109 protein-coding genes, 2 tRNA genes and 1 other RNA gene (2 of these 112 only partly in view) are annotated in these 115343 nt (G+C 67.6%); 51 read left to right on the forward strand and 61 right to left on the reverse strand.

The features are described from left to right. Positions 1–1506 carry the 5' portion of a bifunctional [glutamine synthetase] adenylyltransferase/[glutamine synthetase]-adenylyl-L-tyrosine phosphorylase gene (locus Q9R13_RS04090; RefSeq protein WP_310963807.1) on the reverse strand. The gene continues 1479 nt to the left of window position 1, outside the view, so only the first 1506 of its 2985 coding nucleotides appear in the window; its start codon is at positions 1504–1506; its stop codon lies off the left edge, out of view. Between the two features lie 18 nt (positions 1507–1524). Then, entirely contained in the window at positions 1525–2862 is a 1338-nt protein-coding gene (locus Q9R13_RS04095) for a glutamine synthetase family protein (RefSeq protein WP_310963808.1), read from the reverse strand. A 233-nt stretch (positions 2863–3095) separates the two neighbouring features. Here Q9R13_RS04095 and Q9R13_RS04100 point away from each other — a divergent pair, with 233 nt between their 5' ends. The 3 genes from Q9R13_RS04100 to Q9R13_RS04110 all read left to right on the forward strand — a co-directional run bounded on the left by Q9R13_RS04100 (position 3096) and on the right by Q9R13_RS04110 (position 5973). Beyond that, a complete protein-coding gene (locus Q9R13_RS04100; protein WP_310963809.1) occupies positions 3096–3911 on the forward strand; it encodes an ABC transporter ATP-binding protein in 816 nt (271 codons plus the stop codon). After that, positions 3908–4810: an ABC transporter permease gene (locus Q9R13_RS04105; protein ID WP_310963810.1), complete on the forward strand. Its 903-nt coding sequence runs from the start codon at positions 3908–3910 to the stop codon at positions 4808–4810. Before Q9R13_RS04100 ends, Q9R13_RS04105 begins: the two co-directional genes overlap by 4 nt. Before the next feature lie 74 nt (positions 4811–4884). Beyond that, complete coding sequence (locus Q9R13_RS04110; RefSeq protein ID WP_310963811.1) at positions 4885–5973, forward strand: ABC transporter substrate-binding protein; 1089 nt, start codon at positions 4885–4887, stop codon at positions 5971–5973. A 66-nt stretch (positions 5974–6039) separates the two neighbouring features. Here the strand turns inward: Q9R13_RS04110 and Q9R13_RS04115 are convergent, their stop codons facing one another. From Q9R13_RS04115 to Q9R13_RS04135, 5 genes are read right to left on the reverse strand one after another with little or no spacing between them, the layout of a single operon-like run. Next, complete coding sequence (locus tag Q9R13_RS04115) at positions 6040–6747, reverse strand: response regulator transcription factor (protein ID WP_310963812.1); 708 nt, start codon at positions 6745–6747, stop codon at positions 6040–6042. Further along, entirely contained in the window at positions 6744–8357 is a 1614-nt protein-coding gene (locus Q9R13_RS04120; RefSeq protein ID WP_310963813.1) for a sensor histidine kinase, read from the reverse strand. The genes Q9R13_RS04115 and Q9R13_RS04120 overlap by 4 nt, the downstream gene beginning before the upstream one ends. A gap of 37 nt (positions 8358–8394) precedes the next feature. Continuing rightward, positions 8395–10458, reverse strand: coding sequence for an NAD(+) synthase (locus Q9R13_RS04125; protein WP_310963814.1), 2064 nt, complete (start codon positions 10456–10458; stop codon positions 8395–8397). Between the two features lie 46 nt (positions 10459–10504). Beyond that, positions 10505–11644 (reverse strand): hypothetical protein, encoded by a 1140-nt coding sequence (locus Q9R13_RS04130; RefSeq protein ID WP_310963815.1) that lies wholly within the window; start codon positions 11642–11644, stop codon positions 10505–10507. Continuing rightward, complete coding sequence (locus Q9R13_RS04135; protein ID WP_310963816.1) at positions 11641–12129, reverse strand: SigE family RNA polymerase sigma factor; 489 nt, start codon at positions 12127–12129, stop codon at positions 11641–11643. The genes Q9R13_RS04130 and Q9R13_RS04135 overlap by 4 nt, the downstream gene beginning before the upstream one ends. A gap of 195 nt (positions 12130–12324) precedes the next feature. On the opposite strand from Q9R13_RS04135, the gene panB reads away from it, so the two are divergent. Beyond that, complete coding sequence (gene panB / locus Q9R13_RS04140) at positions 12325–13176, forward strand: 3-methyl-2-oxobutanoate hydroxymethyltransferase (protein ID WP_310963817.1); 852 nt, start codon at positions 12325–12327, stop codon at positions 13174–13176. A 13-nt stretch (positions 13177–13189) separates the two neighbouring features. Here the strand turns inward: panB and Q9R13_RS04145 are convergent, their stop codons facing one another. Together Q9R13_RS04145 and Q9R13_RS04150 are read right to left on the reverse strand one after the other, a co-directional pair. Further along, positions 13190–13441 carry a hypothetical protein gene (locus Q9R13_RS04145; protein WP_310963818.1) on the reverse strand — a complete coding sequence of 84 codons (252 nt, stop codon included), beginning with the start codon at positions 13439–13441 and terminating at the stop codon, positions 13190–13192. A gap of 74 nt (positions 13442–13515) precedes the next feature. Further along, positions 13516–13701, reverse strand: a complete 186-nt coding sequence (locus Q9R13_RS04150) for a hypothetical protein (RefSeq protein WP_310963819.1) — start codon at positions 13699–13701, stop codon at positions 13516–13518. 79 nt (positions 13702–13780) lie between these two features. Here Q9R13_RS04150 and rnpB point away from each other — a divergent pair. From rnpB to Q9R13_RS04165, 3 genes are all read left to right on the forward strand, one after another. Beyond that, an RNA gene (gene rnpB / locus Q9R13_RS04155) (RNase P RNA component class A) lies at positions 13781–14157 on the forward strand. A gap of 296 nt (positions 14158–14453) precedes the next feature. Beyond that, a complete protein-coding gene (locus Q9R13_RS04160; protein ID WP_310963820.1) occupies positions 14454–14936 on the forward strand; it encodes a MarR family winged helix-turn-helix transcriptional regulator in 483 nt (160 codons plus the stop codon). A 20-nt stretch (positions 14937–14956) separates the two neighbouring features. Continuing rightward, positions 14957–17044, forward strand: coding sequence for a chloride channel protein (locus tag Q9R13_RS04165; RefSeq protein WP_310963821.1), 2088 nt, complete (start codon positions 14957–14959; stop codon positions 17042–17044). A gap of 29 nt (positions 17045–17073) precedes the next feature. Here the strand turns inward: Q9R13_RS04165 and Q9R13_RS04170 are convergent, their stop codons facing one another. Beyond that, the gene (locus Q9R13_RS04170; RefSeq protein ID WP_310963822.1) at positions 17074–18504 is read right to left on the reverse strand and encodes an HNH endonuclease signature motif containing protein; all 1431 of its coding nucleotides are present in this window, start codon (positions 18502–18504) and stop codon (positions 17074–17076) included. Positions 18505–18593: 89 nt separating this feature from the next. Between Q9R13_RS04170 and Q9R13_RS04175 the strand changes: the two genes are divergently transcribed. Together Q9R13_RS04175 and nicT are read left to right on the forward strand one after the other, a co-directional pair. Beyond that, positions 18594–19166, forward strand: coding sequence for a DinB family protein (locus Q9R13_RS04175; RefSeq protein WP_310963823.1), 573 nt, complete (start codon positions 18594–18596; stop codon positions 19164–19166). Between the two features lie 125 nt (positions 19167–19291). Further along, a complete protein-coding gene (gene nicT / locus Q9R13_RS04180) occupies positions 19292–20440 on the forward strand; it encodes a Nickel transporter NicT (RefSeq protein ID WP_310963824.1) in 1149 nt (382 codons plus the stop codon). Between the two features lie 9 nt (positions 20441–20449). Here the strand turns inward: nicT and Q9R13_RS04185 are convergent, their stop codons facing one another. Further along, a complete protein-coding gene (locus Q9R13_RS04185) occupies positions 20450–21880 on the reverse strand; it encodes an RNB domain-containing ribonuclease (RefSeq protein WP_310963825.1) in 1431 nt (476 codons plus the stop codon). Positions 21881–21977: 97 nt separating this feature from the next. Here Q9R13_RS04185 and yaaA point away from each other — a divergent pair, with 97 nt between their 5' ends. After that, complete coding sequence (gene yaaA / locus Q9R13_RS04190; RefSeq protein ID WP_310963826.1) at positions 21978–22793, forward strand: peroxide stress protein YaaA; 816 nt, start codon at positions 21978–21980, stop codon at positions 22791–22793. On the opposite strand, the gene Q9R13_RS04195 is transcribed toward yaaA, so the two are convergent. The 3 genes from Q9R13_RS04195 to Q9R13_RS04205 are packed head-to-tail and all read right to left on the reverse strand — an operon-like array spanning position 22790 to position 25375. After that, positions 22790–23512: a histidine phosphatase family protein gene (locus Q9R13_RS04195; protein ID WP_310963827.1), complete on the reverse strand. Its 723-nt coding sequence runs from the start codon at positions 23510–23512 to the stop codon at positions 22790–22792. The genes yaaA and Q9R13_RS04195 overlap by 4 nt on opposite strands. Continuing rightward, positions 23496–24200, reverse strand: coding sequence for a zinc ribbon domain-containing protein (locus Q9R13_RS04200; protein ID WP_310963828.1), 705 nt, complete (start codon positions 24198–24200; stop codon positions 23496–23498). Before Q9R13_RS04200 ends, Q9R13_RS04195 begins: the two co-directional genes overlap by 17 nt. A gap of 56 nt (positions 24201–24256) precedes the next feature. Continuing rightward, positions 24257–25375 (reverse strand): Nif3-like dinuclear metal center hexameric protein, encoded by a 1119-nt coding sequence (locus tag Q9R13_RS04205; RefSeq protein ID WP_310963829.1) that lies wholly within the window; start codon positions 25373–25375, stop codon positions 24257–24259. 58 nt (positions 25376–25433) lie between these two features. On the opposite strand from Q9R13_RS04205, the gene Q9R13_RS04210 reads away from it, so the two are divergent. Continuing rightward, positions 25434–26681, forward strand: a complete 1248-nt coding sequence (locus Q9R13_RS04210; protein WP_310963830.1) for an MFS transporter — start codon at positions 25434–25436, stop codon at positions 26679–26681. Here the strand turns inward: Q9R13_RS04210 and Q9R13_RS04215 are convergent. The 5 genes from Q9R13_RS04215 to Q9R13_RS04235 all read right to left on the reverse strand — a co-directional run bounded on the left by Q9R13_RS04215 (position 26674) and on the right by Q9R13_RS04235 (position 31080). Further along, positions 26674–28203 carry an AMP-binding protein gene (locus Q9R13_RS04215; RefSeq protein WP_310963831.1) on the reverse strand — a complete coding sequence of 510 codons (1530 nt, stop codon included), beginning with the start codon at positions 28201–28203 and terminating at the stop codon, positions 26674–26676. The two genes, Q9R13_RS04210 and Q9R13_RS04215, sit on opposite strands and share 8 nt — an antisense overlap. 55 nt (positions 28204–28258) lie before the next feature. After that, positions 28259–28330 (reverse strand) — tRNA-Val (locus tag Q9R13_RS04220). 169 nt (positions 28331–28499) lie between these two features. After that, positions 28500–28973 (reverse strand): peroxiredoxin, encoded by a 474-nt coding sequence (locus tag Q9R13_RS04225; protein ID WP_310963832.1) that lies wholly within the window; start codon positions 28971–28973, stop codon positions 28500–28502. A 29-nt stretch (positions 28974–29002) separates the two neighbouring features. Beyond that, on the reverse strand, positions 29003–30646 hold the full coding sequence (locus Q9R13_RS04230) for an AMP-binding protein (protein ID WP_310963833.1): 1644 nt from the start codon (positions 30644–30646) through the stop codon (positions 29003–29005). A 14-nt stretch (positions 30647–30660) separates the two neighbouring features. Continuing rightward, positions 30661–31080, reverse strand: a complete 420-nt coding sequence (locus tag Q9R13_RS04235; protein ID WP_310963834.1) for a DUF3052 domain-containing protein — start codon at positions 31078–31080, stop codon at positions 30661–30663. 118 nt (positions 31081–31198) lie between these two features. Between Q9R13_RS04235 and Q9R13_RS04240 the strand changes: the two genes are divergently transcribed. The 3 genes from Q9R13_RS04240 (at position 31199) to Q9R13_RS04250 (ending at position 34833) form a co-directional block, all read left to right on the forward strand. Next, complete coding sequence (locus tag Q9R13_RS04240) at positions 31199–31735, forward strand: MOSC domain-containing protein (RefSeq protein WP_310963835.1); 537 nt, start codon at positions 31199–31201, stop codon at positions 31733–31735. A 76-nt stretch (positions 31736–31811) separates the two neighbouring features. Further along, entirely contained in the window at positions 31812–34607 is a 2796-nt protein-coding gene (aceE, locus tag Q9R13_RS04245; RefSeq protein WP_310963836.1) for a pyruvate dehydrogenase (acetyl-transferring), homodimeric type, read from the forward strand. Beyond that, positions 34600–34833, forward strand: a complete 234-nt coding sequence (locus tag Q9R13_RS04250) for a hypothetical protein (protein WP_310963837.1) — start codon at positions 34600–34602, stop codon at positions 34831–34833. Before aceE ends, Q9R13_RS04250 begins: the two co-directional genes overlap by 8 nt. Positions 34834–34842: 9 nt before the next feature. Here the strand turns inward: Q9R13_RS04250 and Q9R13_RS04255 are convergent, their stop codons facing one another. Then, positions 34843–35868: an alpha/beta fold hydrolase gene (locus Q9R13_RS04255; protein ID WP_310963838.1), complete on the reverse strand. Its 1026-nt coding sequence runs from the start codon at positions 35866–35868 to the stop codon at positions 34843–34845. Positions 35869–36058: 190 nt separating this feature from the next. On the opposite strand from Q9R13_RS04255, the gene Q9R13_RS04260 reads away from it, so the two are divergent. The 6 genes from Q9R13_RS04260 to Q9R13_RS04285 all read left to right on the forward strand — a co-directional run bounded on the left by Q9R13_RS04260 (position 36059) and on the right by Q9R13_RS04285 (position 42633). Next, positions 36059–37231: a PucR family transcriptional regulator gene (locus Q9R13_RS04260; RefSeq protein WP_310963839.1), complete on the forward strand. Its 1173-nt coding sequence runs from the start codon at positions 36059–36061 to the stop codon at positions 37229–37231. Positions 37232–37352: 121 nt separating this feature from the next. Next, the gene (locus Q9R13_RS04265) at positions 37353–38537 is read left to right on the forward strand and encodes an acyltransferase domain-containing protein (protein WP_310963841.1); all 1185 of its coding nucleotides are present in this window, start codon (positions 37353–37355) and stop codon (positions 38535–38537) included. 43 nt (positions 38538–38580) lie between these two features. Next, on the forward strand, positions 38581–39585 hold the full coding sequence (locus Q9R13_RS04270) for a beta-ketoacyl-ACP synthase III (protein WP_310963843.1): 1005 nt from the start codon (positions 38581–38583) through the stop codon (positions 39583–39585). A 90-nt stretch (positions 39586–39675) separates the two neighbouring features. Continuing rightward, positions 39676–39921, forward strand: a complete 246-nt coding sequence (locus Q9R13_RS04275; RefSeq protein WP_310963844.1) for an acyl carrier protein — start codon at positions 39676–39678, stop codon at positions 39919–39921. 34 nt (positions 39922–39955) lie between these two features. Then, the gene (fabF, locus tag Q9R13_RS04280; RefSeq protein WP_310963845.1) at positions 39956–41212 is read left to right on the forward strand and encodes a beta-ketoacyl-ACP synthase II; all 1257 of its coding nucleotides are present in this window, start codon (positions 39956–39958) and stop codon (positions 41210–41212) included. Beyond that, positions 41209–42633 carry an acyl-CoA carboxylase subunit beta gene (locus Q9R13_RS04285; protein ID WP_310963847.1) on the forward strand — a complete coding sequence of 475 codons (1425 nt, stop codon included), beginning with the start codon at positions 41209–41211 and terminating at the stop codon, positions 42631–42633. Before fabF ends, Q9R13_RS04285 begins: the two co-directional genes overlap by 4 nt. A 16-nt stretch (positions 42634–42649) precedes the next feature. Here Q9R13_RS04285 and Q9R13_RS04290 read toward each other — a convergent pair whose 3' ends face one another. From Q9R13_RS04290 to Q9R13_RS04300, 3 genes are all read right to left on the reverse strand, one after another. Next, on the reverse strand, positions 42650–43153 hold the full coding sequence (locus Q9R13_RS04290; protein ID WP_458295163.1) for a DUF3145 domain-containing protein: 504 nt from the start codon (positions 43151–43153) through the stop codon (positions 42650–42652). 183 nt (positions 43154–43336) lie between these two features. Next, positions 43337–44239 carry an alpha/beta fold hydrolase gene (locus tag Q9R13_RS04295; RefSeq protein ID WP_310963848.1) on the reverse strand — a complete coding sequence of 301 codons (903 nt, stop codon included), beginning with the start codon at positions 44237–44239 and terminating at the stop codon, positions 43337–43339. A 49-nt stretch (positions 44240–44288) separates the two neighbouring features. After that, positions 44289–45098 carry a PP2C family protein-serine/threonine phosphatase gene (locus Q9R13_RS04300; RefSeq protein ID WP_310963850.1) on the reverse strand — a complete coding sequence of 270 codons (810 nt, stop codon included), beginning with the start codon at positions 45096–45098 and terminating at the stop codon, positions 44289–44291. Positions 45099–45147: 49 nt separating this feature from the next. Here Q9R13_RS04300 and Q9R13_RS04305 point away from each other — a divergent pair, with 49 nt between their 5' ends. Then, on the forward strand, positions 45148–46557 hold the full coding sequence (locus Q9R13_RS04305; protein ID WP_310963851.1) for a hemolysin family protein: 1410 nt from the start codon (positions 45148–45150) through the stop codon (positions 46555–46557). Next, positions 46554–47594 carry a hemolysin family protein gene (locus tag Q9R13_RS04310; protein WP_310963852.1) on the forward strand — a complete coding sequence of 347 codons (1041 nt, stop codon included), beginning with the start codon at positions 46554–46556 and terminating at the stop codon, positions 47592–47594. Before Q9R13_RS04305 ends, Q9R13_RS04310 begins: the two co-directional genes overlap by 4 nt. Before the next feature lie 180 nt (positions 47595–47774). On the opposite strand, the gene Q9R13_RS04315 is transcribed toward Q9R13_RS04310, so the two are convergent. Further along, the gene (locus Q9R13_RS04315) at positions 47775–47906 is read right to left on the reverse strand and encodes a hypothetical protein (protein ID WP_310963853.1); all 132 of its coding nucleotides are present in this window, start codon (positions 47904–47906) and stop codon (positions 47775–47777) included. A 500-nt stretch (positions 47907–48406) separates the two neighbouring features. Further along, the gene (locus tag Q9R13_RS04320; protein WP_310963855.1) at positions 48407–49321 is read right to left on the reverse strand and encodes an HNH endonuclease family protein; all 915 of its coding nucleotides are present in this window, start codon (positions 49319–49321) and stop codon (positions 48407–48409) included. Between the two features lie 256 nt (positions 49322–49577). Here Q9R13_RS04320 and istA point away from each other — a divergent pair, with 256 nt between their 5' ends. After that, positions 49578–50807, forward strand: coding sequence for an IS21 family transposase (gene istA, locus Q9R13_RS04325; protein WP_310962791.1), 1230 nt, complete (start codon positions 49578–49580; stop codon positions 50805–50807). Further along, a complete protein-coding gene (gene istB / locus Q9R13_RS04330) occupies positions 50807–51622 on the forward strand; it encodes an IS21-like element helper ATPase IstB (RefSeq protein ID WP_310961737.1) in 816 nt (271 codons plus the stop codon). Before istA ends, istB begins: the two co-directional genes overlap by 1 nt. 15 nt (positions 51623–51637) lie before the next feature. Here istB and Q9R13_RS04335 read toward each other — a convergent pair whose 3' ends face one another. The 5 genes from Q9R13_RS04335 to Q9R13_RS04355 all read right to left on the reverse strand — a co-directional run bounded on the left by Q9R13_RS04335 (position 51638) and on the right by Q9R13_RS04355 (position 55596). After that, entirely contained in the window at positions 51638–51787 is a 150-nt protein-coding gene (locus tag Q9R13_RS04335; protein WP_310963856.1) for a hypothetical protein, read from the reverse strand. Positions 51788–51886: 99 nt separating this feature from the next. Next, positions 51887–51963 (reverse strand) — tRNA-Ile (locus tag Q9R13_RS04340). Positions 51964–52010: 47 nt separating this feature from the next. After that, on the reverse strand, positions 52011–53735 hold the full coding sequence (locus Q9R13_RS04345; protein WP_310963857.1) for a DEAD/DEAH box helicase: 1725 nt from the start codon (positions 53733–53735) through the stop codon (positions 52011–52013). Next, positions 53732–54973: an MFS transporter gene (locus Q9R13_RS04350; protein ID WP_310963858.1), complete on the reverse strand. Its 1242-nt coding sequence runs from the start codon at positions 54971–54973 to the stop codon at positions 53732–53734. The genes Q9R13_RS04345 and Q9R13_RS04350 overlap by 4 nt, the downstream gene beginning before the upstream one ends. Next, positions 54973–55596 carry a helix-turn-helix domain-containing protein gene (locus Q9R13_RS04355; protein WP_310963859.1) on the reverse strand — a complete coding sequence of 208 codons (624 nt, stop codon included), beginning with the start codon at positions 55594–55596 and terminating at the stop codon, positions 54973–54975. The genes Q9R13_RS04350 and Q9R13_RS04355 overlap by 1 nt, the downstream gene beginning before the upstream one ends. Before the next feature lie 60 nt (positions 55597–55656). On the opposite strand from Q9R13_RS04355, the gene Q9R13_RS04360 reads away from it, so the two are divergent. From Q9R13_RS04360 to Q9R13_RS04370, 3 genes are all read left to right on the forward strand, one after another. Further along, entirely contained in the window at positions 55657–56436 is a 780-nt protein-coding gene (locus Q9R13_RS04360) for a PIG-L deacetylase family protein (RefSeq protein WP_310963860.1), read from the forward strand. 2 nt (positions 56437–56438) lie between these two features. Further along, a complete protein-coding gene (locus tag Q9R13_RS04365; protein ID WP_310963861.1) occupies positions 56439–57440 on the forward strand; it encodes a crotonase/enoyl-CoA hydratase family protein in 1002 nt (333 codons plus the stop codon). An 84-nt stretch (positions 57441–57524) separates the two neighbouring features. Beyond that, on the forward strand, positions 57525–58388 hold the full coding sequence (locus Q9R13_RS04370) for an aldo/keto reductase (protein ID WP_310963862.1): 864 nt from the start codon (positions 57525–57527) through the stop codon (positions 58386–58388). Between the two features lie 29 nt (positions 58389–58417). On the opposite strand, the gene Q9R13_RS04375 is transcribed toward Q9R13_RS04370, so the two are convergent. Then, complete coding sequence (locus Q9R13_RS04375) at positions 58418–59710, reverse strand: RNA polymerase sigma factor (RefSeq protein ID WP_310963863.1); 1293 nt, start codon at positions 59708–59710, stop codon at positions 58418–58420. Positions 59711–59733: 23 nt separating this feature from the next. After that, positions 59734–60096: a YciI family protein gene (locus tag Q9R13_RS04380; RefSeq protein ID WP_310963864.1), complete on the reverse strand. Its 363-nt coding sequence runs from the start codon at positions 60094–60096 to the stop codon at positions 59734–59736. A 228-nt stretch (positions 60097–60324) separates the two neighbouring features. Here Q9R13_RS04380 and Q9R13_RS04385 point away from each other — a divergent pair, with 228 nt between their 5' ends. Further along, positions 60325–60801, forward strand: coding sequence for a MarR family winged helix-turn-helix transcriptional regulator (locus Q9R13_RS04385; protein ID WP_310963866.1), 477 nt, complete (start codon positions 60325–60327; stop codon positions 60799–60801). Positions 60802–60897: 96 nt separating this feature from the next. Next, a complete protein-coding gene (locus Q9R13_RS04390) occupies positions 60898–61542 on the forward strand; it encodes an FABP family protein (protein WP_310963867.1) in 645 nt (214 codons plus the stop codon). A 50-nt stretch (positions 61543–61592) separates the two neighbouring features. On the opposite strand, the gene Q9R13_RS04395 is transcribed toward Q9R13_RS04390, so the two are convergent. Both Q9R13_RS04395 and Q9R13_RS04400 read right to left on the reverse strand, forming a co-directional pair. Next, the gene (locus Q9R13_RS04395; protein WP_310963868.1) at positions 61593–62177 is read right to left on the reverse strand and encodes a dihydrofolate reductase family protein; all 585 of its coding nucleotides are present in this window, start codon (positions 62175–62177) and stop codon (positions 61593–61595) included. An 87-nt stretch (positions 62178–62264) separates the two neighbouring features. Next, the gene (locus tag Q9R13_RS04400) at positions 62265–62432 is read right to left on the reverse strand and encodes a hypothetical protein (protein ID WP_310963869.1); all 168 of its coding nucleotides are present in this window, start codon (positions 62430–62432) and stop codon (positions 62265–62267) included. A 392-nt stretch (positions 62433–62824) separates the two neighbouring features. Here Q9R13_RS04400 and Q9R13_RS04405 point away from each other — a divergent pair, with 392 nt between their 5' ends. The 3 genes from Q9R13_RS04405 to Q9R13_RS04415 all read left to right on the forward strand — a co-directional run bounded on the left by Q9R13_RS04405 (position 62825) and on the right by Q9R13_RS04415 (position 65944). Continuing rightward, on the forward strand, positions 62825–63442 hold the full coding sequence (locus tag Q9R13_RS04405) for a PucR family transcriptional regulator ligand-binding domain-containing protein (protein ID WP_310963870.1): 618 nt from the start codon (positions 62825–62827) through the stop codon (positions 63440–63442). Positions 63443–63546: 104 nt separating this feature from the next. Further along, the gene (locus Q9R13_RS04410) at positions 63547–64923 is read left to right on the forward strand and encodes an IS1380 family transposase (protein WP_310961739.1); all 1377 of its coding nucleotides are present in this window, start codon (positions 63547–63549) and stop codon (positions 64921–64923) included. A 37-nt stretch (positions 64924–64960) separates the two neighbouring features. Then, positions 64961–65944, forward strand: a complete 984-nt coding sequence (locus Q9R13_RS04415) for a PucR family transcriptional regulator (protein WP_310963871.1) — start codon at positions 64961–64963, stop codon at positions 65942–65944. Between the two features lie 56 nt (positions 65945–66000). On the opposite strand, the gene Q9R13_RS04420 is transcribed toward Q9R13_RS04415, so the two are convergent. The 12 genes from Q9R13_RS04420 to Q9R13_RS04475 form a co-directional block, all read right to left on the reverse strand. Next, on the reverse strand, positions 66001–67449 hold the full coding sequence (locus Q9R13_RS04420; RefSeq protein ID WP_310963872.1) for an aromatic amino acid ammonia-lyase: 1449 nt from the start codon (positions 67447–67449) through the stop codon (positions 66001–66003). A 27-nt stretch (positions 67450–67476) separates the two neighbouring features. Then, positions 67477–68322, reverse strand: a complete 846-nt coding sequence (locus Q9R13_RS04425; protein ID WP_310963874.1) for an ABC transporter substrate-binding protein — start codon at positions 68320–68322, stop codon at positions 67477–67479. Positions 68323–68457: 135 nt separating this feature from the next. Then, complete coding sequence (locus tag Q9R13_RS04430; RefSeq protein ID WP_310963875.1) at positions 68458–69213, reverse strand: amino acid ABC transporter ATP-binding protein; 756 nt, start codon at positions 69211–69213, stop codon at positions 68458–68460. Between the two features lie 50 nt (positions 69214–69263). Then, positions 69264–70229, reverse strand: coding sequence for an amino acid ABC transporter permease (locus tag Q9R13_RS04435; protein WP_458295164.1), 966 nt, complete (start codon positions 70227–70229; stop codon positions 69264–69266). Positions 70230–70435: 206 nt separating this feature from the next. Further along, positions 70436–71371: a PDR/VanB family oxidoreductase gene (locus tag Q9R13_RS04440; RefSeq protein ID WP_310963876.1), complete on the reverse strand. Its 936-nt coding sequence runs from the start codon at positions 71369–71371 to the stop codon at positions 70436–70438. Beyond that, entirely contained in the window at positions 71368–71850 is a 483-nt protein-coding gene (locus tag Q9R13_RS04445) for a hypothetical protein (RefSeq protein WP_310963877.1), read from the reverse strand. Before Q9R13_RS04445 ends, Q9R13_RS04440 begins: the two co-directional genes overlap by 4 nt. Next, positions 71847–72863 (reverse strand): aromatic ring-hydroxylating dioxygenase subunit alpha, encoded by a 1017-nt coding sequence (locus tag Q9R13_RS04450; protein WP_310963878.1) that lies wholly within the window; start codon positions 72861–72863, stop codon positions 71847–71849. The genes Q9R13_RS04445 and Q9R13_RS04450 overlap by 4 nt, the downstream gene beginning before the upstream one ends. Before the next feature lie 246 nt (positions 72864–73109). Continuing rightward, the gene (locus Q9R13_RS04455; RefSeq protein ID WP_310963880.1) at positions 73110–74606 is read right to left on the reverse strand and encodes a PucR family transcriptional regulator; all 1497 of its coding nucleotides are present in this window, start codon (positions 74604–74606) and stop codon (positions 73110–73112) included. A 25-nt stretch (positions 74607–74631) separates the two neighbouring features. Further along, the gene (locus Q9R13_RS04460) at positions 74632–75681 is read right to left on the reverse strand and encodes an aromatic ring-hydroxylating dioxygenase subunit alpha (RefSeq protein ID WP_310963881.1); all 1050 of its coding nucleotides are present in this window, start codon (positions 75679–75681) and stop codon (positions 74632–74634) included. 967 nt (positions 75682–76648) lie between these two features. Continuing rightward, the gene (locus Q9R13_RS04465) at positions 76649–78130 is read right to left on the reverse strand and encodes a ThiF family adenylyltransferase (RefSeq protein ID WP_310963882.1); all 1482 of its coding nucleotides are present in this window, start codon (positions 78128–78130) and stop codon (positions 76649–76651) included. Continuing rightward, a complete protein-coding gene (locus Q9R13_RS04470) occupies positions 78127–78546 on the reverse strand; it encodes a hypothetical protein (RefSeq protein ID WP_310963883.1) in 420 nt (139 codons plus the stop codon). Before Q9R13_RS04470 ends, Q9R13_RS04465 begins: the two co-directional genes overlap by 4 nt. Next, positions 78530–78790, reverse strand: coding sequence for a multiubiquitin domain-containing protein (locus Q9R13_RS04475; RefSeq protein WP_310963884.1), 261 nt, complete (start codon positions 78788–78790; stop codon positions 78530–78532). Before Q9R13_RS04475 ends, Q9R13_RS04470 begins: the two co-directional genes overlap by 17 nt. A 147-nt stretch (positions 78791–78937) precedes the next feature. Here Q9R13_RS04475 and Q9R13_RS04480 point away from each other — a divergent pair, with 147 nt between their 5' ends. The 4 genes from Q9R13_RS04480 (at position 78938) to Q9R13_RS04495 (ending at position 82718) form a co-directional block, all read left to right on the forward strand. Continuing rightward, complete coding sequence (locus Q9R13_RS04480; protein ID WP_310963885.1) at positions 78938–80164, forward strand: helix-turn-helix domain-containing protein; 1227 nt, start codon at positions 78938–78940, stop codon at positions 80162–80164. Between the two features lie 61 nt (positions 80165–80225). Continuing rightward, positions 80226–80705, forward strand: coding sequence for a hypothetical protein (locus tag Q9R13_RS04485; protein WP_310963887.1), 480 nt, complete (start codon positions 80226–80228; stop codon positions 80703–80705). Between the two features lie 281 nt (positions 80706–80986). Then, complete coding sequence (locus Q9R13_RS04490; RefSeq protein ID WP_310963888.1) at positions 80987–81658, forward strand: response regulator transcription factor; 672 nt, start codon at positions 80987–80989, stop codon at positions 81656–81658. Further along, positions 81651–82718 carry a sensor histidine kinase gene (locus Q9R13_RS04495; RefSeq protein ID WP_310963889.1) on the forward strand — a complete coding sequence of 356 codons (1068 nt, stop codon included), beginning with the start codon at positions 81651–81653 and terminating at the stop codon, positions 82716–82718. The genes Q9R13_RS04490 and Q9R13_RS04495 overlap by 8 nt, the downstream gene beginning before the upstream one ends. On the opposite strand, the gene Q9R13_RS04500 is transcribed toward Q9R13_RS04495, so the two are convergent. The 6 genes from Q9R13_RS04500 to Q9R13_RS04525 form a co-directional block, all read right to left on the reverse strand. Beyond that, positions 82684–83343: a hypothetical protein gene (locus Q9R13_RS04500; protein ID WP_310963890.1), complete on the reverse strand. Its 660-nt coding sequence runs from the start codon at positions 83341–83343 to the stop codon at positions 82684–82686. The two genes, Q9R13_RS04495 and Q9R13_RS04500, sit on opposite strands and share 35 nt — an antisense overlap. Position 83344: 1 nt before the next feature. Beyond that, the gene (gene vanX / locus Q9R13_RS04505) at positions 83345–83953 is read right to left on the reverse strand and encodes a D-Ala-D-Ala dipeptidase VanX (RefSeq protein WP_310963891.1); all 609 of its coding nucleotides are present in this window, start codon (positions 83951–83953) and stop codon (positions 83345–83347) included. Beyond that, the gene (vanA, locus tag Q9R13_RS04510; RefSeq protein ID WP_310963892.1) at positions 83950–84990 is read right to left on the reverse strand and encodes a D-alanine--(R)-lactate ligase; all 1041 of its coding nucleotides are present in this window, start codon (positions 84988–84990) and stop codon (positions 83950–83952) included. The genes vanX and vanA overlap by 4 nt, the downstream gene beginning before the upstream one ends. Next, entirely contained in the window at positions 84987–86039 is a 1053-nt protein-coding gene (locus tag Q9R13_RS04515) for a D-isomer specific 2-hydroxyacid dehydrogenase family protein (protein WP_310963893.1), read from the reverse strand. Before Q9R13_RS04515 ends, vanA begins: the two co-directional genes overlap by 4 nt. A gap of 432 nt (positions 86040–86471) precedes the next feature. After that, complete coding sequence (locus Q9R13_RS04520) at positions 86472–87107, reverse strand: nucleotidyl transferase AbiEii/AbiGii toxin family protein (RefSeq protein WP_310963894.1); 636 nt, start codon at positions 87105–87107, stop codon at positions 86472–86474. Next, complete coding sequence (locus Q9R13_RS04525) at positions 87107–87628, reverse strand: helix-turn-helix transcriptional regulator (RefSeq protein WP_310963895.1); 522 nt, start codon at positions 87626–87628, stop codon at positions 87107–87109. The genes Q9R13_RS04520 and Q9R13_RS04525 overlap by 1 nt, the downstream gene beginning before the upstream one ends. Positions 87629–87663: 35 nt before the next feature. Here Q9R13_RS04525 and Q9R13_RS04530 point away from each other — a divergent pair, with 35 nt between their 5' ends. Beyond that, positions 87664–87873, forward strand: coding sequence for a hypothetical protein (locus tag Q9R13_RS04530; RefSeq protein ID WP_310963896.1), 210 nt, complete (start codon positions 87664–87666; stop codon positions 87871–87873). A 12-nt stretch (positions 87874–87885) separates the two neighbouring features. Here Q9R13_RS04530 and Q9R13_RS04535 read toward each other — a convergent pair whose 3' ends face one another. After that, positions 87886–88959 (reverse strand): site-specific integrase, encoded by a 1074-nt coding sequence (locus Q9R13_RS04535; RefSeq protein ID WP_310963897.1) that lies wholly within the window; start codon positions 88957–88959, stop codon positions 87886–87888. Positions 88960–89575: 616 nt separating this feature from the next. Then, positions 89576–90874 (reverse strand): ISL3 family transposase, encoded by a 1299-nt coding sequence (locus Q9R13_RS04540; protein WP_310961331.1) that lies wholly within the window; start codon positions 90872–90874, stop codon positions 89576–89578. A 236-nt stretch (positions 90875–91110) separates the two neighbouring features. On the opposite strand from Q9R13_RS04540, the gene Q9R13_RS04545 reads away from it, so the two are divergent. The 5 genes from Q9R13_RS04545 (at position 91111) to Q9R13_RS04565 (ending at position 97058) form a co-directional block, all read left to right on the forward strand. Next, positions 91111–94020: a leucine-rich repeat protein gene (locus tag Q9R13_RS04545; protein WP_310965036.1), complete on the forward strand. Its 2910-nt coding sequence runs from the start codon at positions 91111–91113 to the stop codon at positions 94018–94020. Between the two features lie 310 nt (positions 94021–94330). Next, on the forward strand, positions 94331–94750 hold the full coding sequence (locus tag Q9R13_RS04550) for a single-stranded DNA-binding protein (protein ID WP_310963898.1): 420 nt from the start codon (positions 94331–94333) through the stop codon (positions 94748–94750). Positions 94751–94762: 12 nt separating this feature from the next. Continuing rightward, positions 94763–95269, forward strand: a complete 507-nt coding sequence (locus tag Q9R13_RS04555; protein ID WP_310963899.1) for a hypothetical protein — start codon at positions 94763–94765, stop codon at positions 95267–95269. Between the two features lie 164 nt (positions 95270–95433). Next, on the forward strand, positions 95434–95733 hold the full coding sequence (locus tag Q9R13_RS04560; RefSeq protein ID WP_310963900.1) for a hypothetical protein: 300 nt from the start codon (positions 95434–95436) through the stop codon (positions 95731–95733). Continuing rightward, positions 95733–97058, forward strand: coding sequence for a hypothetical protein (locus tag Q9R13_RS04565; protein WP_310963902.1), 1326 nt, complete (start codon positions 95733–95735; stop codon positions 97056–97058). The genes Q9R13_RS04560 and Q9R13_RS04565 overlap by 1 nt, the downstream gene beginning before the upstream one ends. Before the next feature lie 235 nt (positions 97059–97293). Here Q9R13_RS04565 and Q9R13_RS04570 read toward each other — a convergent pair whose 3' ends face one another. The 3 genes from Q9R13_RS04570 to Q9R13_RS04580 all read right to left on the reverse strand — a co-directional run bounded on the left by Q9R13_RS04570 (position 97294) and on the right by Q9R13_RS04580 (position 98945). Beyond that, positions 97294–98121 carry a tyrosine-type recombinase/integrase gene (locus tag Q9R13_RS04570; protein ID WP_310963903.1) on the reverse strand — a complete coding sequence of 276 codons (828 nt, stop codon included), beginning with the start codon at positions 98119–98121 and terminating at the stop codon, positions 97294–97296. A gap of 35 nt (positions 98122–98156) precedes the next feature. Next, entirely contained in the window at positions 98157–98534 is a 378-nt protein-coding gene (locus Q9R13_RS04575; protein ID WP_310963904.1) for a hypothetical protein, read from the reverse strand. A gap of 63 nt (positions 98535–98597) precedes the next feature. After that, positions 98598–98945, reverse strand: a complete 348-nt coding sequence (locus Q9R13_RS04580; RefSeq protein ID WP_310963905.1) for a helix-turn-helix domain-containing protein — start codon at positions 98943–98945, stop codon at positions 98598–98600. 191 nt (positions 98946–99136) lie between these two features. Between Q9R13_RS04580 and Q9R13_RS04585 the strand changes: the two genes are divergently transcribed. Further along, complete coding sequence (locus Q9R13_RS04585) at positions 99137–100435, forward strand: ISL3 family transposase (protein WP_310961331.1); 1299 nt, start codon at positions 99137–99139, stop codon at positions 100433–100435. 144 nt (positions 100436–100579) lie between these two features. Continuing rightward, positions 100580–101878 carry an ISL3 family transposase gene (locus Q9R13_RS04590; RefSeq protein WP_310961331.1) on the forward strand — a complete coding sequence of 433 codons (1299 nt, stop codon included), beginning with the start codon at positions 100580–100582 and terminating at the stop codon, positions 101876–101878. 914 nt (positions 101879–102792) lie between these two features. Here the strand turns inward: Q9R13_RS04590 and Q9R13_RS04595 are convergent. The 4 genes from Q9R13_RS04595 to Q9R13_RS04610 all read right to left on the reverse strand — a co-directional run bounded on the left by Q9R13_RS04595 (position 102793) and on the right by Q9R13_RS04610 (position 105027). Next, on the reverse strand, positions 102793–103050 hold the full coding sequence (locus Q9R13_RS04595) for a hypothetical protein (protein ID WP_310963906.1): 258 nt from the start codon (positions 103048–103050) through the stop codon (positions 102793–102795). Positions 103051–103286: 236 nt separating this feature from the next. After that, positions 103287–103541: a hypothetical protein gene (locus Q9R13_RS04600; RefSeq protein WP_310963907.1), complete on the reverse strand. Its 255-nt coding sequence runs from the start codon at positions 103539–103541 to the stop codon at positions 103287–103289. A gap of 165 nt (positions 103542–103706) precedes the next feature. Further along, on the reverse strand, positions 103707–104552 hold the full coding sequence (locus Q9R13_RS04605) for an IS5 family transposase (RefSeq protein ID WP_310963908.1): 846 nt from the start codon (positions 104550–104552) through the stop codon (positions 103707–103709). A 319-nt stretch (positions 104553–104871) separates the two neighbouring features. Continuing rightward, positions 104872–105027 carry a hypothetical protein gene (locus tag Q9R13_RS04610; RefSeq protein ID WP_310963909.1) on the reverse strand — a complete coding sequence of 52 codons (156 nt, stop codon included), beginning with the start codon at positions 105025–105027 and terminating at the stop codon, positions 104872–104874. Positions 105028–105441: 414 nt separating this feature from the next. On the opposite strand from Q9R13_RS04610, the gene Q9R13_RS20195 reads away from it, so the two are divergent. The 7 genes from Q9R13_RS20195 to Q9R13_RS04640 form a co-directional block, all read left to right on the forward strand. Beyond that, positions 105442–106029 carry an SDR family NAD(P)-dependent oxidoreductase gene (locus tag Q9R13_RS20195; protein ID WP_397218998.1) on the forward strand — a complete coding sequence of 196 codons (588 nt, stop codon included), beginning with the start codon at positions 105442–105444 and terminating at the stop codon, positions 106027–106029. Positions 106030–106343: 314 nt separating this feature from the next. Next, entirely contained in the window at positions 106344–108254 is a 1911-nt protein-coding gene (locus tag Q9R13_RS04615) for an acetoacetate--CoA ligase (RefSeq protein ID WP_310963910.1), read from the forward strand. A 19-nt stretch (positions 108255–108273) separates the two neighbouring features. Further along, on the forward strand, positions 108274–110085 hold the full coding sequence (locus tag Q9R13_RS04620) for a helix-turn-helix domain-containing protein (protein WP_310963911.1): 1812 nt from the start codon (positions 108274–108276) through the stop codon (positions 110083–110085). A 105-nt stretch (positions 110086–110190) separates the two neighbouring features. After that, a complete protein-coding gene (locus Q9R13_RS04625; RefSeq protein ID WP_310963912.1) occupies positions 110191–111582 on the forward strand; it encodes an amidohydrolase family protein in 1392 nt (463 codons plus the stop codon). After that, positions 111579–113342, forward strand: coding sequence for a CocE/NonD family hydrolase (locus tag Q9R13_RS04630; RefSeq protein WP_310963913.1), 1764 nt, complete (start codon positions 111579–111581; stop codon positions 113340–113342). The genes Q9R13_RS04625 and Q9R13_RS04630 overlap by 4 nt, the downstream gene beginning before the upstream one ends. Before the next feature lie 150 nt (positions 113343–113492). Further along, positions 113493–114467, forward strand: coding sequence for a cyclase family protein (locus Q9R13_RS04635; protein WP_310963914.1), 975 nt, complete (start codon positions 113493–113495; stop codon positions 114465–114467). Continuing rightward, positions 114464–115343, forward strand: partial view of a sugar ABC transporter ATP-binding protein gene (locus Q9R13_RS04640; RefSeq protein WP_310963915.1) — the 5' portion only. The gene runs 674 nt beyond the window's last position; the window shows 880 of its 1554 coding nt (coding positions 1–880); its start codon is at positions 114464–114466; its stop codon lies beyond the right edge, outside the window. The genes Q9R13_RS04635 and Q9R13_RS04640 overlap by 4 nt, the downstream gene beginning before the upstream one ends.

Consider the following 115343-nt stretch of genomic DNA (forward strand, 5'->3'; position numbering starts at 1 on the left):
GGCCTGGTCGCCGCTGATCCGAGCGACCGCGGTCAGCAGCGGACGGTAGAAGAGCTTCTCGTGCAGCCGGCGTACCTCCCGGCGGTGGTAGCGCCACGCCTCGTCGAGCTGGGCGACCGGGTCACGGAAGTAGCCCAGCGACCGGCCCAGGCGACGCAGCGCCTCCTTGTCGTCGGGCACGACGTGGGTCCGGTGCAGCCGGTGCAGCTGGATCCGGTGCTCCAGGGTGCGCAAGAAGGCGTAGGCGTCGTGTAGGGCGGCGCCGTCCTCCCGACCTACATAGCCTCCCTCGGTCAGCCGGGCGAGGGCGGACAGCGTGGCCGGCGGACGAACCCGCTCGTCGGTCCGACCGTGCACCAGTTGGAGCAGCTGGACGGCGAACTCGACGTCGCGCAGCCCGCCGGACCCCAGCTTGAGCTGACGCTCGGCCTCTCCGGCCGGGATGTTCTCGAGCACTCGCCGGCGCATCGCCTGGACGTCGGCCACGAACCCGTCACGACCAGCGGCGGACCACACCATCGGGGCGATCGTCGCGCAGTACTCCTCCCCCAGCTCCAGGTCGCCGGCCACCGGCCGTGCCTTGAGCAGCGCCTGGAACTCCCAGGTCTTGGCCCACCGCTCGTAGTAGGCACGGTGGCTGGCGATGGTGCGCACCAGCGGGCCGGACTTCCCCTCCGGACGCAGGTTGGCGTCGACAGGCCAGATCGTGCCCTCACCGGTGTGGTCGGAGCAGACCTGGATCAGGTTGCTTGCCAGCTGCGTGGCCACCCGCAGTGCCTCGTGCTCGTCGTGCCCGGGCACCGGCTCGGCAACGAAGATCACGTCGACATCGCTGACGTAGTTGAGCTCGTGGCCACCGCACTTGCCCATCGCGATCACCGCGAGGCGGCAGCACGCGATGGGGTCGACCCCGACCCGCGCGCGGGCGACCGCGAGCGCCGCCTCGAGGGTGCCGGCGGCCAAGTCTGACAGCTCGGCAGCCGCGTCGTCGACCGCGAGAGCGTGGGCCAGATCGCGCGAGGCGAGCCGGAGCAGGATGCGCCGATACTCGACGCGCAGGGCGTCGACAGCGGCGGCATCCTCGAGCGTCGCCACCGGGTGGGCCGCATCCGGGTCAGCACCGACGCACTCCAGCAGTCGCCTCCGCATCGCGTACGCCGGCGGCCGGGTGGACCCGAGGCTCGGGTCGGCCAGCTCGTGCCACTGGTCGGGGTGCCGGATCAGGTGCTGGGCGAGCGCCGGGCTCGCCCCCAGCACGCACAGCAGCCGCATCGCCGTGCCCTCGTCGTAGGCGACCTCCTCCAGGAGCGCGTCCCGGTCCGCGACCACGTCGGCGAGGTCCACCAGCGACGCCAGGGCCTGGTCGGGGTCCGCCGTCCGCGCCAGCAGCGCGGGCAGCGGGGCGGGGTCGGCGCCGAGCTGTGCCAGCCGCGCGGCGCTCGCGTCGGGGTCGACGAAGCCGAGCCGGACCAGCTGGCTGCGCGTCGAGTCGCTCCTCGGGCTCACCGTTGCGTCCACTCGGGGTCAGAGCACCGGCAGCATCCGGTCGCGCTCGAAGGCTGAGACCTGCCCGCGGTACTCCTCCCACTCCGCGTGCTTGTTGCGCAGGAAGAACTCGTAGACGTGCTCCCCCAGCGTCTCGGCGAGCAGCTCGGAGCGCTCCGCGATCGCGATGGCGTCGTGCAGGCTCTTGGGCAGCTGCTCGAGGCCCAGCGCCTTGCGCTCCCGGTCGGTCAGCGACCAGACGTCGTCCTCGGCCTCGCGGGGCAGGTCATAGGCCTCCTCGATCCCCTTCATGCCGGCCGCCAGCATCACCGCGAACGCGAGATAGGGATTGCAGGCGGCGTCGACGGTGCGCAGCTCGATGCGCGTGGACTGGCCCTTGTTGGGCTTGTACATCGGCACCCGCACCATCGCCGAGCGGTTGTTGTGGCCCCAGCAGATGTACGACGGGGCCTCGCCACCGCCGATCAGCCGCTTGTAGGAGTTGACCCACTGGTTGGTGACGCAGGTGATCTCGGCGGCGTGCCGCAGGATGCCGGCGATGAAGGAGCGTGCGGTCTTCGACAGCTGGTACTCGGCTCCAGCCTCGAAGAACGCGTTGCGATCGCCCTCGAACAGCGACACGTGGGTGTGCATCCCCGAGCCCGGATGGGTGGTGAACGGCTTGGGCATGAAGCTGGCCCAGACGCCCTGGCTCAGCGCGACCTCGCGAACGACGGTGCGGAAGGTCATCACGTTGTCGGCGGTGGACAGTGCGTCGGCGTACCGCAGGTCGATCTCCTGCTGACCGGGCCCGCCCTCGTGGTGGCTGAACTCCACCGAGATGCCCATCGCCTCGAGCATGCTGATCGCCTCGCGGCGGAAGTCCGACCCCATCGACTGCGCGGTGTGGTCGAAGTAGCCGCTGCGGTCGACGGGCACCGGCTCGTCACCGCTCTTGGGCTTGCCCTTGAACAGATAGAACTCGACCTCGGGGTGGGTGTAGAAGGTGAACCCCTTCTCGGCCGCCGATTGCAAGGTGCGCTTGAGCACGTAGCGCGGGTCGGCGTACGACGGCGAGCCGTCCGGCATCGCGATGTCGCAGAACATCCGCGCGGTCGCCGGGGTCTCGCCTCGCCACGGCAGGATCTGGAACGTCGACGGGTCGGGCCTGGCCAACATGTCCGCCTCGGTGACGCGGGCGAACCCCTCGATGGCGGAGCCGTCGAACCCGATGCCCTCGCTGAACGCGTTCTCCAGCTCGGCCGGTGCGATCGCCACCGACTTGAGGTAGCCGAGCACATCGGTGAACCACAGCCGCACGAACCGTACGTCGCGCTCCTCGAGCGCCCGGAGCACGAAGTCTTCCTGCTTGCCCATGAGGGCCACTATGGCGCATCCGTGTTTCGTCGAGGTGACATCCCGCACGGCGGAGTGCGGCGAGGTTGAGCAGAACGAGCAGAAGCGCGCGCAAAGGTGAAAAGTCGCAATGCCCGCTAAACGGATCTCGTCCCCGCGCCACTGCCTACGGTCGTCCCACCCCCGACCGAGACCCACGTCACACGGAGACGATCATGATCCATCACAGGAAACGCGAGGAAGCTCCCTCGCCCATGGATGCGACCCGACAGGGCCGCATCCAGATCAGCCATCTGACCAAGCAGTTCGTCACCCCGACCGGCGCGCCCTTCACCGCGATCAAGGACGTCAGCTTCACGATCGAGCCCGGCCAGTTCTGCGCGATCGTCGGACCGACCGGGTGCGGGAAGTCGACGACCCTCGCACAGGTATCCGGGCTGGCCCGGCCGAACGGTGGATCGGTCCGTGTCGACGACCGAGCCGTCGACGGCATCACCAGCGGCGTGAGCTACATGTTCCAGGCCGACGCGCTCTTCCCCTGGAAGACCGTTCTGGGCAACGTCATGATCGGGCCGGTCCTGAACGGGATGCCCAAGAAGGACGCCACCACGCTGGCCATGGACTGGCTACGCCGGGTCGGTCTCGCCGGGTTCGAGAACAACTACCCGCACCAGCTCTCCGGCGGAATGCGCAAGCGCGTCGCCATGGCCGCCGCGTTGATCAACTCTCCACGGATCTTGTTGATGGACGAGCCCTTCGGCGCCCTCGACGTCCAGACCAAGGCGATCATGCAGGGCGAGCTGCTCGGCCTGTGGGAGCAGATGCGGCCGTCGGTGCTGTTCATCACCCACGACCTGGACGAGGCGGTGGCGCTCGCCGACAAGGTGCTCGTGATGACGAGCAGTCCGGGCTCGATCAAGGAGACGTTCGACATCGACCTCCCCCGCCCCCGAGGGTCGATCCAGGACATCCGCCACGAGCCGCGGTTCCTCGAGCTGCAGGGACGGATCTGGACATCCCTGAAGGACGAGGTCGAGCGCGCCTACGCGCAGACGGCAGGTGCGGCATGAGCACGATGGTCACCGAGATCACCGATGGCACCGACCTCACCGGCTCCGAGTCCGAGCTGGGCCGGCGCGCGCGCGTCTACCGCCGGCGTCGCAAGGCGTGGCTCTGGATCGCCCGGATCGCCTTCGCAGTGTTCGTCATCGGCGGATGGCAGCTGTTCACGACGATCGGTTGGGTCGACCCGTTCTTCTTCGGCAAGCCCTCGCTGATCTGGCAGTCGCTGGTCCACCTCTTCACCCAGGGCACCGCGTTCGGCTCCATCTGGACCGACATCGGCGTGACCCTGCGCGAGGCGGTCTACGGCTTCTTCCTCGGGGCGCTGACCGGCGTCGTGCTCGGCCTGGTGCTCGGCCAGATCCGATTCCTCTCCGACGTGCTCAGCCCGTACATCAAGATCGTCAACGCGATCCCCCGAATCATCCTCGGGTCGATCTTCCTGGTCGCCTTCGGGCTGGGCACCTTCCCCAAGGTGCTGCTGGCCGCTGTCCTGGTCTTCTTCATCGTGTTCTTCAACGCCTTCCAGGGCGTGCGCGAGGTGGACCCGAACCTGGTGGCGAACGTCCGCGTGCTCGGCGCCTCGCCACTGCAGGTAGCACGGCACGTGACCATCCCCTCGGCGCTGACCTGGATCATCGCCAGTCTCCACACGGCCTTCGGATTCGCGATCATCGGCGCCCTCGTCGCCGAGGTCCTCGGCTCCCAGCGGGGCATCGGCCTGGTCATCGTGCAGGCTCAGGGACGCCTCGATGCGAACACCGTGTTCGCCGGAATGGCGATCATGTGCGCGATCACCCTCGTCGCTGAGTTCCTGCTGACGTTGCTGGAGAAGCGAGTGCTGTCCTGGCGGCCTCCCAGCCAGTCCGAGGCCGAGCAGGTCAGCCAGATGTCGGCCCTGCCGTAGGCCGTACCGCTCGACCATCTCGGGGCCTTCCGATCCCAACCATCCGCACCACCCCCACAGAAAGAAGGACAGTCATGCTCAAACGCACCCTCACCGCGGCCACCATCGGGGCGCTCGCCCTCGGCGTCGCGGGCTGCGGGAACTCGGCCGCACCGGACGCGCAGGGCGGCGGCAGCTCCGCCGGCACGCCGACGGTCTCCCTCATGGTCGGCGGAATCGACAAGCAGATCTACCTGCCCTACCAGCTCGCCCAGAACCTGGGCCTCTACAAGAAGTACGGCGTCAACGTGAAGCTCTCCACCGAGGTCAACGGGGGCGTCGGGGCCGAGGATGCGATGGCCTCGGGCCAGGTGGACATGGCAGGCGCGTGGTACATCCACACGATCGACTTCCAGTCCAAGGGCAAGGCTGTCGAAGGAATCGTCCAGCTCTCCGGTGCCCCCGGCGAGCGGGAGATGTGCGGCACCAACAGCGGCGTGCACTCCGCGGCCGACTTCAAGGGCAAGACCCTGGGTGTCACCGACCTGGGCTCAGGCACCGATGAGCTCACCCAGTTCATGGCCGCACAGCACGGGATCTCGCACTCGCAGTACCACACCCTGGCAGTGGGCGCGGGTGCGACGGCGATCACCGCGATCCAGCGCGGCACGGCGCAGTGTGTGATGACCACCCAGCCGACGGTGGGTGCCTTGGAGACCAAGCACCTGGCCTACCCGGCGATCAACCTGGCCACCACCCAGGGAGCCCAGCAGGCCCTCGGTGGTGCCTGGCCCGCGGCAACCGTGCTGGCGCAGACCTCCTGGGTCAACTCCCACAAGGCCACCGTGCAGAAGGTGGTCGACGCGCTGGTGGCGACCATGCACTGGATCCACTCCCACACCGCCGCACAGATCGCCGCGAAGATGCCGCCGGACTACGTGCAGAACTCCACGATCAGCAAGGCGCAGTACGTCGCGGGGCTGAAGACCGACAAGGACCAGTTCCTCCCCGACGGGATCATGCCCGCCGGCGGCCCCAAGATCGTCTACGCGATGGAGAAGGCGATCGGTGTCGACGTGTCCCATGTGAAGATCGCCAACACCTTCACCAATGAGTTCGCCGTCAAGGCCAACAAGCTGGAGGGCACGTCGATGACCACCACTCCGGCCGGCCCCAACGGCTGACCCCTCTGGGGGACGACGCGTCACGTGGCTGCTCACCAGCGCAGCTCGCGTGGCGCGTCGTCGCTGTCATCGGCCCTTGTCGGGGCCGGGCATCCGGTAGAGGTTCTCGGGCCGCCCGGACGTCCCGTAGCGCAGCTGGAGGGTCAGAGCACCGGTGCGCTGCAGATAGCTGAGATAGCGCTGGGCGGTCGCCCGACTCACGCCGGTGCGCGTGGACACGTCGCCCGCCGACAGCGGCTCACCGGCGTCACGCACGGCGTCACGAATCAGGGTGAGCGTCGCGACCGAGTGTCCCTTGGGGAGCCGCACCCCCTCGGCCGGAACGGTACGCATCATCCCGAAGAGCTCGTCCACCTGCGCCTGCTCGGGAGACTCGTCAAGGCCCTCCAGGCGCTCGTGCAGCCGCCGGAAGGCCTGCAGCCGCTCCGCCAGGTCGGGATAGCTGAACGGCTTGACCAGGAAGTGCAGTGCCCCCAGCCGCATCGCGGTGCGCACCGACTCCAGCTCGCGCGCGGCCGAGATCATGATCACCTGCGGCGGCTCGTCCTGCTCCAGCAGCGAGCGCACCACGTCCAGGCCGCTCCCGTCCGGCAGGTAGACGTCCATCAGCACCAGGTCGGGCGCCAGCTCGTTCGCGAGGGCGAGCGCGTCTGCCGCGCTGTTCGCCTCTCCGACCACCTCGAAGCCCTCGGTCCGCTCGACGAACGCCTTGTGGATGGACGCGACGAGGAAGTCGTCGTCGACGACGAGGACACGGATCGGCGTTCGGCTCATCGGCCGATCTCCTCGGCGAGGTCGGCGGTGTGCTGCTCGGCTGGCTTGGGCATCGTGACGAGGAATCGGGCCCCTCCCTCGTCGGACTCGAAGACCCGGATCGAGCCATGCATCCGGTTGATCATCCGGTGCACCAGCGCCAGCCCGATGCCCCGCAGCTGCCCGTTCGGGTGAGCCTTGGTGGTGAAGCCATGGGTGAAGATCCGCGGCACCAGCTCTGGAGGTATCCCCGGTCCGTTGTCACTGACCTCCACCATGATCGTGTCCTCGTCCTCGACGATGCGCACATCGACGTGCCCGCCGTCGGCCAGACCACCGACCGCGTCCATCGCATTGTCCACGAGATTGCCGACCACCGAGGTGAGCACCTGCAGCCGGGCGGGCGACTCCCCCAGCCTGGTCTCCGGCGCGATCCTGAGCACGATCCCGCGCTCGTTCGCCTCGGCCGCCTTGCCCAGCAGCAGCCCGACGATCTGAGGTGCTGCGATGGTCGAGCGCAGCGAGCTGTCCAGCTCGGCCACGGTGCCGCGGATGTCGGTCAGATACGCCCGGGCGTCCTCCACCCTGCCGAGCTCCAGCATTCCCGCGACGGCGTGCATCTGATTGGCGAACTCGTGGTGCTGGGCACGCAGCGACTCCACGAGCCCGCGCTCGCCGGCGCGTTCGCGCAAGAGTGCGGCGAGCTCGGTGCGGTCGCGAAGGGTTGCGACGGCGCCGTGAGCCCGGCCTGACAGCTTCACCGGCATCCGGTTCACCACCAGGGCGTAGTCGTCGGTGAGGACCAGGTCATCGGGCTGGGTGTCGACGCCGAGCAGGACGTCACGGAGCCGGCCCGCCGGAATCAGGTCCTCGACCGGATGCCCGACGGCACTGGCGTCCAGGCCGAGCAGCGCGCGGGCCGGGTCGTTGATCATCGAGACCCGGCCCGAGCCGTCGAACGCGACCACCCCCTCGCGGATCCCGTGCAGTGTCGCTTCGCGCTCCTGGAGGAGCAATGCGATGTCGTCGAGCTCGAGGCCGAACGTACGTCGCTTGAGATTGCGGGCGAGCAGCCATGACGCCAGTCCGCCGAGCGCGAGCGCGAGCAGGAACCACAGGGCGTACGACGTCGCCTCACCGCGAAATGCGGCTGCGACGGAGCTCTCCTTGATGCCCGCCGAGACCTCGCCGACGATCTGTCCGCCCGGGCCGCGCAACGGGACACGGGCGTTGGCAGACGGACCGGTGGCGCCATGGTCGGTGCGGGTGTGCACCCGGCCGTCGGTCACCACGATGGGCTCCGTGACCTTCCGGCCGATCAGGGCCGGGTTCGGATGTGAGTGCCGCACGCGGTGCATGTCGATCACCACGACGTACGAGGCGCCCGTCCGGTGCTGGAGGTTCGTGGCGAGCCGCTGCACCGCCGCGTCGCAACCGGGGCGCGGCGTGGCCAGGCAGGATCGGATGCGCGGAACGCTCGCCGCAGCCTCGCCGATGATCGCAGCCCGGTGCTGGAACTCGTGCTCGAGATGCGGACGCTCGACCCGGATGAAGAGCGCGAACCCGATCGTGAACGTGATGGCCAGGATGAGGATCTGCGCGACGAAGATCTGGCTCGACAGCCGACCCATGCGCTTGCGCACTCCTATCGACGCCATCGCCGGACTCTCATTCGCCGGGCACGTGTGCGAGATCCTCGAGCCACACCGTCGCGGTCGCGTCGGAGGGCATCCGCCAGTCCCCGCGGGGCGACAGCGAGCCGCCTGCGGAGACCTTCGGGCCGTTCGGGATCGCGGACCGCTTGAACTGGCTGAACCCGAAGAATCGCCGGCAGAAGACCTCGAGCCAGTGCCGGATCGTGGCGAGGTCGTACGCCGTACGCTGCGACTCCGGATAGCCCGCCGGCCAGTCGCCCGCAGTGAGGTCCCCCCACGCGTGCAGCGCGAGGAAGGCGATCTTGCTGGGCCGGTAGCCGTAGCGCAGCACGTGGAAGAGCGTGAAGTCCTGCAGCGCGTAGGGGCCGATCGCACCCTCGGTGCTCTGTGGCGGCTCGCCCTCCCGGGTCGGCACCAGCTCCGGCGTGATCTCCTGGCCGACGATCTCGGTGAGCACCCGGTTCACCGCCGCGTCCTCACCGAACTGCGCGGAGGAGACCACCCAGCGGATCAGGTGCTGGATCAGCGTCTTCGGCACGCCCGAGTTGACCGTGTAGTGCGACATCTGGTCGCCGACACCGTAGGTGCACCAGCCCAGCGCGAGCTCGGACAGATCCCCGGTGCCGAGCACGATCCCGTTGCGCTGGTTGGCGATCCGGAACAGGTAGTCGGTGCGCAGCCCGGCCTGGACGTTCTCGAAGGTGACGTCGTAGACCTCCTTGCCCTCAGCAAACGGGTGTCCGAGGTCGGCCAGCATCTGCCGCGCCGCCGGCCGGATGTCGAGCTCGTCGAAGGTGACGCCGAGCGACTCCGCCAGTCGGGCTGCGTTGGTCCTGGTGCTCTCGCCGGTGGCGAACCCGGGCATCGAGAAGGCGAGGATGTCGCTGCGCGGTCGACCGAGCCGGTCCATCGCGCGGGCCGCCACGATCAGCGCGTGGGTGGAGTCCAAGCCGCCGGAGATCCCGAGCACGACCTTCGGCTGCTGGTCCGCCCCGGTGCCGATCGAGGCCAGCCGACGTACCAGCCCGGAGACCTGGATGTGGTACGCCTCGTAGCAGTCCAGCGCCAGCCGCGCCGGGTCGTCGGGCACGAACGGGAAGCGGTCCAGGCGGCGGCGCAGCCCGACGTCACCGCTCGGCGGATCGACCGTGAACGGAAGCACCCGGAAGTCGCCTAGGTCGTACCCCTGGCGACGCCTGTTGTCGTCGAAGGTCCCTTGACGCAGCCGCTCCTGGCGCAGCCGGTCCAGGTCAACGTCGACCGTCGTACGGCGGGGGCCGTCGGGGAAGCGCTCGGTCTCGCCGAGCAGCTCGCCGCACTCGTAGACCATCGTCTGGCCGTCCCACGAGAGGTCGGTGGTGGACTCCCCCTGGCCCGCGGCCGCGTAGAGGTACGCCGCGAGGCATCGTGAGCTCGCGCTCTTCACCAGCAGCCTGCGGTCCTCGGCCCGACCGACGGTGATCGGGCTCCCGGAGATGTTCGCCAGCACCGTGGCGCCCCCGAGGGCTGCCCGGGCGCTCGGCGGCACCGGCACCCACATGTCCTCGCAGATCTCGACGTGCACGGACAGCCCGGGGACGTCCGTGGCCTCGAAGATCAGGTCCGAGCCGAAGTCGTGGCGCTCGCCGGAGATCTCGATCTGGGCGCCCGGCTCCTCCTCGCCCGGAGCGAACCAGCGTGCTTCGTAGAACTCCCGATAGGTCGGCAGGTGGCCCTTGGGCACGACCCCGAGGATCGCCCCACGGTGGATCACGACCGCGCAGTTGTACAGGCGGTTCACGTGTCGCAGCGGCGCCCCGACGACGAGAAGTGGCCGCAGGTCGCGGCTCGCCTCGACCACGGTGCCGAGGGCTTCGAGGACCGCATCGAGCAGGGCGTCCTGCCCGAAGAGGTCGTCGACGGAGTAACCGGTCAAGCAGAGCTCCGGGAAGACCGCCACTGCGACGCCGTCGTCGTGGCAGGCACGAGCCTCGCCGATCACGGCGGCCGCGTTGACGGCGGGCTCGGCGATCCTCACCGGGACCGTGCAGGCGGCGACCCGGGCATACCCGTGTGCGTAGGCGGAGTGGAAGTCCACCTCGTCAGTCTGTCGGAGTCGCCGAGTGATGTCGAAGTGCCCTCCCTCAGCGCAGTAGCCCGGTGGCCCAGCTCGAGTCGCGCCAGTACTGGTTCGTCGCCGACTCCCGGTGGACAGTCCCGTTCCGGACGTTCCAGCTCAGGTAGTACTCACGGGGCATGGACACCGTCCCGCCGTGGTCGACCGGCGGCGCGATCGAGAAGAGCAGCGTGTCGTTGCCGACCCAGGCGCGGGGGCTCAGCGACCCGTCCGCGAGCGTCAGGTCATGGGGCCCGCCGACGGGGAGGAACGCGAGCCCCTCGTAGCTCGGCCGCGCGAGGACCAGCAGCCCCGTGCCGGGACGATGACGCACGCCGCTGAAGCTCGGATCTGCCGTCACCGCAAGACGGCCGTGGATCGCGGTCGGATCCTCGGCCGGGTAGCTCTTCGCCGCCGAGAGTCGGGCGCGCACGGCCGGAGCGCCGTCGCGAGTCTCCGTGAACCCGTCTTTCAGCCTGATCAGAGTGTTCCCGTCGTAGGTCTCGTCCCCTGCACCGTCCAGACGCAGCCGGTGCTGGCCCTGCCAGGCGATGTGGGTGCCTCCCTTCGACGGGCGCGACGTGGTGCGGCCTGTGCCGAGGTCCACCACGTACGTCGCACGGGCACCCCGGAGCGCCACCTCGGTGCCGTCCGGTGACAGCGAGGTGCGATCGAGCATCGGGCCCAGCCCGTTGCCGATGTCGGCTGGCGCATCGACGGTGAGCCGGTGCCAACGGTGGTCGGTGTCGAGGGCGTAGAAGACCCTCTGGTCACCCCTGCGCTCCTTGGTCACCATCAGCGCCCGCCCCGGAGGCGTGGCGACCGCGGCCGTCGGTGTCAGGTCCGCCGGCAGCCCGAGACTCCCGGTCGGCAGCGATCCGACCTGCGCCGGGTCGAGCGCGCGCTGGATGATCGAGGCGGACAGCGCCGGAGCCGCGAACACCTTGGCGGGCTGCCCGGCCGGAGCCCGGAGCTGCGAGCGTCCGTGCGGCAGCACGGTCGGCACGACCGCCCCGACGGCGACGAGTGCGGCGACGGCGATCACGCCGGTCACCCGACGACTGCGCCGCACCCGCCTGGCGCTGGTGAGGGCAGCAGGGACCAGGTCGCGGTGCGGAAGGTTCTGGGTGGTCTCGCGCATGAGGTCGGTGAGTCGGATGTCGTTCACGAGGTCCTCCCGATCAGGTCGAGCAGCTCCGGCGCGCCGTGACGCAGCCGGGCCAGCGCGGCCGCGTTCTGGCTCTTGATGGTGCCGACGCTCACCCCCAGGGCAGCGGCGGTCTCACGCTCGCTCAGGTCGTCGAAGTGCCGCAGCACCACGACCGCGCGTTGACGGGCGGTGAGGCGGTCGAGGGCACGGCGTACCACGAGGGCGGTCTCGGTGTCCGGTGGCGGCACGGTGCGCTCCCCCGGCTGACCGATCCGCTCCCGACGATGCTTGCGCCACCACGACACGTTGTCGTGGACCAGCACGGTCCGGGCGTAGGCGGTGGGGTTGCCGTCCCGCAGCCGCCCCCAGCGGAGCGCCACCTTGGTCAGCGCCTCCTGGACCAGGTCCTCCGCCCGGTGCAGATCGCCGGTGAGCAGGTAGGCGGTGCGCAGCAGCGGTCGCTGGCATCCCCTCGCCCACTCACTGAACTCGTCCTCGCGCACGGCCCCACCTTGCCCTCTCTCACCCCCGGCAACGCACCAGGACGCAGGATGGTTGGCGCGACCTGTCGACCGCGTGACGACCGAGGCGCCACGTGACCGGCGACACAGGCCACCGTGGCGCCAGTCGGGCTAGCGTGGGTCCAGGTCCGGGGACTCCACCCAGAGGAGCCTCGAGAGCGCGAAGGAACCACCGTCATGACCGAAGAGACTGCCCCCTATGGGACGGGGCCTGGCGGGTCGCCCGCCGTACCCCGCAAACGCGTGCGAACCCACCACCTGCGGGAGATGAAGCAGCGCGGGGAGAAGTTCGCGATGCTGACGGCGTACGACATGTACACCGCAGCCACCTTCGACGAGGCCGGCGTCGAGGTGCTCCTCGTCGGTGACAGCGCGAGCAACAACGTGTTCGGCAACGAGACGTCGCTGCCGGTGACGGTCGACGAGCTGCTGCCGCTGACCCGCGCGGTCGCACGCAGTGCGCGGCACGCCCTGGTGGTCGGCGACCTGCCGTTCGGCTCCTACCAGGCCTCGCCCGAGCAGGGCTACCTCACCGCGGCGCGGTTCATGAAGGAGGCGGGCGCGCACGCGGTGAAGATGGAGGGGGGCGCGGAGATGGCCCCGCAGATCGAGCGGATGAGCCGTGGCGGCATCCCGGTGATGGCGCACATCGGCTTCACCCCCCAGTCCGAGCACGCCCTCGGCGGCTACCGCGTCCAGGGCCGTGGCGAGACTGCCGAGCGGATCCTCCGCGATGCGCACGCCGTCGAGGAGGCCGGCGCCTTCTCCGTGGTGATGGAGATGGTGCCCGGGGACGTCGCCGGACAGGTCACCAAGGAGCTGACGGTCCCGACGATCGGCATCGGCGCAGGGCCCGACTGTGACGGACAGGTGCTGGTGTGGCAGGACGCGTTCGGGCTGCGCACCGGAAGGATGGCGCGCTTCGTCAAGCAGTACGCCGACCTGCACCAGGTGCTGCTCGACGCCGCCACGGCCTACCGCGAGGACGTCCGCACAGGACAGTTCCCCGGGACCGAGCACACGTTCTGAGCCACGCCGACTGCTAGGCGGACAGCACGGCGGCGCCGACTGCGCCGAGCCAGGCCAGCAGGCCCAGGGCTGCCATCAGGAGCACCACGCGTGGCCGGCTGTCGAAGGCCCGGCAGGCCCGGAGGAAGAGGGGCACCCAGACGACGTACAGGACCAGCACGCCCCACCACGGCAGGAACAGGATCGACGCACCGTCGAGGAACAGCAGGCACGCCAGGAGTCCCATGCCGATGAACGGCGCGGGCGCTATCCTCCGGCGATTCACGCGGTGAGTGTCGCACCTCGGCCCTCGTTGGGCGCCATGAAGGGGGCGCGTGTCCTGCTGGTGTCGGCCAGAGGTCAGTCGTCGAGCTCTTGGTCGTTCCAGTTCGGGTCGTTGTCCCAGGCCTCGTTCCGCTCCTTCGCGGTCTCGAGCGCGCGCTCGGCCTCGGCCTCGGTCGGGTAGGGACCCAGACGGTCGATTGGCGGACAGCCGTCCGGCCCCTCGACGGCGTGGTGCTTCACGCAGTACCAGTACTTGTCCATGGCACCGCAAGGTACACGCGCCCGCTGCGCCCCGGCAGTACGCCGAAAGCGCCGTGACCCCCTAGACTCGGGCTGCGGATGGGCTGGCCGGGCGACCGCGGCTCTCCTTCGGGAGCGTCGAGGAAGGTCCGGGCTCCATAGGGCAAGGTGGTGGGCAACACCCACCCGGGGCAACCCGCGGGACAGTGCCACAGAAAACAGACCGCCCACCTCCTCGGAGGTGGGTAAGGGTGAAACGGTGGTGCAAGAGACCACCAGCGTGCCGGGCGACCGGCGCGGCTCGGTAAACCCCACCTGGAGCAAGACCAGACAGTGAGCGTTCGAGGGCGGCCCGCCCGAGCTCACGGGTAGGTTGCTGGAGGGTGTCGGCAACGGCACTCGTAGATGGATGGTCGCCAACCGGAACGTCGTGAGGCGCCTGGCGAACAGAACCCGGCCTATGAGCCAGCCCATCCGCCATACACGCTCTGACCTGCGACGGAGCGCTCAATGGCTCTCGCCAGTCCGCAGGGAGTCCGCAGGAGCGCTGAGCACGGAGTCGACCGCCTCCCGCGTCCGGTCGTCAGAGTCCGGCCACAGGTGGCTGTAGGTGTCCAGCGTCTCTGCTGCGCTAGCGATGGAGGTGGCGACGGCGGGGCCGCACCCGAGCGCACACCGCGACAGGACGAGCCAGATGGTTGACATGCGCCGTGCCTGCAGGGCGATGGCGAACTCCGACGTTCAGTATTGCTGCGCTATGCAACAATGAGCCGGTGCAACGATCAACCCAACCGGCGAGCCAGGAGGACGTCGTCGAGGCGGTACTCCGCGCCAGCCGGGCGCTGGTTGCGGTGGCGGCGCGATCTCTGGCCGCGGCGGAGGGACAGGTCACCCTGTCGCAGTACCGCGCCATGGTCGTACTCGCCTCCCGGGGCGCGCAGCGGGTGGTCGACCTCGCGGAGGCCCTCGACGTGGAGCGGTCCACGGCAACGCGGATGTGCGACCGCCTCGAGGGCAAGGGCCTGATCACGCGCGAGCGATCGGCGGAGGACCGCCGTACCGTCTGGGTCGGGCTCACTGCCGAGGGCACCCACCTGGTCACCGCGGTCACCCGTCGGCGCACACGCGACATCCGCCGGATCCTCGCCAACATGCCCGAACAGCCGCGGGTCGCGCTGGTCGGCGCGTTGGGGTCGTTCGCGGACGCCGCGGGCGAGGCGCCGGAGCAGGCCTGGTCGCTGGGCTGGGTGCAATGACGGCGCGGAGCCTGCCACGCGTGCCAACCCAGATGCTCGCCGGACGGCTGCAGGTGCGCCGCGAGGTCGGCCGGCTGTTGTCGGGCACCTCGCGGGCGGGCTACCTGCGCAAGTGGCTGCTGCTCGGGATCATCATCGGGGTCATCGCCGGCCTGGGTGCGGCCCTGTTCATCACCATGCTGCACGCAGGCACCAGTTGGCTGCTCGGCACGGTGGGCGGCTACCACGTGGCCACCACCTCCGGCGAAGGAGGTGTGCGCGCAGCATCGGGCTTCGCCCGTCCTTGGGCGGTCCCGCTGGTGACCGGCGGCGGGGCGCTAGCGGCCGCGTTGCTGGTCTACTTCTTCGCACCCGAGGCGGAGGGGCATGGCACAGACGCCGCGATCGCCGCGGTGCACGCCAACCCCAAGGGCCTGCGCGGCCGCGTGGCACTGGTCAAGATGGTCTCCTCGGCGCTGACCATCGGCTCCGGCGGGTCCGGAGGCCGCGAGGGGCCGACCGCGCAGATCTCAGCGACCTTCGGCTCGGTGCTCTCACGCACTCTCAACCTGACCCCGGCCGACAGCCGCATCGCCGTCGCCTCAGGCATCGCGTCGGGCATCGGCGCGATCTTCCGGGCTCCGCTGGGCGGGGCGGTGCTTGGCGCCGAGCTGGTCTTCCGCGACGACCTCGAGGTCGAGGCGCTACTGCCCTCCATCGTGTCCAGCGTGGTGGCGTTCGCCGTCTTCGGTTCGGTGACCGGCAGCTTCTCCCCGATCTTCGGCTGGCAGACCTCCTACCACCTCGCGAACGTCCAGGCGTTGCTGATGTTCGCGATCGTCGGCCTCGGCTGCGGGCTGATGGGCAGGCTGTACGCCGCTGCCTTCTACCGCACCTCCGACTCCTTCGAGCGCCTGCACCTGCCGAAGTGGCTCAAGCCCGCGCTCGCCGGCCTGGTCGTCGGCGCTCTCGGCCTCGCGATCCCGGGCGTGCTCGGTACCGGCTACGGCCAGATCCAACAGGAGTTGTCGGCCCACGTGCTGATCGGCATCCCGCTCTGGCTGGTGCTCGTGCTCCCTATCGCGAAGATTGTCGCCACCAGCCTGTCGATCGGCTCGGGCGGGTCCGGCGGCATCTTCGGGCCAGGCATGGTGATCGGCGGGGCCACCGGCGCGGCCGTGTGGCGGTTGCTCGAGCTCGGGCACGCCGCCCCGGCCGGCGGCCCGACGCCGTTCGTGATCGTCGGGATGATCGCCTGCTTCGGTGCCATCGCACACGCGCCGCTCGCGGTGATGCTGATGGTCGCCGAGATGACCGGCAGCCTGGAGATGCTCGCGCCGGCCATGGTGGCGATCATCCTGGCGCTGCTGGTGGTCGGTGATGCCACCATCTACCGCAGCCAGCTCGCTACCCGCGCCGACTCTCCCGCCCGTCGGTTCAGCGCCCAGATGCCACCTGCCCCGCAGGTCCCGGTCAGCGACGTGATGGCGCCGCCCCGGCTGGTCCTCCCCGCCTCCCTGACCGCATCCGAGGCGCTGGCGGCGCTACGCGACGCGGAGGTGCCCGGCGCCCCGGTCGTCGACGCCGACGGCGTCTTCATCGGGTCGCTGCATGCGGCCCGGCTGGCTGAGCAGGTCGAGGCCGGTACGGCGACCAAAGCCGGCCGTCTCGCCGACGCCGAGGCCCTCACTCTGCCCGAAGCCGCCTCCCTCGACGACGCCGTCGACGCGGTCGCAACCAGCCGCGGTGGCTGGGTCCCGGTGCTCGACGTGGACATGCATGTGCGCGGCGTCGTGTCGACCACCGATCTCGTCAGAGGCTGGCGGCTGGCGATGCGCGGGGCGATGCGGCAGCTCGGCCGGGCCTCCGGGGCCACCACGCTGGTCGAGGAGACCGTGGACGCCGACTCCCAGGCCGACGGGGCGCGCATCGACCAGCTCGACTGGCCGCCGCGTGCGGTGCTGGTCGCCGTACACCGCCGCCAGGGCTTGGCCTGGCCGCACCCGGACACTCGCCTCGGCGCGGGCGACTTGGTCAGTGTGGTCTGCCGCAAGGAGGAGGCGGACGCCGTCCGTCGGCTGCTGGTCTCCCAGCCCACCGTCATCGAGGCGAGCCTGAGCGCCCGGTAAGACGTGGGCGGACGCGACGCAATCCGCACTTAGGCAACGGATCGAGTCCCCGATGCTGAGGCGCGCCTCTTCGGCTCGCAGAGAAGGGCGTCGGCCTCGCTGCGGTCGATGCGACGGGTGCCGTGCCGATCGACCAGGAACGCGAACCCGTGCGGGCTGATCCACAACCAGCGCCCTGGCGAGAGGCAGAACTCGTGCCAGCTGGTGAGGGTCTTGATCCGGTGGTGGTGCCGGACCAGCGGTGCGACATTGTCGAGGCCGGTCTGTCCCGACGGGCGCCCGCGCGAGTAGGGCCGGCAGTGGTCGAGGTCGACGCGTCTGGTGATCGTCGTGCTGTAGGGGAACGCGTCTGCCGGATGGAGCAGCATGACGGCCTCGCGGATCCTGGTGGGGAACTGGTAGGCGTCGACCGGGGTCTGATCGAGGAGGTTGATCACCGGCTGGACGTTGATCCTGGTCGCCTGGTGGGGTTGGCCGAGCCACTCGCGGAGCTGATCAGCGTGCACGGCGCCGAGGCCCTCGACGCGAGCAATCCGGTGCGGGTCGCCGAGCACGGTCTCGGCGGTGAGGTGGAGATAGAGACGCACGGCAGGTGCCATCCGCGCTTGCGCCTGGGGATCGGCGAGGAGTGCCCGCAGGGGTGCCGGGTCCTCGCCGGTGAGGTCCTCGGCGACGTTCTCGTCGGGCACCTCGGCGCGCTGCGCTGAGGCCAACAGCAACCGCAGGGCCTCGGCGGGACGACCGAGTGCGCCGATCGCCTTGGCGCGGCGTACGTCGACGGCATCGCCGTCACCTGTCTCGGCGAGGATCTGGGCGATCCGGTCCACCATCGCCTCGAAGACGATCACGTCGCCCGCGGCGGCCCGGGCGATCAGCACCTTCAGCCCGTGCTCCTCCTTGGTGGAGCGCACGAAGCGCGCCTGCTCCGCATCGCGCCGCCGGGCGTCCTCGGCAACAGGATCGGCCTCGATGACCTTGGCCGCCACCAGCCCGAACAATCGACCTGGCGACAAAGTGGCCAGCTCAGCGGCGATGGCGCGGTCGACGAAGGCGGCGAGCTCGCGGGACAGGTGCCGGGTCATCCGGGCGATCTTGCGTGCGACCCACACCTCGAGCTCGAGGTCGTGTACCGCTGCCCAGCAGTGCACCAGCCGGTGCCGGAGGTCGAGCGCGTCGGCGAGCAGGCTGCGGGCAGCCATCGGCGACTCGCGTCGCATCGCGCCGAACTCAGCCGCCGCGAACTCCTCGACCCACGGGGTGCCGGGACCGCCGAGGTGCACCGGGAGGATGTCGTCGGTCACCGCGCGCGCCTCCCGGTCGTAGCGGACCTCCCCGTGCAGGTCGCACCAGTGGCACGCAAGCGTCAGCGTGTCCGCCTGCGCGGCCATCTCCCGCTGCCGCACCTCTTCGACGAGCAGCAAAACCTGCCGCTGCGGGAGCTCGTCGAGGTCGGTGATCATGGTTGAAGTCTATCGCTCATATGTTCGATAGACAAGGCATTGATGGATCTCTCACGGTCGGCGACGCTCGATCTGGCAGAGTGCAGCACATGAGCGATCGCGCTGCCGACGGAACCGAGTCGGGCCTCTCCGACGACGCCTTCTCACCCGTCTGGACAGACGACGACCGCCCGCGCATCCCGCGAGTGGCCGCGGAGCGCGAGGCGCTCACGGCATATCTCGAGTACTACCGGGCGACGGTGGAGATGAAGTGTCGCGGCCTGACACCCGAGCAGGCCCGCGCTCGGCCCATGCCGCCGTCCACACTGTCACCCCATGGCCTGGTCCGGCACCTGGCCGGCGTCGAGCGCTGGTGGTTCCAGCAGAACTTCGAACGCCGCGAGGTGCCCTTCCTGTTCTTCACTGCCGACAACCCCGACCTGGACTTCGAACCGCCCCCGGACGCCGACTTCGCCGCCGACCTGGAGACCTGGCGTGCCGAGTGCGCGGCCTCGCGCGAGATCGTCGCCGCACACGGTCTCGACGACATCGCCCGGCCCCTCGACTGGCATGAGGACGTCGACCTGCGCTGGCTGGTGCTCCGGATGGTCACCGAGTACGCCCAGCACTGCGGGCACCTCGACCTGCTTCGCGAGGGCATCGACGGTAGGACCGGCAGCTGAGCCGGCGGCCGGGAGACGCACCGCTCTGTCGCCGGATCCGCTATTGCGTATGATTTGCAACAGCGCGCTGCTGGCCGTCCAGGTCGCCGGCGCCGGCCAGCCGACGTGAACCAGGAGATCCGCTCGTGACCGAGGTCGTCTCGCCCCCCGCCAGGTCGCGCGGCACCCAGTTCCGCGAGAGCCTGACCGTCGGCGACTGGCGTTCCCTGACCGCGATGGGCGCGTTCATCGTCCTGCTGCACGTCGTCGGCTTCGTGGTGCTCGTGGGTCTCGTCGCGCCGGAGCACTACCAGCTCGGCGGCGACCACCCCGTCTTCACCATCGGCGTCGGCGTGCTCGCCTACACCTTCGGCCTGCGACACGCCTTCGACGCCGACCACATCGCGGCGGTCGACAACACCACCCGCAAGCTGATCGCGGAGAACCTGGCCCTCGAGGGAGCGGGGCGCGAGCCGCGGCGCAAGCCCCTGTCGGTCGGGTTCTGGTTCTCGTTGGGCCACTCCACGATCGTCTTCGCGCTGTCGTTCCTGCTCGCGATCGGCGTCCGGTCGTTGGTGGATCCGGTCGAGAACGACAGCTCCCGACTGCACACGATCACCGGGGTCATCGGCCCGTCCGTCTCCGGCATCTTCTTGTGGATCCTGGGCATCCTCAACCTGGCCGCCCTGATCGGGATCCTCCGGGTCTTCCGCGCGATGCGCCACGGCAAGTACGACGAGGCCGAGCTGGAGAAGCAGCTGGACTCCCGTGGGTTCATGAACCGCTTCCTCGGCGGGCTGACCAAGTCGGTCACCAAGCCGTGGCACATCTACCCGGTCGGCGTCCTCTTCGGCCTCGGCTTCGACACCGCGACCGAGGTCGGGCTCCTGGTCGTCGCCGGCGGCGCGGCGGCGCTGCATCTGCCCTTCTACTCCATCCTCGTGCTGCCGGTCCTCTTCGCCGCCGGCATGTGCCTGATGGACACCATCGACGGCGTCTTCATGAACGCCGCCTACGGATGGGCCTTCGCGCGCCCGGTGCGCAAGGTCTTCTACAACCTGACCATCACCACGATCTCGGTGCTCGTTGCCTTGGTGATCGGCACCGTCGAGCTCCTCGGCGTGCTCGCCGACCGACTGTCGATCGAGCACGGTCCGCTGGCGGCGATCGGCAGCGTCAACCTCGACTACGCCGGCTACGCGATCGTCGGGCTCTTCTTCGTCTCCTGGGCGGTGGCGCTCGGGATCTGGTACTTCGGCCGCATCGAGGAGCGCTGGTCGGCCGACCTCTCCTGACGCCCCGCGCTAGAGCTGGAAGCGCACGGTCCGGGTGGCCGGGTCGGCCTCGGCCAAGGTCACGGTCACCGCTTCGCCGACCGGCAATGCCTCGCGGCCGACCACGCGCGCCTCGACGGCGGGGTCGCGAACCATCAGGTCGCCCTTCGTGAGCTCGTCGTGCTCCACCTCGAGTACGACGCCCTCGAACGGCTCCCCGACCCGGCCCTTGAGCGTCTCGGCCTCGACCAGGTCCAGCACCGCTGCCTCGTACTGGTGGGCCCGTCGGCCAGACTCCTGCATCGTCGCGGGCAGGTCGTGCAGCCGGTCGAGGACCCATTGCGGGACCTGCTCCCCCGCGGTCAGTGCGGCGCACACCTCGAGGGCGTAGCGGTCCACCAGACGACGCAGCGGCGCGGTCACATGAGCGTATTCGGAGGCCAGCGCAGCGTGCTCGGGCTGTGCGGGCAGCTCGCCGTCGAAGCCGACGTACCCGGCGCCGCGGAGCAGCGCGGTGCAGGCCACGACCATCGCCGCCTCGTTGGGTCGGGATGAGTCCAGCCCGCGGATGAAGTCGGGGTAGTGCTGCTCGGCCGGCCAGTCGATCTTGAGCGCCTTGGCCGTACGGTGCAGGCGCTTGACGGCGTCGTGCTCCGGCGGCGGCAGGGTGCGCAGCACGCCGACCCGCCCGTTGATCATCATCGAGGCAGCGGCGAACCCGGTGAGCAGCGAGATCTGCGCGTTCCAGCTCTCGACGGGGAGCACGGTCCGGAACTCGAGCTTCCAGACGTCGCCCTCGATGTCGACCTCCTGCTCGGGCATCGGCAGGTTCACGCCACCACGATCGATCTCCTGGGCGACCCGCAGCTGACCGACCTCGCGGAGCAGTTGGAGCGTCTCGCCGGCGGACCCGTCGTCGAGTTGCTGCTGCACACCCTCATAGTCCAGTCGGGCCCGCGATGTCACCCGCGCCCGCTCCACCCGGGCGTCGCCGAGCTCGCCGTGCCGGTCGACCTTCAGCGTCCACAGGAACGCCGGACGGACCTGTCCGGGCAGCAGCGAGGCTGCGCCCTCCGACAGCGCAGTGGGATGCAGCGGCACCGTGGTGTCGGCGCCGTACAGCGTCTCGCCGCGCCGGTTGGCCTCCACGTCGACGGGGTCGCCGGCCGTGATGAACGCGGCCAGGTCGGCGATCGCGTAGTGCACGACGTAGCCGTCGCCATCACGCTCCAGATGCATCGCCTGATCGAGGTCCATCGACCCGACCGGGTCGATGGTGACGAGCTCCAGGTCCGTCCGGTCCAGCTCCGGCAGCCGCGGGGCCGCTGCGGCGGCCGTGGCCGCCTGCTCGACCTCGGGAGCGAACGCCGGGTCGACGTGCAGCTCCTCCTGGATCCGGGCGATCCCCTCCCGGAGGGCGCCCTCGGCGGAGTTGCGAACTCGTAGGACTCGACTGGCCACAGCTGCTCCTCGAGACGACGTACGGCGCGGCGATGGCGCCATGACGTTCACCACCTTATTCAGACGCGGACCCGTCGGGCCCCCTAGGCTGCCTGCCGTGCTGATCCTGCTCCCGCCGTCCGAGGGCAAGTCCGCCCCGACGCGGGGCCGGCCCCTGGACCTGGCTCGGCTCGACCTCCCGGCCCTCACCGAGGCGCGGGACGAGGTGCTGACCGCGCTCGTGGAGATGTGCGCACCCCGCAGCGACTCGATGACGCCGCTGCACGACGAGGTTCTGGCAGAGCGTGCGGCGCAGATCCTGGGGCTGGGCAGCACCCAGATCGACCAGGTGGACGTCAACGCGCGGTTGCGGACCTCGCCGACCACCCGCGCCGACCGGCTCTACACGGGCGTCCTCTACGACGCGCTCGACCTCGCCAGCCTGGACGGGCCTGCACGACGACGTGCGACGCGCTGGCTGGCGATCACCTCGTCGCTGTTCGGGCTCCTTCGACCCCACGACCCGGTGCCCGCGTACCGTCTGGCCGGTGGGGTCGTGCTGCCCGGTCTCGGCGGCGTCGCCGCGCACTGGCGCCGGCACCTGGACCCGGTGGTCCGCGATGCCGCCGGTCGTGGCCTGGTGATCGACCTGAGGTCCTCGACGTACGCCGCGTTCTGGCGCCCCGCCCCCGACCTCGCCGACCGGGTGGCGACGGTCCGGGTGCTGCACCAGGTCGGCAGCACCCGCAAGGTGGTCAGCCATTTCAACAAGGCGACCAAGGGCCGGTTGGTGCGGGCCCTTCTCGAGGACGGTGGCGCGCCGTCGACCCCGGCGGGCCTCGCCGACCACCTCGAGGCACTCGGCTGGCACGTCGAGCAGCAGCCGCCGACCCGCACGGGGCAGCAGCTCGACATCGTGGTCGACGAGATCTAGAACGCCTGCAGCGGCGCGTCGGTCGGCCGGGCGTTGTAGAGCCGGAGGTTGGCCGTCGGCCGCTGGGCCTGTGCCTCGAAGTAGCTGATCACCGTGACCGACGCGGGCGCGAGCTCCATCCGGTGGATGGCGTCCAGAGGCGCACCGAGAGCGTCGGCGACGAGCGTCTTGATGGGTGTCACGTGGCTGACGACCACGACGGTGCATCCGGCGTACGCCGCGACGATCCGGTCGCGTCCGGCCAGCACCCGCTTCTCCACGTCCCGGAAGGATTCCGCCCCGCCGGCGGGGTGCTCGAGGTCGCCCAGCCAGGCAGCGAGCTCGTCGGGGTGGTGCTCGTGCACCTCGCCGAACGTGAGGCCGTCCCAGATGCCGAACTCCATCTCGGCGAGGCCTGGCTCCTCGGACACGGCCTTCTCCAGGAAGCCGGCAAGGATCTCCGCGCTCTCCCGGGTCCGGCGCACCGGGCTTGTGATCAGCGCGTCCACGGTGGGGGCGATCGGCTCGAGCCACTTCCCGATGGTGCGCACCTGACCGCGGCCCTCCTCGTTCAGGCCGGGGTTCGCGCTGGCGAGGCCGCCGGAGAAGCGCTTATGGCGGGTGTGGTCGGTGACGCCGTGACGCACCAGGATCAGTGTCGTCGGCGTGCCGCCGACACCGGCCCAGCCACGCGCCGGCGCCGTCATGCCGCCGCCCGCACCGTCAGAGGCCGGACTCACCGGTACGCACCAGGATGCGGCCGCACTCCTCGCACCGGACGACGTCGTCGGTCGGCCGGGTCCGGATCTCGCCGAGGATCGAGTTGTCCAGCGTCAGCCGGCAGCCGCCGCACTGCCGCGCGCGCAGCGCCGCGGCACCGACCCCACCCTTCTGCTCGCGCAGCTTCTCGTAGAGCGCGAGCAGGTCGTCGGGGACACCGTCGGCCGTCACCTTCCGCTCGGCGACGGACTGGGCGAGCTCCCCGTCGAGCTCACCCGCGCGTGACGAGCGGGCGCCCTCCAGGCGCTCGCGCTCCTCCTCGATCCGGGCCAGCTCGTCGGTGCGGTCCCGGAGTGACTGCTGGGCAGCCTCGAGTCGCTCCATCACCTCCAGCTCGACGTCCTCGAGGTCGCTGATCCGGCGACTCAGGGACTGCAGCTCGTGCAGCATCCGCTCGATGTCCTTCGGGCTGCCGACGGCCCCCGAGTCGATGAGGCCCTGGTCCCGCTCGCGCCGGGCGCGCACCGACTCGACGTCGCGGTCAGCCTTCTTCTGCTCGGCGGTGAGATCGTCGACCTCGACGCGCAGGTCGCGAAGGGCGTTCGCCACGGCCGTACGGCGAGCGCCGAGCTCGGCGATCTGGGCGGCCTCCGGGATGGAGCCCAGCCGGTGCCGGATCGTGTCGATGCGGCTGTCGATCTCCTGCACGTCGAGGAGCTTCAGTTGGGCGAACGGGTCGGCTTTCAGCGTGACTCCTCGGGGGCTCAGACCCGGAAGGTCCAGGGATCTGTGTTGGTGGTGCTCACGTGCAGCTCCACCGTATCGCCCAACGCCTCGGCCAGCCGACCGGCGAGCACCGGGAGCCAAGTCCACTCGGCCGCCCAGTGCGCGACGTCGACCAGCGCCGGACCGTCATGCTCACGAAACTCCGAGGCCGGGTGGTGCCGCAGGTCGGAGGTCAGGTAGACGTCCGCACCCGCCGCGCGGGCCCGGTCGAGCAGGAAGTCGCCGGCGCCGCCGCATAGGGCCACCGTGCGCACCGGCTGATCGGGGTCACCGGAGACCCGGACGCCGTGCGGGGTCTCCGGCAGCACCGTCGCCACCCTCTCGGCGAACCCGCGCAGCGTGGTGGGCTCGGCGAGCCTGCCCCACCGGCCGGCTCCCCGTGTCGAGTCGTCGAGGGCGGCCAGCTCGACCACGTCGTACGCCGGCTCCTCGTAAGGATGAGCCGCGAGCATCGCCTCGACCGCAGCCGCACGCCGCGGACGCGGGCAGACCGACTCGATCCGCACCTCGTCGACGACCTCCGGTCGTCCCACCTCGCCGATCGCGGGCCGCGCGCCCGCCAACGGGCGGAACCGGCCCTCCCCCGACGTGGTGAACGTGCACGAGTCGTAGTCGCCGATCGCACCCGCCCCGGCCCCGGTCAGTGCACTGCGGACCGCCTCGGCTGCATCGACGGGCACGAAGACGACGATCTTGTCGAGCGGCTCGGCCGGATCGGCGTCCAGCGGTCGCAGCTGCTCGAGCCCGAGCGCGCGAGCCAGCGCCTCCGAGACACCGCCCTCGGGCGCGTCGGCGTTGGTGTGCGCGGTGAACAGCGCACACCCGTTGCTGAGCAAGCGGTGCAGCACCCTGCCCTTGGGGTCGGTCGCTGCGACCGAGCTGGTGCCCCGGAGATAGAGCGGATGGTGACAGATGACCAGGTCCACGCCCAGGCTGACGGCCTCGTCGGCCACCGCCGCCACCGGGTCGACCGCCAGCAGGATCCGGCGTACCGGCGCGGCCGGGTCACCGCACACGAGTCCCACACGGTCCCAGTCGTCGGCGTACCGCGGCGGATACCAGCTGTCGAGCAGCGCGACGACCTCCTCGAGCTCCATGGTGGGCAGGCTACCGAGCCCACCGCCCGGCCGGGTGGCAGCATGTGACCTCGTGCGCATGCCCACCTCTCCCACCCGGACTCTGGGCGCGACCGTGCGCCGGTCCGGGCTTCCCGAGGACGTGTGGGCGATGTCGGGCGTCGCCCTGTGCGTCGCGCTCGGCTTCGGGGTGGTGGCGCCGGCAATCCCTCTGTTCGCCACCCAGTTCGGTGTCGACGCGACCGCCGCGGGAGCGGTGGTCTCGGCGTTCGCGTTGCTGCGGCTGCTCTCGGGTCCGGTCGCGGGCCGACTGGTGGACCGGGTCGGTGAGCGTGTCGGGCTGATGCTCGGTCTCGTCGTGGTCGCGGTCTCGAGCCTGCTGGCCGGGCTGTCCCAGACGTACCCGCAGCTGCTGGTGCTGCGCGGCGTCGGCGGTGTCGGGTCGGCCGTCTTCGGAGTCGCAGCGGTCAGTCTGGTCCTCAAGGTCGCGACCGCCAGCAACCGTGGCCAGGCGATGAGTGTCTACCGCTCCGGGTTCCTGGTCGGCGGCATCGTCGGTCCGGCCGTGGGCGGGGCTGCACTGGGCATCTCGCTGCGTGCCCCGTTCTTCCTCTACGCCGGGACCCTCGTGCTGGCCGCCGTGGTCGCGATGGTCTACGTCGGCCGCTCGGAGCGCGCCCGCGCGGTGCTGGCCGAGGACCCGGTGCCGGAGCCGGCCGCCACCGACCAGCAGGCGGACGAGGATGGACCGGGCCTGCGCGCGCTGCTGGCCACCCGGGAGTACCAGGCCGCACTGGTCACCAACCTCGCGGTGGGTCTGGCGGTCTTCGGGGTGCGCAGCGCGGTGGTTCCGCTCTTCCTCGTTCACGGCCTGCACACGTCGACGTTCTGGGTGGCGATCGCCTTCCTGGTCTCGACCCTCGTGCAGACGGCGCTGATGTTGCCCGCCGGCCGCTGGTCCGACAGCGCCGGACGACGCCCCGCGCTGCTTGCGGGCGCGCTCGGCTCCGCCGTCGGAATGGCCCTGCTGGCGATCAGCGGCTCCCTCCTCGTGGCCATGCTCGCGATGGCCGTCTTCGGTGCCGGCTCCGCATTCCTCGGCAGCGTCCCAGCCGCGCTCGTCGGCGACGTCGCCGGCCGGCGAAGCGGCACCGTCGTGGCGGTGTTCAACATGGCCAGTGACCTGGGCGCGGTGGTGGGGCCGGTCCTGGCCGGCTGGCTGGTCGACCACGGCTCCTTCGCCACCGCGTTCTGGCTCGGCGCCGGGGTGATCGCACTGGCCGGTGTGCTGGGCCTCCGCCTCCCGGGCCGATCCGTGGTCAGTTGACCTGGCGGTCGCGGCCCTCCCAGTACGGCGCGCGCAGCTTGAACTTCTGCAGCTTGCCGGTCGCCGTACGCGCCAGTGCGTCGCGGAACTCGACCGACGTAGGCGCCTTGTATCCGGCGACCTTGGACTTGCAGTACTTGATCAGCTCGTCCTCGGTGAGGGCCGAGCCCGGGGTCTTCACGACCAGCGCCTTGATCGTCTCGCCCCACTTCTCATCGGGCACCCCGATCACCGCGACCTCGGCGACGTCGGGATGGGAGAAGATCACGTCCTCGACCTCGATCGAGGAGACGTTCTCGCCGCCGGTGATGATCACGTCCTTCTTGCGGTCCTGGATGGTCAGGTAGCCGTCGTTCCCGATGAAGCCGCCGTCGCCGGTGTGGAACCAGTCGTCCGCCAGGCACCGCGCAGACTCCTCGGGTTGCCGCCAGTACCCCTCGAGGACGACGTTCGAGCGGGCAAGCACCTCGCCCTCGGGGTCGACCTTGAGGGTGACGCCGATCGCGGGCATCCCTGCACGGACCAGCCTGGTGGCGCGCTCCTCGGCAGAGAGGTCGTCCCACTCGGCGCGGGTGTGGTTGACGGTCAACAGCGGGGATGTCTCGGTCAGGCCATAGATCTGCATGAACTCCCAACCGAGCTCCTCCTCGACCCGCGCGATCGTCTTGGACGGCGGCGGCGCGCCGGCGACGATGATCCGCACCCGGTCGCGGCCGGGGATCTCTCCCTTCCACGTCTGCGCGGCGTCGAGGACGGCGGCCACCACGGCGGGTGCGGCACACATGACGGTGACGCCGTACTTCTCCACCCGACGCAGGATCTCGGCGCCGTCGACCTTGCGCAGCACGACGTGTGCCGCGCCCATACCGGTCATCGCGAACGGCATCCCCCAACCGTTGGCGTGGAACATCGGCAGCGTGTGCAGGTAGACGTCCCGGTCGGTGACCCGCGCGTGCAGCGCGAACGTGACCGCGTTGACCCAGATGTTGCGGTGCGTGATCTGGACGCCCTTGGGTCGGGCGGTCGTACCCGAGGTGTAGTTGATCGTGGCGGTGGCGTTCTCGTCGGGCGCCCACGGCTGCGGGTCGACGCCCTCGGCGTAGAGATCGTCGTCCTCGCCGAGCACGAACTTGTGCTCGCACTGCACCCCGGCCAGGGTGTCCTTCAGCTCGGGGTCGACGTAAAGCACCCGCGCGCCGGAGTGCTCGACGATGTAGGAGACCTCGTCCGGCGAGAGCCGGAAATTGATCGGCACCAGGACCCGGCCGTAGCCGGACACGCCGAAGAACGCCGTGTAGAGCCGGGCGCTGTTGTGCGAGACGAAGGCGACCCGCTCACCCACGCCGATGCCGAGCGCGTCGTGTCGGGCCGCCATCGCACGGGCCAGCTCACCGACCCGCGCATAGCTGAGCTCGCCGAGCGACGGGGCCGGCTGGTCGGGCTCGTCGACGATCCCGGTGCGCTCGGCGTACACCGCCAGGGCCCGGTCGAGGAAGTCGGAAGCAGAGAACGGAACGATCACGGGATGTGGCCTCTCTCACAGATCGGGTGGGACCAATCTAGCGAGCGCGCGGCGGTGGGTGCTGAGGGGATCGAACCCCCGACATCTTCCTTGTAAGGGAAGCGCTCTACCGCTGAGCTAAGCACCCGGGAGCCCGCTGCCGAGCGAGCCCGGCACAGACTACGCACGGACCCGCGCACGGGGCAAAGAGAAGTCGCGATCGCTGGCGTCTCGGGTCACCAGCGATCGCGACATCAGAAGTGTGACCCATCGCCAGGGCGATTTCCACTCCCGGAGCCAAAAATGGCCCGAAGGGACTATGCCTCGGGACTTTGTGCCCTACGGAGCTGCTCGGCTTGGACATCGAGGTCGCGAGCCTCTCCCGGCTCGTTGTGCAGCGCGAACGAGATCCGGCCGCTCCGGTCGACGACGTAGGACGACCGTCGCGGTCCCCCGGTGCGCTCGTCGAGCACGCCGTACGCCGAGGCCACTGCACCGTGCGGCCAGAAGTCCGAGAGCAGCGGGAAGAACAACGCGTCCCGGTCCGCGAACGCCCGCTGGCTGAACAGCGGGTCGCAGGAGATCGCGAGCACGGTCGAGGTGTCGGTCTCGAAGTCGCCGAGTCGATCCCGGAAGCCGGTCAGCTCGCCGGTGCACACGCCGCTGAACGCGAAGGGATAGAACACCAGCAGCACGGCCTTGCTCCCGGCGTACGACGACAGGGTGACGGCCTGGCCGTGCTGGTCGCGCAGGGTGAAGTCGGGGGCTTCGGAGCCGATCTCGAGGAACACGCGGCGAGCCTATCCGTGGGCGGGCAGACTCAGTCCTCGGGCGACCAGTCGACGAGCTCGCGCTTGAGCACCTTGCCGGTCGCGTTGCGGGGCAGCTCGGGCAGGAAGACGAACTCGCGGGGCACCTTGTAGCGGGCCAGGTTGTCCTTGATCCAGGTCTTCAGGGTGTCCTCGTCGGGCTCGGTGCCGTCGGCCAGCACCACGAACGCGCGCAGCCGCTTGCCGAAGTCGGGGTCGTCGACGCCGACCGCAGCCGCCTCCACCACGGCCTCGTGGCGGGTGAGGCAGTCCTCGACCTCCTTGGGGAAGACGTTCTCCCCGCCGGAGACGATCATCTCGTCGTCACGGCCCTCGACGAACAGCCGACCCTCCTCGTCCATCCGGCCGATGTCGCCGGTGGACATCAGACCGTCGATGAACTGCTTGTGGCCGCCTCCGGTGTAGCCGCCGAACAGCATGGAGTTGCCCACGAAGATCCGCCCCGGCGAGCCGACCGGCGCCTCCTGGTCGTGCTCGTCGTAGATCCGGACCACCGTGTTCGGCGGCGGCTTGCCGGCCGTGCCGGGGGCTGCGCGCATGTCCTGGGGCTGCGCGATCGTGGCCCACGCGACCTCGGTCGACCCATAGGTGTTGTAGAGGTTGTCGCCGAAGGTGTCCATCCACTCGGTGGCCAGGTCGCCGGGCAGGGCCGAGCCGGACGCTGCCACCACCCGGAGCTGCGTGTAGTCGCCCGCACGCTGCTCCTCGGGGAGCCGGAGCATCCGCTGGAGCATGACGGGGATGACGACCAGGCCCTCGCAGTCGTGCTCGTCGAGGGTCGCGAGGCAGTCGGCCGGGTCGAAGCGACGGCGCAGCACGATGGTGCTGCCCAGCAGCATCGCAAGGTTCAGGTGCGCCCAGCCCCAGGTGTGGAAGACCGGCGCCGCGATGTGCACGGTGTCGCCGCTGCGGAACGGCATCCGCGACAGCAGCGCGACCGCGCCGTCGAGGCCGGCCTCGGACCGCGGCGCTCCCTTGGGGGTCCCGGTGGTGCCGGAGGTCAGGATCACCGGCCGGCTCAGCCGGCCGCTCGGTCGGCGGGGCGCGCCCGAACCGGAGGCGATCAGGGCCTCGACCTTGTCGCGGTCGACCTCGCCGTCGCTCCACGCGAGGATCCGGTGCATCTCGACGCCGGAACGGTCGATGAGCCCCTCGAACTCCTCGTCGTAGATGACCGCCGTTGGCTGCTCTCGTGCGCAGACCTCGCCGAGCTGCGGGGCGGCGAAGGAGGTGTTCAGGTAGAGGATGTCCGCCCCGAGCTTGGCCAGCGCCGTCGAGACCTCGAGGAAGTAGCGGTGGTTGCGACACAGGACCGCGACGCTGTCGCCCTCGGCGACACCGGAGCGGGACAGCGCGTCGGCCAGCGCGTTGGTACGGGCGTCGACCTCGGCCCACGTCAGGGTGCCGAGCTCGTCGATCAGGGCGGCCTGGTCGCCGTTGAGCAGCCGCATCGCGGTGATGCCACCGGCGAAGCCCATCCCCCAGTCCTTCAGCGCCTTGCCGACCTGGGCCAGCCGGACCGGGTTGTGGGGCCGGACCACACCTGCCCTGCTCATCGTCATCACCATGACCACCTGGCGCCGAGCCTGGGCGACGGCGAGCCGAGCAGTCCTCTGTGCGAGCTCGGTCAGCATGCTGACTCCTTGCGCTAGCGGGTCTTGGGCGCGACGAGTCGCGTGGCCGTCCAGTCCTGGCACGCCGGGATCGTCGTGGTGGTGCTGAGGCCGGCCACCGGCGCCGCCTCGGTGATCTCGGCAGGATCGACCGCGCCCGGTCGTCCGATCTTCGGGGTCAGCAGCCATATCGCGCCGCCGCCGACGAGATCGGTCAGCGAGTCGACGAGCGCGTCGACCAGGTCTCCGTCAGCTTTGCGCCACCACAGCATCACCGCGTCGACCACGTCACCGTGGTCCCCGTCGACAAGATCGGCGTCGATCGCGTCCTCGATCGCGACCCGCAGCTCGTCGTCGACGTCCTCATCCCAGCCCAGCTCCTGGACGGTCATCCCGGGCCTGAGCCCCATCCGGTCACTGATCCGGACGTCCGCACCGCCTGCGGTCGCGTTCACGCCTGTTCCTCGCCTTCTGCTGGGACTGTGGTGACGCAAGTTCAGCGGAGTCGCAGGTCGAGCGCAACCCCGCTCCCCCGCCGTCCTCACTGCGAGACGCCCGTGCCACCCTGCTGTGGTGATCGTGCTCGCCGTCCACCGCGACGAACGGCACCGGTTCAGCAAGGCCCCGGCGGACCGGATCCGGCTGCTCGCCGGGCTCGGCGTGGAGGGCGACGCTCACCTCGGGACAACCGTGCAGCATCGATCCCGGGTCGCCCGTGACCCGTCGCAGCCCAACCTGCGTCAGGTCCACCTGCTGCACGGCGAACTGCTCGCCGAGCTTGCGGAGCAGGGGTACGACGTACCGCCGGGGGGACTCGGCGAGAACGTCACCACTCGGGGCGTGGACCTGCTCTCCCTGCCGACCGGTGCCCGGTTGCACCTCGGCGCGCAGGCGATCGTCGAGGTCACCGGCCTGCGCAATCCCTGTTGGCAGATCGACGCCTACCGCAAGGGAGTCCTGGCCCGGGTGGTCGGACGCGGTGCCGACGGCTCGGTGGTGCGTCGGGCAGGAGTGATGGGGGTCGTGATCGAGGGCGGCGTGGTGCATCCCGGCGACCCACTCGGGGTTGTGCTCCCGGACAGTCCCGCTGCACCGCTGGCCCCCGTCTGACAGCCCGGTGCCGAGCAGGTCCGGACCTACTGGGCAGTAGATTCCGCAGGCTGGTTCCGCGTGGGACGATGCAGGAGTGACGACCTCGCAAGACGCAACCAACCACGAGCCGGCCCCGCAGATCCCACCCGTGATCCACGAAGGCCTGCCCACCCAGCTGCCGGACATCGATCCTGACGAGACCAACGACTGGATCGACTCCTTCGACGCCATGGTCGCCGACCGTGGCCGCGATCGAGCGCGCTATGTGATGCTGCGCCTGCTCGAGCGGGCGCGGGAGAAGCAGGTCGGCGTGCCCGCGCTGCGGAGCACCGACTACATCAACACCATCCCGCCCGAGCGCGAGCCCTGGTTCCCCGGCGACGAGGACATCGAGCGCCGGATCCGGTCGTTCATCCGCTGGAACGCCGCGGTGATGGTCTCCGACGCCAACCGCAAGGGCCTGGAGGTCGGCGGTCACATCGCCACCTATCAGTCCAGCGCCAGCCTCTACGAGGTCGGCTTCAACCACTTCTTCCGCGGTCGGAGCCACCCCGGCGGCGGTGACCAGATCTACATCCAGGGCCACGCCTCCCCCGGCATCTACGCCCGCGCGTTCCTCGAGGGCCGGATGACCGAGGAGCAGCTCCTCTACTTCCGCCAAGAGGTGCAGCACGGGGTCGGACGCGGGCTGTCGTCCTACCCCCACCCGCGGCTGATGCCGGACTTCTGGGAGTTCCCGACCGTCTCGATGGGCCTGACCGCGATGAACGCGATCTACCAGGCCCGGTTCAACCGCTATCTGCAGAACCGCGGCATCAAGGACACCAGCCAGCAGCGCGTGTGGGCGTTCCTGGGCGACGGCGAGATGGGCGAGCCGGAGAGCCTCGGCGCGATCGGCCTGCCCGCGCGCGAGGAGCTGGACAACCTCACGTTCGTCATCAACTGCAACCTCCAGCAGCTCGACGGGCCCGTGCGCGGCAGCGGCAAGATCATCCAGGAGCTGGAGTCGATCTTCCGCGGCGCCGGATGGAACGTCATCAAGGTGCTGTGGGGCCGCGAGTGGGACGAGCTGCTCGCCCGCGACGTCGACGGTGTCCTGGTCAACCAGATGAACAAGACACCGGATGGTGCGTTCCAGACCTTCTCGGTCGAGGACGGCGCCTACAACCGCGAGCACTTCTTCGGCCCCGACCCGAGGCTGCGGAAGATGGTCGAGCACATGAGCGATCGGCAGATCGAGAAGCTGCCGCGCGGCGGCCACGACTATCGCAAGGTCTACACCGCCTTCGACGCGGCGACCAAGCACGTCGGGCAGCCGACGGTGATCCTCGCCCACACCATCAAGGGCTGGACGATCGACGCCCTCGAGGGCAAGAACGCCACCCACCAGATGAAGAAGCTCAACAAGGACGACCTGAAGAAGTTCCGCGACCGGCTGTACCTCCCGATCAGCGACAAGGAGATCGAGTCGCGGTACGACGCCGACCACACCGCGCCGTTCTTCCACCCCGGGATGGACTCCCCCGAGATCGAGTACATGCTCGAGCGGCGCCGCCAGCTGGGCGGATTCATCCCCGAGCGCAAGGTCGACAGCAGGATCCTCAAGCTGCCCGGCGACGCGGTCTACTCCGAGCTCAAACAGGGCTCGGGCAAGAACAAGATCGCCACGACCATGGCGCTGGTCCGGCTGGTCAAGGACTGGATGAAGGACCCGGAGATCGGTCCGCGGATCGTGCCGATCGCCCCCGACGAGTTCCGAACCTTCGGGATGGACTCGATGTTCCCGAGCGCGAAGATCTACAACCCGCACGGTCAGACCTACGAGTCCGTCGACCGCAAGCTGCTGCTGAAGTGGCGGGAGGCCAAGGACGGCCAGATGCTGCACGAGGGCATCTCGGAGGCGGGTGCGATGTCGTCGGCGATCGCCGCGGGCTCGGCGTACTCGACCCACGGCGAGCCGATGATCCCGTTCTACATCTTCTACTCGATGTTCGGGTTCCAGCGCACCGGTGACTTCATCTGGGCGATGGCCGACCAGCTCGCGCGCGGCTTCCTGATCGGCGCCACCGCCGGGCGCACCACCCTCACCGGCGAGGGCCTCCAGCACGCCGACGGCCACTCCCCGCTGCTCGCGGCCACCAACCCAGCGGTCGTGCACTACGACCCCGCACACGCCCACGAGATCTCGCACATCATGCAGGACGGGCTGCGCCGGATGTACGGCAGCAGCGAGGAGTTCCCACACGGCGAGGACGTCATCTACTACCTGACCGTCTACAACGAGCCGGTCAGCCAGCCCAAGGAGCCCGACGACATCGACGTCGAGGGACTGCTCAAGGGCATCTACCGGTTCGCAGCGAGCGATCGGACGGAGGGCCCGCGGGTCCAGCTGCTCGCATCCGGAGTCGCCTTCCCTTGGATCGTCGAGGCCCAGCAGCTGCTCGCCGAGGACTGGGGAGTCGCTGCCGACCTATGGTCGGTGACGTCGTGGAACGAGCTCGCCCGCGACGCGGTCGACACCGAGCGGCTGGCGCTGCGCAATCCCGACGCGCCGGCGCGCCAGCCCTACGTGACCGGCAAGCTCGACGGCGTCGAGGGCCCGATCGTCGCGGTGACCGACTTCATGCGCGCCGTACCCCTGCAGATCGCACGCTGGGTGCCGGGTGACTTCCACGTGCTCGGAACCGACGGCTTCGGCTTCGCAGACACCCGGCCCGCCGCCCGACGGTTCTTCAACGTCGACGCCCAGAGCGTGGTCGTCCAGGTCCTCGCGGCACTCGCCGAACGTGGCGAGATCAAGCACGACAAGGTCATGGACGCGTTCACCAAGTATCGGATCGATGACCCGACCGCCGTCTCGGGCATCGCCCAGGAGGGTGGCGATGCCTGATCGCTCCGATCAGCGGCCGTTGGCGCGCCGGAGCGACTGGATGCTCGGTGTGCGCCGGGGGGCGTGGGCCTACCTGCTGGGCGCGGTGCTGCTGCTGGTGATGATCCCGGCGGTCGACGATCTGCGGGCGCTGCTGCGCACCCTCGGCGTCGTGTCGCTGGCCCTCGGCGTGGTGATCACCCTGGCCACGGTGTTCCTGCGCGTCGGGCCCGAGCAGCGCAGCTAGGCGGACGGATCACCGCTGCTGGGCGCGCCGCAGCGGACGGACCGCTGCGACCGGCCCATCACCGGCTGCAGCGCCGGCCAGGGGCGCGGTGGGGCCGTTGCGAAGCAACGTGCGCCAGCGTCCCCGGTGGTACGTCGCCGGCTCGGTGTGCCGAATGAACTCGCGCACGACCTTGACGAAGCGCTCGGGGTGGTCCTTGTGCGGGAAGTGGCCGGAGTTCGGGAAGATCTCGACCACGGCACCTGGCGCGATGGCCGCGACGTTCTCGGCGTGCCGGACAGGCAGCACCATGTCCTCGGTACCCCAGACGATCAGCATCGGCATCGCCTGGGTGAGGTAGGCCCGGTCGACCATGCTGACGATCTGACCCCGCAGGTCGATGACCGTGCGGACGACGTGCCTGATCGCGGCCCGCGCATGGGGGTCCTTGAACGACTCGTAGATGTCCGCGATCTCGGCGAGGTCCCGCGTCGCCGGGTTGCCGGTGCGGCTCAGCCCGTGCAGCACGGCCTTGCCGGCATGCCGCACACCGGGCAGCGTCACCAGGCCCAGCGCCTGGTGCGCGCCCGGGATCGTGAGAGCGCGAATCAGCGGGGTGACCTCCGGCCCGAGCCCACCGGGCGCGACCAGGATGAGCCGCTCGGTGCGCTCGGGGAACTGGTAGGCGAACTGCATCGCGACGCCGCCGCCGAGGCTGTGCCCGACGACGGTTACCTTGTCGACGCCCAGCACTGTGCACAGGTCCCGCATCCCGTTCGCGAAGGCGCCGATCGAGTAGTCGGCCCGGGGCTTGGCGCTCAGCCCGTGCCCGAGCATGTCCGGAGCGATCACGGTGTGCGTCCTGGCCAGATGGCGGATGACGGGGAGCCAGGTGGTGTGGTCGCAGCCCAGACCGTGCAGCAGCAGGATGACCGGAGCGGTTCCGCCCCGGTGGCCGCCCTTGCGCTCCGTCGGGCCGACCTTGACGAAGGCCCGCGCATGACCGTGGATGGTGACCCGCTGCACCTCGATCGGTGCTCCCGCAGTGCTGGCCATGGCCGCTCCCTCCGCACCTCAACCCCGAACAGTCCTCGCAGATTCAAGCAGAACTCGTTCCAGATCGTCGCCCATGACCCTTGTTCTTCTGGGTTTTCTCGCGCCGAAAAGGGCGCCCGTGGTGCTGATGTTGCTGGTGTGACGAGTGGGCGTGTCGCCGACCATGCGCCGGACTCCGTACAGTCGCACCGTGGCCACCTCCGCCCGCAGCCGAGCACAGATCACCCAGCGGCTCACCCGCGCTGCCGGGTCGCTGAGCAGCGCGGCCCTGGCCCGGATGGAGCATGACCTGCCGTGGGTCCGTCAGCTGCCTGCCGAGGACCGGTCGTGGATCGGGCTGATCGTCCAGGCGGGCATCAAGTCGTTCATCGACTGGTACCGCAGCACCCTGGGCAACGCCCGGGTCAGCGCCGAGGTGTTCGGCGTCGCGCCCCGTGACCTTGCGACCGAGATCAGCTTCGAGCAGACCGTCGCGCTCGTGCGTCTCTCGATCAGCGTGGTCGACGAGCACCTCGACGACGTCCTGGGCGATGCGGACGCCCACGAGGTGCGCGCAGTGCTCAACAGCTACGCGCGCGAGCTCGCCTTCGCCACCGCCGAGGTCTATGCCCGCGCCGCCGAGCAGCGCGGCGCCTGGGACGCCCGGCTCGAGGCCCTGGTGGTCGACGCCGTGCTGCGCGGGTCCGACAACGGCGACGACGACCTGGTCTCGCGGGCCAGCGCACTCGGCTGGCGTGGAGGCGGGCGGGTGGTCGTGACCGTCGGTGGTCTCGGATCGGAGTCAGCGATCGACAGCGTCCGCCGGTTCGCCCATGACCACAAGCTCGACTGCCTGTGCGCCGTCCAGGGCAAGCGCTTGGTCGTGGTCCTCGGCGGCGTCGGGCCCGACGGCCGTCCTGTGGCACGACTGGCCGACTCGTTCGCCCCTGGCCCGGTGGTGATCGGTCCGGTTGTGCCGGGTCTCGGTGACGCCCGTCGCTCGGCCGAGGCCGCCCTGTCCGGCCTGCGCGCCGTACCGGGCTGGGTGGATGCGCCCCGACCGGTGGCCGCCGACGACCTCCTTGCCGAGCGCGCCCTGGACGGAGACGCCGAGGCGCGGGCCCAACTCGTCGAACAGGTGTACGCCGTCCTCGCGTCGGCGGGCGCCGTCATCCTCGACACCACGCGGGTCTACCTCGACAACGGCTCGTCGATCGAGGCGACGGCTCGCGCCTTGTTCGTGCACGCCAACACGGTTCGTTACCGGCTGCGCCGCGCCACCGAGCTGACCGGCCTCAACCCGATCGATCCTCGCGACGCCTACACGGTGCGTACGGCGCTCGTGCTGGGGCGGCTGCAGCGCGGGTCCGACGGAGGCCCCTGACGGCGCGCGGCGGGTCGAGCTCGACCCGCCGGATGTTGTAGGAACCCTACAAATTTTGCGGGGTGGTTTTCGTATGCGGTGGAGGAGCCTCCGCCGCCGTCCGACGGGCACAGTGGTGCATGTGCTGATCATCGTCGCTCCCGGACAAGGCGCCCAGACTCCCGGCTTCCTGCAGCCGTGGCTCGAGGATCCCGAGTTCGCGGCGCGACTGGACTGGCTCTCCGCGGTCGCCGGGATCGACTTGGCCCACTACGGCACGCACGCCGATGCCGAGGCCATCCGCGACACTGCCATCGCCCAGCCGTTGCTCGTCGGGGCCGGGCTCGTCGCAGCGCTGTCGCTGTTCCCGCACCCTGCCGACGCCTTCCGGCGCATCGGCGCGGTCGCTGGCCACAGCGTAGGTGAGATCACCGCGGCCGCGGGCGCGCGGGCCATCACCGCCGAGCAGGCGATGGTGCTGGTCCGCGAGCGGGGCAAGGCGATGGCTCACGCAGCCGCCGCCACCCCGACCGGCATGAGTGCGGTGCTGGGCGGTGACCGCGACGAGGTGATCGCGGCGATCGCCGCACACGGTCTGACCGCCGCGAACGTCAACGCAGCCGGGCAGGTCGTCGCCGCCGGAACCCTCGAGCAGCTCGCGTCCTTCGCGGATCAGCCGCCGGCGCGCGCCCGGGTCCGCCCGCTGCAGGTGGCCGGGGCGTTCCACACCGAGCACATGGCGCCCGCCGTCGGCGTGCTCGGCACCCTGGCCCGCGCGGTGTCCACCCACGACCCGCGCACCGCTCTCATCAGCAATGCCGACGGCCAGGTCGTCCACGACGGGCGCGAGGTCGTGCGCCGGATCGTCAGCCAGGTCAGCAACCCCGTCCGGTGGGACCTGTGCATGGAGACGATGCAGGACCTCGGGGTCACGGGTCTCCTGGAGATGCCGCCTGCCGGGACCCTGGTGGGGATCGCCAAGCGCGCGCTGCCCGGCGTTGAGACGTTCGCGCTGAGCACCCCGGACCAACTCGACGAGGCACGCATCTTCGTCGAGCGGCATGGCACACCATCGCCGATCGACACCTCGCCGACGTGGCGGATGCTGGTGGCGCCGGCGAAGGGCACGTTCGCGCGCAACGACGCCATGGAGGGCGACTCGCTGCAGCCCACCGCCGAGATCGGGACGATCACCAGCCTCCGCGACCGTACGCCGGTCGTCGCGCCGTACGGCGGCGTGATCGTCGAGTGGCTCGTCGAGGACGGCGACCTGGTCTCTCCGGGCCAGCCGCTGATCAGACTGCACCCCAAGGCGGTGGTCTCGTGAGCGGGCCTGTACCCGCCTTGGGCTTGCCCGAGGCGGTGAGCCTGTGAGCGCCCCCTCTCTGGACACCGTCCGGACGCTGCAGCCCAGCGCGGTGCTCGGTCTCGGTCTCTACCGCGCCAGCCGTGTCGTACCCAACGCCGATGTCGTCGAGGCGATCGACTCCAGCGACGAGTGGATCCAGCAGCGCTCCGGCATCGTCGAGCGTCGGTTCGCCACCCCGGAGGAGTCCGTGGTGGCGATGTCCGTGGGTGCTGCCCGCGAGGCCATCGACGACGCCGGCATCCAGCCCGGACAGATCGACGTGGTCATCGTCGCCACCGTCTCCCACCTGCTGCAGACCCCGTCCGCGGCAACGATGATCGCCCATGAGCTGGGCAGCACCGGCGCGGCCTTCGACATCTCGGCGGCCTGCGCCGGCTTCTGCCACGGCCTGGCGATCGCCTCGGACCTGGTCCGCGCCGGTTCGGCCCGGCACGTGCTGGTGATCGGTGTCGAGCGACTCTCCGACATCACCAGCCCGACCGACCGCGGCACCGCCTTCATCTTCAGCGACGGCGCCGGCGCGGCGGTGGTGGGACCTGCCGAGACCCAGGGCATCGGCCCGGTGGTCTGGGGCAGTGACGGCGGCAAGTACGACCTGATCCGACAGACCGAGGACTGGCGCGACGTGGTCGCCGTCGGCTCCACCACGATGCCGCACCTGGTGATGAAGGGTGCCGAGGTGTTCCGTTGGGCGGCCTTCGAGATGGCCAAGGTGGCCACCGAGACCCTGGAGCGCAGCGGGGTCCGACCCGAGGATCTCGACCTGTTCGTGCCCCACCAAGCCAACATGCGGATCACCGACGCGATGGCGCGCTCGATGAAGCTGCCGGACACGGTGCGGATCGCCCGCGACATCGCCCACCAGGGCAACGCCTCGGCCGCGTCGGTCCCGCTCGCGCTGCGTCAGCTCGTCCTGGACGGTGAAGCGCGGTCCGGCGATACCGCCCTCCTGATCGCGTTCGGCGCCGGACTCTCCTTCGCCGCCCAGGTGATCCGGATCCCCTAGACCGCCCGTGCGACCCGCACCGGGCACAGGCCATCCTGGCCACATCGCAGCACCATGAAACCGCCACCACCCACGAAGGGAACGCACCAGATGAGCACCGAAGAGATCCGCTCCGAGCTCGCCGAGATCGTCAACGAGGTCACCGGCATCCCCGCCGACGACGTCCAGCTGGAGAAGTCGTTCTCTGACGACCTCGACGTGGACTCGCTGTCGATGGTCGAGGTCGTGGTCGCCGCCGAGGAGAAGTTCTCGGTGACCATTCCCGACGACCAGGTCAAGAACCTGAAGACCGTCGGCGACGCGGTCAACTACATCGAGAAGGCACAGGCCGCCTGATCGTTCGTCCGACGATCCCGAGGGAGCGCACACCATGAGCCGCAGAAGAGTCGTAGTCACCGGGCTGGGCACCACCAGCCCGGTGGGCGGTGACGTCGCCAGCACTTGGGAGGCGCTGGTCGCAGGCCGGTCCGGCGTACGCCGCCTGGAGCAGGACTGGGCCGAGGCCTTGCCGGTGAAGATCGCCGCCTCGGCCGCGGTCGACCCGACCGACGTCCTCGAGCGGGTGCGGGCCCGCCGGCTCGACCGCTCCGCCCAGCTGGCGATGGTCGCTGCGATGGAGGCATGGGCCCACTCGGGACTGTCGGACGGTGGCGCTGATCCTGAGCGGCTCGGGGTTGCGGTCGCCTCAGGCATCGGCGGCGTGACCACGCTGCTGAGCAACTACGACGCGCTCAAGGAGAAGGGCCCGCGGCGGGTGTCCCCCCTGGCGGTCCCGATGCTGATGCCGAACGCCCCGGCGGCGAACATCAGCCTGTACGTCGGCGCCCGCGCCGGCGTCCACACGCCCGTCTCGGCCTGTGCCTCGGGCAACGAGGGGGTCGCCCTGGCGCTGGACCAGATCCGGCTCGGCCGGGCGGACGTGATGCTGGCAGGCGGCACCGAGGCGGCGATCCACCCGCTGCCGATGGCCGCGTTCGCCAACATGATGGCGCTGTCCAAGACCGCGAGCGGCGAGGACGGCGGCGACCCGACGACGGTCTCCCGCCCCTGGGACATCGGGCGGGACGGCTTCGTGCTGGGCGAGGGCGCCGGGGTGTTGGTTCTCGAGGAGCTCGAGCACGCGCAGGCCCGCGGCGCACGGATCTACGCCGAGGTGCTCGGCGCCGGGATCACGAACGACGCCCACGACATCGCTCAGCCCGACCCGGAGGGCCGCGGAGGCACGCGAGCCATCCAGCGCGCCCTCGAGGACGCCAGGATCGCCCCAGCGGACGTCGCTCACGTCAACGCGCACGCCACGTCGACACCCCAGGGGGACGTCGCCGAGGGCCTGATGATCCACGCCACGCTCGGCAAGCACGCCGACGAGGTCGTGGTCACCAGCACCAAGTCGATGACCGGGCACCTGCTCGGCGGCGCCGGCGCCCTGGAGTCGATCGCCACCGTGCTCGCGATCCATCACCGGATCTCGCCACCGACGATCAACCTCGACCACCTCGATCCTGCCGTCGAGCTGGACATCCCCACCACGGCACGCGAGCTGCGCAGCGGCGATATCGCGGCGCTGAACAACTCCTTCGGCTTCGGCGGCGCCAACGTCGCCGTCGCCTTCGGGAGCCCGTCATGACCCAGGCCCCCGAGAGGCCGGTCGCCAAGGCGCCCCGACTCGACGACCCCCGGCACCCGCTGAACCGGATGGGCGCCCTCTTCGACGATGGCACCCTTCAGACGCTCACCCCGGTCGACGACTCGGGAATGCTCGCCGCGATCGGGCACATCGACGGCTCGCCCGCGGTGGCCTTCTGCTCCGACCCCACCGTGATGGGCGGCGCGATGGGCGACCTGGGCTGCCGCGTCGTCGTGGAGGCCTACCAGCGTGCCCTGAACGACCGGATCCCGATCATCGGGCTGTGGCACTCCGGCGGTGCCCGACTGGCCGAGGGCGTGTTGTCGTTGCACGCGGTGGGCCAGATCTTCCATGCGATGACACGCGCGTCGGGGACGATCCCGCAGATCTCGGTCGTGCTCGGTCCGGCCGCCGGCGGCGCCGCCTACGGACCGGCGCTGACCGACGTGGTCATCCTCGGCCCCGAGGGCCGGATCTTCGTCACCGGCCCGGACGTGGTGCGCTCGGTCACCGGCGAGGACGTCGACATGCTCCGCCTCGGCGGACCCGAGCCGCACGGCCGGCGCTCCGGTGTCGTCCACGTGTTGACCGAGACCGAGGACGAGGCGATCCAGCGTGCGCGAGCGATCACGCACCTGCTCGGCACCCAGGGGACCTTGGACGTCGCAGCGGTCACGGACACCGACCTGGGCGCCCTGCTCCCGGAGTCGCACAAGCGCGCCTACGACGTACACCCGCTGGTCGAGGCGGTGCTCGACGAAGGCAGCGTGCAGGAGCTGCACACTCGCTGGGCGCCGAACATCGTCACCGCGCTGGGCCGCTTCGGGGGACGCACCGCCGGCGTCATCGCCAACAACCCGCTTCGTCTGGGCGGCTGCCTGGACTCGCTCTCGGCGGAGAAGGCCTCCCGGTTCGTGCGGATGTGCGATGCGTTCGGCATCCCGTTGATCGTGCTGGTCGACGTGCCCGGCTACCTGCCCGGCGTCGGCCAGGAGTGGGACGGGGTGGTGCGTCGCGGCGCGAAGCTGCTGCACGCCTTCGGTGAAGCCGTCGTCCCCCGCGTCACGGTGATCACCCGCAAGACGTACGGCGGCGCCTACATCGCGATGAACTCGCGCTCACTCGGGGCGACCCGGGTGTTCGCCTGGCCGGGCGCTGAGGTGGCGGTGATGGGCGCCGTGGCCGCGGTTCGGATCCTGCATCGGCGCAAGCTGGCCGAGGTCGCCCCGGAGATCCGCAGCCAGGTCGAGAACGAGCTGGCCGAGGAGCACACCCGCATCGCCGGTGGCATCGACAAGGCCCTCGAGATCGGCGTCGTCGACGAGGTCGTCGCGCCGGAGCACACCCGCTCGGTGATCGCAGCAGCCATCGCGGACTCGGGCCTGGTGACCCGCGGAGCGCACGGCAACATCCCGCTCTGACCCGCGGTCGGCTCGCTCAGACCACCTGGTGCAGCCAGCGCACGGGGGCGCCGTCGCCGGCATGCCGGAAGGCCTCGAGCTCGTCGTCCCAGGGCTTGCCCAGCAGCTTGTCGATCTCGACCGGGAGCGCGGCGTCGCCGAGCGAGGCCTTCAGCGCGGCCGCCTTGAGCCGGTCCTCGGGGATCATGATGTCTCCGTGCAGCCCGGTGACGGCGTGGAAGACACCGAGCTCGGGGGTGTAGGAGTAGCGAGCGCCCTCGCTGCTCGCGGTGGGCTCCTCGGTGATCTCGAAGCGCAGGTGGTTCCAGCCACGCAGCGCCGACGTCACGGCGGCGGCAGTGCCGGCCGGACCGGCCCAGAAGTACTCCGCTCGGTAGGTGCCGGCCTGGGCGGGCTGGGGCGTCCAGTCGAGGTTCACACCCACGCCGAGCACACCACCGGCGGCCCACTCCACGTGCGGGCACAGCGCAGACGGCGCCGAGTGGACGTAGAGGACGCCACGGGTCGCGATGCTGGTCATTCCAACCTCCTTGGACTTCGGCGTCGAGGTACGCCTTCCCCAGCGGTCTCGGCCTCGCGAAGTGGAGGTTGGTGTGACAGATGTGAACTTGTGATCCCATTGTGTACCACCACGGCGGCCATTTCCACTCCCGAACACCGAGATTTGTCTGGTTCGCCGGCCCCGGTGTGGATCGGGAGAGGCTCAGTGGAGCCGGCCCAGCTCCATCAGCGAGCCCAACACCTCCTCGGCGACGCCGAGTCCGCCGAGGTGAGACTCCCCCGGGATCGTCGTCAAGGTGGCGTCCGGCAGTCGCTCGACCATGTGCTCGCCATGAGCGTGCGGGATGATGTGGTCGGCGTCGCCGTGCCACCAGTGCACCGGCACCCGCACGTCCGCCGCCTCGAAGCCCCACGGCCGGGTGAAGAGCACCACGTCGGCGAGCGGCGCGCTGACCTGGAAGCGGGCGCCGTTGAGCAGGTCGTCGAGGAACATCGCCCGGAACTCCGGACGTGCCAGCAGCTCCTTGTCGCCGCGCGGCTGCATCGCGGCGTAGCCATCGAGCGCAGGCCCGGCCAGGGGACGGATCAGCCGGATCACCTGGGCCATCGCCACGCCGAGCGGCAGCCGCATCAGCGACAGCAGCGGCGCGGCGTACGGCGCCAGCGCGACCATCCCGCCGCGGACGGCGTCGGGCCCCTTGGTCGGCGCCACCCCGCCGAGCACCGCGACGCCGTGCACCCGCTCGGGCAGGGCGGCGCCCGCGGCGAGCGCGTAGGGCCCGCCCCCGGACAGTCCGATCACCCGCATCGTGTCGATGCCCAGCACATCGCAGAGGATCTCGAGATCCCCGGTCCAGTCGAGCACGTCGGGGTACAGGTGCGGCGTCGAGGACCCGATGCCGGGCCGGTCGACGCCGATGATGCGCAGGTCGTGGGCCTCGGCGTACGCACGGGCCTCGAGCGGAATCTGCCGGCGGGCACCGGGAGTGCCGTGCATCCAGATCACCGGGGCACCGTGCGGGGTGCCGAATTCTGCGAACGAGAGCCGCCGCTCGTCACGGACGGCGACGGAGCCCTCCAGCCTCGGCCGGGCCAGGTCGGTCATGGGCGGCAGTCTGACATAGAACGAGAACGTGTTTCAGTGCGGACCTGACTCAGGCGGTGCGTGCGCCGCGGACAGCGGCGGCGTCCACGACGTTGTCCGGGTCGAGCACCGCACCGAGCAGGTGACCGTCAGCGCTCACCCGCGGCCCGACGATCACCGTGGCCAGCACGATGGTGACGTTGTCGCGGCCGCCCGCGGCCAGCGCCGCGTCGAGCAGCACCTCCACCGCGTCGTCGTCGCCGTGACGCTCCAGCACAGTGGCGATCTGGTCCTCGTCCACCAGGTCGGTCAGCCCGTCGCTGGCGAGCAGCACCCGATCGTCGACCCGCAACGCCAGCGGCAGCACGTCCGCGTGACGGTCCGGGTCACCGTTGACGCTCCGGGTCACCACATTGCGCCACGGGTGCTCGGGGACGTCCTGCTCGTCGAGACGACCCTCATCGACGAGCTGGGCGACGAGGGTGTGGTCCCGCGTGATCCGGATGAGCTCCCCGTCGCGGTGCACGTAGCCCCGGGAGTCGCCCAGGTGCGCCAGCGCGAACCGCTCCCCGTTGGTCAGCACGGCGGTCAGGGTGGTAGCCATCCCCTCGCGGTCGGGGTCGGAGAGGACTCCGGCCCGGACCTGCTCCTGAGCCCGTGAGACCGCGTCGGTGAGCACCAGCGTGGGGTCCTCCTCACGACGGGCCATCGCGGTCGCGGACACGACGTACGTCGTGGTCGCCGAGGCCACCTCGCCGGCAGCGCCGCCCCCGACACCGTCGGCGACCAGCAGCAGGTCGGGGCTGTAGAAGGCTGCATCCTCGTTGTGCGGCCGCACCAGGCCACTGTGGGTGACACCCGTGCCCGACAGCCGCAGCATGACTCCTCCTGACCTGAGAACGCCCGGGCAGCCTCTCATGTTCCGCTGCGTGGGGCACCACATTGGGTCGAACGGCCGCCTGCACGGCAAGATGAACGCCATGGAGTGGGTGCTGCTCGCCGTCTCGGTCGGCCTGGTGCTGGCGTGCGGCGTGTTCGGGTCGGCGGAGTACTCCTTCGTCGCCGTCGACCGCTCCCAGGTCGATCGGCTCGCCGCCGAGGGCGATCGTCGGGCCAGCGGCGTCCAGCGGGCCCTCAGGCATCTGTCCACCCAGCTCTCCGGAGCCCAGGTGGGCATCACGCTCACCAACCTGGTGCTCGGCTTCCTCGCCGAGCCCGCGATCGCCCGGATCATCGACGGGCCGCTCGGTGCCGCGGGGCTTCCGGCCGACGCGGTGCCCGGTGTCTCGGTGGCCGTGGGACTGGTCATCGCCACGGTGGCGACCATGCTGTTCGGCGAGCTGGTGCCGAAGAAGATCGCGATCGCGGTGCCGATGGAGACCGCGTTGTGGACCCAGGGGCTGATGCGGGCGTTCACCACGATCATGGTCGGGCCCATCTGGCTGCTCAACGGCTCGGCCAACGCCGTCGTGCGGCTGTTCGGGATCGAGCCGCAGGAGGAGCTGCGCTCGGCCCGTTCCTCCGACGAGCTCGCCTCGCTGGCAGGTCGCTCGGCGGTCCAGGGCACGCTGGACACCGAAACCGCAACCCTGGTCCAGCGGTCGGTGGCGTTCGGTCCACGCACGGCGGGCGAGATCATGACGCCGCGGGTGCGGATGGCGACCCTCGAAGCTGGTGATCCGGTCGCGGAGATCATCGAGCTGTCCGCGTCCACAGGATTCTCGAAGTTCCCCGTGATCAAGGGCAGCAGCGACAACGTGGTCGGCTCGGTGCACGTCAAGCAAGCGGTCGCGGTCCCTCGCTCCGAGCGAGCCGGCACCCAGATCCGGGAGATCATGGTGCCCGCGACCGTCGTACCGGAGTCGCTGCGGCTCGACCCCCTGCTCGCTCTGCTGCGCGGCGAGGGCTTCCAGATGGCCATCGTGTCCGACGAGTACGGCGGCACCGCCGGCGTGGTCACCCTCGAGGACGTCGTGGAGGAGATCGTCGGCGACATCTCCGACGAACACGACCGCTACCGGTCCCGGCTGCGCAAGCGGCCCGACGGCTCCTGGATCGTGTCCGGACTGCTGCGGCCCGACGAGGTGCGCGATGCGACCGGCCTCGACCTGCCCGAGGACGAGTCCTACGACACGATCGCCGGGCTTCTGGTCAAGACCCTCGGCCGGGTCCCCGAGCGCGGCGATCAGGCCGTCGTCGAGCTCCCGGCGGAGCTGCCCGAGGACGATGACGAGGAACCGGTGGCCCGGTTCGCCCAACTCCGCGTCGAGCGGATGGACGGACTGCGCGTGGACCGGATCTCGCTTCATCTGCTCGAGCCCCCCGAGACCAGCGCATGAGCACCGGCAGCGCCCTGCTGGTGGCCGTCGTGCTGCTGCTGGGCAACTTCTACTTCGTGGCCTCGGAGTTCGCGTTGGTGTCCGCGCGCCGCACGAAGGTGGAGCCGCGCGCGGCAGCGGGCTCCCGGATGGCCCGGACGACGCTGCGCGCCATGGAGGACCTGTCCCACCTCATCGCGGCCGCCCAGATCGGCATCACGGTCTGTTCGCTCGGACTCGGCGCGGTCGCCGAGCCGGCCGTGTCGCGGCTGCTCGAACCCTGGGCCCACGACCTCGGGATGAGCAGCGACTGGGTGCATCCGCTGGCGTTCGTGGTGGCCCTGGCCATGGTGATGTACTTCCACGTCGTCCTCGGCGAGATGGTCCCCAAGAACCTCGCCCTGGCCGGACCCGAGCGTGCTGCGATCCTGCTCGGTCCGCCGATGATGGCGCTGGTGACGGTGATCAGGCCGCTCGCCATCGCGCTGGACGCCGCGGCCAACGCCGTCGTACGCGCGCTGCACATCGAGCCGCGGACCGAGCTGGCCTCCACCTTCACCGCCGCCCAGGTCGAGGCGATGGTCGACGAGTCCCGCAGCGTCGGCCTGCTCGGACAGGGCGAGTACGAGCGACTCTCCGGGGCACTGGGGTTCAGCTCGCGGACGGTGCGCGAGGTACTGCTGCCGCTCAGCCAGCTCCAGACGGTGCCGCAGGGAGCGCGGGTGACCGATGTGGAGCGGATCTGCGCAGAGACCGGCTTCTCCCGGTTCCCAGTCACCGGCGCCGACGGCACGTTGGTCGGCTACCTGCACATCAAGGACGTGCTGCAGCCCGACCCGCATGGCCGGGCCGGCACGGTGCAGGACAAGTGGATCCGGCCGTTCGCCTCCGTGGCGGCGGACGCGAACCTCGGTCAGGCGCTGACGGTCCTTCAGGCCAAGGGCGCCCACTTGGCGCTGGCGCTGGACGAGGACGGCAGCACCCTCGGCGTCGCCACCCTCGAGGACGTCATCGAGGAGCTCGTCGGGGAGATCCGCGACGCCTCCCACGCCGACTGAGCAACCCGCAAGATGTCAGGAAAAAAGCCGCACCCGGCCTGTTTGGTCCCCTTCCGGATGGGCACGTACCCGCCACAACTTCATACCTCTGCCCATGAGGAACTCACAACCCCTGAGGAAGCCCCCGACGCGTCACGCACCGTCGGGGGCCTTCCCTTTCGCGGATGGAGGGGGCGCCCGTCAGGCGGGTGCGTAGTCGACCGCGCCGCACTCCGCGCACTCGAGCATGCTGACCTCGCCGCCCTCGTCGTACTCGACGGCACGGAGCTGCCAGGTGTGCGCGTGCAACGGTTCGGCGGGTGCCACGCTCATCGGAACCACCTCTCAGCCGTGACGGGGGCGCGGCCAGTTCGTGCCCACCGACGGCCGACGCCAAACGCGCTCGGACGCATCGTTCAGTGGTCGAGACGATCGACGTGGTGGCTGACGTTCGCGGCATATCGCGAGCTGGCTGCTGAGCACGACTTGGCGTGCGGGCAGTTGACGCCGCGGGAGCAGGCGGGGGCTGCGGGGTCGACGAGTGCACTAGCATCCCGCAAAGCCGCGACAGCAACCGGACACGTCGCGAGCTGGACCGGGAAAGGCGCGAACACGAGGACCAACTGGCCCAACATGACCACTCGAGGGTCTCCGCCAAGCGATGCAGGACGACATCTCGCGCCGCCATTGACGGTTCCGGCCGGCTCACGGAGCGCGCCGCGGATCAGTTGGCGACCAGGTTGCTGTGTCTGGTGCCGTGTGAGATCTGGGACGACTGGCTGACCCTCTGCCCGACTGGCTGACGAAGGGTTCGACGCTGGGGTGGCGCACGGTCAGCGGCGCTTCCATCGAGGGTGCGTACGGTCACCGGTGCACACGAGCATGTTGCCGCTCGCGTCGCGTCCGGTGTGCCCGTAGTCGGCTTGCTTGCAGAACTCGCCGGCGCGGATGCAGCTGCCCGAGCTGGTATGCGTGCAGCCACCGCCACCACCAGTAGCGCCACTGGTGCCGCCGGAGTGGTGCTTGTGCGGCGCTGCAGCGAACACCACGCGAGCCTTGTGCACGACGATCCGGCGCCTTCCACACCTTCGCGCGACATCCTGCACCGCTCTCTTCTCACCCTCATTGGCCGAGAGACCCCAACGAATCTTCACCGCAGTCCATTGAGTGACGTAGGTGCACTTCGCGTGCGAGGGCAGCCAGAACGCGGGGTCACGGTCCCCCTTGGACCTGTTGTCGTGGGCCGAGACAGCGATCAGCGTGCGCGGGTCTGTTAGGTCATTGGCATAGGCCTCACGCTTCGCAGACGACCACCACCGTGCGCCCGACGCCCAGGCCTCCGCGAGCGGCACCAGGTGATCGATATCCAGGCTCGACGCTGAGTGATACGTGTGGGCGTCGTAGTACGGTCGCCAAGAGCCGCGCAGGATCGTGCATCCGCCCCTCACCTTGCCCTTGGACTCAGACTGGAGCACCTCAGCCCGCGTGTCCCGGCAATCGTGGTCCGCGTCGTCCCAGGTGCGGAACTTCGACCGCACGTAGCCGGCCCGCCGAGGATAGGCCGTATGCAGGCTGCGAATACCGGCTCGAAGGGTCGTGACAACCTTCCTGCCGTTGACAGCCTCGGGCGTGCCTGAGGACGTCGACCTCGCCCGCTGCTGCGCTGGCGCCGCGTTGGCGGGGCCGGTGAGCGCGAGAGCACTCGCGACGAGGATCGCAGCGGCGAGGGCTGCGGGCAGGCGCTTCATTGCGCCGTTGTACCTCACAACCAGCTGCGCCCGGGGCGCTTTCGACCAGAAGGCACCACGCACTCGGCAGCGTCTCGCCCGGTCGTACCGATAAGGCGCTGGATTGGCCCCGCTGTTCAATCTCGAAAAGGGGGGCTATGTGGTTGTGCGTCGATGGTGCCCGAGAGCGGCGGGCGTGAAACCGTGGGCTGGTGTCGGCGGCGCTCGAAAATTGAACAGTTTCGGCGGTGAAAAGTGAACACTCAACGATTGGAGTGTGATCACTTTGGAGGACTGGGCGCTGATCAGGAGGCTGGCTGCTGAGGGGGTGCCGAAGGCACGGATCGCGGCACGGTTGGGGATCTCGCGGACCACGGTCATCAAGGCGGTGAACTCTGAGGCGCCGCCCCGCTATGAGCGGACGCCGAAGGCGTCGTCGTTCGCGGTGTTCGAGCCGCGGGTGCGGGAGTTGCTCGAGGTGACGCCGGATATGCCTGCCACGGTGTTGGCCGAGCGGGTCGGCTGGACGGGATCGATCCGCTGGTTCTCCGAGAACGTGAAGCGGCTGCGTCCCGAGCATCGGCCGGTGGATCCGGCGGATCGGCTCGTCTGGGCGCCGGGTGATGCGGCGCAGTGTGATCTGTGGTTCCCGCCGAGGCGGATCCCGCTGGAGGACGGCACCACCAAGCTGTTGCCGGTGCTGGTGATCACCGCCGCGCACTCGAGGTTCATCACCGCGAAGATGATCCCTACCCGCAAGACTGAGGACCTGCTGCTGGGTTCGTGGGAGTTGATCCAGCAACTGGGACGGGTGCCACGACGCCTGATCTGGGACAACGAGCCTGGCATCGGCCGCGGACACCGCCGCGCCGAAGGCGTCGAGCAGTTCATGGGCACCTTGGCCACCAAGCTGGTCTTGCTGCCGCCCAGGGATCCGGAATCCAAGGGATTGGTGGAACGCCGCAATGGCTGGTTCGAGACCTCCTTCATGCCCGGACGCACCTTCGGCTCCCCGGTCGACTTCAACGACCAGTTCGGCGACTGGCTGCTGAAGGCGAACGCGCGGACGGTGCGCACCATCAAGGCATCCCCGGTTGATCTGGTCGAGGCCGACCGGGCCGCGATGCTGCCGCTGCCACCAATCCCGTTGCATCTGGGTTGGCGCAACCGGATCCGACTGGGCCGCGACTACTACGTGCGTCTGGACACCAACGACTACTCCGTGGACCCGACCCTGATCGGCCGCCTCGTCGACGTGTCCGCCGACCTGGAGCACGTCCGGGTCCACGCCGAGGGACGGCTGGTCACCGAGCACACCCGAATCTGGGCCAGGGGCGCTACCGTCACCGACCCCGCCCATGTCGAGACCGCTGCCTGGCTGCGCAAACGGTTCCAGCAACCACGCCCAGTCAGTGCAGCGACAACTGGCGATGACCTTCTGCGCGATCTGAGTGACTACGACCGCGCCTTCGGTCTGCTCGGCAACGACGAGGGAGCGATGAGCTGATGGCCACCGCGAAGAACACCAAGGCTGCCGCGAGCACCGAAGCACTCAAGCAGATCACCTACCTGGCTTCGGCGTTAAAGGCACCCAGGATCACCGAAGCAGCAGGACGGCTTGCCGACCAAGCCCGTGACGCCGGCTGGACCCATGAGGACTACCTCGCCGCCGTCCTGGAACGCGAAGTCGCAGCCAGGAACGCTTCCGGAGCCCACCTGCGGATCCGGGCTGCCGGGTTCGGGACCGTCAAGACCATCGAGGACTTCGACTTCGACGCCCAACCCGGCATCCGGCAACAGATCGCAGCACTGGCCTCAGGCGGCTTTCTGGCCGAGGCCCGCAACGTTGTTCTGCTGGGACCGCCCGGCACCGGGAAGACCCACCTGGCCACCGCCCTGGGCGTCACCGCCGCCCAGACCGGGCATCGGGTCCTGTTCGCGACCGCCACCGACTGGGTCACCCGACTCACCGAGGCCCACCGGCAGGGACGACTGCCCCAAGAGCTCGCCCGGCTACGCCGTTACGGGCTGATTGTGGTCGACGAGGTCGGCTACCTGCCCTTCGAACAAGACGCCGCGAACCTCTTCTTCCAGCTGGTCTCATCCCGCTACGAACACGCCTCGCTCGTGCTCACCTCGAATCTGCCGTTCTCCAGCTGGGGTGGCGTGTTCGGAGACCAAGCCGTCGCCGCGGCCATGATCGACCGCATCGTCCACCACGCCGACGTCCTCACATTGAAGGGCGCCAGCTACAGGCTCCGCGGACGCGGCATCGACAGCCTCCCCAGCATCCGCACCACCACAGCAGAAGACGAGTCCTAGACTCACCCAAACCGTTCACTTTTCAGGCGCCGGAATCGACCAGTTTTGGAGCGCCGCCGACAGCTGGTCCGATGGTCGGTTACGCGCGCAGCCGGAGTCCCCCAGGGTGCCGGTGTCGCCGAACTCCTCGACGAAGGAGGCGCCGGGCGCGACCTGGATCGGCATCAGGTGATCACCGCCAGCACGGCCTGATACCTCTGCTCAGCCACACTCAACTCCCACATACCGGGAGTGTCACCAATCAGGCGAAGCACTACACGGACCTGGTGGGGCGGGTGGGGCTCGAACCCACGACCCAGGGATTATGAGTCCCCTGCTCTGACCGGCTGAGCTACCGCCCCGGCGGACAGGAGCCTAACGACAGCGCGCCCGGCCCTCGGCACCGCGGCTACGGACGGGACTTGTGCCGGGGCTTCTTGTGGGGCCGGTCCTCGCGGGGCGGCCCCTTGCGGTGCGGCCGCGGCTCGTGGCGGGCTCCGCCTGCGCGATCGGGCTGGAGGTCGATCAGCACCCCCGAGATCCGGGTCCCGCGCAGCGCGTCGAGGGTGCCGGCCGGTAGGTCGGCGGGAAGCTCGACGAGGGAGAACTGCACCTTGATGTCGATCCGGCCGAAGTCCTCGCGGCTCAGGCCGCCCTCGTTGGCCAGCGCGCCGACGATCTGGCGGGGCTCGACGTGGTGGCGCTTCCCGACGGCGATCCGGTACATCGCCATCGGCTTGCCGCTGGACCGCCGCGGCCCACGATCGGCCGACCTGGACTCGGTACGACGTGCGGGCGGCTCCGGGATCTCCTCCACGAAGAGCGGCTCGCCGTCCTGCGCCAGTACGGCGATCGCGGCGGCGACGTCCGCCGCCGGCACGTCGTGCTCCTGCTCGTAGCTGAGCACCAGCTCCCGGAAGACGGGCAGCTGGGGATCGCCCAGAGCTTGGGTGATCGCCTCGGTGAACTTCGCGACCCGGTTGGCGTTCACGTCCTCCACGGTCGGCATCGCCATCGGCGTCAGCGGCTGCCTGGTCGCCTTCTCGATCGCGCGCAGCAGGTAGCTCTCCCGCGGAGTGACGAAGGAGATCGCGGCACCCGCCGCACCGGCGCGGCCGGTGCGACCGATGCGGTGCACGTAGGACTCGGTGTCGGTGGGGATGTCGTGGTTGATCACGTGACTGATCCGGGGCACGTCGAGACCCCGGGCCGCCACGTCGGTCGCGACCAGGATGTCGAGCTTGCCCTTGCGCAGCTGGTCGATCGTGCGCTCACGCTGCACCTGGGCGACGTCGCCGTTGATCGCGGCGGCGGAGAAGCCTCGGGCCCGGAGCCGCTCGGCGAGCTCCTCGGTGGCCTGCTTGGTCCGGACGAAGATGATCATCGCGTCGAAGTTCTCGACTTCGAGGATCCTGGTCAGCGCGTCCAGCTTCTGCGGATGGGCGATCTTGAGGTAGCGCTGCGAGACGTTGGCCGCGGTCGTCGTCTTCGACTTGACGGTGATCTCGACCGCGCCCGGAGCGTGCTTCCTGGTCATCCGGCGGATCTGCGCGGGCATCGTCGCCGAGAACAGTGCGACCTGCTTGTCCTCCGGGGTCCCGGTGAGGATCTGGTCGACGTCCTCTGCGAAGCCCATGTTGAGCATCTCGTCGGCCTCGTCGAGGACGACGAACCGCAACGCACTCAGGTCGAGGGTGCCCTTGTCGAGGTGGTCCATGATCCGGCCGGGGGTGCCGACCACGATGTGCACGCCCCGACGGAGCGCGGACAGCTGGACGCCGTACCCCTGGCCGCCGTACACGGGTAGCACGTGCAGGCCCTTGATGTGCGCGGCGTACCGCTCGAAGGCCTCGGCCACCTGGAGCGCCAGCTCGCGGGTGGGCGCCAGCACGAGCGCCTGCGGTGTCTTCTGAGCGAGATCGACGTGCGACAGGATCGGCAATGCGAACGCCGCGGTCTTGCCGGTGCCGGTCTGGGCCAGGCCCACGACGTGCTTGCCCTCGAGCAGGGGCGGGATCGTCTCCGCCTGGATCGGCGACGGCGTCTCGTACCCGACGTCGCGCAGCGCCCGAAGGACCCGCTCGTCGAGGCCGAGGTCATCGAATCGGACAGTCGGCTCCTCGGCTTCGCTCACCGCTCAAGGGTAGGGGCTGCGACGGCCACCGCCGAATCCACCGGAACGGGCTGCGGCGCCCACAGCGACGAGCGCAGCGTCACCACGAGGTAGGCCGAGGCCAGCGCGGTGACACCCCCGATCACTCCGAAGATCACGTGGAAGTCGAGGACGGCGACCAGCCCGGCCCCGACCGCCAGTGAGATCGCCTGCGGCGTGCCCATCAGGGTCTCCGCAGCGGCCGAGACGCGGCCCATCAGCCGTTGCGGAGTACGCCGCTGCAGCAGCGTGGTGAAGGCCACGAAGAGCATCGGCAGGCTGTAGCCGCACAGCACCACCGCGACCAGCACCACCGCCAGTGTCGAGGTCAGCGCGATCGCGAGCACCGAGGTCGCGAGCAGCGCCAGTCCGACAGCAACGGTGCCCGGCTCGCCGAGCCGACGTACCCATCGCGAGGTGGTCAGCCCGCCGGCGATCGCACCGATCCCCTGCATGGTGACGATCACACCGGCGAACGTCACCGGCTTGTCGTAGAAGTCGAGCAGCGCATAGATGGACGCCTCGATGTAGCCGAGCACGAACAGCGTGATCGCGAACGCCGCCACCACGTGCTTGAGCACCGGCTCGTGCACGAGGTGGCGCACTCCCCCGGTCATCTCCGCCCACCAGTGTTCGGTCGACCGCTCCGGCCGCTCCTCGGGCACGCGGAGCGTCGCGATCACCGCCGCCGCGACCAGGAAGGACGCCGCATCGACGACCGCGACGGCGCCGCCGCCGATCCAGCCGAAGAGTCCGGCGCCGATCAGCGGACCGATGAGCCGGTAGCCCTCCTTGACGGTCTGCAGCGACGAGTTGGCCTCGACCAGGGTCTCGTCGGGAAGCATCTCCTTGAGCAGGCCGTTGAGGGACGCCGGCACCACCACGAACGAGATGCCGTAGCAGAACGCGACCGCGTAGATGATCCACACGTCACCGGCGTCGCGCACCAGCAGCAGAGGCAGCAGGACCAAGGCGGAGGCGAGTGTGCTCCACACCAGCATCGGCCGACGCCGGAACCGGTCGAGGAAGATGCCGTACGCCGGCGCGAACAGCGCCGGCAGCACCATCCAGAAGAACGTGAACCCGGCGCGTCCGTTGGAGCCCGTCAGCGACTTGACCCACATCGAGAGCACCAACAGCATCACCGCGTCGCCGAACATCGACGTCGACATCGCTACGAAGAGGCGGCGGAAGCCCGGCAAGGCGAACGCCTGTCGCATCAGTCCGCGCCCGGTTCGGCTCGCCGGCTCTCGGACCGTTCGTGCGTCGGGTCGGCGATCCCGTACGTCGGCACCCCCCACGACACCAGCGCGCACAGTCGGGACCCGGCCGGTCGCTTCGAGGCGTCCTCGAACCGGTCCGTCTTCTCCATCAGCAGCGTCCGGACCGCGTCGTTGAGCTCGCGCAGCTCGGCCGCGGTCAGCCAGGCGGCGCTCTGGGTGACGTCCGCGGACTGCTGCCAGTCAGCAGCGTCGTCGCGCAGTCGTCTCCGGGCGTCGTACAGCCGGTCGACCTCGCGCGCGACCAGGACCTGGCTCAGCGCCTCCCCGGCGACGGCCAGCTCGGCCGGACCGTCGAAGTCGTTCCAACTGACCCCCAGGTGGCTGACCTGCCAGGGGCGCTGCCGCCCGGTGCCACCGTGGGCCTCCTCGACGAAGCCGTGCTCGGCGAGCTTGCGCAGGTGCCACGAGCAGTTCGCTGGGGACTCCTCGATGCGCTCGGACACCTGGCTGGCGGTCAGCGCACCGTGCACGGTGAGTTGCTCGATGATCGCGATCCGGACCGGATGGGCGAGCGCGCGGAGGGCACGCGGGTCGGTCAGGGTGCGCTGTCGTTCCGGCATAGGTCGAAAGTACTCTTTCGAAAGACTCCTTGCAATGGTTCTCGGTGGCATGCTGGGGCCATGACCGAGCAACCCGCCCGTCCCGAGCCGCTCGAGCCGCTCCCCGAGGACTGGAGCTCCGCGCTGTGCATCGTGGCCCACCCCGACGACATGGAGTTCGGCACCGCCGCCGCTGTCGCCCGCTGGACCGGCCAGGGCAAGAGGATCGTCTACTGCATGGTCACCAGCGGCGAGGCGGGCATCGATGGGATCGCGCCAGACGAGTGCCGCGAGGTGCGTGAGGCCGAGCAGGTCGCGTCCGCCCGGGTCGTCGGCGTCGACGAGGTCGACTTCCTGCGCCGGCCCGACGGCATCGTCGAGTACGGCGTGGACCTGCGCCGGATCCTGGCCGAGGAGGTACGCCGGCACCGGCCCGAGATCGTCATCACCGGGAACTTCCGCGACACCTTCGGCGGCACCAATCTCAACCAGGCCGACCACATCGCGGTGGGTCGGGCGGTGCTCGACGCCGTCCGGGACGCCGCGAACCGGTGGATCTTCCACGAGCAGCTCGAACCGGTGGGGAGCACGCCCGGCGCGCTGGGCCTGGAGCCGTGGTCGGGCGTACGCGCGGTCTGGGCTGCCAGCTCACCGCTGTCCACCCACGGCGTCGACACGACGGAGACGTTCGACGCCGGGGTGGCATCGCTCGAGGCGCATCGGGCCTACATCGAGGGACTCGGCTGGGAGCAGTTCGACCCGCGGGAGTTCCTCGAGGGGATCTCGCGCGCCAACGGCCAGCGGATGGGGGTCGCCTTCGCGGCCCCGTTCGAGGTCTTCCCGATGGGCTGGGGCGGCTGACCGTGGACGAGAGCCCCCGTTGGCGGCACGCGGTCCACGAGGGCGAGGACTCCCCCTTCGCCCACACCGACCCGCCTTCGGACGACGCCCCGACGTACCGCACGCTCACCTACGAGGTCGACGGTCGGGTCGCGCGGCTGACGTTCAACCGGCCCGAGCAGGGCAACTCGATCACCGCCGACACCCCTGTCGAGATCGCCGACGCCGTCGAGCGGGCCGACCTGGATCCGCGCGTCCACGTGATCGTCCTGTCCGGGCGCGGCAAGGGGTTCTGCGGCGGCTACGACCTCGCGGCGTCGGCCGAGCATCTCAGGGATGGCAGGGAGGTCACCCGTGGCGGCGCGGGCACCGTCCTCGACCCGGCGGTGCAGAGTGCCAACCATGATCCTGCGGGCACCTGGGACCCGATGGTCGATTACGCGATGATGAGCCGCTTCACCCGCGGCTTCGCCTCGCTGCTGCACGCCGACAAGCCCACCGTGGCGAAGATCCACGGCTTCTGTGTCGCCGGCGGAACCGACATCGCACTGCACTGCGACCAGATCGTGATCGCCGCCGACGCCAAGATCGGGTACCCACCCACCCGGGTCTGGGGGGTGCCCAGCGCCGGGCTGTGGGCACACCGCCTCGGCGACCAGCGCGCGAAACGGCTGCTCCTCACCGGCGACTGCCTCAACGGGCGGGAGGCTGCCGAATGGGGCCTGGCCATCGAGGCGCCGGAGCCCGACGCACTCGATGAGCGCACCGAGATCCTCGTGCAGCGGATCGCCGCGATGCCGCTGAACCAGCTCGTCATGGTGAAGCTCGCCCTGAACTCGGCGCTGCTCGCGCAGGGCGTGGCGAACAGCCGGCTGATCTCCACCGTGTTCGACGGGATCTCGCGGCACACCCGCGAGGGCTACGCCTTCCAGCAGCGAGCCGCCGAGGTCGGGTTCCGGCAGGCTGTCCGCGAGCGTGACGCCGCGCCGTACGACGATGCCGGGCCGTCGACCAACAAGGGTTGACGCGCGTTCGCGATGTCCGAGCGCCCACCAGGGCCCGAGCCCCCTTCGGGGAATCGTCATCGCCACGTCGTGGTTGGCTCAGGCATGACCTCCACTACCGACGTTGCCCGCAAGTCCGGAACCTTCTCGATCGGCGGCGACCTTCCCGTCGTCCGTCTGGGCTACGGGACGATGCAGCTGACCGGCGAGGGGATCTGGGGTCCGCCCAAGGACCACGACGAGGCGATCGCGGTCCTGCGCCGCGCCGTCGAGCTCGGGATCACCTTCTTCGACACTGCCGACTCCTACGGCCCCGTCGTTGCCGAGGAGCTCCTGGCCGAGGCACTGCACCCCTATCCAGACGAGGTCGTGATCGCGACGAAGGCGGGACTGACCAGGCAGGGTCCGGGCATCTGGACCCCGGTGGGGGTGCCGGCGTACCTGCGCCAACAGGCCGAGTTGAGCCTGCGCCGCCTCAAGGTCGAGGCGATCGACCTGTTCCAGCTGCATCGCATCGATCCTGCGGTTCCCCTGGAGGACCAGGTTGGCGAGCTGGCCAAGCTCAAGGACGAGGGCAAGATCAAGCACATCGGGCTCTCCGAGGTGACCGTCGACGAGCTGCAGGCCGCCCAGGCCGTCGCGCCGATCGCGACCGTGCAGAATCGCTTCAGCCTCGGCGCCCGCAACGCCGACGCACTCCTCGCCCACAGCGAGGCCCACGACATCGGCTTCATTCCGTGGCGTCCTGTGGCCGACCACACCGGCGACACCGGCCCGCTCGCCGAGATCGCCGCCGCGCATGACGTGACCACCACCCAGATCGCACTCGCCTGGTTGCTGGCCCTCTCGCCGGTGATGCTGCCGATCCCGGGCACCTCCAAGCTCGGGCATCTCGAGTCGAACACCGCCGCGGCCGGGATCGAGCTCGACCCCGACGAGATCGAGCAGCTCAACAACCTGGGCGGCTGAGGCTCACCCGCCCGGACCCGAGACCCGGCTCAGCCCGGCCGGGAGGCCTTGGTCAGGTTCTGTTCCGCCCGGCGGAGCAGCACGGCGCGCTCGCTCTGGTTCCTGGTGCGCGCGGCTGCCTCGGTGAACGCCGCACCCGCCTGAGCGTGGAGACCGGCCCGCTCGAGCAGGTCCCCGCGCACGCTCGACAAGAGCGGTGAATCGGTGAACGCCGTCGCGTCCAGGTCCGTCAGGACGTCGAGCCCCGCCTCGGGGCCGAACGCCCGTCCGTGCGCGACCGCTCGGTTCACCTCGACGACCGGTCCGGGCGCCGCCTGCCCCAGGACGTCGTAGAGCGCGGCGATCCGGCGCCAGTCCGTGTCCTCGGCGTGCTCGGCGCGGGCATGCTGGGCGGCGATCGAGGCCTGCAGGAAGTACCGGCCGATCGGCTTCCCGCGGGCGGCGAGAGACTCGGCCCGCTCGAGGGCAGCCAACCCGCGCCGGATCAGCAATCGGTCCCATCGCGTCCGGTCCTGCGCCTCCAGCAGGACCGGCGCACCCGCCTCGTCGAGGCGGGCGGGCATCCGCGATCCCTGGATCTCCAGCAGCGCCTGCAGTCCGAGCACCTCCGGCTCGTCGGGCGCGAGGTCGGCCAGCATCCGTGCCAGACGCATCGCCTCGTTCGCCAGATCCGGCCGCATCCAGTCCTCGCCGGCGGTGGCGCTGTAGCCCTCGTTGAAGATCAGGTAGATCACGGCCATCGCGTCGTCGAGGCGCCTGGTCCGCTCGGGTCCGGCGGGCACCTCCAGCTCGGCATGCACCTGAGCCAGGGTCTTCTTGGCCCGAGAGATCCGCTGCCCCATGGTCGCTTCACCGACGAGGAACCCGCGCGCGATCTCGGCCGTGGTGAGACCTCCAACGAGCCGCAGCGTCAACGCCGCCCGGGACTCGGCGGTCAGAGAGGGGTGGCAGGTCAGGAAGACGAGCCGCAGGACGTCGTCCTCGATGTGGTCGACCTGTGCATCGAGGTCGGGCATGTCCTCCTCCTCACCCCGGCCTGCGTGCTCAAGCTCCGCGAGCTTGCGGCGCAGGATGTCGGCGCGCCGGAAGTGGTCGATGCCGCGTCGCTTGGCAGTCGTCATCAGCCAGCCGAGTGGGTTCTCCGGTACGCCGGATGCGGGCCACTGCTCGAGCGCGGCCACCAGCGCGTCCTGCGCGAGGTCCTCCGCGAGCTCCAGGTCACGGGTCATCCGGACCAGAGCGCCGACGAGGCGGGCCGACTCGGCCCGCCACGCGGCGACAACGACCTCGCGCGGGTCGTCCGAACTGGTCTCCGCCGGCACCGGACCAGCGTAGTGACTCCCGGTCAGTCGACGGGCGCCTCCGGACCCTCGGAGATCTGGCGAAGGGTCGCGACCACGGTCACCTCGGGCCAGTGCTTGGCGTGCAGCTCCGCGAACTCCCGCTGGTCGGCCACGGCCTCCTCGAGGGCGTCGTACTTCATCAGGGCCCAGCCGCCGACGATCTCCTTCGCCTCGGCGTACGGCCCGTCGACGCGGGTGACCTCGCCCTGGCGGACCACGAAGTTCACCGCGTCCTCGGTTCCGTACAGCCCGCCACCGTCCAGGAACACGCCCTTGGCGGCCCGCTCACTGATGTGGGCGTCCATCGCCTCGAAGAGCGACTGCGGCGGCGTGCCGATGCCCTCCTCCATCCTCACAAAGCCCATGAAACGCGGCATCCTGATCACTCCTTCTGGTTGCTGGGGTCTGTCCTCGCACGTACGTCGAACGGCGCCGCCGCTCTTCGACATCGAGCACGAAGTCAGTTCGAGACGACGTACACATCCTGCGTAGTGACTGCACCTGCGTAAAGGGCGCTCGCCCCAGGACTGGCCGCATCCGCAGGTGCGAAGCCGATCGCCCGACTGCGCCTCTCAGCGTGCGATACTCGCGCCGTGGCACGAGGCGAGCCGTCGAAGACATCGGCCGAAGAGCTGCGGGCCTTCGAGGTCGCCACCCGGGATCTCGTCGGGGTGGCCCTGCGCAGCGTCGAGGACGGGGAGGTGTCGCTGTCCCAGTATCGGCTACTGCTCGTGCTTCGGGCACTGGGGCGAGCAAGCTCTACCCAGTGCGCAGAGGCCCTGGGCGTGGTCGGCTCCTCGGTGACGCGGTTGGCCGATCGGTTGCATGCCTCGGGGCACCTGGTCCGCGGCGTGGATCCGGACAATCGGAGCGTCGTGACGCTCGAGCTGACCGACGCCGGCCGTCGGGTGGTCCGCCAGGTGACGAATCGCCGTCGTCGGCAGCTGAGCAAGGTGCTGGACCGACTCGATCCGGGCGAACGGGCCGCGTGCGCAGCGGTGCTGGAGGAGGTGCACCGGACCCTCGCCGCCACAGGTGCTGACTCACCGACCGGGCGGCTGCCGCTGTAGGCGGAACCGGGTGGGTTCGAGTGTTGCATTGCGCAAGCCTTGCGTCACGCAACACTTGGGCGGAGAATGGGCCTATCGACCCAGTGGAGGAGAACCATGAGCATCCTCGAACGGCACCCAGCCGTCGACCACGCCGATGTCGAGGTGCGCGGCCCCCAGAAGCTCGGGCCGCTGACCCCCTTCGTGGGCGAGTGGGAGGGCGACGTCGGCCTCGACCTCTCCTACCACAACCAGGACGACGTGACGGGTCAGACCAGGTACTTCGAGAAGGCGGCCTTCACACCGATCCCGGTCCAGGAGAACGGCCAGCAGACGCTCTGGGGCCTGAGCTACCACATGACGGCATGGCGCCACGGCGAGGAGGCCATGGATCCGTTTCACGACGAGATCGGCTTCCTGCTGTGGGACAAGGCCAACGGGCAGGTCATCCGCAACGTGGTGTTCGGCCGTGGGATCGCGATCCTGGCCGGGAGCGATGCTGGGCCTCACGACCGGACCCTCCACTTCGACGCCAAGCCCGGCGACCCGTCGTACGGCATCCTGCAGAACCGCTACCTGATGGAGCGGGCGGAGATCAAGGACTTCACCAGCACCTTCGCGTTCAACGACGACGGCAGCTGCAGCTACACCTCGGACCTGTTGCTCCGGCTCGCGGCCACCGGCACCGAGATGCACCACACCGACCAGAACACGCTGCATCGCGTCAAGCGCTACCACCCGAGTGTCGACATCGGTCGGTGACCGCGTCTGAGGTTCCGACCTGCGAGGACCTGGCCGTGGCCCCGGACGAGTCAGCCGACGCGGCGATAGCGGATGTGGGTGGCCAGCGGAGAGTGCAGCACCTCAGCAGGCTCGAAGCCGAAGGACTCGACCCCATCGAAGATGCGCTCGCCTGAACCGAGCAGGACGGGCACGATGTCGAGGGTGAGCTCGTCGATCACCCCGGCGTCCAACGCCTGCCGCACGGTCGAGGCCCCACCCGCGATGTCCACCCCGTCGGCGCCCGCCGCCCGACACGCTGCGGCGTAGGCCACGTCGAACCCCTCGGTGATGAAGTGGAAGACCGTCCCCCCGTCCATCTGGATCGGATCATGGGGGTGATGGGTCAGCACGAACACCGGCGCGTGGTACGGCGGTTCGGGGCCCCACCAGCCCGACCAGTCCTCATCCCAGTCCCCTCGGACCGGGCCGAACATGTTCCGGCCCATCACATATGCACCGCGGGGTCGCATGAGCCACTCGGTGGCGAGCCCGTCAGCATCATTGGCCCGTGGGTCGCCGAGGTGCCAACGGTGTAGCTCCTGACCTCGCCTGCCCAGGGGAGCCTCCCGGCTCTGGCCCGACCCCGCGACGAACCCGTCCAACGAGATCGACATGTGACACGTCGTGTCCGACACCGCGAACCTCCTGGCCGGTTGCTACCTGCAGGCCGGCGTACGGACGATAGCGGGTCCGCCAGCACCTCAGCGCCGGTTGCCGAAGACCACATAGAGGACGGCGAAGACCCCGACGATCGCCACGTTTGTCACCAACCGCAGCGCGAAGTGATCGCGCAGGAAGGCCACATCGAGTCCGACGATCAACGCGACCATGAGGACCAGGCCAATCACGACAACCGCAGCATGGCCCATGTGCTCGTTCTATCAGGACCTTGAGCAATGACAGTGCGTAGCCGGCGAGTGAGACCAGGGTGGCGATGTCGAGTCCTTCCTCTGCCGGTTCATGGAGCACGGTGGCGACGTTGCCGATGCCGCCCCCGACCGCGAGTGTGAGGCGGGTATCTGAGCCTGGTGCGACCTGGCGGTCGCGGACGTCGCGGGTGGTGCCGACCTGAAAGACCCAGGCACGTGGTGGCCTGCGCCGTGGAGCCAGGCGGCGCTGAGCCAACCCCACGCCACCCGTAAACCAACTTCAGACGCGTGACACCAGACGTGCGCCAAGAAGGGGCACGCTGTTCTTGGTTGCGTCAAGTCGCTGTCCGTCCGTCTTGACGTGCGCTGGCCTGGCCGCGCAGACTGATCTGGTGCCGGTCACAGTGGCGGACCTCTTGGCATCGCCGCTCGGTCTGCTCGCTGTCTCCTCGACCTGTTCGGGCTGCGCGGCATCAATCAATTGGGTCTCCACGACGGAGCTCGAAGACCCAAGTCAGTTCCTCCGGCCCGGTGACCTTGTGCTGACCACGGGACTGAGCAACCGGACCGCCGCGCAGCAATCGCGTTTCGTAGACAGCCTGGTTTCGGTGCCCGTCGCCGCCGTCGGTTACGGAATCGGGTTCATCGATGATCGTGTGCCCGCGCACATGGTTGCGTTGGCCGAAGAGAAGGGCCTCGCACTGTTCGAAGTTCCAGTGACCAGTCCCTTCACCGCGGTTAGCCATTGGGTCGCTGAGGAACTCTATTCACAGCGGTATGCGGCCGTGCAGCGCGCCACCGAGATTCAAGGCGAGTTGACCCGCGTTCTCTTGAGTGAGCTCGGTCTGGATCCGTTGCTGCTGAGATTGAGCCAGATGACCAGGGCCGAATGCGCCGTCGTCGACCGGAGGGGGGCGATGCTCGCTGCGCAGCCACCAAGGTCTGAGTGGGAACCACTTGCGGAACTGCGGGACATGGCCGTCGACGACTCAACCCTGATCCACCGATGAGTGTCGGGTCGTGAGCGTGCCGTAACGCAGAGATGCCCTTGTGGGACGGGAGAATCGGGCTTGTCTAGGGTCCGAATCCGCCGCTCACGAAGGGCACCTCGTAAGTGAAACCTTCTCACACGATCCGCCCTGTCTTCGATGATCCCAACCTGGTGTCGGCGGCGGGCCTGGTTCCGGCTCTTCGGCTGGCTGAGTCCGCGGGTCTGTACGACCTGCTCGACGAGCTGAGCGTGTCCTCGGCCAACGCGGCCGCGAAGTCCGCGGCTGTGATTGGCGGGATGCTGGCCGGCGCGGACTCCATCGATGACCTCGACCTGCTGCGGCACGGCGGGATGAGCCGGTTGTTCGCCGGGGTGCGGGCGCCCTCGACGCTGGGCACGTTCCTGCGTTGCTTCACCCACGGCCACGTCCAACAGCTCGACAAGATCGGTGCCGACATCCTCGCCGGACTCGCCGTCCGGGTCCCCGACCTGATCGCCGGTTCCCACGGCCGCGAGGGGATCGCGTTCCTCGATGTCGACGACACCATCCGCGAGGTCCACGGGCACGCCAAGCAGGGCGCCGCGTTCGGCTACTCCGGGGTCCGCGGTCTGAACCTGCAACTGGCCACGATCAGCACCCCGCTGGCGGCGCCGATGATTGCCCGCGCCCGACTCCGCAAGGGCAACACCGCTTCCCACACCGGTGCCGGACGTCTGCTTGCCCAGGCGATCACCACTGCCCGTGCTGCCGGGGTGAAGGGCCAGGTGCTGTGCCGGGCGGACTCGGCCTACTACGGGTGGGCTTTCGTGGGCACCGCGATCCGCCACCGGGCCTGGTTCAGCGTGACCGCCCGGATGAACCCGGCCGTGGTGAAGGCGATCGCCAGCATCGAGGAGGACGCTTGGACGCCGATCGCCTACCCCAACGCCGTCTACGACGAGGCCGAGGACCGCTGGGTCAGCGACGCCGAGGTCGCCGAGATTCCGTTCACCGCCTTCACCGGCCGCCGCAAGGCCGAGCAGGTCGCGTGCCGGCTGGTCGTGCGCCGGGTCAAGCGACTGCAACCGCTGGCCGGCGACGGGACCGAGCAGGGCGAACTGTTCGCCGCCTACCGCCACCACGCGTTCATCACCAACAGCATCCTGTCGATGATCGAGGCCGATCAGCGTCATCGTGACCACGCCCTGGTCGAGCAAGTCATCGCCGAGCTCAAGGACGGGCCGCTCGCGCACTTGCCATCGGGCAAGTACGCAGCGAACGCCGCCTGGGTCGCGCACGCCGTGCTCGCGTTCAACATCGCCCGTGCCACCGGTGTCGCAGCCTCGCTGCGGACCGCACGCTGGGCCACCCTGCGCACCCGGATCATCAACATCCCCGCCCGGATCGCGTCCACCGGCAGGCGTCTGGTCGTGCACCTGCCACAACACTGGCCATGGGCCAGCAGTTGGGAGTTGTTGTGGTCGACCGCGACCGACCCGCCAACCGCCGTCGCGACCTGACCACCCAGCCGGCGACGGCACTACCGAGGACCTCTACGTGGAAGAGCCGGCACCGGCCGGCGGGCCAGCCACGCCTCGCTCGCCGAAGCCGCCCCACCATCAGGAATTCAGAGATCCGAATTCACCGTCGGTGGATCCAGGCTCAAGCGGCATCACTGTTACCCCCATAGAGATCGAGCAGCTCGAGGTCGCCTATCTGTGCATGCGCCATTCAAGTGCACCCACGCCGGTTACGCCGTTCGTCGCCGGACTGATCGGGTTGGAGCTCGCGCGACGCCAAGCGATCTTGACCGGGCGGCGCGAGCTTCTCGGCCAGGTGCTTGATGACGTCGTGCACGGTGTCATCGCAGGGCCGGAGGTCGGTCGCAAGCTGCGTGCTCACGGAATCGATGTCGCGGCGACGATCCGCGTCCTCGTGGGGAGCGTCGATGCTGACCCTCAGAAACTGCGCCGCGTGCCATGGAGTCTTGACGCCCTGCTCGATGAGGGAGATGACCAGATCCGGACAGGACTCGTGGACGACTGCGTCGTCGCGCTTGTCCCCGGCGACCGCGATGCCGCACCTCTCGCAGATCAACTTTGTCGTCAGCTGAACGGTCTCGGCGCGAACGCAAGCGTGGGCATCAGTCAGCCACACACGGGTGCCCGTGCAGTCAGGATCGGCTTCCACGAAGCACGCAGCGCCCTTCAAGTCGGACGGGGCGTTCACGCCGCCGAAGGTCTCAGCGTTGCGAGCCTCCTCCTCAGCAGCGCCGACACTCCGGTTAAAGACGTGGCTCGCGCGACTCTCCAGCCGCTGCTGGACTATGACAAAGACCATGACGGAGCATTGATAAAGACGCTCTGTGCGTACTTTGCGTCTGGCTGCGCGCCGCAGTCGACAGCAGCCGAATTGGTAATTCACCGAAACGGTCTCCAATATCGCCTGCAGAAGATCGAGGCGCTCACGGGTCAGGATCTGTCCTCGTTTCACGACCGCGTCCGGCTCTGGATGTCGCTCGCCGCCCTGGACCTGACTTGACGCCGTCATCTGGAGGCTCCACGACCATCTCGACGATCTAGGTCGCCTTCCACCGTTCAGCCTTCGAGCGCGTCCGCCAACGAAGACAACAGGTTGGTCGCGGCAGCTATGTCCTCCGTCAGGTCACGATCCGCGAGATCTGCAGGTAGATCGTCACAGATCGCGAGGGCGGCCGTGAGACGCGGACCGCATGGAGTGATCCGGGCAAGTCGAAGTGCGCGCACGGAGGTGACGAGCTCACAGGCAACGATGGAGGCATAGGACGAGCAAAGGTCGGCAAGCCGGTGGGCAGAAACACTCGCGAAGGAAGCGTTCTCCTCGACGTTGTGCGAGACGCTGACGACTTGGACACTCGCTGGATTCGCCGCAGCGCGCATCGACGCGACATGCCACGCTGCCAGGTATTCGAGCATCATCACCCCCGACGAACCCGGAGAGCCGTCGCCGAGATACTCCGGAACGCCTGTATTCGAGGTATTCGTCAGGAGACCGATCCGGCTCAATGCGAAGGTCGAGAGATGGGCCAACCCCATGGCAGCCGAGTCAAGCGCCAACGCAAGATCAAGGTTGTAGAACCCACCGTGGTGGACGACAACCCCGGCTGACGCGTCGATCAGAGGATTCTCGACAGAGGCGTTGATCAGCTCCTCAGTGATCCCGAGGACTTGTTGCCTGACGCCGAGGACGGCGCCGACGCTCGAGGGGAACACGCGCAGGGCGAAACTCTCCTGGACCCTTGGCGCGGCGTACACCTCGTCCCCAAGAAGGCTGGTCAACCAGCGGGCAACACGAATCGCGTCCGGCGTACGCAACGATGGGGTGGCCGCGTCGCTGAAGTGCTCCCGGTTTCCTCGAACGGCCAACCATGTCAAGGCCGCGACGACGGTGGACGCCTTGAGCATGCGCAGCATGCCGTGAATTGCCAGGGCGCTGTCGGCGAGAGTGAGGGCCGAACTGCTTATCAGACCGATTGCATCACCTCGTGCCAAGGAACCCCGCCCCTGGGGCTCCGTACTCGACGACGGTGTCGCGAGCAGCAGCCCGACCGCCGCGAGTTGCGGCATATCCCCCGTTCCGAGTGCGCCACCCCAATAGATGCGCGGGTACTCGTTGCGATTGACGAGTTCGACCAACCGTCGACACGCATCCAGACTTACACCGGCTCCGCCCCTGGCCAGTTGGTTGATTCGGATGACCATCATGGCTCGGATCGTCTCCGCAGGCACCTCGCCGCCGCCCGACGTCGCGTGGCTGCGGAGCATGTTGAGGTCGAAAGACACGTCGTTGGGGACAGCCGTGCCTTTGAGCGCCCCAACTCCGGAGTTCCGTCCATAGATCACTCGTGCCCGTTGCTGGCTCAACAGCACCTCGCGGGAGTGCCGGATCCGCTCCTCGGCGGCTGCCGACAGGGTCACCTCGCGGGTCGAGCGAGCGAGGGCGACAAGTGTGTCCACCGTCAACTGTGAGCCGGTGAGGGGCACGGCCCCATTCGGCCTGATGTCCACAGCCCTGACCCTAACAGCGCCCGATCCCTACTTGCCCTGGTTCAGCCGAGGTGCGTCCAACTTCAGATCGCGAAGTCCGTACTTGTCCATGAGCCTGCCGTAGGTGCCGTTGGCCATGATCTTGGCAAGTGCACCCGCAAGAGCCTTTTGGAGCTGTACGTCGTCCTTCGGTGCCGCGATGCCGAGGAGTCCGCCGTATTCATATCGAAGCTTCGCGATTGTCAGCTTGGCGGCGGCTGATGTCTTCATCGTGAAAGCTGCGGCAACGCTGTCGCTCATGAACCCGTCCACGCGATTGGTCGTAAGAGCCAGAAGTGCCGCCGGCGACCCTGGGAAGACTTTGACGGAGATCGCCGGCTTCCCGTTGCTCACGCACTTCGCGGAAGCCGCTTGGAGCCAGCCGATCTCGAGGGTTCCAAGCTGCGCGGCGATGGAGTGCCCGCACAAGTCCGCCATCGATTCCGCAGCTACCAGTGAACTGCCTCGTGGGACCAACAAGACATCGAGTGTCTTCGCATAGTCAACGAAGTCGACCTTCTTGCGGCGGTCTGCCGAGTCACCCACGTCGGACATCGCAACGTCAAAGCGCCCAGCATCCAGGCCTGGGATCAGCGTATCGAATCCGATGACCTTGAAGTCGACCTTCACGCCGAGCTCCTTGCCGATGGCCCTGGCCAGCGAAGGATCTATTCCGATGATTTCGTTCGTGACCGAGTCTCGGTACTCGAACGGAGGATACGTCGGGTCGGTCGCGACCTGCAGCACGCCATCTGACAGCGATGCAGGTACCGCGACGTTCTTCGTGTTCGCCTTCGCACCCGCTGATTCAATGGCGCCACATCCGGTGGTCGCCATGATCGCGACCGCCGCCATCGCAGCAATCATGGCTCCTGAACTTCTTCTCATGGCTATTCCTTTTCCGTGACGTGGAGGATCCGCGCCCCTGCAAATGTTGGGAGGAACGATCCCGTTTCGCTCCGTACATGGCGTTACTGAGAAACAACGTGTTCAGCTGAGCACCTGCGATAAGAACGCCCTCGTTCTCTCTTCTCGAGGCTGCGAGATGACGGTGCGCGGGTCCCCAGACTCGACGATCCTGCCGCGGTCCATGAAGACGAGGGTGTCTGCCACTTCGCCGGCAAAGCCGATCTCGTGGGTAACCACGATCATCGTCATACCGGTACTAGCCAGCTCCTTCATCACCGCGAGTACCTCACCGACCAGTTCAGGGTCGAGGGCACTGGTTGGCTCGTCGAAGAGCATGAGCTTGGGTTCCATTGCCAACGCTCGGGCGATCGCGACTCGCTGCTGCTGCCCACCAGATAGCTGCACTGGATAGGCTTCGAGCTTGTCGGCCAGGCCGACCCGCTCCAGCAGGTCCACCGCAGCACCGCGCGCATCCGCCTTCGATTTCCGCTTGAGAAGCACAGGGGCAAGACAGACGTTCTCGGTGACGGACATGTGCGGGAACAGGTCGAAGTGCTGGAACACCATCCCGATATCCGCGCGTTGTCTCCGCAGGTCGCGTTCAGGCAGTTCGTGCAATTTGCCGCCGCGCTCGATATATCCGACGAGCTCTCCGTCAACCGACATTTGTCCGCCGTCGATCTTGTCGAGATGATTGACACAACGCAAGAACGTGGACTTGCCCGACCCGGATGGTCCGATGATGCAAACGACCTCACCCCGGGCCACCTCGAGAGAAACCGAGTCCAATACGTGCAGGGAACCAAAGAACTTGTGCACATCGTGTGCTCGCATCATGGGGTCGTGGCTGCGGGATTCGAACTTGTGAGCTACGACTTCCGGCGCCATCACTGGACCGCGACCTTCGGACGCCTGGTCGAGAATACATTTCTCAGCACAGCCCACTTTCCAGTGGCCACCGTCCGAGAAGTTCCTCGCCCGAAGCGCCTTTCGAGGTACTGTTGTCCCAGCGTCAGGACCGAGGTGGCGACCAGGTACCAGATGCTCACCGCGATCAGAAGCGGAATAGTCTCATATGTCCTCGTGTAGATCGCCTGGGCCGAGTAGAGCAATTCCGAAAGTGCAATGATTGAAACGATCGAGGTCGTTTTCAACATGCTGATCACGTCATTCCCTGTTGGAGGCACGATGACCCGCATGGCTTGAGGTAGAACGATCCAGCGCATGGTTCGCAGTCTGCTAAGCCCCAACGACGTCGCGGCGTATGTCTGGCCCTCCGGGACCGAAAGGATCCCAGATCTCACGATCTCCGCCATGTATGCGCCCTCGTTGAGAACAAGCGTCAGAACCGCGGCCACAAAGGGCGTCACCAGGACATTAACATTTACCAGGAAGAACTCAGGCCCGAATGGAATTCCCACCGCTACCTTGGGATACAGCGCCGACAAGTTGAACCAGAAGATCAATTGAACCAGGACCGGAGTTCCTCGGAAGAATGCAATGTATGCGCCCGCCAGCCCGCTGGCCAATCTGCTGGGAGAAAGTCGGATCACCGCCAGCACAATCCCCAACGCGATGCCGATCGCCATGGAGACAACAGTCAGCACGATCGTCATCCGAAGACCCCTCAAGATCTGCGGCGCGAACAAGTACTCGTTGACCGTCCCCCACTGATAGCGCGGATTCGTGACCAAGGTGGTGACCAGGCCAGCTGCCAGGACTGCACTCACCACCATGAGGACGCGACGCCCAGGATGTGGGGCCGGGACCACTGCGAATCTCTTCGCTTCGTTCCAACTTGTGGACGTTCCGCTCGCAACGCGAGCCCCACGTATCGGTTCAATCGTCGTCATGTCTGCCTCGAACGGGTTCGGCGATCGCTCAGCGACCGGTGGCCATCTTTCATAGGCACCCCCGGAATTTGCGCCATGTGATATTGGCGACTGTAGTGCGAGACCGCGTCGACCGCTGTAGGCGCTTGTCAGGTGATGCCAGCAGCCAAGTGGTCATGTGCACATGCGATGCCCTCGTGCATGCGCCCTGAAGACGTCCGGCCACGTCAGATGTCCAGCTCTAGCGTTTGGCCGGTGCATCGGGAGACGCAGATCATCATCGTGTTTTCTGCTGCCTGCTCGTCCTTGGTCAGCAGCGAGTCTCGGTGGTCGATTGACCCCGCCATCACCTTCGTCTCGCAGGTGCCGCAGATTCCCTCACGGCAGGAACTGATTGTTTCGATTCCGGCTTGCTCGAGGGCCTCCAAGATGCTTTGGTCCGAGCGGACCTCCACCGTCGTTCCGCTCCTTCGCGCCACCACCTGGAAGGCGAAGCGCTCGACTTCCGGGGCGACGGCTGCAGAGAATCTCTCGACGTGCAGATTCGACATGCCGAGGTCAGCGCAGACGTCGGTAACGGCCCTGATGAGGGGCGGGGGCCCGCACACGTGAACGGACGTTTCCGGTTCGACCGCCGTCAGTCGCTCGCGCAGGGGGAGCAGACCGAACTCATCCTCCGGAAGCACCGTCGCGTGCTCTCCGTGGCGGGACAGCTCGTCGAGGAACGCCATTGAATCCCGCCGGCGACCGCCGTACAGGAGGTGCCAACGAGCGCCTCGCACACCAGCCGCTGCCAGCTTGGGCAGGATGGGGGTGATGCCGATTCCGCCGGCGACGAAGTAGTAGGACATCGCGTCATCGAGTCCGAAATGGTTCCGTGGCTCGGAAAGCCAGATCAAGTCACCGGGGCGCAACGACTCATGTATAAACGCCGAACCACCGCGACTGAGCGGTTCGCGAAGAACCGCAATACGCCAGTTCGTCTGGTCACCGCAAAGCGAGTACTGACGGACGATCCCGCCGGGGAGATGGACGTCGACATGTGCTCCCGGCTCCCAGTGGGGAAAGACTGCTGGGGCGACTGGAGCGAACTCGATGCTGAGGACGTCCACGCTCTCCAGTCGCATCTGGCGTACGACCGCCTTGATCGATGCGGTACTCACGGCATCCACCGGACGGGCTTTCCGTCTCGACGACGGAGCCATCCGATCAGCATCGTGGCCGGAGTGTCGCCAGTCACGGCTAAGCGGATCTGGGCCGGGTCGGGGCCCTCGACCACGAGGGTGTCTCCAGCCTCGACCATCCTGGCGTCTTCGACGACGCCTCCGTCACGCGGAACGATGACGACCAGTTCACTGACTTGTCGGCGGAGAATCAGCGGCTCGTGCGGGGGTACACGCGTGGTGGCGAGTTCAGCCGTGAGCATGCGCTCGTTGAATCGGAGGCACACTCTCTCGGGTACATCATCGAAGTCGACCGTGAGCAGACCGACTTCCGCAGCGTCACATGTTGTGGCTGGGGAGACGAACGACAAGTCCCAGAGCCAAGCCTCTCGGCCGGGCGTGTCCGGACCGCCTACCAGGAACTCACGGGCAGGCCGACCGCCAACTTCGCGTGTGCCAGCGCGGACCAGGAGCCTCATTGCCGCTCGCGATTCTCAGCCTCGATCATCTGACGAAGCATCCGTCGGGCCCTTGCGACGCCAGCATCCTGAGCGATCAGTCGATCGGGACCGCCGGCGTTTCCGGCATCCAGCACCGCTTGCTGCTTTTCGAGTGCGAATCTGTCCTCTTCGAGAACCTTCTCCAAAGACGCTCGCATGATGCCGTTGATCTGCTCGTCGCCGATCGCGAAGTCCCGAACGTTGGCGTAGAAGTAGTGGCAACTGGTTTCCGATTCCGGGGTGATCGCATTCAGCACCTCGAGGTGGTAGCCATCCTTCCGAGATGCACCGGGCTGACCGACACCACAGTGGATGACGTGCAGATTCGGAAGGTTGAACTCCGTGGTGTGCCACCGATCCACCGGCGGCTTGACCCCCATTGCTGTGACATACAGGTCCGAAGGATGGCACCGCGGCATGAAACGGTCGACGACGACGGCCGCCGCGGTCACCTCGACAGTGATGCCGTTTGTGAAGACAGCTTCGTCGCCGATGGAACTTTCGTGGAGAAAGGCCTCATGGGTCAGGTCGAGAAGATTGTCGTGCAGGAGTCCAGAACTGCATTCGTACCGGTTGGTGAAGCGCACCCCGTCCCACTCGGGATCAGATAGCCAGGTCGTCGCAGGAATACTTTCGCGATCGGCGTTGTCCGGGTCACCCGGCCATATCCAGACCCATCCGTCTCGCTCCACCACCGGGTATGCACGCACGTGGGTGTTCCCCGGAATGACGTCTTGTCCAGGCACACGCACGCACACTCCGTCGGCCCCGTACTCGAACCCGTGGTATCCACAGCGGAGGTGGCCGTCGATCACGGTGCCGGCCGACAGCGGATATTGGCGATGCGCGCAGGCGTCGTGCAACGCGATGGCTTCGCCGTCAGACCGGAAGAGCACAACAGGCTTGCCGCAGATCGTCCGGGAAATCGGCTTGCCGGTGATCTCCTCCGACCAGGCTGCGACGTACCAGGTCTCGGTGATGTACTGCGACATCAGGCCTCCACAGGATCTCTTCGACTTCTTCAGCCGTATGACACTCTCGAGCCGGTGGCACGGGGGTTGTGCTGGATCGAGCAGCGCACTCTCAGGCGCGCCGAGTGCGCCGAGTCTATGAACGGGACGACCGCCAATGGGATGGACGATCGGCCGGGGTGTAGCGCGAACGGTGTGCGACCGCACACCACCCTGCGGGTCCATGCCTGCGGCGCAGGGCGGCCGGGAGCGGCCGGCGCCCGAGCGCTACGTGATCCCAAGAGCCGTGAGGGCCAGCCAGAACCGCACCTGGTCTTCGAATGAAGTCAGGTCGTGCCGAGTGAGAGCCTCAATCTTGCGAAGGCGGTACTGGAGCCCGTTGCGGTGGACGTTGAGCCTTGTTGCGGCGACATGGGGGGTGCAGCCGGATCTGAGATACGTGGAGAGTGTCACGACAAGGGAGCCTGCGTGCTTCTTGTCGTAGTCCAGCAACGGTTGCAGAGTGGCCTGTGCTACCTCTCTCACGGGCGTGTCCACACTGTTGAGCAAGAGGCTGGTGACGTCGAGGCCTTCAGCGATTCTGATGCCCGCGCCACGCGACATCGCATCGTGCGCCTCGTGGAAGCCGATCCGGATGGCACGCGTCCCGCTGTGTGGTTGACCTACCCCCACTGACGCCCCGCGGCCAACGCTGCTTAGTTGGCGGTGGAACTTGTGGGCAATCGTCGACGCGTCGTCTGTTGCGGGAATGAGGGCGATGATCATGTCGCCGATGAGGGCGGTGTGGATTCGGTCGCCTTCGTCCCTGAAAAGGTCGGAAAGGTTCCAAGGAATCGACCGAAGTTGCGTCGGGCCAGCATCTGCGGTCCCGACCAGGACGCGGTACGTCGAAGTCAGCCCAACACCGTGTGCCTGCAGCTTGCGTGCGATCTCAGGCCCCGCGAGAACCTCATGAATGGCGTCGTCGAGCACCTCGCCGAGTAGTTCACGCCGCCCAGTGAGGATCGCCTGTCGCCGCGCGAGCTCGAGCCCGATAAGCCCCGCGACGAATGGTGCGACCGGGGTGGGCATCGCAAAATGCCGCAACGCCAGGTAGGCGACCACAACACGCTCGATCTCAATCGGCGTCAGGGTGACCTCACTGCCGATCACGCCAGCCCTCGCGCGCATATCCGACAACGGCTCCCACTCGACCGACGCCGGCTCGGAGGCAAGTAGGTCTCCACGCCGATCGATGACTGCGCATTCACTCCCCGTCAACTGGCTGAGGCGCAACAAGATCGGCTCCAGCCCTTGCTCCCCCAGAAGGGCACGCGTCAACTCAGCCTGAATCTCAGTTGCTCTTTGCACTGCGGCGTAACGGGATGCATAGAGTTCCTCGGCTACCCAGTGACTCACGGCGGTGAACGGTGTTGTTACCGGGACCTCGAAGAGTGCGAGTCCACCTCGCTCGGCCAGGTGCACCAAGTGTTCCGGAATGTGCTGGTCGATGAGTCCCACGCCGTACCCAAGGGCCACCACCGGCACTGAGAGCAAGCTGTCGACGAACGCGGCCTGCTGTTCGCCTGTTCTGTTGTTGATCCCCGTCGTCAGGACGAGGTCACCGGCTCGCAAGAACCGGCTGGGGTCGTGCAGCTCAGTCGTTGAGACCCAGTTGATTGGCATGTCGGTGTGCTGGCACCACGACGAGATTGGTTCCAGTGAGAGCGGAGCCCCGAGGAGGCTGCGGAGTGTTACGAACGCCAGCGAGTCCCTCTGGCCCATCCGAGCACGCCGCAAGGCCACAACGTCATGCTCGCAGCAGGGAGACGACGGGGAACCCGTGGTGGTTCAGAGATCGGCGCAGGTTGAGGCCGATCGAGTCGAACCGCATGTGCAACTCGGCGGCCAGGTCCAACGGGAGCCACTCGGGACGCTGCCCCTCGACGATGAATCGGTCGGGGCTGAACACTGCGTTCTCGCGCCGTTCGATCTCGTCAGCGGAGACCTGGAGACTGTCTGGCACGCCAAAAGCCCAGAAGACGGTGGTCTCCGCGACCGTCCGTGGTGCCGCCGATACAAAGAGAATGTACTCGTCACCCTTCGTGACCCCGCGAATCCAGGCCGTAAAGGGAACGTCGTAGTGGTAGTCGTACTCGACGTCGACGACCGCGAAATCCTGGCCCTCAGGTGGCTTTCCCCAAGGGTCACGCGCCAGGTAGGGGACCTTTGCATCGATGTGGAGCATGTCCGGACTGGTTCTCACCGAGGTGGGCACCACGCTCGAGACGTCGGGGTTTCCGAACGTGTCTGCGTGGATGTAACCGAAGTGGGCGACGTCCAAGAAGTTCTCGACCATGCGGGTCGCTTGACAGTGCCAATCGCTTGGGGTGCCCACATGGAAGGTCCAGGCCGCTTCGCCGAAGTTCGGACAGGGCGGCACGTCAGCTTCCGCCTCACCTGACGAGGCAAGGCGGGTCCAGATCAAACCGTTCTGCTCACGGACCGGGTGAGCGCCAACGCGCGCCTTCGACGGGATCTTGGTCTCTGGTGGAAGTTGCGGAATGCGAACACACGCTCCGTCAGATCCGTATTCCCAGCCGTGGTAGGGACATGCGAGGTTTCCAGAACCAGTGACCTCTCCATCGGAGAGCATCGTGCCGCGGTGCAGACACAAATTATCCAGCACCGTCACCTGGCCGTGATAGTCGCGCCAGACCACGAGATCCTCGCCCAGAAGGCGACTCGCGAGTCTCCCCCCGATGGGGACGTCGACCGAGCGTGCGACGGGGAGCCAAAACCTGCCCGCAGCGTCGTAGAACTCATCATGCACCTCGGGCGGCGCCGGCTGGATACGCACAATCTCTCCTACCAAGTTTGCGTTACATGGAGGTCTGGCTTCGATGCTAGGGCCATCCTTTCTCCAGACGTATGGGCATCTGCCCGGCTTCCGAGGCGCCAACTGTGCAGGGACCTACTTCGGCTGGTCCGATGCGGCGAATCGTTCCAGCGACGCAGTGTCACAGCGGCAGACGTACACCGAGCTCCGGATGCGCCCAGCTCCTCGGTGAGCACTCTCGATACTCACGACGGCGACATGGCCCATGTCGCCGACCGCGGCGGTGCGCTCGGGTTGAGCCAGCGGCTCAAAGAGGTCATTGGAACGGAGCCAAGCGCACCATGGATGGCTTCGAGGAACGTGGGGCGAGCATCCCGATCAGTCGTCAGCGGCTGGTGCAGACGAAGTTCAAGGCGCCCGCGCCGGCAAAAGTGGCACAAAAGTGTCACTAGGATCGTTCGGACCCGGAACGGGCGAACCCCGCCCGACCTGTTCGTGCAGGTCAGACGGGGTTCGGTGGCTCCCCCGGTTGGACTCGAACCAACAACCCTCCGCTCCCCCGAGCACGTGCTGAGGCGCCGGCGCGAAGTGCGATGGCCGGGTCTGCGTGGAGTTGCGCGAGTATGCGGAAACGCGCGTTGACCTGCAGGAACGCGATCGAACCGGCGCCCCGCGGTCGTGCATCGGCGTCATCCCTCGCTTGCGTCTCATTGCCCTGGAGCGCGGGCTTCTGCGTCCAAAGTGGACACAATTGTGTGAACGCTCGAATCCCGACCGGGCCCTCGCCTCAGGCTACCTCGCCCGCATCGTTGCCATGGTGCACGAACGTGCCGGCTCCGTAGGCAGAGTGCGTCGTTCCGCCCAGATTGACGCACAAGGGTGGACCGACGCCCACCCAGGTTGGATGGCAAGGTCTCGCGGCAGCGAGACCCATGGGGGCGGCAATCTACTTCATCAGGTAGCTCACTCAGTCCGCGAAGAGAGCCCTCTACCGAATACGGGTGGGCAACTCGGATGCGTCGCCGACTGACAACACGGAGTACGACCGAAGCCCGCAGACGTGGCACTCAGGGTCAATATGCGGTTGTTGAACGACGAGCTGTGGCTGACCAGCAGCTACAGGTTTGCTGCGGATAATCCGGTACCCACTTGCCGGGCGACCGAGTCCGGTGGCAAATTGCATGAAGTCGTTGACAGCGATCCCGACTGCCATCGCGTTGAGGGTGATCACGCTGGGTGCGTCGATGCCCGGCTCATCGACGTATCGCTGGTTCTGTCGCTGCTCGACAGAGGCCACCGATTCTTCGGCGAGTTTGGACATGTTGATCAGGTCGTTGCAGCGCAGGCATCCCGGCGCGGTCCCGAGCGCACGAACTGCACCAAAGACATCCAGAACATCGCCGCTTGCGGAGTCGATCACGACCTTCGAGCCGACCTGCAGGGTGGGAACGAGGTATTGGTAGGCGATCTGGTTGACGACTTCTCGCGACAGCATTGTGTCGGCGGCGAGGAAAATAAAGTCGCACCCAATCAGCGAGCGAGCAATCGAATCGTCGGCGACATCGCCTCGGATTGCGGTTATGCGCGCGTCGGGATTGGCTCCGTGGATCACACGTGCGGCGAGGCGGACCTTTGACGTCGGCTGGTTGCGCCCGAAGCGCCGGGCAAGGCGCCCGAAAGGACCGTTCCCCCAATGACCAATGGCATCGCTGAGGCGCGCCTCAGGCAGGCGCGGGAGGTTGGTGACGCTGACATGATCCGGGTCAATCAGGACGAACTCACCAACACCAAGTCGGCTCAGTGCCTGCACCACCAACATCCCGACACCGCCTGCTCCGACAACTCCGACGCGCAGGTTGCTGAGGATGCTTTGCCCGGCGGGACCGAAGATTAGTGCTTGGCGCTCGTATCGCTCGAGTATCTGCTCGGTTGCGGAGTCAGACTCGCGTGAGTCGCCGTCGGTGAGTCGCGTCAGGCCCTCGCCGACCACAGTAGTCACGTACAACGGTAGGCGCCGGCCGTCAGTCAGCCAGATGTCGCCTGCGATGGCATTCTTGGCAAGCACCAAGCCACCCACGGGAGAACCATTGATGGCGAGCAGCGTCGGGTAGCCACGCTCGTGAGACGCGAGGTCGGAACCGGAGAATCCGACACGGTCAGATCCGCCGTGGTTGTGTGCCGCGAGGTAAACCAGGCCTGCATCGTGCGCCGCACGAAGTTGGCGGGTGACAAAAGCGCCGTCGAGGAGGCGGTAACCCCTTGTGCCAGGCAGATAGTCGCGGCCGTCTTGCGCCGGAACGACTTCGCGTACCACCAGTGTCAGACGAGTACCCACCTGCGCTTGCCCGCACAGCAAGGCAGCGCCGTGCTCGTCGCTATCGCCCGGGAACAGGTGACCGACGAGCCGGTCCCAGTCGGCGCCGCGAAACCGCAACTCGACTGACTCCACTGGTGGCCGGATTCCGCTCATCGGCTACGCATCCAATCGAGGACCTTCGCGACCTTCTGCGATGCAGTCTGGGCAGCGAAGGCGCCGCGAGTGCGACGAGAAACCTGGATGATGGGACGCGGTGCGGCTTCACCGGGCCACGACACCTCTGTCTGCTGAAAGCCATCCCCGAGAGGGCCACCGTCGATCCTCGCCAGATCCGCCCGCACGAACATTGGATAGATGTCACTGCCTGGAAGAGTGAAGGGCAGCAGGAAGATCAGAAACGACTCCCCCTGCACGTAGGGCGCTCCGAGCGGCACGCTCGCCACCTCGACCCACGCGCCGCCTTGCCCGTCGGGCAGCACGGTGAGCACCCAGTCGGGGAAGGCCGCCCGCAGGTTGTCCAGCGCTTGCTGAACCCCTGCCTTCACGACGAGATCAGGAATTGTCGTCACCGGGAATCGCCCAGAACTCATCGCCGTCCTTCAGGCTCACCTGATGGTCGTCGGGAACGATCTTCTGCTCCCCGCTCGGTCGCACCTCCGACAGCACAAAATCAGCCTGAATCGGAACGCCCACTGCGATCGCAGCAGCCTTGATCTCGGCGCCAGTCACATGCTTCGACGTCATGACGATGGCCTGACCGTTGACAATGATCCGGATGGCCGCCGTGGACGGGGACGCGTTGCTCTCAGTCATGTACTCACCTCCTTGAGGACCTCAACCGCCGGTTGCGGTTTTCGCAACTCCATCATGATCGCGAGTTGCCGAAATCGCAAGTCCGGGGTTGCTGTTTTCGCAAGACGGTGCTTCACCCCGGCCGCCAGCGCGGGTATCGTGCGGTTGGTGGAACACGAACTGGGCGCGCGAATCCGTGAAATCCGTGAGGGCGCCAGGATTCTCGCTGGCGACCTCGCCGAGAGAGTCGGGCTCGATCCGACCACGATCTCCAAGATCGAGAACGGTCGGCGTGGCGTCAAGCCCGCGGAGCTCGCGAGGATCGCTCGAGCCTTAAAGGTGTCGCCACTGGCCTTGCTCGAACCCGACTCCCTGGTCGCGCAATTGCCGATCGCGTCACGGGCGGCAGGCGCGAGCGGGGTGATGGGTGCTGCCTACGATCGTCTAGTCGCGACCGCGGAATTGCACCAGGTCCTGGCGGACCATCACATCTACTCATCCCCGAAGCTCTCGGGCGTCCCATCCATCGAGGGACTTGGCTGGCTGGCTGCGGCAGATGCATTGGCGACCTGGGCGCGCGAGGCGCTTCAGTTGGACGCCGTGGAAGGCGACGAGCGCTTCTCCGAGCTGGCTGAACGCATTCAAACCCGCCTGGGCGTCGACGTCCTTGTCGCCACTCATGAGGGCGACTCGCTATCGGGTGCCGCGATCACGGACCGGCGATTTCCACTGATCTTCGTCAACTCGGCGCATGCGCTCCCGCGTTCGCTCTTCACGCTTGCCCACGAACTCGGACACATCCTGGCCGGCCACAACGGCAACGCCATCACCCTCGATCGCGAACTCTCTGGATCGACGACGGAGGAGCGCTTGGCGAATGCTTTCGCCGCAAGTTTCCTCATGCCCGAGGACGTCGTTCGAAAGATGGTCGAAGACAAGGGGCGCTCCGAAGTTGCGCTAATCAATCTGGCGTACGCGCTAGGCGTCAGCTTCGAAAGCCTTGTCTATCGCCTACACAACTTGAGTTTGATCGACGCCGCAGGCCGCGACCAACTGCGCCGGGTCAACTGGCGACAGGTGCTCCTGCACCTGTCCGATGAACACATGCGAGGCGGACTTACGCGCGACCAAGCCGCCCAACTGCAGGCTCGCTCTCTTACCGCTCCCGCGGAACTGCCACCCGCGCTGCTCGTCTTCCGGGCGAGCGAAGGCTTCCGCAAGGGGGCCATCAGCGCTCACGCATTTGCTGACCTCGTCGGCGAAGATCCCGACGGCGTGCTGGCGAACTACGAGATCGATCCGGATCTAAACGAAGCACGCAGCCTCATCGACGCCGACTACGCGCCCCGGGTGTCCGAGGCGGACGAGGATCGGTTCTCGGGTCTGCCCTTCTGAATCAATGAGTGCATGGCTAGTTGACTCGGTAACGCTCCAGCATTTTGGTTCGGTCGACCAGATGAGTGTGCTGATCAAATTTCTCACTCGTGGCTCGCCGCCTCACTGGACCGACCAAGTGAAGAGCGAAGTTCTCGCGGGTATCGCCACCGAACGCTGTCGCCTCGTGCTCCAGTGCGCCGCGCTCGGCCAACCCGAACCACTTCCCGATCACCTCTTCACGGACGTGTTCAAGATGCAACGCGCGCTCGGCGGAGGCGGTGAGTCGGGGGAGGACCACCTCGGTGAGGCAGAATGCCTAGTGCTCGCCGAAGCCAACGGCTGGGGTGTGATCACCGACGACAACGCTGCGTACGACCTGGCTAGCAAACGACTCGGATCGGCACGAACCCACGACACGATCGACATCCTGCATGCGCTCGTCGCCCACGGCGACCTCGAAGCCATTGAAGCCAAGCAGCTCACCGACGCCATCAGAAACAACGGCCGGTACCTGCGCCGGGTTCACCCGACGACCCTCATCCCGGACTATTTCCGGTAGAGGGCGGCCTCTTTGCACCAAAACCAAAGTGCTCGAGCACACCCTTCGGACCGCGGTCTGTGGCGAACGTCGGGTCTCCCTGAGTGACCGCCGCGTCATACCGCCGCGTATGACGTGGCGAGCAGCTGCCAGGAGCGGCGAGTGTTCTGGTGGGACCGAATCCGGGCCTGCGGAGCAGGGCGGTGGGCACTCTCTGGGCCGGTGGAGCCTAGGGCGTCAACCGCGCGCAGAGTCACGTTTTGGATAGGCCGACGATATTCGCGGCCTCCTAGCATGTGCCTATGCGTGTCTTGGTGGTGGAGGACGAGCCGCTGATGGCGGAGGCCATTCGCGATGGACTACGTCTGGAGGCGATCGCGGCCGACCTTGCCGGCGACGGCGACACGGCGTTGGAGCTGCTGGGCGTCAACGAGTACGACATCGCGGTACTCGACCGCGACATTCCCGGGCCGTCGGGAGACGAGATTGCGCAGCAGGTCGTGGCATCGGGGAGTGGGATGCCGATTCTGATGCTCACCGCGGCGGATCGGATCGACGACTTGGAGTCGGGGTTCGAGTTGGGTGCGGATGACTATTTGACCAAGCCGTTCGAGCTTCGCGAGTTGGTGCTGCGTCTGCGGGCGTTGGACCGTCGTCGTGGTCGCAACCGGCCACCGGTCCGCGAGATCGCGGGCCTGCGGCTCGATCCGTTCCGTCGGGAGGTCTTCCGCGATGGCCGTTATGTGGCGCTGACCCGGAAGCAGTTCGCGGTGCTTGAGGTGCTCGTTAACGCTGAGGGCGGCGTGGTGAGTGCCGAGGAGCTTCTGGAGCGAGCGTGGGACGAGAACGCCAATCCGTTCACGAACGCGGTGCGGATCACTGTTTCAGCGTTGCGCAAGCGGCTGGGTGAACCCTGGGTGATCGCCACCGTGCCGGGGGTCGGCTACCGCATCGACGACGGTGGGCATGACTAGGCAGCCGGGCCTGAGCGTTCGCCTCAAGCTCACCCTCAGCTACGCCGGCTTCCTGATGCTTGCCGGTGCGGTGCTTTTGGTGGCCGGCTACTTCTCGCTCTCGCGGGGATTCCACCCGGGCATCGTCTTCGTGGTCCGCAGCCATGCCGAGTTGGTGCGCTCGTTCGCCCCCACCGCGGTCGCGGTGATGGGATTCTTGTTGCTGTTCGGTCTGATGGGCGGCTGGATCCTCGCCGGGCACATGCTCGCGCCGCTCCCGCGTATCACCGAGGCTACCCGGATGGCGGCGCGCGGCTCCCTGTCGCACCGGATCGAGTTGGAGGGCCGCAACGATGAGTTCCACGAGCTGGCGGACAGCTTCGATACGATGCTTGCCAAGCTCGAGTCCCACGTCGCCGAGCAACAGCGTTTCGCTGCCAACGCCTCCCACGAGCTGCGCACTCCGCTGGCCATCACGCAGACGCTGCTCGACGTGGCACGCAAGGACCCGCCCGATCGCTCCGAGGAGCTCGTGGATCGTCTCCACTTGGTGAACGCCCGGGCGATCGACCTGACCGAGGCTCTGCTTCTGCTCAGCCGTGCCGATCAGCGAACGTTCGCCCGAGAGTACGTCGACCTGTCCCTGACTGCCGAGGACGCGACCGAGGCACTCATCCCGCTCGCAGAGGCGCACGGCGTCACGATCGAGATCTCCGGGGAGCCGGCCGGCGCCGACGGCTCACCCGCGTTGCTGCTGCAGCTGGCCACCAACCTTGTGCACAACGCCATCGTCCACAACCTGCCCGCGAAGGGCACGTTGTGGGTCACCACGAGCGCCGAGCCTGGGAAGGTGACTCTCATGGTGGAGAACACGGGCGAACAGCTGAGCCGTGAGCTCGTCACCACACTTGCGGAGCCGTTCCAGCGAGGCACGCAACGTGTCCACGCCGATCATGTGGGCGTGGGTCTGGGCCTGGCGATCGTGAAGAGCATCGCATCGGCGCACGACGGCACGCTCGCGTTGACGCCTCGCGACGGTGGTGGCCTCACCGTGAAGGTGCAGCTCCCGGCTGCGCGCTGATCAGGATTCCGCGGTCGGCGTGGAACCGCTGGAACTCCTCGACTCTCAGGGATGCGGAATCGGAGTTGTGCGAATAGCCGGAGGGGTTGTGGAAAAGTACGACTCCGTCGTCGATGCCGTGGACCAGCACGAGATGGCCGCCTCGATGTGGTTGGCGGGTGTCGGGGTCGCGGATCTCCGGCGACACCGAGGCGATCAGGACCTGCCCAGGGCGCACCTGCGAGGAGGAGGCGCAGATGGGTGTGTGCTCGACGAGCCGGCAGTCGAATCCGAACTCCGAACGCACCCACGCCATGAACGGGCGGTAGACGAGCCCATGGACCCTGCCCGAGGGCTCCACGACGTAGCACTCCCAGTCGAGGGCGCGGTCGAGAAGCTCGCCCATCGACAGCCGGACGTCGGTCCAGCCGTGGAGGAGGGACTGCAGGCAGGCCAGGCCGCAGACCTTGCGCGACCAGAACAGGTACTCCTCGAGCGACCGGTAGCCGTATCTCGCCCAGTCGATCAGGTGCCACGGCTCGGTGTTCACCAGCGACACCACCACGCCTGATTCCTCGACACGTCGCATCGCGACCTCGTTGTTGCGCTCCAGGGATCCCCACTGCGAGACGCAGGGAAGAGCCACGCTAGGTGATGGGAAAGTCGAAATGGACATCGGGATGGGGCTCCTCTCGAAGCGTGTAGTGCCACCACTCGCACTCGTAGGCCTCGAAGCCGCAGACCTCCATGAGCGCCCTGAGCAGTTCCCGGTTCTGTGCCGGCGTCGCGGTGAGGCCCTGCGCCCAGTGGCGTGAGCGCGGATCCATGAGGTCGTGGCCGCCGCCCATGTCGGCGAGCTCTCCGGTGGCGAGGTGATAGAGGGTGAGGTCGACCGATGCGCCCCTGCTGTGGCCCGAGCGTGCAGCGACGTAGCCCTTCTCGAACATCTGCGACCGCTCGATGTTCGGGTAGTGCCGATCCTTGGTCCGGCCGTCCTCGGGCGACTCGGCCCAGCGGAGAAAGCAGTCGACCGCGCGTTGGGGGCGGTACGCATCCCACAGCAGCAGCCCGAACCCAGCCGCGGCCGCCTTCTCCTGTGCTTCCGCCAGAGCGACGCACAGCGATCGAGTGCCGACGATGCGGTTCGCGAGGTATCCGTCGACCGGTCTGCCGGTGAAGTTGTCCCACGTGGCGTACTTCGCATCCCAGCGGATGCCGGGAACGAGCTCGTCGACGTAGGCGAAGTCGAAGTTCATCGTCGCTTCCCGTGCAACGTCATCTGCAGGAGCCGGTCGATCACCTCGGACAACGGCAGCCCAGCGGCGGCCATCATCCGCGGGTAACGGCTGTAGGAGGTCATGCCGGGCATCGTGTTGACCTCGTTGAGTACCACCTGCCCGTCCTCGGTGAGGAACATGTCGACCCGCGCCAGCCCCTTGCAGCCCAGCGTGCGGTAGATGGTCTTCGCCGTCTTCTGGACCAGTAATCGCGCGTCGTCGGGGATGTCGGCGGGCACGATGAAGGTCGCGTTCTCCGACCCCGTCTCGGGTGATTCCTCCTGGTGGATCCTGAAGAACCCGTGCGAGAGGTCGACGCGGTCGACCTCCCCGGTGATCAGCCCATACACATCGCCCTGGACCGCGCAGCCGATCTCGGCGCCGGTCACGGCCTGCTCGATCAGGACCTTCGAGTCGAACTCCCGCGCCCAGCGCACTGCCCCGTCCATCTGGCCGGCATCGACGACCTTGCTGACGCCGAAAGAGGAGCCGGACCGGGCCGGCTTGACGAACACCGGATAGACGAGCTCTTCAGGATCGACGTTGTCGTTCTCGCCGAGGACCCAGAAGCGCGGAGTGGCGATGCCGGCACTGCGGGCGAGGGTGTATGCCAGCGACTTGTCCATGCACAGCACCGAGCTCTCGACGCCGCAGCCAACATAGGGGATCGCGCACAGCTCGAGGAGACCCTGGATCGCGCCGTCCTCGCCGAGCTTGCCGTGCAACATCGGCAGCACCACGTCCAGCCGCACACCTTCGTAGCCGTCGTCGCCTTGGACCAGCAGCCCGTGCACGCTGCGATCAGCCGAGAGCGTGCATGCGCGGGCGGCACCGGTGTGCCAACCCTCGCCCGGGCCGTCGCAGAGCCGCCACTGCCCGTCTACGGTGATACCGATCCAGAGCGGTTCGTACTTCTCTGTGTCGAGGTGCTTGGCGATCTCCCGCGCGGACTTGACCGAAACCGGGTGCTCCTCGGAGACGCCACCGAAGACCACACCGACCTTGACCCTGCTCATGCCGCCCGCCCCCGTTCGAAGGCGAGGCAGTTGTGCAGGGTGTTCTCGACGATGTCGCTCAGCGCATGGTCGGTGTCGTAGGCGCAGTGCGGGCTGATCAGCACGTTCGGCAACTCCTGGAGCCTCAACAATGCGTCGTTCTCGATGTGCCGGTTGCGGCAGTCGGTGTAGAAGACGCCCTCCTCGCCCTCGATCACGTCCAGCGCAGCTCCGCCCAGCCGGCCGCTCTCCAAGGCTGCGAGGAGTGCTTGCGTGTCGAGCAGCGACCCGCGGCCGGTGTTGACGACGTACGCCCCCGGACGCATCCGCTGGATCCGTCGCCGGTCGAGGAGATGATGGGTGCCCACGGTGAGCGGCGTGTGCAGGGTGATGATGTCGCTGCACGCGACCAGGTCGTCGAGAGGCACGTACTCGACGCCGGCTCGTGGGTGGGCGTCGTGGGCCAGCACCCGGCAGCCGAAGCCTCGCAGCCGGTCGATGACCGCGGTGCCGATCCGGCCCGTCCCGACCACGCCGATGGTGAGGTCGCGCAATTCCCTGCCGCGCACGCTGTTCGGGGTGTAGTCATGCCCGTCGGTGCGGCGGATGCCGGCCTTGGCATGGCGCACGGCCATCAACATGAGCATCAGCGTGTAGTCGGCCACGCTGCCCGGTGAGTAGTCCACGGTGCCGACCGAGATCCCGACCCTGGCCGCATAGTCGACGTCGACGTGATTGCAGCCGATGCTCCGCGTGGACACATACTCCACCCCGAGTCCGCTCAGCGCGAGCAGCGCAGCATTCGTGACCGGGGCCTTGTGGCTCACGCTGACGCATCTGCTGCCCCGCGCCAGATTGACGTTCGCCTCGCACACGGGCGCCTCGACGATCCGCGGTGACACGCCTAGGCTCGCGCCCACCGCGTCGAACAGGGCGGCCTCGTCCTGGCTGCACCCGTAGACGGTGACCTCGCTCGTGTGCGAGGCCACGCGCTTCGACGAGTTGAGCCTGGGGACACGCCGGCCCCCTCGTACGTCGCGGTCGATCACGCCTTCTTCGCTGCAGATCATGCACGGAAGTCAAGCCAAGGCGCCGTTGCCGGCGCGTATCCGCTTTTCAATATGCCTGCGATATCCCACTCACGCTCGATCCGCACCGGCGACTGTGACCTCACCATCACCGTGTGCACGCCCGACGCCGGTGGCGCGACGGCGTGCGCCTCATTCCCAACGAATTGCTCGGCCCAACTGCAGTTCGCCCGCGGTCAGGTCTCTCGCACTGTGGCCGAGGCGGCCGACACACCGACGTCGCCTTCAAAGTCAGGTCGGGACCACTGGCCACTACGACGCACCATTCCGCTGCGAGGCGGTTGTACCGCTCCGGTAGCGACTAGCTGCGATTTTCCAGTTGCCATTGCGCGTGCAACCAGTTCCAGCCTTGGATAGTTCGCTTGGCTGGATCCATTGGTCCGATCCGTGGATTCGAGCCCAGCGGACTTTCGGCTACCCGAGTTCGCTCGCCCAGTCCGCGAAGAACGAACGCGCTGGCGGGAGTTCCTCGGGGGCGAGTGGGATCTCGTGGTCCTCGAAGCGTCCGATGGTTCCGATCATCTGGGCGAGCACACCGGGGTCGAATCCCGCATCGAGTTCTTGCGCCTGCTCGATGAGGGCGGCCGTGCCGAAGCGTTGGGCGAGCACGTAGACGTCGGCGAAGTCGCGGGCCTCGGCACGGCCGAAGAGGGCGAGGAGCTTGCGGCCGGCGAGTTCGAGCGGTGCCAGGGTGGGGCCGAGAACGGTGATGGTCGGTCGGCTGTGGGGTGGGGAGTCGATGGCGAGGTCAACCAGGGTCTGCTCCCCCGCCCGTTCGACGACCAGCCTGCAGAACGTGGGTGCGTCGTGGACGATGACGACGGCGCAGCCCCGGTTGTGGAGTGCCTGCGCGAACGCGTCCTTGGCCGGTGTCACGGACGTCGTGGGTGTCCCGGCGAAGAGGTCGAGGTCCTCGGTGGGGCGGGCGATCAGGTCTGAGGCCAGGAGTGCCGCACCACCGGCGACCAGGTAGCCCTCGGCCGCGTCGAGGGCGAAGAAGATGGCGGCCAGGTCGATCTGGAAGGTGGTGAGTTGGTGGTGTCGATCCATTACGCGACCTGCTCGGTGCTCTGGCCGGTGACCACGGCATGCCACGCGGTCCGGATCGCGTGTGGGAGGACGAGCTCGTCCCAGAGGTCGACCAGCAGCGCGCCGTCGATGTAGGCGAGGACGTCGTCGGGTCCGCCCTCGCGCAGGACGATCTCGTATACCCGGGCCCGTTGGCGGCGCTCGCGCAGGTCGTAGCGGCGTCCGCGGTCGGACCAGTTCAGGTGCAGTGGCAGTTCCACGGTGGCCAGGGCGCGGGTCAGCGGCAAACGGGGTAGTGCCGTGGGGACGTGGATCGGGTGGCCACGGGCAACGCTGAGGTGTCGGAACTCGATTCGGGGAGCGAGGGTGAGGTCGAATCCGGCAGCCGCGGCGATCCTGGTCGCGGTGGCCAGCGTGGGCGATTTCCGATCGTGCTCGTAGGCCGACAGGGTGGGCCGCGAGGTCCCGGACCTCCGGGCCAGGTCGGCCTGGGACAGGCCCGCCTCGTTGCGCGCCTGTTCGATGATGTTTCCTCCAACCATGAGCCCATGGTATCCGATCGAATACCATCCCGGATATGCAGCGACGACCTGCCGACACGACGATCCTGGGACGTCCTGGTTCGGACCGCGCTTACGCCGCGCACCAGCGCGGCGCCATCCGGCGCGGGGTGCGTGGCGGGGTGCGTGGCGGGGTGCGTGGCGGGGTGCGTGGCGGGGTGCGTGGCGAGGTGCGTGGCGAGGTGCGTGGCGGGGTGCTCGGTCGGCACCGCCGCGAGTCGATCTGATCGGGACGTCGTTCACAGTCCGAGGTCCTTGCTGGAGGTGAAGGCGAATCGTTCGAGCGGGCGGATGTAGCGCTCGAGGAGGACGGGGAGGTTCTGGTGGCGGGTCTGGGCGGCGATCCGCTCAAGTGGGACACCGGCCAGGGCCGCGGTGGTGGCATGGCCGGCGCGCAGGGAGTGGGCGGTGATCCGGGTGCCGTCCAGACCGGCGGCCTCGGCGCGGGCGCGCAGCATCCGGGCGACGGCCCGGCCGGCGATCGGTTCGCCGCTGATCGTGGGTCCCCAGACCCGGGTGAACAACGGGCCCGGCGTGGGTCCCCGGAGGGCCAGCCAGGCGTTGACGGCGGCGACGGGGTCGGTCTCGGTGTGGTGTCCGACCGCGACCGCGACGCGTTGACCGCGTGCTTCGGGGTCGGTCTTCGAGGTGTGGATGGCCAGCAGGAGTCCGGCGGGCTCGTGGCTGAGGTCGGCCAGGGTGAGGGCGACGAGCTCGGAGCGGCGCAGTGCGGAGGCGAAGCCGAGCAGGATGATCGCGGCGTCGCGTGTCCCGGTCGGGGTGGTCCGGTCGATGGCGGCCAGGATCTGGCGGATCTCGGCGACCGTCAGCGGGCGGGCCAGTCGTCGGGGGGCGGTGCCGTGGGTACGGGCCAGGCCGTGGCGGACCTGGCGGACGATCTCGGTGGCGACCGGGTCGGGGGCACCAGACAGCCGGTGGACGTGCCGGATCGCGGCACAGGACAGGTTCAGGGTGCTGACGGCCAAGCCGGCCTCGGCGCGTTCGGCCAGGTAGGCACACAGGGCCAGCGGATCCGCAGGCAGCGCGGTGACGCCGCGGTGGGCGCACCAGTGTTCCCAGTGGTGCCACATCTGGGCATAGGCGGTCCGAGTGTTGAGGCTGTGCGCGGCGAGGATCGCCGTCGCGACCCGGCGCGCATCGGCCTCGGTCATCCCGGTCGGCATGACCACCGCGGTGCCGGCGGTCTCGGGATCGAGGCGGACCAGGGACGTGCCCGCCGGAAGGCCGGCACTCATCAAGGCGGCCGCGGGAGTGGTCGTTGCGGTGGGCTCTGGGGCAGTCGATGGCGTCATCGCCGAGGTGTAGCGCCGCCACCCGAGCCTCGCCGGCTCACCCATCGGTGCACCCGCGCCGGACGGTCAGCGCCGACGGCTCATAACTCCATCGTTAAGGTCATCCTCGGTGGCGCGTCCGCGTCTCGCGATCTTCAGGACCTTTCCGTCTTGATCGGCGAACGCGACGAACTCTCGGACGCGGTCACGGTCGGCGACTACGGCTCACGATCGCTTCAGCGCTCGACCCGCCGGGTGTCGATCATGCCACCCGAGCGGATCCGAACCCTGCCCTTCGGCACCGGCCTCGTGCTCCTCAGGAGCGCGCCACCGATTATCACGACCCTCCGGCCTTGGACGACCACTGAGACTCGGGAATCGCGCCCAACGCACACCCCAGCGGCGGTCCGCCCACTGGGCAGCCGCTTCCACCCGCCTCCCTAGTCGGACGGCACGGCGTGGCACTTGGCCTCAACTGCTCCTGCTGCGCCTCCCTCATCGAAATCGGCAACCGACGAGTCTTGCGGACACTCCGGTGATGTCCACGCTCGCGGGCCATGCCCCGGGCGGTTTCTGCATTCGTCTGCGGCCGTCGCATTTATGGACCCATAGTGGGCCCTCCTGACTGATCTGTGGGTTAGTTGCGGCCCGGGAGGGCGGGTCGGTGCCCGCCGAGGGTGAGCATCGCCAGCGCGATCAATGCCTCGGCGGAGTGGAACCCGAACGCCATCCTGGTCAGCAGCCGGATCTTGGTGTTGGTCGACTCGATCAGCCCGTTGGACAGGTTGTGCTCGATCGCGGCGAGGATCCGGGAACGGTGCTTGACGATGCTCTTCTGCAGTTTCACGAACGCCGGGATCCGGCAGCGTCGCGCCCAGCTGATCCACCGGTCCAGGGCCTCGGCGGCTGCCGCGTGGGGTAGTCGGAAGACCAGCCGCAGGCCTTCTTTGAGCAGATAGGCGCGATACAACCGCGGATCGGTGGCCGCGATCCAAGCCAGCTTGGTCTGCTGGTTCTCGGTGAGATCTTCGGGGTTCTTCCACAACGAGTAGCGGGCTCCCTTCAACGACTTGGCCCGTTCGCTGCCCGGTCGCGGCGGTGCGTCGGCGCGAGGACGTCCACGCGGCCGCTTGGGTTCGGTTCTGGCCTGCTTGCGGGCGTCGTTCCACGCCTCACGCCGGACCTCATCGAGCGCCTCGGTCGCCCATTTGACGATGTGGAACGGATCGGCCACCCGGACCGCGTTCGGGCACCGCCCGGCGACGATGGTGTCGATGAAGTCGGCCCCATCAGCCGAGACGTGGGTGATCAGCTTGCAGCGTTCTTCGCCGAGGAGATCGAAGAACTCAGCGACGGTGGCGCTGTTGCGTCCCGGTGCGGCCCAGACCAGTCGCCGCTGGTCGTGGTCGACGACGACCATCAAGTACTTGTGCCCGCGCTTGTAGCTGATCTCGTCGATCCCGATGCGCCGCAGCCCGGCGAAGCGGTCGTGCTGGGTCTCGATGTCGGCCCAGACCCGGGAGATGATCGAACCCACGGTGCGCCAGGCGATCCGCATCAGCTCGACCACGCATGACTTCGAGGCCTGGGTGGCCAGCCATGCCACCTGATCATCGAAGCTCAGCGTGTGGCCGGCGTCGTGGCGGGCCCAGGGCACGTGGGCGACCACCACGCCATGGGCCCGGCAGGTCACCCGCGGCGCGTCAGCCTCGACCATCGCGACCATCGTGCCCAGGTCCAGCGCCCGCCAACGCCTCCTGCCCGCACCGGCGTCATAACCCGGACAGCGTCGCCGACAACGCCCGCAGCGGCCACGCTGCCGCTTGGTCGGCCGCACGTAGGCGACCAGCACCTGGTCGTCCTCGTCGAACTCGACCCGCTCGATCACCGTCTTCTCGACCCCGAACACGCCCCGCCATAGGCTGACATCACGCACGCCGCTCTCCTGTGCACCTGGTTCCTGTTCCTAGACAGCTCAGAAACCTAGACAGGAAGCGGCGTGTGGCTCGTTCAGGCGCGCTCAGGCACCCACAGGTACGTCAGGAGAGCCCCATAGTGTTGGTAATCGTTCGTGGGGCGTAGAGACGAGGCAGAGCCATGCGCATGATCTGGACCCTTCGCCCACGTGCTGCCCGGGCTTTGCTGGCGTCTGCCACGGCAGGCCTGTTGACGGTGCCACTGCTGCTGCTCACCGGTTCACCAGCCGCCGCGGCCGCGACGACGTGCACTGTCGATGGCATCGTCTACACAGCCGATCCGGCCGACGTCGCTGCGGGTGCGACGGTGAGCGGCTACACCGGGACAGGCGCCGCCGTTGCCATGCCGGACTCCATCACCTGCGGTACCCAGTCATACTCGGTCACCACCATCGGGGACGGCGCCTTTCAATACGACCCGTTGACGTCGGTGACCATCCCCGACTCGGTCACCACCATCGGGACCTTCGCGTTTTTTAGCAACAAGTTGACGTCGGTGACCATCCCCGACTCGGTCACCACCATCGGGGAGGGCGCCTTCAACAACAACCAGTTGACCTCGGTCACCCTCGGGAGCTCGGTCACCACCATCGGGAACAAGGCCTTCGACCTCAACCAGTTGGCATCGGTGACCATCCCCGACTCGGTCATCACCATCGGGAAGTTCGCGTTCTCTTCCAACCCGTTGGCATCGGTATCCCTGGGGGCCGCGGTCACCACCATCGGGGACTACGCCTTCGGCAGCAACCAGTTGACGTCGGTGACCATCCCCGGCTCGGTCATCACCATCGGGCAAAAGGCATTCGGTGACAACACCGGGTTGGTGAGTGTGACCTTTGACGGCGCGGCCCCGACGACCATCACACCTGCGGGCGACCAGTACGCCTCGTTGGGCACGGCAACGGGCCTGGTCGTCTACTACCACTACGCCTTCGATGCCGCCAACACGTCCCATGGGTTCACCACCCCGACCTGGCAGGGCTACAACACCCAGCTCATCGAGCCGACGTCGTGCACGGTCGACGATATCGTCTACACGGTCGACCCGCTCCATGTCGCTGCGGGTGCGACGGCAACCGTCTACATCACGGCCGGTGGCGACGTTGCGATACCGGACTCCATCACCTGCGGCACCCAGTCATACCCGGTCACCGCCATCGGGGACTCCGCCTTTGAATCCGATGAGTTGTCGTCGGTGACCATCCCGGACTCGGTGACCACCATCGGGGACCGTGCCTTCAGCTACAACCAGATGTCGTCGGTCACCATCGGGAACTCGGTCACCACCATCGGGGACTTCGCCTTCGACGGCAACCAGTTGGCGTCGGTGACCATCCCAGACTCGGTCACCAGCATCGGGAAGGAAGCCTTCGCGCTCGCCAACTTGGCGTCGGTGACCATCGGGAACTCGGTCACCACCATCGGGGACTTCGCATTCGGCGGCAACCCCTTGGTGAGTGTGACCTTTGAAGGGGCGGCCCCCACGACCATCACACCTGCGGGCGACCAGTACGCCTCGCTGGGCCCCGCAACGGGTCTGATCGTCTACTACCACTACGCCTTCGATGCCGCCAACACGTCCCATGGGTTCACCACCCCGACCTGGCAGGGCTACAACACCCAGCTCATCGAGCCGACGTCGTGCACGGTCGACGATATCGTCTACACGGTCGACCCGCTCCATGTCGCTGCGGGTGCGACGGCAACCGTCTACATCACGGCCGGTGGCGACGTTGCGATACCGGACTCCATCACCTGCGGCACCCAGTCATACCCGGTCACCGCCATCGGGGACTCCGCCTTTGAATCCGATGAGTTGTCGTCGGTGACCATCCCGGACTCGGTGACCACCATCGGGGACCGTGCCTTCAGCTACAACCAGATGTCGTCGGTCACCATCGGGAACTCGGTCACCACCATCGGGGACTTCGCCTTCGACGGCAACCAGTTGGCGTCGGTGACCATCCCAGACTCGGTCACCAGCATCGGGAAGGAAGCCTTCGCGCTCGCCAACTTGGCGTCGGTGACCATCGGGAACTCGGTCACCACCATCGGGGACTTCGCATTCGGCGGCAACCCCTTGGTGAGTGTGACCTTTGAAGGGGCGGCCCCCACGACCATCACACCTGCGGGCGACCAGTACGCCTCGCTGGGCCCCGCAACGGGTCTGATCGTCTACTACCACTACGCCTTCGATGCCGCCAACACGTCCCATGGGTTCACCACCCCGACCTGGCAGGGCTACAACACCCAGGTGATTGCCGTGACACCGTCGATGACGACGAACCCGTCGAACACGACTGTCAAGGCTGGTGACACGGCGACATTCACCGCGGCAGCCACGGGAATCCCGACACCGACCGTGCAGTGGCAGGTCAACACCGGCGACGGATCCGGATACACCGACATACCCGACCCCACCGGCACCAACGCGACGCTGACGTTGACCGACGTCACCGCAGCGATGAACGGCAACACCTACCGGGCCACGTTCACCAACAGCGCCGGCAACGCCACCACCACGTCCGCGACCCTGACCGTCAACTCGCCCCCGAAGCTGACCGGTGAGTCGGCCGCAACCGGCAAGGTCGGCGACCCGTTCACCTACTCCTACACCGTCACCGGATTCCCCGCCCCCACCGTGACCATCAGCGGCGACGCCCTCCCCGACGGCGTGAGCCTCGACCCGGCAACCCACACGATCGCCGGCACCCCGGGCCCGGGCACCGCGGGCACCTACCAGGTGGTGCTGACCGCCCACAACGGCATCGGCGACGACGCCACCCTCAACGTCGCGCTGACCTTCACCCCGGACACCGTCGACAACCTCACCCCGACGATCACCGGAATCGCCCAGGCAGGTCAGACCCTGACCGCCGATGCCGGACCCCACCTCGACCCGGCCGACGCGCACCTGACCTACCAGTGGAACGCCGACGGCCAACCCATCCACGGAGCAACACGGCAAACGTTCAAGCTCCGCAACCCCCAAGCAGGCGCCCGGATCACCGTCACCATCACCGCCTCGAGCCCCACCTTCATCCCAGCAACCGCAACATCCGAGCAGACAACCCCGGTGGCCGACAGGGCCACAGGTCCCCGCTAAACAGTCGAACCGCGACCAACTCACCAACGCCCCTGGGTCACCACCGTCGAGAGGCCCATGTCGGCCGCGAGCACGGATGACGTGGGTCGGATTCCTTGGCACGACCTGAGAGAGCCGGATCGTGCCTTCACTCCGGTGCAGCGCCTCATCGCAGGGCGCGGCGACCCTCTGAGCGTGCCGTCCGCCGCCAGGATGCGTCGATCCGAGGCCGCGATCGCGTCCGAGCGGCGCGCAGGACATTGGGGCGTTGTGTGCACCTGGGTCCCGAGAGCGGCTTCACCGGGAAGCCGCGGCGAGTCCGGGAGTCAACGTGTCCATCCCCACCCAGATGAGCCTGGTCGGGTTCGTCGCATCAGCGCCGGAGCTGCACTTCACCAAGGACGGCGCCGAATGCTGCCGTCTCCGTGTCGGCGTCGAGCAGTGGCGCAGGGAGGTCGACGGCGACTTCACGAAGCTCGACCCGACCTTCCACGACATGGTCGCCTTCGAGAGCACGGCCCGGGAGACGTACGCCCGGTTCCGCAAGGGCGACTCCTTCGTTGCCAGTGGCTACGTCCACGAATACGAAGTCGAACACCCCGGCGAGGCGAGCGTGATCAAGGAGGAGTTCGTCGCCCGCAAGATCGGCCACAACGTCAACAAGACGGCCTACGAGGTCCAGCGCCGCCGGCTCGCGCCGGCACCAGCTCCGCCCGCTCAGCGATCGTCGAACACGGCCATCGGCCTCTGAACAGGCGGCGTCGTGGCCCACGAGTCATCGTTCGGCGCCGAGCGTGACCTGCCGCCGGGGCCGATCGACTGGAACCTTCTCGACGCTCCGACCGCAGTCGCCGAGTGGCGCGACCTGGACGGGTTCGTGACCTGGCTGAAGAACACCTTCGGTCTGCCGCCGGCGATCGTGCCGCCGTACTGGCATCGCCACGACGAGCTGATCTGGGAGCTGTCCGCGCTACACACCCACTTCCTCGCCTGCTACGACCAATCCGCCTCGCCCTCGGCGCCGGTTGGGTGGATGCGGGAGTTCGCCGAGTGCCGCCAGCGCCTGCGGGAGTGGGTGGCAAACTGCGGGACCCGCCTGGACCGTGACCGGCCGACGCGGCAGACGACCTGGCCGGGCGAAGCCGCCGCTGTCGTAGCCGGCGAGGTCGAGATCGTCGATCGTGCGGCGGACTTCACCACGTTCGTGCACGAGGACGTCTCGCGGCGACCGCGTGTCGAGGAGATCGCGCGAGATGAACTCCGCGGGTGACCACCAGGCGTCCCCCGGGGGGTCCGCAGGGCGTCCGCAGGGCGTCCACGCAGCGCCTTCAGGCCCCGGCGTCGTGCTCGGGTCCACAGCTGCGGCCACCAGACCGCTCGGGCCGCGCGGGTCGACGGGAGCCTTCGACCAAGACCGGGAGGAAGGAGAGGCTCATGGATCTTGAGCATGCGTTGACCCTCGCGCGGGCGAGGTCGTTCGTGGCGGCGCTCGCCGACGCGGCCGTCGATGAGGACGCGTCCGCGTGTTTCGAAAGGGTCCTGATCGAGCTCGACTGGCTCCACGACGACGAGTCTTCGGGCCTCGATACCGACGGGCTCGGCGATGATCGCGAGGTCCTGTATCGGGGCGCCACCGCAGCGATCGAGTCCCTGGTCGGCTTCGGGGTCGACGCACTCGACCTCGAGCTGCTCCTGGTCCGGCTCGAGGCCGCGCACGCGTTGGACGGCGCCTGATGTACGGCGAGACCGGCGACCTGATGCGCACCGAGCTCGCCGCCCTGCTGCGCCAGCACCGGATCCTTCACCGGCTCGGCGCGCACCCACCGTCGGCTCCTGACGCTGTTCCGGAGCGCGAGGCCGCGGGCATCGTGATCGGGCAGTACCGGCAGACGGTGCTGAGCTGGTGCGCCGAGGCGGTCATGGCCGCCAAGCCGCTGGTGTTCAGCGCCACCCTGCCGGCGCCGGCCAACCCGTTCCGGACCTCCGAGGACCGCGGTACGGCGGTCAGCGAGCTGGCCCGCGCCCTGGGCCGTGCCCGCGAGGCGTCCAGGACACCGCCCGCGAGCACCGCGCTCCTCGGCACGGCCCACCCGAACGAGGTCGTCGAGCACTGGCGCCATGCCGCCCGGGCCGCGGCCCTGGCCGAGCACGACACCAACGGACTCGCCGGACAGCGGCTCACCGGGCCCCAGGCGCAGGCCGTCGTCGGCGACGTCGCCGCAGTCACCCAGGCGCTCGTGGTCCTCGACCAGCGGTACCTGAACGTCCCCGGCTGGGAGAGGTTGACCGACCCGGGGCGGCTCGGTTGGACCGCCCTCGCGACCGCGCTCGACGTCGGCCTCGGGCGGCCCGACTACAGCGTCGACGCCACCGGCTGGCGGCCACGGACCCATGCGCTGCGCATCGGCCCGCAGCGCGGCATCCTCGGCGTCCTCCAGTCCGAGCACGACCTGCTCGTCCACCTCAGGTCGTTCCCGACCGCGATGAACCTGCGGCTGATCGTCGACTCCCAACAACGCCTCTCCCGCCGGCTCGCGATACTCGCGCAGCGAGCCGACGCCCCCCGCGCCGAGGCGTGGCGTGCCCGCGCCGCGGCGTACTCGGTGCTCAAGCAGCAGCTGCGCAACGTCGGCGGGCGGATCGGTAGGGGCGGCCACGCGGTCGCCGATGCCGCGAACGCGACGGCGCGTCTTCGGGCCCTTCCGGCCCAGAGCATCGTCGAGCCACGGGTCGCCGCCGGATTCCAGACGCTGTTCAACGGCATCGACCAACGCATCGCCGAGATCATCGAGACCGGCATCGACCAGAAGACCTACCTCCAGCGCGTGCAGCTCCCCCGGCTGGTCCCCGACAGCGCTGGCCTGGTCGCCCCCGTCCGCGAGCGGTTCACCCCGATCGACCGCAGCGCCAACAAGGAACTCGTCAGGGCCGTGCGCGGACTGGTCCCGCACATCGAACCCGAGGCAGCCACACCGGGCCGCAGCCGCTCGGCCCTGCACTCAGCGCTGATCCACCAACCCGCGGGCCGACGCACCGACCCCGGCCTCCCGGGCCCATGACCCGCGCGGATGACCGACACCAGGAGGGGATGGTCCCGGCCCGTCCCGACGAGGAGACCGCATCGCGGCCGTGTGGCCCATCCGTGAACGGCTCACCCCTGGCCGACTCCTGTGCTGGGCCCACGCACAGGCTGTGCCACCTTGCACGACGCGATCGTGCACCGGCCGACCGTGCATCCAATGCCACCGGATGCCCCCGCCTGTGAGCGGAGAATTCGACGTGCCGGCCCGGGGTTCAACGACCCCGGGCGGTTGCTGTGGGCACCGCGGCCGCCCAGGCTTCCTCGATGATGCGCGAGGAGTCCGGAGCCAGCCGACTCCGGTGGATGTAGTGCGCCTCCGCGATCTCGCGGGTGTTGCCCATCTGGGAGGCGGCGATCTCGGCGCCGCTCGCCTGCGCCACGACCGTGCCCGTCGCCGAACGCAGCAGACGGAGCTCGAACCACTCGCCGACCTCGCGATCCTTGAGGATCGACTCCCGGAACCGGGTGTTGATGTTGTTCGGCGAGAGCCAGCCGCCGGCCCTGGTGGCGAAGATGGCTCCGGAGTCATTGGGCGCGGTGGCCATCAGGCGCTCACGAAGCATCCGCACCAGGAAGGGCGGCAGGACCACCGTTCGGTCTCCGGCTCCGCCGCTCTTGGTGTGCGGCTGCCGGTACAACCCCCCGTGGTCCCGGTCATAGACCAGCGTCCCGGTGATGTGTACCACCGGCTTGGTCAGCCCCTCGCCGACCGGGTACGCGAGGTCGATGTCCTGGCGGCGCACGGCCAGCGCCTCCCCGGGTCTGCACGCGGTGCCGACGATGAACAGCACCAGGTCGCGGTACACCGCCGAGGGCGTCGGCCCCGGGCGGGCCGCTCCGGCCCAGTCGTCGACGGCGGCGAGGACCGCTCGGACGTCCGCTGCGGTGATCTCACGGTCCTTGGACCGGCGGCCGATGTTGCGCCGCTGGTAGCTGGGCAGAGGCGCCATCGGGTCCCGGGCAAGGGCGCCTTGGACGATCAGCCACTTCACGAACGCGTGTAGCGCCTTGCGGACGTCGGAATAGCGGGTCGGTGTCACCTCGGTGCGGAAGTAGCGGTCGAGGCGACCCGGGGTCAGGTGGCGTACCTGGAGGTTGCCGAGGCGGGCACGATCCAGTTGCGGGCCAGGGAGCGGTACTGCTTGATCGAGCGAGTACTGGCTCGGCCAATGCCGGTGCGAGCATCCTCCATGCGCTGGTCGAGGTAGATCGCGACGGCCTCCTTGACGAGGCTTCGTGCCGAGACCAGTCCGCCGGTGTCGAGTTCGATGCGTTCGGCGATCTCGTCGGTCAGCGCCCGACGGGCGTCCGCTTCGGTGCGGCCAGACTTTCGGAGCCGAATCCGGTTGCCAGCGGAGTCGGCATAGTAGGTGTCGGCGCGCCAGAGACCAGCGCTGACGCGTGTGGTGCGAATCTTGCCGATGTCTCCCGGCTGAAGTAGTTCTCGGGACATGTGCTCATTCCTTTGCCGTGGGTGACCAGAGATCCGGAGCACAGGTCGTGGGCGAGGTCCGGGTCAGTGGGCAGGGCTGTCGGAGTCCGGAGCCGTCAGGCTGCGGACGTGAGGCCGTCGACGGCGGGTCAACCGCGGGGACTGGGCGCCGGCGTCGGATCGGAGGCACCCGGTCTCGGACTCCGTGTGTTCCTCGATCCAGGTGACGAGGTCCTCGGGCCGGTAGCGGATATTGCCGCCGAGATGGACCGCCGGCGGTCCATAGCCGCGCCGGCGCGTCCGCCAGGTTCTCAAGGTGGCGACCGGCACGCTGAGAATGTCGGCCGCCTCGTCAGAGGTGAGCAGGTGGTAGGACGCGAGATCGACCGTGCGGTCGACCGCGTTCGCGCTGGGTTGGGTGGGCAGTGCCATGCCCATGAGGTGCGCTCGCAGTGCCACCAGGGTGGCGTCGCGCCGATGCCCCCGGGAGCCAAAGTAGTGACAAAGTGGGCTCTCCTGACGTACCTGTGGGTGCCTGAGCGCGCCTGAACGAGCCACACGCCGCTTCCTGTCTAGGTTTCTGAGCTGTCTAGGAACAGGAACCAGGTGCACAGGAGAGCGGCGTGCGTGATGTCAGCCTATGGCGGGGCGTGTTCGGGGTCGAGAAGACGGTGATCGAGCGGGTCGAGTTCGACGAGGACGACCAGGTGCTGGTCGCCTACGTGCGGCCGACCAAGCGGCAGCGTGGCCGCTGCGGGCGTTGTCGGCGACGCTGTCCGGGTTATGACGCCGGTGCGGGCAGGAGGCGTTGGCGGGCGCTGGACCTGGGCACGATGGTCGCGATGGTCGAGGCTGACGCGCCGCGGGTGACCTGCCGGGCCCATGGCGTGGTGGTCGCCCACGTGCCCTGGGCCCGCCACGACGCCGGCCACACGCTGAGCTTCGATGATCAGGTGGCATGGCTGGCCACCCAGGCCTCGAAGTCATGCGTGGTCGAGCTGATGCGGATCGCCTGGCGCACCGTGGGTTCGATCATCTCCCGGGTCTGGGCCGACATCGAGACCCAGCACGACCGCTTCGCCGGGCTGCGGCGCATCGGGATCGACGAGATCAGCTACAAGCGCGGGCACAAGTACTTGATGGTCGTCGTCGACCACGACCAGCGGCGACTGGTCTGGGCCGCACCGGGACGCAACAGCGCCACCGTCGCTGAGTTCTTCGATCTCCTCGGCGAAGAACGCTGCAAGCTGATCACCCACGTCTCGGCTGATGGGGCCGACTTCATCGACACCATCGTCGCCGGGCGGTGCCCGAACGCGGTCCGGGTGGCCGATCCGTTCCACATCGTCAAATGGGCGACCGAGGCGCTCGATGAGGTCCGGCGTGAGGCGTGGAACGACGCCCGCAAGCAGGCCAGAACCGAACCCAAGCGGCCGCGTGGACGTCCTCGCGCCGACGCACCGCCGCGACCGGGCAGCGAACGGGCCAAGTCGTTGAAGGGAGCCCGCTACTCGTTGTGGAAGAACCCCGAAGATCTCACCGAGAACCAGCAGACCAAGCTGGCTTGGATCGCGGCCACCGATCCGCGGTTGTATCGCGCCTATCTGCTCAAAGAAGGCCTGCGGCTGGTCTTCCGACTACCCCACGCGGCAGCCGCCGAGGCCCTGGACCGGTGGATCAGCTGGGCGCGACGCTGCCGGATCCCGGCGTTCGTGAAACTGCAGAAGAGCATCGTCAAGCACCGTTCCCGGATCCTCGCCGCGATCGAGCACAACCTGTCCAACGGGCTGATCGAGTCGACCAACACCAAGATCCGGCTGCTGACCAGGATGGCGTTCGGGTTCCACTCCGCCGAGGCATTGATCGCGCTGGCGATGCTCACCCTCGGCGGGCACCGACCCGCCCTCCCGGGCCGCAACTAACCCACAGATCAGTCAGGAGGGCCACAAAGTGGCTCTCCTGACGTACCTGTGGGTGCCTGAGCGCGCCTGAACGAGCCACACGCCGCTTCCTGTCTAGGTTTCTGAGCTGTCTAGGAACAGGAACCAGGTGCACAGGAGAGCGGCGTGCGTGATGTCAGCCTATGGCGGGGCGTGTTCGGGGTCGAGAAGACGGTGATCGAGCGGGTCGAGTTCGACGAGGACGACCAGGTGCTGGTCGCCTACGTGCGGCCGACCAAGCGGCAGCGTGGCCGCTGCGGGCGTTGTCGGCGACGCTGTCCGGGTTATGACGCCGGTGCGGGCAGGAGGCGTTGGCGGGCGCTGGACCTGGGCACGATGGTCGCGATGGTCGAGGCTGACGCGCCGCGGGTGACCTGCCGGGCCCATGGCGTGGTGGTCGCCCACGTGCCCTGGGCCCGCCACGACGCCGGCCACACGCTGAGCTTCGATGATCAGGTGGCATGGCTGGCCACCCAGGCCTCGAAGTCATGCGTGGTCGAGCTGATGCGGATCGCCTGGCGCACCGTGGGTTCGATCATCTCCCGGGTCTGGGCCGACATCGAGACCCAGCACGACCGCTTCGCCGGGCTGCGGCGCATCGGGATCGACGAGATCAGCTACAAGCGCGGGCACAAGTACTTGATGGTCGTCGTCGACCACGACCAGCGGCGACTGGTCTGGGCCGCACCGGGACGCAACAGCGCCACCGTCGCTGAGTTCTTCGATCTCCTCGGCGAAGAACGCTGCAAGCTGATCACCCACGTCTCGGCTGATGGGGCCGACTTCATCGACACCATCGTCGCCGGGCGGTGCCCGAACGCGGTCCGGGTGGCCGATCCGTTCCACATCGTCAAATGGGCGACCGAGGCGCTCGATGAGGTCCGGCGTGAGGCGTGGAACGACGCCCGCAAGCAGGCCAGAACCGAACCCAAGCGGCCGCGTGGACGTCCTCGCGCCGACGCACCGCCGCGACCGGGCAGCGAACGGGCCAAGTCGTTGAAGGGAGCCCGCTACTCGTTGTGGAAGAACCCCGAAGATCTCACCGAGAACCAGCAGACCAAGCTGGCTTGGATCGCGGCCACCGATCCGCGGTTGTATCGCGCCTATCTGCTCAAAGAAGGCCTGCGGCTGGTCTTCCGACTACCCCACGCGGCAGCCGCCGAGGCCCTGGACCGGTGGATCAGCTGGGCGCGACGCTGCCGGATCCCGGCGTTCGTGAAACTGCAGAAGAGCATCGTCAAGCACCGTTCCCGGATCCTCGCCGCGATCGAGCACAACCTGTCCAACGGGCTGATCGAGTCGACCAACACCAAGATCCGGCTGCTGACCAGGATGGCGTTCGGGTTCCACTCCGCCGAGGCATTGATCGCGCTGGCGATGCTCACCCTCGGCGGGCACCGACCCGCCCTCCCGGGCCGCAACTAACCCACAGATCAGTCAGGAGGGCCGACAAAGTGGTGAATAGGCCGGTTCGGACCCGGAACGGGCGAACCCCGCCCGACCCGTTCGTGCAGGTCAGACGGGGTTCTATCGCTCCCCCGGTTGGACTCGAACCAACAACCCTCCGCTCCGCCGAGCAGGTACTGAGGCTTCGGCGCGAAGTGCGCTGACCGGGTCTGCGTGGAGTTGCATGAGTATGTGGAAACAGGCGTTGACCTGCAGGAACGCGATCGAACCGGCATCCTGCGGTCGTGCATCGGCGTCATCCCTCGCTTGCGTCTCATTGCCCCGGAGCGTGGGCTTCTGCGTCCAAAGTGGACACAATTGTGTGAACGCTCGAATCCCGACCGGGTCCTCAGATCAGGCTACCTCCCTCTTCGGCGCCGCATCGTTGCCATGGTGCACAAACGTGCCGGCTCCATCAGCAGAGTGCGACGTTCCGGCTCCCCTCTGTTGTCATCCGGCCCGGTCCTTTCGACGGCCACTGAGGGAGCGTTACCACCGGTGATGACCCGGTTTGCGCTGCATTGCGCTCGCGTGCGAAGACCTGCGATGACCTGCGGGAACGCACTGAGGTCGTGACCCCGAGGTTCTCCATCGATGTCATCCCTGGCCTGTGCTGAGTTGCTGTGGATCGCGGAACTCTGGGTCCAAAGTGGACACAATTTTGTGAACGCTCAGGTCCGGAGCCGCCGCTGCATCCGAACGCGGTCCCCGGGACTGGACCGGTGTGGGCCATCTCGGCGATGGCGGTCAGTCATGCTCGCCTGAACTCCGCCATAGAGCGCCAGTACGTTCGGCGGTCCGGTGCGATCTCCGAGAGGAGCAGAACGAGCGCGCTTCCAGCCATCCTCGGTATCCGTCAGCCCAATCGGATCTCCCATTGGTCCGCTAGGTGCTCATGGTCGTTGGCCTCCGTTCATTTGCGTGTCTAGCTCATCACCGACCTGGTCCATGTCGAGGCCTTCCCCCGAGGTCGAGTAGCCGACCCGCCATGCCTGCATGCCGCTGTCACCTGCCCCGGAGATTGAGTCGTCGAATGCAGCAAACTCCGCCGCCAAACCAACGCAGGCGAACTTCAGCGCCATAACCGGATCCGGCTTGACCCAACTGCTGTGATCGGGCGACGACATGATGATCTGAGCCGCCGCTGACATGAAGCCACCGAGTGACTTCTCGTCGTCCTCGCCGTAGACGACGACGCTCTCAAAACGGGATGCCGAAAGTGACCGCAGCTACGGCATGGCCGGCCTCGTGTATCAGGATGTGCGGATCGAGGCCATGCACCGAGCAGTCGGACGCGTAGAGGTCTTCCGTCACGCGTAAACCCTCTCACCGCCGGGCAGACGAAAGCCCCCTCGGCAGTCACTCCGAGGGGACTCTCTGGGTCTAGCTACTCGATCTCAGCGGGCGGCTCGGTCGGGTGTTCAGGCTCACTCGACTTTGCCTTGCGCCAGGGGAACCACGGGCCGATGGCTTCGAGCTTCGAGACTCCCTCAGGCTGCTTGGCGATGCCGTACAGCCCAGCCATGAAGACACCGACGGTGAGTACGAGTCCACGGGCGAGCCACTTGGCGCCGTCCCCTTCGATGTGAAGGTGGGTCTCGTGCTTGGGCTCGATGGGCTCGGTCGTGTCGTGCTCAGACATATTCAACAACTCCTTGACAGCGCATCGACCACGGGACCGGAGTCTGGGTCGGGCACTGCGTCATCGGGTTGTTGGTGGTTAGGCGACGCCTCTCCGGTCGACGTTGCCGATAACTCGATCAAGGTCCACGGGTGGCCTCGCTAAATAAGAGATCGCGCGGATAGGTCAGGGGCGACGTGCTGGTCGGGTGTCCCAGCGGTGGGTGGTCCAGGCGGTCCGGATGAGTCGGCGCACGATGATCACTGCGTTGGCCAACGCGACGTAGGCGTCGATGACGCGACCGCGGCGTTCGGTGCAGACCAGCAGCTTCTTGAACCCGCGGTTGTGCCAGGAGTTGGTGCGTTCAACCACCCATCGGGCGCCGGCTTGGAGGGGGCAGCCCTTCTGGCTGATCACGCCATCACAGCCCAGCTCGGCAAGCAGTTCGCGGGTCTTGGCGCTGTCGTAGCCGGCATCGAGATGCACGGTGATCTTCTCGGGCAGCCCGATCCCGAACCAGCGCTCAAGGCGTCCCAGCTTCTCCAAGGTGGGGCGCAAGAACACCGAGTCGTGGCGGTTCGCCGGAGCGCTCACACACCCCAGTGGGACCCCGGCCCCGTCGGTGAGCAGCGATCGTTTGGTGCCTTGCTTGCCCCGGTCAACCGGGGACTTCCCGGCCGCTTCGCCACCACAGGGCGCCTTGACGATGCAGCCGTCCACGGTGAGGTCTTCCAGGTCGAGCCCACAGATGCAGTCGTAGGCCTGCAAGCACAGCTGCTCGAGGGCTTCGAAGAGGCCGGCGCTGATCCACTCATCGCGGCGATCGCGGATCGTGGTGGCCGAACAGGTCGCATCGGCGATCTTGACGTAGGCGGCGCCGAAGACCAGCACTTCGACGAGCTTGTCGAAGACCACGCGGTCACCGATCCGAGGGCGGTGACAACCCAACGGGTGGGCGTCCTCGTGGTCAGGGAGCAGCACGGTGAACTGGTCCCAAAGGGGTTCAATGATGAAAGATGGCACAGCAGGCACAAGCACCTCGCGGGGAAGAGACGAGTCTTGACAACCCGTTGATCCTCCGAGGGCTTGTGCCTGTTTCGCGTCAACGACGCGCCCCTATCCGCGCGATCTCTAAGTCCGCTTGTGTACGGCGGATCACTTTGAGTCGAGATCGCCTCCGGCGGAGGACGTCTGGTCTTTCGGGTCGAGCAGAACGACCATACGGCCGAACGACTCGGCGTCACCCCCCTGCAGCTCGTGAGAGATAGCGTTGAGCATCACGCGCAGGTGCTGGAAGACAAGCGCAAGACTCAGAAGTCGAGGGATGGCGAGATTGTCACCAAAGCGGAGATCACCCCGGCTCCTTGCGTGCCTCGATGAGCTTCACGTAGGCATCGACTCGAGCGGAGTCCGGCATCTTGGCCGCAGCGCGCAGCTCAACGGGCAGGGTGCGGGTCCGCCTGCTGCGGGTGACCACCAGGAACTGCCGGTGCGCGATGACCGGCATCCAGTCTAGGTCCGGTACACACGGGTACAACCGGAGATCCTCGTGCCCGGGGTAGACGACGTCGTCGCGGCTGGAACGCCGAATTACGACGGGCCGCGCGTCCCGTCCAACAGCCGCACATTGATGAGCGCCTGCAGGTCCTCGAAGCCGATCCCGAACAGGTCACGGACCACGACCCTGTCGGGCTCGATGAGGAAGACCGCGAGGTCGGTTTAGACCCGGGACACGGTCCCCGCGCGATTGTGAACCTGACCCGGAAGTCCACGCAACATTGTGAGTTTCCATGACGCGGCTTCGCGTGTGACGCACCTAGTCTCGACCAAGTTGCGTGACAAGGTTCTGAACGGTTCTGACAGCGTCTGCAATCGCGCGTCAGAGTCACGAAGTGGACCCTCAACCCGAGGAGATCGATCGATGGGTGGCGGAGCAAACCCGACTGTAGCGCTGCGGACGGCTTTGGTAGACGGTGGCGCTAGCGGAATTGGGGAAGCCTGTGTCTGGGCCTTAGCCGCAGGCGGTCACACGGTGATCGTTGCCGACCGAAATGTTGCCGCTGCGAGCATGCTGGCGTCGGAAATCGGTGATCAAGTCTGGGAGGTCGACCTCACTGACACCAGACGGCCCGAGACTTGGACGGGCGACGTTGACGTGTTGGTCAGCAACTCCGGAGTGCGGGTGGTGTGCCCGGAGAAGGAATTTCCACCATCGGATTTTCCGAAGATCACAGCGCTGCTTCTTGACGCGCCCCTTCCTTTGATGCGTGGAGCGATCCCTAACACGCACGACCGCGGGTTCGGCAGAATCATTAACGTTTCCTCGGTGCGCGCTCACTGTGCATCGCAGTATAAGGCTCCATACGTCGCGGCGAAACACGGTCTCGAGGGCCTCTCGAGGTCGCGGCCGTTGAAGGCGGCTCACACGGCCCCTCACAAGCAACTGTGTCGGCCCTGGCTACGTGAGCACTCTCCTTGCGTGCGATCAGATAGCCGCACAAACACGTGAGAACGATGTCGATGAAGCGGACGTACTCGACCACGTGCTCTTGGCCTGCAACGTAATCAAGCACCCACGTTTCCCCGAAGAAGTAGCGGATTTGCTCGCCTGGCCCGCAAGCAACGGAGCCGCCATGGTGGCGGCGTCTCCTACGCGATGGATGGCGGGTTCGCTAGCTTCTCGCTGGATCTCAATGCACAGTCTGGCCTGCCCGCGGCCAAACCCAGCACGGCAGTCGATCTTCAGAGGCGGGTTAGGTGCGACTGGCCGTCACTGGCACCACCCTCAAGTGCTTGTACAACATCTGGGATTAAGGAAGTCCGATGAATGACATCGCCTGGCACCCCTCCGCAGAAGCGATCGCGGTGGCGAACATTTCACGTTTTAGTCAGCATGTCGGAATTACCGAGTCCTATGAGGCTCTTTGGCGCTGGTCGACCGAGAACCTCGCCGAATTCTGGGGGACCATCGCTGACTACTTCGGCATCCACTTTCACGACGCGCCAACTGCGGTCCTGGCGGACCACTCTATGCCCGGCGCGAATTGGTTTCCGGGCGCGACTCTCAGTTACGCCGAGCACATCTTTGCGGGTAAGGCGGACGAATCCCTGGCGATCCAGCATGCCTCCGAACTCCGTGGGCTGAGCGCATGGACTTGGGCCGAGCTGAAGCGAGAGACAGCACGCATCCGGTTTGGACTTCAGGCTCTTGGGATCGGCAGGGGAGACGTCGTCGCCGCCTATATGCCGAACATCCCAGAGACGATCGCGGCCTTCCTCGCCACGGCGTCGCTCGGTGCGATCTGGTCGAGCGCGGCGCCAGAATTTGGTTCGCGGGCAGTCATCGACCGGTTTGCGCAAATTGGACCGGCGGTCCTACTGGCCGTCGATGGGTACCGGTACGGAGGTAAGGACTTCGACCGGGAAGTTCAGGTGAATGAGATCTCCCGGGCAATCGGAGCGCCAGCTGTGCGCCTCGGTTACCTCGACGCAACCGGTTGGCAAAGTGGATTTCTTGGGCCCGCAGATAGTCCTCTCGAATTCGTGGTAGTTCCTTTCGATCACCCGCTCTGGATTGTCTACAGCTCAGGGACGACCGGACTACCAAAGGCTCTTGTCCATGGTCATGGCGGCGTCCTCCTAGAGATGGTCAAGCACCATCACATACACCTGGACGCTCACCCGGGCGATCGCATTTTCTGGTTCACGACGACGGGCTGGATGATGTGGAACTACCTCACCAGCTGCCTGCTGACTGAAGCTTCGATCGTTCTCTACGACGGGAATCCCGCGACGCCCACCCTGCACCACTTGTGGGATCTCGCAGCTCAGACCGGGATAACGATTTTTGGGACCAGCCCGGCGTTTCTGGCCTCATGTCAGAAGGCGGGGATTGAACCAAGGCTAGATCGAGATCTATCTTCGCTGCGTTCCATCGGGGTGACGGGGTCGCCGCTCACGCCGACGTCCTATAAGTGGGTGTTCGAGCACGTCGGCGCGGACATATGGCTGGCGGCTTCGAGTGGGGGAACAGACGTGGTTACGGCCCTGCTCGTCGGCGTCCCTACCCTTCCGGTCTATATCGGAGAGATGCAAGCCCGGGCGCTCGGCGCCAAGGTAGAGGCTTACAACGATCTCGGGGCTCCCGTTGTCGGCGAGGTCGCCGAGCTAGTCGTAACCGCGCCGATGCCGTCCATGCCGGTGAAGCTTTGGAACGACCCGGATGGATCGCGTCTGCGGTCCACCTACTTCGAATTCTTCCCGGGCGTTTGGCGCCATGGCGATTGGATCGAAGTCACCGCACGGGGTACGGCGATCATCTCGGGGCGGAGTGACTCCACAATCAATCGTGGAGGGGTTCGTATGGGAACGAGTGAGATTTATCAGGCCGTGTTGGCTGAGCCCGCCGTCGTCGACGCTCTCGTGGTTGACTTGCCGCGGAACGGCGCCGAGAACTACATGCCCGTTTTTGTTGTCCTGGAGGATGGCAAGGCTCTTGACGACGGCATGATCGTCGGGATCTGTACGCGAGTCCGTGAAGACTGCTCACCGCGACACGTGCCCGACGCGATCATCCAAGTCGCCGATGTGCCGCGCACCCTCAGTGGAAAACTCCTCGAGATCCCAGTGAAGCGTATCCTCATGGGCGAGCCGTCCGAGCGCGTCGCTAGTCGCGAAAGCCTAATCAACCCGGTAGCGCTGGACGAGTACGCCACCATGGTGCTCCCATGGTAGGAGGTTCGCGCCCAAGGGGATGGAGAGCGCTATCAACGACCCTGTGCGATTTTCACAGTTGGCAAGCGAAGTGAATGCCAGATCTGCACTTGAGGCCTGGCTCCGGGTTTCTCGCGCCCTGGTTGACGACCTTCCGTTGGAGGAGACGCTCGACATCATCGCCCAAGTAGCGCGAGACCTCACGGGCAACGTCTTCGCCATGGTTGCCCTCGCAGACGAGCGAGCTGAGCGGTTGGTCGTGCGCGGTGCAGCGGGTTTGGACGAGGATTACCTGGTCTTTGCCAATAGCACGATCCCACTCATGATTGGTGGCCAGTTAGAACACCCTGAGACGCCTTCTGCACGCGCATACAGGACGGGCGAGCCGGTTTCGATTTCTGACATGTTCGCCGACGAGACCGTGAGCGAGTGGCGCCAGGTCGTGGCGAAGCAGGGATACCGCTCGCTTTTGAGTATTCCCCTCGCTGGACCTGGCGAACTGGGTGCACTGACGGTCTACGCAGAAGGCGCCGGCGCGTTCCAGCAGGAGCAGATCGACCTTCTTACGGCGCTCGCGCAGGGTGCCGCGGCCGCCATCGAGATCGTTCGGTTGCGAGAAAGCGAGCTCGCGATGATGGCCGAGCTCGAACAGGTCGATCTGATGCATCAACGACTCAATCGAGTTGCGCTGGCGGGCCAGGGCCTAGACCGCATCCTGCATGCATTGTCAGATATGACTGGGTACGAGATGTGTGCCGAGGAACCCACAGGCGACGGAATTGTCGCGGCTTGGCCGTCGAGTCACCGAGGGCCACAGCTGGCAGCCACTGACCGAAGCGCAATGCGTGAAATTGCGTGCGAGAAGCTCGAGATGGTCGAACGGTTCGACGCGACGAGCAAGGGGATGGTGTACCTGGTCCCGATCGTCATCGCCGACGAAGTTGTCGCTCTTCTCTGGGCGTCGGGCCAGTTGCACCCAATGGGAAACACCCAGCGGGGTGTCTTCGAGCGAGGGGCCATGGTCAGCTCGCTCGAACTCCTAAGGCAGCGGCACGGCCAGGAGGTCGAATGGCGTATGCGAGGAGACCTATTTCGCGATCTTCTCAACTTGGAGGCAGCTGACGAGCACCGTGTAGTAGCGCGAGCACGAAGCTACGGTCACGACATCTTGAAGCCCCATCTCGTTCTTGTAATTCGTCCGGATGAGCCCGCTTCGGAGTCCGCACTTCAGCACGTGATTGCATGCACCCGAACGGTTGCCGCCGGACGCTCGCGCTCTGCGCTCGTCGCCGCGCGCGAGGGTGCAGTCGTCATGTTGCTCCCCCAGGGTGATGGATCTGAGCCTCCGACCAAGACCGCTCGCGCGATCGTGTCATTGGTCGCAGCGCGCGGCACCGCATCGATGACCGCGTCGGTAGCGATCGGAGACGTGTGTGAATCGCCGCTGGACTATCGCATGGCGACCGAGGTTGCGTCGAATGCCCTTCGGCTCAGTCAGTCCGGCCGTGCGAACGGCCAGGTTGTGCAGGTGGCCGACCTCGGAATCTTCCGCCTAATGCTGTCAGCTCATGAGCCGGCGGAACTGCGTCGGTTTGCTGAGCAGACGCTCGGACCTCTGCGACAGCCGCAAGACTCACGCAATGCGGCACTTCTCCCTACCCTCCAAGCGTTTGCCGAAAACGACTTTCAACCCGGCCGGACCGCCACAGCGCTGCACCTTCATCCGAACACCTTGACTTATAGGTTGCGTCGGATCGAGTCCTTGCTCGGAGTTCCGCTCCGAAGCAGTCAGGGCATGCTCGACGTAAATTTCGCCCTCGCAATCGACCGGTTCGTCCGCACCTCGGCATGATCGGGATTCGTCGATTTGCACAGGATCCCGTATGCAATTCGTGGAATTGCCCCATGCCCTAGCTGCCGCAGCTCATTAGCGTTGTGCACATTCGCACAACTATCGATGGGACGTGAACGTATGGGTCGGATACTCCTCCAAGGCGGTGTCGTCCTCAGCCTGGACCCTCAGATTGGCAATCTCCGCAGCGCCGACGTTCTGATCGAAGACGGCAGGATCGCATCGGTCGGACCTTACCTCGACCCAGCAGGCGCGGAGGTAATCGACGCTTCGCAGATGGTCGTCATGCCAGGTCTAGTCGATGCGCATCGCCACCTCTGGTACGCGGGTATCCGAGGGAGCGGCATGAACGCGATTCTGGCGGACCTAGTTGCCGCACAGTGGGGGCAACTAGGTCCCGCATTCACCCCGGACGACGTTTATGCGTTTACTCGTGCGGGCATCGCAGACTGTCTCGACAACGGCGTAACCACAGTCTTCGACTGGTGCCATGTGATCAACTCGCCCGCGCACGCGGAGGCTGCAGTTGCAGCTCACCAAAGCCTTGGTATCCGGGCCGTGTTCGGTTACGGCGGATCAATGAACCAGAAAGTACGCGAGATGGCTGGTCAGGGCGACGCGAACGATTGGTCGCATGCAGCGTCGCTGTACGAGCGCGAGTTCGCGGGCCGACGGGGAAGGCTCACGATGGCCCTCGCGCCTCAGGGCCTCGACTACACCACACTCGAAACTACTGTTCGTGACGTCGAAACGGCTCGGCGCCTGGGAATGCCGATGAGCTTCCACGTTGGAGTACCTATGGGCGGCAAGCCCAAGGAGTCCGTCAGGCGCATGGCTGAGGCGGGTCTGCTCGGACCGGATATGAGCTTCGCTCATTGCTGCGATATCACGGACGAAGAGGTCAAACTCGCCATGGCGGTGAGCGCGCACCTGGTGAGTTGCCCGATCGTCGATGCCGCGCTGGGTATGGGATCGACCCCAACGCCGCGAATGAGGCATCACGGCATGCGACCGTGTTTTAGCGCAGACTCGGTGACCGCTACGTCAGGCGACATGTTCGAGGAAGCTCGTACGGGCTTGCTTCTCGACCGCTATGAGGCTTCTCGACTGAGCTTTGCCGAGGGAATCCCCGTGCCGGCTTTCGCCGGGCGAATGACGGCGCGGGAAGCGCTGGAGGCAATCACCATCGCGGGCGCAGAGGCATGTTGGCTTGACAGCGAGATTGGTAGCGTCACGCCAGGTAAGCAAGCGGACCTAATCCTGCTGCGCGCTACCGACTTCAACCTGTGGCCGCTTTCGAACCTCGAACCGGCGGTCATTGCCGGAGCCCACGGCGCGAACGTCGACACTGTGTTGGTGGAGGGAGATGTCGTCAAAACGTCGGGGTCCCTGGTCGGCGTAGATATCGACGTGATAAGGACCGAGGTCGTAGACGCGCGCAACCGCTTGTACAACACGAGCGGTTATGACGACATTATCCCGAAGGATTACAGATGAAGGCCGAAGGAGAGAATTGCATGCCCGAGCAGCCTGAAGCAATGGACGGAATGCTCGTCGAATTCGACGTGCCGATCGCCATGGACGATGGAATTGTTTTGCGCGCCGACGTTTTTCGCCCCCCCGATGACGGGCAATTCCCAGTCATCCTCACCTATGGCCCCTACGCCAAGGGTCTGCACTTCGAGGACGGTTACCCTGACGCTTGGCGCATGATGTGCGAAGACTATCCCGACGTTCCCGCCAACTCGACCAATAAGTATCAGGCATGGGAAGTTGCAGATCCGGAGAAGTGGGTGCGCGAAGGATATGTTTGCGTACGCGTGGACTCGCGTGGCGCTGGCAGGTCTCCCGGCGTGATTAACAGCTTCTCACCGCGAGAGGTGCGGGACGCACATGACTGCATCGAGTGGGCTGGAGTACAGCCTTGGTCCACAGGCAGGGTGGCGCTAAACGGCATCTCCTACTATGCCGTTATCCAGTGGCCAGTGGCAGCTCTACAACCTCCGCACTTGGCGGCGATGATTGCGTGGGAGGGGATGTCCGACTGGTATCGCGACGGCGCGTACCACGGCGGTATCCGATCCCAGTTCGTCACCGGCTGGTATCCCAATCAAGTGTCGACGGTGCAGCACGGGTTGGGTGATCGCGCCAAGAGGAGTCGGATCACTGGCCTTTCCGTAGCGGGCGACGAGACGCTCAGCGAGGAGGAGCTTGCGGCGAACACGGTTGCATTCGATCAGTCGATCGTTGACCACTCGCTCGACGACGATTTTTACGCAGATCTTCGCGCCGACCTCAGCAAAGTGACAGTCCCGTTGCTTTCAGCGGCTAACTGGGGTGGTCACGGCCTACACCTGCGCGGTAACGTCGAGGGGTACCTCGGCGCGGCTTCTAAAGACAAGTGGCTCGAGTTTCACGGGCGTGAGCACTGGGTGGAGTTCTACACCGACTATGGTCGAGGGCTGCAACTGGAGTTCCTGGACCACTTTTTGAAGGACGTCGACAACGGGTGGGACAAGCGCCCTCCAATCATCATGAACGTGCGTCACCACGATGAGTCTTTCGAACTCAGAGCCGAGGACGCCTGGCCCATTCCGCGGACCCAGTGGACGGAGTTGTATCTTGACGCGTCCGATATGAGCCTTCGCCCCGAGCAACCGGCGGTAGATGCCGAAGTCACGTACCGCGCGATGGAAGGTAGCGTGACGTTCCGAACAGTAATGAACGAAACGACAGAGATAAGCGGTCCCTCGCGGGCGTCCCTGCGGATAGTCTCCGAAACACGAGACGCTGACCTCTTCCTAATCCTTCAGGTTTTCGATCCCGAAGGAAGTGAGGTCGCCTTCAAAGGGGCTGTGCAGACACATGCTCCGGTCGCGCACGGATGGCTCCGTGCGTCCCACCGCGACCTCGACCGCCAACGGTCACTGCCTTGGCGGCCATGGCACCCGCACGACAAAGTCGAGCCCCTCGAACCAGGCAAACCCTATGACGTAGATGTCGAGATCCTTGCGACATCTATCGTGATTCCCGCTGGATACACCCTTGCGTTGACCGTGCAAGGTCAGGACTACGAGGCGCCCAACGACGTGCCTGATGTGCAGGTTCAGTGGCTGTCAATGCGGGGCGTCGGCCCGTTTAAGCACAACGATCCCGCCGATCGACCGAAGGATGTCTTCGGTGGTGAGGTGACGCTGCTTGCCGGTGGCGAGAGCGCAGCGAAGGTCGTGGTGCCAGTCATCCCGACCACCCGGTAGCGCGCTGTGTTGCTAGCCCGGCAGAGTTCTGCCGGGCTAGTTCGCGTTGCCGTCGAGCCGCCAGCCTTGGTGTAAATCCACGACAAAGTTGCGGAAACCCTGGGGGACCGAACGAAGTATGGATCACATTTAGCCACATACATTCCTCCCATGACTTCAGCAGAGCGCAATACGAATGCCCACAATTGGAGCCGAGCCGAGGTGGACGCGCTGTCCGCGGAGCACCGTCGCTGGGGGTTCTGGGGTTCCGACGACGAACTCGGCGCCATGAATTTCATCGACGGAGAGGCAGTTAAGCACGCGGCGTCTCTAGTGCGTCGCGGAGAGGTCATCTCCTGCGCGATGCCCTACGACTTAACAGGTCCGCAGACGGGGTACCTCGGTCGATTCAATCCGATGCACTTCATGACCCAAGACGGTGGAGATATTCAGCTAGGCGCTCAAGAGCACCTCCCCGGTCTGCGCTTTGCCGACGACGTGATCTCCATGCCCCTTCAGTCAGGTACGCATTGGGACGCCTTCAGCCACATCTTCTACGACGGCGCGATGTACAACGGGTTCGGATTGGAGCACGTCACGAGCAGCGGCGCTAGTCGGGGTGCCCTCGAGACCATGCAGGAGCGCCTCACGGGGCGCGGCGTACTCCTCGACTTCCCGCGCTTTAAGGGGGTCCAGTGGCTAGAGCCGGGACACGCGATCAACGGAAACGATCTGATCGCATGCGCGGAGGCCCAGGGCGTCACCATCGGGCGCGGCGACATCCTCCTCATTCGCACCGGGCATCTCGCCATGTGCCGCGCCGAGGGCTGGGGCGACTATGCGGGCGGTGATTCGCCTGGACTCAGTCTCGATACCGCGCGGGTTGTCGTTGAGCGTGAAGTGGCCGCAGTGGCATCCGACACTTGGGGAGTCGAAGTCCGGCCGAATGAGACCGATGAGGTCATGCAGCCACTTCACGTTGTGCTGCTGGTCAACGCGGGCGTCGTGTTTGGCGAAATGTTTGACCTCGAACGCCTCGCCGCCGCCTGCGCGTCTGACGGCGTCTATGAGTTTCTTCTTGCTGCTGCGCCCTTGCCGTTTACGGGCGCGGTGGGTGGCCCGCTGAACCCGATCGCAATCCGATGAACGTACTCGGCGACAACCGAACCGGTAAAGGGCCTGCACGAGTACGACTCGGCGGCATTTCGAAACGGTATCCGGGCACGGTTGCCCTCGACGACGTGAGCTTGGAGGTCCGGCCGGGCGAGATTCACGCGCTGATCGGGGGTAACGGTTCGGGGAAATCGACGTTGATCAAGGTCCTATGCGGCGTCATTTCGTCCGAACCAGGGGGGACGATCACGCTCGACGGCGCTCAGGTGAGCTCGGACGAATGGTCTGCAGACCACGCCCACGCGGCCGGAGTGCACGCGGTTCACCAGGATCTCGGCGTATTCCTTGACATGTCTGTCGCGGAGAACTTAGCCATCGGCGAGGGATTCGCTCTCAAGCGAGTCGGCGCCATCTCCTGGCCCGATGTCTATGGTCGAGCCGACCACCTTCTCGAGCGATTCCAGATCGCCGCCACACCGCAGACGCCGATGCGCAGTTTGAGCCAAAGCAATCGCACACTAGTCGCCATTGCACGAGCCGTTCAGGATGGAGCCCACGACCGAGGCTTGCTGATCCTCGATGAACCGACTGCCGCGCTCGCCGCTGACGAGTCGAATCTTCTGCTGGGCACGCTGAGGCGCTTCGCGTCAGTCGGCCAGTCAATTCTCTACGTCAGCCACCGGCTCGACGAGATCCTGCGGGTCGCAGACCGCGTGACGGTGCTGCGAGACGGTCGTGCCACCGGCACCCATGAGGTGAACGAGCTTGACGAGAAGTCCCTCATCCGACTGATCGTCGGCTCAGATATTGCGACAGCAAAGTCACGACCCCGCACTTCGATCAGCGACGATCCAGTGCTCGAACTGAACGAGGTTTCAGTTGGACCCCTCCGCAGTGTTGACCTGACCA

This window comes from Nocardioides marmorisolisilvae (assembly GCF_031656915.1).
In the GTDB taxonomy this organism is placed as follows: domain Bacteria; phylum Actinomycetota; class Actinomycetes; order Propionibacteriales; family Nocardioidaceae; genus Marmoricola; species Marmoricola terrisoli.

Bases quoted from the DNA above. Each gene is read 5' to 3' on its own strand.
- Q9R13_RS04095 (WP_310963808.1), bottom strand. From the start codon at position 2,862: ATGGGCAAGCAGGAAGACTTCGTGCTCCGGGCGCTCGAGGAGCGCGAC.
- Q9R13_RS04100 (WP_310963809.1), top strand. From the start codon at position 3,096: ATGGATGCGACCCGACAGGGCCGCATCCAGATCAGCCATCTGACCAAG.
- Q9R13_RS04105 (WP_310963810.1), top strand. From the start codon at position 3,908: ATGAGCACGATGGTCACCGAGATCACCGATGGCACCGACCTCACCGGC.
- Q9R13_RS04110 (WP_310963811.1), top strand. From the start codon at position 4,885: ATGCTCAAACGCACCCTCACCGCGGCCACCATCGGGGCGCTCGCCCTC.
- Q9R13_RS04115 (WP_310963812.1), bottom strand. From the start codon at position 6,747: ATGAGCCGAACGCCGATCCGTGTCCTCGTCGTCGACGACGACTTCCTC.
- Q9R13_RS04120 (WP_310963813.1), bottom strand. From the start codon at position 8,357: ATGGGTCGGCTGTCGAGCCAGATCTTCGTCGCGCAGATCCTCATCCTG.
- panB (WP_310963817.1), top strand. From the start codon at position 12,325: ATGACCGAAGAGACTGCCCCCTATGGGACGGGGCCTGGCGGGTCGCCC.
- Q9R13_RS04150 (WP_310963819.1), bottom strand. From the start codon at position 13,701: ATGGACAAGTACTGGTACTGCGTGAAGCACCACGCCGTCGAGGGGCCG.
- Q9R13_RS04170 (WP_310963822.1), bottom strand. From the start codon at position 18,504: ATGATCACCGACCTCGACGAGCTCCCGCAGCGGCAGGTTTTGCTGCTC.
- Q9R13_RS04175 (WP_310963823.1), top strand. From the start codon at position 18,594: ATGAGCGATCGCGCTGCCGACGGAACCGAGTCGGGCCTCTCCGACGAC.
- Q9R13_RS04205 (WP_310963829.1), bottom strand. From the start codon at position 25,375: ATGGAGCTCGAGGAGGTCGTCGCGCTGCTCGACAGCTGGTATCCGCCG.
- Q9R13_RS04210 (WP_310963830.1), top strand. From the start codon at position 25,434: ATGCCCACCTCTCCCACCCGGACTCTGGGCGCGACCGTGCGCCGGTCC.
- Q9R13_RS04230 (WP_310963833.1), bottom strand. From the start codon at position 30,646: ATGCTGACCGAGCTCGCACAGAGGACTGCTCGGCTCGCCGTCGCCCAG.
- Q9R13_RS04250 (WP_310963837.1), top strand. From the start codon at position 34,600: ATGCCTGATCGCTCCGATCAGCGGCCGTTGGCGCGCCGGAGCGACTGG.
- Q9R13_RS04255 (WP_310963838.1), bottom strand. From the start codon at position 35,868: ATGGCCAGCACTGCGGGAGCACCGATCGAGGTGCAGCGGGTCACCATC.
- Q9R13_RS04275 (WP_310963844.1), top strand. From the start codon at position 39,676: ATGAGCACCGAAGAGATCCGCTCCGAGCTCGCCGAGATCGTCAACGAG.
- fabF (WP_310963845.1), top strand. From the start codon at position 39,956: ATGAGCCGCAGAAGAGTCGTAGTCACCGGGCTGGGCACCACCAGCCCG.
- Q9R13_RS04285 (WP_310963847.1), top strand. From the start codon at position 41,209: ATGACCCAGGCCCCCGAGAGGCCGGTCGCCAAGGCGCCCCGACTCGAC.
- Q9R13_RS04290 (WP_458295163.1), bottom strand. From the start codon at position 43,153: ATGACCAGCATCGCGACCCGTGGCGTCCTCTACGTCCACTCGGCGCCG.
- Q9R13_RS04295 (WP_310963848.1), bottom strand. From the start codon at position 44,239: ATGACCGACCTGGCCCGGCCGAGGCTGGAGGGCTCCGTCGCCGTCCGT.
- Q9R13_RS04300 (WP_310963850.1), bottom strand. From the start codon at position 45,098: ATGCTGCGGCTGTCGGGCACGGGTGTCACCCACAGTGGCCTGGTGCGG.
- Q9R13_RS04310 (WP_310963852.1), top strand. From the start codon at position 46,554: ATGAGCACCGGCAGCGCCCTGCTGGTGGCCGTCGTGCTGCTGCTGGGC.
- Q9R13_RS04315 (WP_310963853.1), bottom strand. From the start codon at position 47,906: ATGAGCGTGGCACCCGCCGAACCGTTGCACGCGCACACCTGGCAGCTC.
- Q9R13_RS04320 (WP_310963855.1), bottom strand. From the start codon at position 49,321: ATGAAGCGCCTGCCCGCAGCCCTCGCCGCTGCGATCCTCGTCGCGAGT.
- istB (WP_310961737.1), top strand. From the start codon at position 50,807: ATGGCCACCGCGAAGAACACCAAGGCTGCCGCGAGCACCGAAGCACTC.
- Q9R13_RS04335 (WP_310963856.1), bottom strand. From the start codon at position 51,787: ATGCCGATCCAGGTCGCGCCCGGCGCCTCCTTCGTCGAGGAGTTCGGC.
- Q9R13_RS04350 (WP_310963858.1), bottom strand. From the start codon at position 54,973: ATGCGACAGGCGTTCGCCTTGCCGGGCTTCCGCCGCCTCTTCGTAGCG.
- Q9R13_RS04355 (WP_310963859.1), bottom strand. From the start codon at position 55,596: ATGCCGGAACGACAGCGCACCCTGACCGACCCGCGTGCCCTCCGCGCG.
- Q9R13_RS04360 (WP_310963860.1), top strand. From the start codon at position 55,657: ATGACCGAGCAACCCGCCCGTCCCGAGCCGCTCGAGCCGCTCCCCGAG.
- Q9R13_RS04370 (WP_310963862.1), top strand. From the start codon at position 57,525: ATGACCTCCACTACCGACGTTGCCCGCAAGTCCGGAACCTTCTCGATC.
- Q9R13_RS04380 (WP_310963864.1), bottom strand. From the start codon at position 60,096: ATGGGCTTTGTGAGGATGGAGGAGGGCATCGGCACGCCGCCGCAGTCG.
- Q9R13_RS04390 (WP_310963867.1), top strand. From the start codon at position 60,898: ATGAGCATCCTCGAACGGCACCCAGCCGTCGACCACGCCGATGTCGAG.
- Q9R13_RS04395 (WP_310963868.1), bottom strand. From the start codon at position 62,177: ATGTCGATCTCGTTGGACGGGTTCGTCGCGGGGTCGGGCCAGAGCCGG.
- Q9R13_RS04400 (WP_310963869.1), bottom strand. From the start codon at position 62,432: ATGGGCCATGCTGCGGTTGTCGTGATTGGCCTGGTCCTCATGGTCGCG.
- Q9R13_RS04425 (WP_310963874.1), bottom strand. From the start codon at position 68,322: ATGGCGGCGGTCGCGATCATGGCGACCACCGGATGTGGCGCCATTGAA.
- Q9R13_RS04430 (WP_310963875.1), bottom strand. From the start codon at position 69,213: ATGATGCGAGCACACGATGTGCACAAGTTCTTTGGTTCCCTGCACGTA.
- Q9R13_RS04435 (WP_458295164.1), bottom strand. From the start codon at position 70,229: ATGACGACGATTGAACCGATACGTGGGGCTCGCGTTGCGAGCGGAACG.
- Q9R13_RS04445 (WP_310963877.1), bottom strand. From the start codon at position 71,850: ATGAGGCTCCTGGTCCGCGCTGGCACACGCGAAGTTGGCGGTCGGCCT.
- Q9R13_RS04450 (WP_310963878.1), bottom strand. From the start codon at position 72,863: ATGTCGCAGTACATCACCGAGACCTGGTACGTCGCAGCCTGGTCGGAG.
- Q9R13_RS04455 (WP_310963880.1), bottom strand. From the start codon at position 74,606: ATGGGCCAGAGGGACTCGCTGGCGTTCGTAACACTCCGCAGCCTCCTC.
- Q9R13_RS04465 (WP_310963882.1), bottom strand. From the start codon at position 78,130: ATGAGCGGAATCCGGCCACCAGTGGAGTCAGTCGAGTTGCGGTTTCGC.
- Q9R13_RS04475 (WP_310963884.1), bottom strand. From the start codon at position 78,790: ATGACTGAGAGCAACGCGTCCCCGTCCACGGCGGCCATCCGGATCATT.
- Q9R13_RS04485 (WP_310963887.1), top strand. From the start codon at position 80,226: ATGAGTGTGCTGATCAAATTTCTCACTCGTGGCTCGCCGCCTCACTGG.
- Q9R13_RS04490 (WP_310963888.1), top strand. From the start codon at position 80,987: ATGCGTGTCTTGGTGGTGGAGGACGAGCCGCTGATGGCGGAGGCCATT.
- Q9R13_RS04495 (WP_310963889.1), top strand. From the start codon at position 81,651: ATGACTAGGCAGCCGGGCCTGAGCGTTCGCCTCAAGCTCACCCTCAGC.
- vanX (WP_310963891.1), bottom strand. From the start codon at position 83,953: ATGAACTTCGACTTCGCCTACGTCGACGAGCTCGTTCCCGGCATCCGC.
- vanA (WP_310963892.1), bottom strand. From the start codon at position 84,990: ATGAGCAGGGTCAAGGTCGGTGTGGTCTTCGGTGGCGTCTCCGAGGAG.
- Q9R13_RS04515 (WP_310963893.1), bottom strand. From the start codon at position 86,039: ATGATCTGCAGCGAAGAAGGCGTGATCGACCGCGACGTACGAGGGGGC.
- Q9R13_RS04520 (WP_310963894.1), bottom strand. From the start codon at position 87,107: ATGGATCGACACCACCAACTCACCACCTTCCAGATCGACCTGGCCGCC.
- Q9R13_RS04525 (WP_310963895.1), bottom strand. From the start codon at position 87,628: ATGGTTGGAGGAAACATCATCGAACAGGCGCGCAACGAGGCGGGCCTG.
- Q9R13_RS04530 (WP_310963896.1), top strand. From the start codon at position 87,664: ATGCAGCGACGACCTGCCGACACGACGATCCTGGGACGTCCTGGTTCG.
- Q9R13_RS04535 (WP_310963897.1), bottom strand. From the start codon at position 88,959: ATGACGCCATCGACTGCCCCAGAGCCCACCGCAACGACCACTCCCGCG.
- Q9R13_RS04560 (WP_310963900.1), top strand. From the start codon at position 95,434: ATGGATCTTGAGCATGCGTTGACCCTCGCGCGGGCGAGGTCGTTCGTG.
- Q9R13_RS04565 (WP_310963902.1), top strand. From the start codon at position 95,733: ATGTACGGCGAGACCGGCGACCTGATGCGCACCGAGCTCGCCGCCCTG.
- Q9R13_RS04575 (WP_310963904.1), bottom strand. From the start codon at position 98,534: ATGTCCCGAGAACTACTTCAGCCGGGAGACATCGGCAAGATTCGCACC.
- Q9R13_RS04580 (WP_310963905.1), bottom strand. From the start codon at position 98,945: ATGGCACTGCCCACCCAACCCAGCGCGAACGCGGTCGACCGCACGGTC.
- Q9R13_RS04595 (WP_310963906.1), bottom strand. From the start codon at position 103,050: ATGTCAGCGGCGGCTCAGATCATCATGTCGTCGCCCGATCACAGCAGT.
- Q9R13_RS04600 (WP_310963907.1), bottom strand. From the start codon at position 103,541: ATGTCTGAGCACGACACGACCGAGCCCATCGAGCCCAAGCACGAGACC.
- Q9R13_RS04610 (WP_310963909.1), bottom strand. From the start codon at position 105,027: ATGCCGGTCATCGCGCACCGGCAGTTCCTGGTGGTCACCCGCAGCAGG.
- Q9R13_RS20195 (WP_397218998.1), top strand. From the start codon at position 105,442: ATGGGTGGCGGAGCAAACCCGACTGTAGCGCTGCGGACGGCTTTGGTA.
- Q9R13_RS04615 (WP_310963910.1), top strand. From the start codon at position 106,344: ATGAATGACATCGCCTGGCACCCCTCCGCAGAAGCGATCGCGGTGGCG.
- Q9R13_RS04620 (WP_310963911.1), top strand. From the start codon at position 108,274: ATGGAGAGCGCTATCAACGACCCTGTGCGATTTTCACAGTTGGCAAGC.
- Q9R13_RS04625 (WP_310963912.1), top strand. From the start codon at position 110,191: ATGGGACGTGAACGTATGGGTCGGATACTCCTCCAAGGCGGTGTCGTC.
- Q9R13_RS04630 (WP_310963913.1), top strand. From the start codon at position 111,579: ATGAAGGCCGAAGGAGAGAATTGCATGCCCGAGCAGCCTGAAGCAATG.
- Q9R13_RS04635 (WP_310963914.1), top strand. From the start codon at position 113,493: ATGACTTCAGCAGAGCGCAATACGAATGCCCACAATTGGAGCCGAGCC.